We start from the raw sequence: 114,924 nt of genomic DNA, 5'->3' as shown, positions 1-114,924 counted from the left end.
AGCCGGAATTTGAGACCGAAGGGGCAGGGACCTTTGCCTCGATCAGTGCGCTCGTGCCGCGCCATGACGGTGTCTCCGAAGCCGTGCTGCTGCGCTATGCCGAGGGCCTGTCCGATATTCTCAGGAATGTGCCCGGTATCAAGCAGGTCGAGATCTTCGGCGCCGCCGAGGAGGAGATCCTCGTCCGGATCGATCCGGCGCTGCTGGCCTCCCTGTCGCTCACCGTCGACCAGGTTTCCGCGGCCATCCGGGCCGCCGACGCCAAGGTACAGTCCGGCCGGCTCAGAAGCCGGGACCGGGAATTCCTGATCGAGGTCGAAGGCGAAATTGCCGCCCTCGACCGTGTCCGGCAGATCCCGGTCTCGACGGATGCAGCAGGCCTTGTCACCCGTGTCGGCGACATTGCCACGGTCACAAAGGGCACCCGTCACCCGGCCGACGAGATCGCCTTTGCGGACGGCCGTCCGGCACTTCTTGTTGCCGCCAAGATCGCCGACGGCCTGCAGGTCGATGCCTGGATGGACCGGGTGCAGACCCGCATAGCCGCCTTTGAAGCCGAGATGCCCCATTCCATCGAGCACCGGCTGGTGTTCGACCAGAGCACCTACACGATCCAGCGCCTCTCCGATGTCGGCTTCAACATCGCCATCGGCATGGGGCTGGTGGTGATCGTGCTGCTGGTGACGATGGGGCTGCGATCCGCGATCATCGTCGCGACAGTGCTGCCCGTTGTGACGCTGGCCTCCTTCGCCACCATGAGCATGATCGGCCTGCCCTTGCACCAGATGTCGCTGACCGGGATGATCGTGGCGCTCGGGCTGCTGGTGGATGCCGGCATCGTCATGACCGACGAAATCGGCCAGGCGCTCAACGCGGGCGCAACCCGGACCGAGGCGGTCGGCAAGGCCGTGCGGCGGCTGTTCGCGCCCTTGGCCGCCTCGACGGTGACAACGGCTCTCTCCTTCATGCCGATGGTGCTGTTGCCCGGACCGGCAGGGGACTTTGTCGGTGCGATCGCCATTGCCGTGATCATCATGCTGATCTGGTCCTTCATTGTCGCCGTCACGCTGACCGCGGCCATGGCGGGCTGGGTGCTGCCGCTTGCCAAACCAGGCCGGAAGGCACGGCGCTGGCAACCGATGGCCTTGATTTCCGTTCCGTTCCGGTTGTCGCTGAAATTTGCGATGCGCAACCCGGCCAGCTCGGTCGCCTATGCCCTGGTCCTGCCGGTCATCGGCTTCATGAGCATGTCCACCTTGACGGCGCAGTTCTTCCCCGGTGTCGACCGCGACCAGTTTTACGTCGAGGTGGAACTGGCCGATGGCACCGCCATTGCCGAAACCTCCGAGCTGGCGCTGCGGATTGACGACTATCTTGAGGCCCAGGAGGGTATCGACCAGGTGGCCTGGGTTGTCGGCAAAAGCGCGCCGGCCTTCTACTACAACATCGTCAGCGACCGGGACCGGGCACCGGCCTTTGCCCAGGCTCTAGTCACAACCGCCTCACCCGATGCCACCGCCGGTCTTGTGCCCCGGCTGCAGCAGGATCTCTCCCGGGCATTTCCGTCGGCCCGTATCCTGGTGCGAGACCTTGTGCAGGGGCCGCCGGTGGATGCGCCGGTCGAATTGCGTCTCGTCGGTCCCTCGCTCGAGGTCCTGCGCGAACAGGGCGACATCTTGCGAAAGCTTGCCGCCGGTGTCGAGGAAGTGACCATTGTGCGCACCACGCTGGACGGCGGCGCGCCGAAGCTCAAATTTGCCGTCAATGAAGACAAGGCCCGCCTTGTCGGGCTCGGGCTTGGCGATGTCGCCAGGCAGCTGGAAGCGGTGCTTGAAGGTGCCACTGGTGGCAGCCTGATCGAAGGCACGGAAGAACTGCCCGTGCGGGTGCGTGTTGGCGAGACCACGCGCGCCGACCTGACCCGGATCGCCAGCTTGCCGCTGTTGCCGGCTGCCGGGGCCGGTGGATCGGCTGCCTATGACGGTGTGCCCGTGTCGGCCATCGCCGATATCAGCGTCGAGCCGTCCGAAGGCCAGATCAACCGGCGCAACGGCGAGCGTACCAACACGGTCCAGGCGTTTGTGCAATATGGCGTTCTGCCGGAAGAGGCCCTTAAGAAACTCCAGATGCAGATCGCGGAGACCGGCTTCGAACTGCCGGAAGGCTATCGCATCGAGACGGGCGGCGACAGCGATGCCCGCGGCGACACAATGAAGAACCTGATCGGCTCGCTGGGCCTGATCATTCCCCTGTCGATTGCCGCGGTCGTGCTCACCTTCCAATCCTTCCGCCTGTCCGCCGTCACGCTCATGGTGGCGATGTTGTCCGCCGGCCTTAGCATCCTGGCGCTGGCGGTGTTCCAGTACCCGTTTGGCATCAACGCGATCATCGGCGTGATCGGCTCCATTGGCGTCTCTATCAACGCGGCCATCATCATCCTGACGGCGATGCAACAGGACGCGCTGGCGGCGGCTGGCGACCGGAACGCCATGGTCGATGTGGTGATGCGTTCCAGCCGGCATATCGTCTCGACCACCCTGACGACCTTCGGCGGCTTCCTGCCGCTGATCCTGGGCGGCGGCGGGTTCTGGCCCCCCTTTGCCATGTCGATCGCCGGCGGCGTGCTGCTTTCCACGGTAATCTCGTTCTACTTCGCCCCGCCCATGTTCGCGCTGGTCTATGCACCGCGGCGGAAGAAGGTGAAGGGAGTGGATGACGCCGCTGAAACGCCAAAGACTGCGGCATCCTGGAGCAACGACAACCTGGAAACGGCGGTCGCGGCGGAGTGATTTTTGAGGTTCATCAAACACCCGCCGTTCGTCATTGCCGGACTTGATCCGGCAATCCATGCCGTGATCTCGCCGGTCGCAAGGGCAGTGCATTTGGTGGCGCAACGCCATGGATTCCATGGTCAAGCCCACTGCTGTCCGGTTAAGCAGTTCTCTTTGCGTGTTTCCTGCTCGGGCCACTTGCGCCCGTCTCCCCCCTTGCGGGGAGATGTCTCCGCCAGGAGACAGAGGGGGGGGCAACCCATCAAATTCATTCGGAATTTCCGAAATCGCGGCGACCGTTTCACCCCCCTCTGTCCGGTTCCCGGACATCTCCCCCACAAGGGGGGAGACGGCAGCAAGCGGCATGGCTGCATGATGTCCGACAAGCCGTTCACCGCGGATAGACAAATCGTTCCAGCGTCTTGCCTAATTCACTGTCGTTTAAACCGCACAGCAGTGGGTCGAGCCATGGAATGACGTAGATTGGCGGGAAACGCGGATAAACGGTTACGCAGGATGGAATGCCCCCCTCAACCCGACCACACCCCACAGCGTCATCCTTCGAGACGGACCTAAAGGTCCTCCTCAGGATGACGCTTTGGGTTTGAAAAGCTGTTTGTACCAGCCACACAAACCCTACCGGCTGCTCCAGCGCGAAAACAGAGACGTGGACAAGGCCCGCGCGCCGTCTTCCTCGCGGATGACCAGTTCGCCGGATTCCAGCTGGCCGCCCTGTCGGCTGAGCGTTTCGGCCATCAGTTCGTGAATGGAGACGAAGCTGGAGCGGATCGCGTAGGCGGTCAGGATCATGAACAGGGCGTCGTCGGCCAGAAGCTTCTGCAGGTCCGCGAGCATGCCCGGGAGGCTGGTATAGATGTCCCAGACCTCGCCCTTGGGACCGCGGCCGTATTTCGGCGGATCGAGGATGATGCCGTCATAGGTGTTGCCGCGCCGGACTTCCCTTGCGACGAATTTGGAGGCGTCCTCGCAGATCCAGCGGATCGGCAGATCCTCCAGGCCGGACATGGCCTGGTTCTCGCGGGCATAGCCGATCGCCTTCTTGGAGGCATCCACATGGGTGACCTGGGCGCCTTCGGTCGCCGGCAACAGCGAGGCGAGGCCGGTATAACCGAAGAGGTTCAGGATCTTCAGCGGCTTTTCCGGATTGCGTTTGCGCTCGGCGCGGATCTTGCCGTTGACCCAGTCCCAATGGGCGGCCTGTTCGGGAAAAACGCCGACATGACGGAACGACATGAAGCGGCCGTTGTAGCTCACCGGACCATAGGACATCGGCCAGGTCTCCGGCACATTGCCGGAGAACTTCCAGCGGCCGGGGCCTTCTTCTTCCGTATCGCCGGAGAAGACGGCATCGGCCCGGTTCCAGACGCTTTCCTTTTGCCGCCTTGCTCCCATCGCCTGGGGTTCGGGGCGCACGATGGTAAACCGGCCGTAGCGTTCCAGCTTTTCGCCTTCGCCCATGTCGAGCAGCCGGTAGTCCTTCCAGCCTTTCGTTTCCAGGATCACCGGCCAGGTCTGGACCGGCGGCTTGCCGGAAGGAGCGAAGGAGGAGGCGCTGGTCTGGTCCGCCACGGGGGTCTCTCGTTTGTTGAGCGTCAGGAAATTGTTTCCGCTCTAGTCGGCACGGACGCAAACGTCAACGTTTCGTGCCGGACCTGGCAAAGAAAAAGGGCGGGGAGCCGAAGCTCACCCGCCCGGTTTTCATACGGACCCGAAATCAGGCGGCGGCAACCTCGGAGAGGAACTGCTCGACTTCCCGCTTCAGCTCGTCGGTCTTCTGGGTCAGTTCGCCAGAGGCCGACAGGACCATATCCGCGGAGGACGAGGTCTGATCGACAGCCTGGGAGAGCTGGTTCATGGAAGAGGACACGGCACCGGTGCCTTCCGCCGCCCGCTGGACGTTCTGCGAGATTTCCGCGGTGGCCGCGCCCTGCTGCTCGACGGCCGAGGCGATGGCGGTGGTGTAGGTGTTGACCTCCGTCATGGTCTCGGCGATCTCGCCGATGGCGACAACCGATTCCTTGGTGGCGTTCTGGATCTCGGTGATCTGGCTGGAGATCTCCTCGGTCGCCTTGGAGGTCTGCGTTGCCAGTTCCTTCACCTCGGCGGCAACGACCGCGAAGCCCTTGCCGGCTTCGCCCGCACGCGCCGCCTCGATGGTGGCGTTGAGGGCCAGGAGGTTGGTCTGTTCGGCAATCGCCTGAATGAGCGTGACAACTTCGCCGATCTTAGTTGCTGCTTCCGCAAGACCCTCGACCTTCTGGTTGGTGATGCGTGTACCGGTGGTGGCCCGGTCGACAATCTCCGTGGTCTGCGCAACCTGGCGGGAGATCTCGCCGATCGAGGCCGCCAGCTCTTCCGCGGCGCTGGCCACGGTCTGGACGTTGTTGGTGGTCTCGTTCGAGGAGGCCTGGGTTTCGCTTGCGTAGCCGGCGCTGTCGCGGGCGATCTCGGTGAGCGCCTGTGCGGTCGCGTCGAGGCTGCCGGCGGTGGATTCTACCGAGCCAAGGGCCTCTTCCGCCTTGGAGCGGAACGACTGGATCATAGAGTCGATCCGTTCCTGGCGCTGCTGTCGTGCCGCTTCTTCCTGGGCGTTCTGTTCCTGAAGCTGTGCGCGCTCGATGGCGTTGTCGCGGAAAACCTGAACGGTCCGGCTCATGTCGCCGATCTCGTCGCCGCGGTCACGGCCGGGAATCTCGACTTCATTGTCGCCATTGGCGAGCCGGCCCATCACGTCGGTGATGGTACGGATCGGCCGGGTGATGGCCAGGTTGAGGACGAAGGCCAGGCCGACACCGCCGAGGATGGCCAGAAGAATTGTGGTCGCAATCTGCAGCTCCGCGGCACTTGAGGCGGAATTGGCCGCCTTGGACTGGGCCTCGGAAATAGCGGCGATGTCCGCCGTGACCTTGCGGGTCAAGCTGTCGAGCTGGCCGCGCTTGGTTGCGAGGTCATGCTTGGTCGCGACCATTTCCTGGAACGATTTTTCCAGTGTGGCAACCGAAACCGGGATTCCCTTGATGGCCTCGGCGGCGGACGGCAGGATCATGGCGTATTTGACCATATCCTTTTGAAGGCCGGCCAAGTTCGTGATTTGCTCTTCGACACCGGTTGTCTCGATGACACCGAAAGAACCGAACAGGTAGAGCGTTTCCGCGCGGGCCGCCAGGGCCAGCTGATTCAGCTTGGTGGCTTTTTCAGCAATCGACCGCACGGTCGCCAGCCGGGTCGACGCCGTCAAGGCATCGGTTTTGGCCTTGGACACAACCGGATCGACCTGGCCGAGAATATCCTTGGTCAGGGTATCCATGCCCTCGATTGCGGTGCCGACGGCAAGGCGCGCCTCATAGGCTTCGGAAAAACCGAGGTCTGTGGTGAGGTTTTCCAGGGCCTTGTTCAGTTTGTTGGCCTGGGCGGCCAGCATGCTGACGGTTTTGCGGTCGATGCCCTCGATCTGCTTGTATTTCATCTGTTTGGTCGATGCGACGAGATTTCGGGCGATGTCAATTGCCTTGTCCAGGTCTTCGCCGTCGATATTGCCGCTGCCTTCCAGGTAAAGCATGTGCACCTGAACGACTTCGTCCTTCAGCTGGAACACCGTGAACTGCAGCTGGTTGGCGTCATCCAGCTGGCTGTTGGCGGTGAAGGCTTCGGCACTGATTTTCTTTTCTTCAGAAGCGACCGCCTCGTTGATGCTGATTGCCAGGGCTCCCAGATCCTCGGTGCTCTTCTGCAGGGTGGCCAACCGGTCGTTCTGCTGCTGGGTCTGCGCGACCACTTCCGCGAAGGTTTCGGAGAACTTGGAAACGGCCTCGCTGGCACCGGCGACCTGTGCCTCGGAGCCGGCATCTCCGGCAACGTCTTCGGCAAGCTTGGACAATTCCGTTTCCAGCTTTGCGATTTCGGCCTGCACCGCGTCGCTCAAGTCGCTGCTCGGATTGTTCAGATAGTCTTCCCGCTGCTGCGATGTTGTCTGGACCTGAGCCGCGACCTTGGACGCCTGGTCAGCGACGACAAACTTGCTTGCCAGGCTGTGAATGGCAAGGAAACCGACACCTCCGACCAGCGCCGTCAGTAGGAGAACGGCAAAAAAACCGCCACCTACCTTGAACCCGAATTTCAAGTCGGTCAGAACCTTCAAAAGTCTCTTCATTTCATCCCCGCACAGCCGGAATCACCGCAATTTCTCTGTTACTATTGCGGAGTCCAGTGAAGATTGGGTAAATTATGGGAATTATCTTCAGGTACTATTTGAGTTGAAAATTCTATACCTGTTAACAAAAGATAACTTTTAAAACATGATAACTTTAATCTAGATCATAAATTCAAGGTTGTATGCATTCATTATACATGCTGTCCGCCGTTGATGTGGATTTCCGCCCCGCTGACATAGGAAGACTTGTCGGAACACAGGTAAAAAATCGTGTCGGCAACTTCAGGCGGCAGGCCCAGACGCCGCAGAGGAATGTCCTCAATCATCTTTTCAGTGCCGGGCGACAGGATCGAGGTGTCGATTTCTCCTGGCGCAATCGCGTTGACGCGGATCCCGTGCGGTCCGAAGTCAGCGGCCATTTCCCGGGTCAATGAGGCCAGGGCCGCCTTTGAGGTGGCATAGGCCGTGCCGGCGAAGGGGTGGACGCGCATGCCGGCGATCGACGTCACGTTGACCACAGAGCCACCCGCATTCTTGAGCTCTTTGAAGAGGCCACGGCCGAGCAGGATGGGGGCGAAGAAATTGACTTGAAACACGGTCCGCCATTCATGCATGGCGGTGGTCAGCGAATCGAGGCGCTCACCATTTGCACCCTTCGGACTGATGCCGGCATTGTTGACCAGCGCGTGCAGCTTGGAGCCGTTCACTTCCAGCCGCTTGCGGATTTCCTGGGTGGCGAAGCCGAGATTTTCCGGGTCGGACAGATCCACCTGGATATGATCTTCCGGTCCCATCGGCCAGGGACACTTGTCAGAAAAGGCCTGCCGGGAACAGGTGATCACCCGCCAGCCTTCGGCGGAAAACCGCTTGACGGTCGCGTGGCCGATGCCGCGACTTGCACCGGTCAGCACGAGTGTGGGACGGTCATCCACATGAGGCTTGCCGTTCATGATGTTCCCTTGTCTGGCTTCCGGCGGTCCGGAAAAAGTTGACTCTTATGGTCGAGTTTCGATATTTCGCTGGAATTCGTCAATGCCACTCTGTCCCGCATATGAGGACGCGCGCCGGATCCTACAATGATCATTTGCTCCTGTAACGTCCTGTCTGACAAGCAGCTTCGCGAGGCGGCGGAGGAAATGCGCGCGGACCCGAACGGCAAGGTGCCGACCCCGGGGGCTGTTTTCCGGCATCTCGGCTGCCGCCCGCGCTGCGGGGGATGTTTTCCGGCGGTGATTGACATCATTCACGAAAAAAGCTCTGAAGAAACCGAAGCATCGAAACCGGGAACCGGGCCGCGGAAGCGGGCCGTCGGCCGGTAACCAGGGAGAGGGCCTATGAAGGGCGAACCGCGCGTCATTGAATATCTGAACAAGTCGCTGCGTCATGAGTTGACGGTGGTCAACCAGTTCTGGGTCCATGCCCGTCTGCTGGAGGACTGGGGCTATGGCAAGCTGGCCGCCAAGGAACTGGTCGAGGCCGACGAGGAACGCGCCCATGCCCAGGAGCTGATGGACCGGATCATCTTCCTGGAAGGCCTGCCGAACCTGCAGACCCTCGACCCGCTGCGTATCGGCCAGTCGCTGAAGGAGTGTCTGGAAGGCGACCTGGCGGCGGAATATGTGGCCCGCGCGCTTTACAAGGAAGCCCGCGAAGTCTGCCGGGAGCTGGGCGACTTTGTCACCATGGCCCTGTTCGAGCGTCTGCTCGCCGACGAGGAAGGCCATATCGACTTCCTGGAAACCCAGCTCGGCCTGATCGAACAGATCGGCATCGACAATTACGCCCTACTGCAGGCGAAATCCGCCGACCAGGCGGAGTAGTCTTTTGGGTGCGCGGCAGGTGATCTGCTCCGTATCCGCGGCACCGTTGACTTTCTGAACGCGAATGCTGCGTACCCCCACCCCTAACCCCTCCCCACAAGGGGGAGGGGGATCAGGCTGTGCCAATTCACCTCGGACAGTGACGAATGGCGCATGATGAATTCGTTTTCCTTTCGGGAAAGCGCCGCTTGCGTCTCCCTCCCCCTTGTGGGGAGGGATCAAGGGTGGGGGTAAGCGGCGTTAGCCAATGCGTACTTCCGGAGGCCACCTCGAGCCTCCTCGTTTCATTCGCCGCGACAAAACCATCCGCAGCACCTCAAGCCTGGTCCAGCCGAAAAACCTCGCCACCCGCGGCCTCGGCATCTTCCTCATCATGAGTGACCAGCAGCACCGGCAGGCTTTTGCGCCGCGCGGCCTCGAAGACCTGTGCGCGAATATCGGCTCGCCGGGTTCTGTCCAGGCTGGAAAAGGGTTCGTCGAGCAGCAGCGCGTGCGGATCGGCGAGCAGCGTGCGCATCAGCGCGACCCTGGTCTGTTGTCCACCGGAAAGCGTTGCAGGGTCACGGTTGGCAAATCCTGCCAGGCCGACATCGGCAAGGGCCTGTTCCGCCATGTCGCGGCGCAAGGACCGTTGCCGGATTCCGGGCGGGATCGCGAAGAGCAGGTTCTGCAGCACGGACATGTGCGGGAACAGGAGCGGCGTCTGAAACATCAGGCCGACATGCCTCTCCTGCGCGGGCAGGTCTGTCAGGTCGCGGCCTTTCAGGTGAACGCGGCCCGACGCCTGAAAGTCCGGGCGCAGGAACCCGGCGATGAAATCGAGGAGGCTCGATTTGCCGCTGCCGCTTTCGCCCATGATCGTCAGGACAGAGCCCGCGTCGATCCGGCAGTCGACCTGAAGCAGCAGTCGGCCGCCGAGGCGGATGGCGACATTTTCCAGTACAAGGCCCGTCCTTGCATCGCACGCTTGCATCTTGATCAACCCCGTTCCAGCCGCATGGCGGCCCGGTTGCGGTACAGGACGGCCGGGATCAGGGCGGCCAGCACAAAGCCTGTCAGCGGGATCAGCAGCTGCAGCAAGGCATAGAGTGCGGCCACCGGGCGATTGCCGCCACTGGCCAGCGCGACGCTTTCGGTGGTCACGGTGACGATCCGGCCCGCGCCGATCATCAGGGTCGGCAGATACTGGCCGACGGAAACGGCCGCGGCAACGGCAAGCGTGGTGAGCACCGGCCGCAGGAGAAGCGGCAGACGCACCTGCCAGAAAATCCGTGCCCGCGACGCTCCGATGGATGCCGCCGCCTTGGTGTAGCGCGGGTCCAGCCGCGCCCAGGAATCGCTTAAGGACAGCACGGCATAGGGAAACACGAACACCAGCTGGGCCAGCAGCACAGCCGGAAAGGACCCGCTCATTCCGGCAAGCAGAAACAGCATCTGCAGCCCGAACAGAAAACCGATCTGGGGCAGGAGCAACGGCAGGAAGACAAGCGCCTTCAGCCTGCGCCCCGATGGCCTGTTGTTGTGGCTGCGGGCGTCCAGCAGCCACAGGGTCAGGGCCGTTGCAAGGCCGGCCGTGGTGACAGCGAGCGCAAGCGTTGCCCAAAGCGCCGGAGCTCCCATCGTGAAAGTGTCGGCCAGCCGCATGAGATCCCAGCGTTGAGGCAGCAGTGCGGGAAACCACCAGGACCGCGCCATGGACCAGAGGCCGAGTAACAGGAGCGACAGCATCATCACGGTGATGACAGCGACCATCAGGGCAAGGCCCGCGTGCCGGGCAGCGCCGTCATGGCGATGGCGGTGGCCGCTGGCGAGCCGGCCACGCAATCCCGAAAGGGCCAGCCGTTCCAGGATCAGGTAGACCAGCAGGGCCGCAGACGTGACACCGAGCTGAAGCAGGGCACCGGCGGAGGCCGTCAGCCGCCTGGAAAGATCCGGATCGCTCATCCAGCCGACCAGTCTGGGAGCAAGCGGCGCGGGCGTCGTTGGTCCGAGGATGACGGCGACATCGACCACCGAGGTCGCGTAGGCGATTACCGCGAGAACGGGCAGACGGATCAGCGGATAGATCTGCGGCAGCACGATCTTGAAAAACGTCGCCATACGGCCATAACCGAGACTTGCACCGGCCCGGTAGAAGTCGCGGATATGCGGACGGCTGAGGGCCGCGAGCGTCATCAGGAACAGGAACGGCACCTCCTTGGCCACCAGGCCGAAAGTCAGGCTGAGGCCGAGCGGGTCGTTGAGGATCAGAAGATCCGGCGGCCGCGTCCAACCTGTCGCCCAGGGCGAGAGGGCGCGCACCAGAAAGCCGGAGGGCGCGATCAGAAAAGCGAGGCCGATGGCCGCGGCGGCATGCGGCACGGAGAGAAGCGGTGACAGGAACCGGCTCAGGCGTTGGAAAGTCGCCGTGCCGGCCCAGCCCGCCGCAAAGACCAGCACGATGGCGAGCGAGAGCAGCGACGCGACGAGGCCGGTGCCGAAGCTGAGCAGGGCGGACCGGGCAAGGCCTGGTGCCGCGAGAAGTTCACGGAACGGCTCGAGCGAGATTCTGTCATAGCCGAGCACCGGAAGATAGCCGAAGGCCGGCAGGACCGTTCCCGCCAGCCCCGCCAGGACGGGTCCCGCCAGCAGGAGCGCGACCAGAAGTGTCGGGATCTCAGGAAACGAATGCCGCCTGCCGGTCAATGCTCCCGTCCGTTCATTCCGCGCCGTAGCGTTGCAGCCAGGCGTCTTCCAGGGCCGCGACCCAGCTCGGATGCGGCTCGGGCAGTACAGGGCCGAGGTCCTCCGGCGACAGGGTGGCCGGTCCGAGATCGAGAGCTTCGAACAGGGCCTTCTCATTGGCCGGCAGCGCGGCGACGTTCAGTACCGTCGGATCGCCCCAGATTTCCGGGTCCTGCTTGCGGGTCTGGGCCATCGGCGTCAGCAGGAAATCCGCGAACACCTTGGCACCGGCCTTGTTGGAACTGTTGAAGGGGATCGCGACAAAATGGGTGTTGCCGATGGTGCCGCCATCCAGCACGAAGGTGCGCACACTGGGCGGCAGTTCGCCATTGGCGATGGCCCCTGCGGCATCGCCCGGATTGAAGGAAAAGGCGATGTCGAGTTCGCCGTCCGCGAGCAGCTGGCGCATGTGCGAGGCATTCTGAGGAAACGCCTCACCCTGCCGCCACAAAGACCCGTGCAAGTCGTCCAGGTAGGCAAACAGCGGCGCAGTCAGCGCCTCGAAGTCGGCATCGTCGACCGGTCTGGAAAGGGCGGCCTTGTCTTCGACGGTGCTCACCAGAACCTGTTTCAAAAAGGTCGTGCCATAAAAATTCGGCGGTTGCGGATAAGAGAACCGGCCGGGATGGGCCTTGGCGTGGTCGAGGAGCGCTTGGAGCGTTGCCGGGGGCGTGTCGAGCCGGGCGCTGTCATACATGAACACCAGCTTGGCCATGCCCCAGGGGCTTTCCTGACCATCCGTCGGCACCGTGAAATCCACGCTCACCGTGGGTTTGTTTTCCACGTCGACATAGCGCCAGTTGGGCAGGGTCTCGGCCCAGCCCTGCTCCGCGAGCAGGCCCTGTTCCTTCATCGCGGCAAAATTTTCGCCGTTGATCCAGATGAGATCGACCGCCCCGCCGGAGGCCTTGCCGACGGATTTTTCCGCCAGCACCTGGGAAACGACCGTGGCGGTGTCGCTGACCTTGACGTGGATCACCCGGACGCCGAAATCGCGTTCCACTTCCCGGGCGGCCCAGCCGATATAGGCATTGATGCGCGGCTCGCCGCCCCAGGCGTGGAAATAGACGGTCTGGCCCCTGGCCTCTTCCAGCACGCTTTGCCATTCCTGGGAGGTTGCCGGATCCGTTTCCTGCGCCGTGCCGGGAAGTGGCAGGAGCAGGGTTCCAAGAAGACCAAGCGTGGCGGCGAAACGTCGTGTCATGGAAAAGTCCTCGGTGTCGGGGCATGGCCGATCCTGATCCCTCGCGCAGGGTGCATCGCACGGTCAAGACAAGGCTTTGTGAACATTGTGATCAAGCAGCGCTAGACCGGCAGGATGTGGGTGTCCTTGATTTCCTCCATGACCGCGTAGGTGTGTGTTTCGCGCACGCCCGGCAAGGTCAGCACCACGTCGGACAGAAACGCGCGATAGGCTTCCATGTCCTTGACCCGGCTTTTCATCAGATAATCAAAACCACCGGCCACCATGTGGCATTCCAACACGTCGGGGGAGCGTTCCACGGCGATCTTGAAAGCATCGAAAATCTCCGGCGAAGTCCGCTCCAGCCGGATTTCGACAAACACCAGCAGGCCCCGGTCGACCTTCTTTGGGTCGAGGCTGGCGGAGAAGTGTTCGATATAGCCGTCCCGCACCAGCCGCTTCATGCGTTCAGCCGTCGCGGTCGCCGACAGGCTGATCCGTTCCGACAAATCGGTGTTGGTGATGCGGCCATCCTGTTGAAGGACCCTCAGAATCCGCCGGTCTATCGCATCGAGCATAGTGAAAATTCTTTCAAATTTGAATTTTCGCCTGAAAATACACGGTTTAAGGCGTGAAAAACAGGGGAAATCGGCCATCCAGATGGGATATTTTAGGGAAATCTAGTGACACGGCCGCGCGCGGCCACTTTGGGAGGCTCTCATGACCGCAACGTCTGCAGCCATGAAGACATTTGAAACATCCGATCTCGAGCCGTTCCGTGCGGCCTATGCCCCGGACGACAAGCCGCTTGTCGAAGCGCTTCTGAAAGAGGCCAAGGGCGATCCGGTGGTCGAGAAACTGATCGACCAGCGCGCCCGCGGTTACATCGAGGACATGCGCTCCGTTCAGGTCGGCCTTGGCGGTGTTGAGGACTTCATGCGCGAATTCGGCCTGACCACCCGCGAAGGCCTTGCCATGATGGTGCTTGCCGAGGCGCTCCTGCGGGTGCCGGATGCCAAGACCGCCGACAAGCTGATCGAGGACAAGCTTGCCGCGGCCCGGTTCGACGATCCGTCCGGTCCGAAATCCGACACCTGGCTGGTCTCCGCCTCCTCCTGGGCGCTGGGCGTCACCTCCCGCCTGCTGCACCCGGGCGACACGCCGCAATCGATCCTCTCCAGCCTGGTCAAGCGCATGGGCATGCCGACCGTGCGGGTGGCGACCCGCAAGGCGATGCAGCTGCTCGGCCACCAGTTCGTTCTGGGTGAGACCATCCAGAAGGCGCTCGAACGTGCCAGGGCCCAGGAAGCCAAGGGCTACCGCTACTCCTACGACATGCTGGGCGAGGGTGCGCGCACCGCAAAAGACGCCGAGCGTTATTTCCAGTCCTATGCCAAGGCCATCGAGGCGATCGGCAAATCCGCGGGCGACAAGAAGCTTCCCGAACGTCCGGGCATCTCCGTCAAGCTGTCGGCGTTGCATCCGCGCTACGAGGCCGTCAATGGCGAGCGCGTGCGTGACGAGCTGCTGCCGAAGCTGCGCGAACTGGTGCAGATGGCCAAGGACCGCAATCTCAACTTCACCGTCGACGCGGAAGAGGCCGATCGCCTCGAAATCTCGCTCGACGTCATCGCCATGCTCTTGAACGACCCGGTCACCGAAGGCTGGGACGGCTTTGGCCTCGCGGTCCAGGCCTATCAGAAGCGCGGCGTTCATGTGATCGACTGGCTGGTCAAGGCCGCCCGCAAGACCAATCGCAAGCTGATGGTACGCCTCGTCAAGGGCGCCTATTGGGACACGGAAATCAAGCACGCCCAGGAAGGCGGCGCGGACAATTATCCGGTCTTTTCCCGCAAGGCGGCGACCGACCTCTCCTATCTGTGCTGCGCCAAGCGCATGCTGGCGGCCCGCGATGTGCTCTATCCGCAATTCGCCACCCACAACGCGCTCACCGTCGCCCAGATCATCGAGCTCGCCGGTGGCAAGGCCGAGGGTTACGAGTTCCAGCGCCTCCACGGCATGGGCGAGAGCCTCTACAAATCCGTGGTCGAGCGGGACAAGTTCCCCTGCCGCATCTACGCCCCGGTCGGCGGTCACAAGGATCTCCTGGCCTATCTGGTGCGCCGTCTTCTTGAAAACGGTGCCAACTCCTCCTTCGTCACCATTGTCGGTGACGCCTCCGTGCCAACGGAAAATCTGCTCAAGCGGCCCGCCGAACTGCTCGACAACGGCCACCACGCGGTCAACCGCTCGATCCCGCTGCCGAAGGAGCTTTACGGCGCCAGCCGCGACAATTCCGACGGCATCGAATTCGGCTGGGCAGCAGAACGCAATCTTCTGACCACTGGCATGGCCAAGACAACCGCTCCTTTCACCGAAGCCGGCCCGCTAGGCGCCGGACTGAAAGCGGTCGGCGACGCCAACCCGGTGTTCGCGCCGATGGACGGCAGCACCAGGGTCGGCACGGTCCGCTTCGCCGACAAGGACACCGCGCACAAGGCCATTGAAAACGCCCGCAAGGGCTTCGAGGCCTGGTCGCGCCGTCCGGTCGAGGAGCGCGCCGCCGCGCTCGACAAGGTCGGTGACCTTCTGGAGGAACACCGCGACCGGCTGATGATGATCCTTTCCATGGAGGCCGGCAAATGCCTGACGGACGGCATTGCCGAAATCCGTGAAGCGGTTGATTTCTGCCGCTACTATGCCGCCGAGGCGCGCGCGCAATTCGGCGAAGGCCGTTTGATGCCTGGCCCGACGGGTGAGGAAAACCGCTACCGCCACCGCGGCCGTGGCGTCTTTGTCTGCATCTCTCCCTGGAACTTTCCGCTGGCGATTTTCCTGGGCCAGATCAGCGCGGCGCTCCTGGCCGGCAACGCTGTTGTCGCCAAGCCGGCGGAACAGACGCCGCTGATTGCCTATGAGACCGCCAAGCTGATGTATCAGGCCGGTGTTCCGGAAGACGCCTTCTACCTGCTGCCGGGTGAGGGCGATGTCGGCGCGGCGCTGACCTCCCATCCGGCGGTGGCGGGCGTTGCCTTCACCGGCTCCACCGAGACCGCCTGGGCAATCAACGGCACGCTGGCGACCAAGCGTGGCCCGATCGTGCCCTTGATCGCGGAAACCGGCGGCATCAACGCCATGATCGTCGATGCGACTGCGCTGCCCGAGCAGGTCTGCGACGACGTCATGATGTCGGCCTTCCGCTCCGCCGGCCAGCGCTGTTCGGCCCTGCGCATACTCTATGTTCAGGAAGATGTCGCCGACAGCCTGCTGGCCATGCTCGAAGGCGCGGCAAAGGAACTTTCCCTCGGCGACCCGCGGCTGCCGTCAACGGATATCGGCCCGGTGATTGACGACGAAGCCCGCGACGGCATTCTCGCGCATATCGAGGATATGAAAGAGAGCCAGAAACTGCGCTTTGCCGGTCAGACGCCGCAAGGCAAGCTCGCCAACGGCTCCTGGGTCGCTCCGCATATCATCGAGCTCGACAAGGCCGAGGCCCTGACCCGCGAGGTCTTCGGTCCGGTGCTGCATGTGGTGCGCTACAAAGCCAAGGATCTCGACAAGGTGCTCGACCAGATCGCAGGCACCGGCTACGGCCTGACGCTCGGCGTGCACAGCCGCATCGATGCCACGGTGAAGAAGGTCGTCGACCGGCTTTCCGTCGGCAACGTCTATGTCAACCGCAACACCATCGGCGCGGTTGTCGGCACCCAGCCCTTCGGCGGCTCCGGTCTCTCCGGCACCGGCCCGAAGGCCGGCGGCCCGTCCTACCTGACAAGGTTCGCGCTGGAACAGGTCGTCTCGATCAACACGGCCGCGGCCGGCGGCAACGCCAGCCTGGTCGCCGCGTCGGACGATTGAGGGTGTAGCAGTCGGTCTGCATAATCACACCGCGGTCATTCCGGACGCAGCCAAGCGAAGATCCGGGATCGGGGCGCCGATGTCCTTGAGCTGTTTCAGGGATAAATGGCTCTCCGGTTCCGGTTCGCGCGTTGCTTGGCCGAGATGAGAATTGAGAGGATGCCGTCGAGCGTTTGACGGACGATCTGCGCTGCTGCAGTTCTCGCAAGTTTATTGCGATTTGCTAAGTCCTTTAGCGCTTTGGCTAGCCAACTCCCGTTCACACTCAGCGAACTTTGTGAGGAGCCGGTTCAGGGATGATTCCGTGAAAAGGGTCTGGTGATCGAACGCCAAGGCCAGGGCGAATTTATCAACCAGTTGCCGGTAAGATCCATGCATCGACTGACAGGCGCTGAGCGCTTGCACCTGCTGGCGGTAGTCTTTTGAGCGCAAACTCATCTCGAATGTTATTGCGTAGAGCTGTTGGAGATCCCAGCTGTTTTCCGCATATAAGCGCCAATACATTTTTTCCTTGAAGAAAAACCACTCCTTTGGGTCCGACTTGGTCTCTGCCAAGAAACTCGGATCATCCAGGTCCTTCATTTCCAGGAGGACGCGCTGCATGACTTCTAAGTAGGCCTGATAAACTTCAGCAGGTGTTGTGAGACCAGGAGACGGCTGTTTGCCAAGCTGATACCTGCAGTCTTCACTTATGCTCAAAAAATCAAAGTAGATTTTTTGAATGAGGCTTGGAGTGCGGAAACGAACTTCCGGCTGCACGATCAGTTCGGAAAATCTTGCAAGTTTGGAAACTGACTTTTGACATTTCCAAAGCTCCCGCAGATACGATTTTTGCCTTTGAGCCTGGTTCTCTGTTGATTTGACCTCGTCATCCAATTTCAGTGCAGTTAGGAACGGGATTTGAATTTTCTCGAGTTCCCGGCTGATTTTGGTCAGCTCGGGTTGGCGGTCAACAATGTCCTGCGTTTCGAGTAGATCCATTAAACGAACGTGTATTCGTTCCAGCTCTGACATCATCTCCGAGCTTATTCGGATGGCTTCCTGCTGGCTCATGGAGCCGGAGCCATGCGCCGAACTGACTAAACCTAGAAACATCAAAAAGAGGACAAAAAGATTTCTCATGTGAAGTTTTTCAATGATCTTTGATGCAAACATCTTTCGAAGCACGACTTCTAAGTCGCGACCAAGCGTCGGATCGTAGGCAAGTTTGGTTGGAGGGCAAGCCATTTTCACCGCTCTCTCGGGTTCGTTCACCCGCGATGGGCAAGGAAACTGTCTGAGGCAAACAGCCGATCCTTCGAGACGGACCTGGCGGTCCTCCTCAGGATGACGTTGTTGGGTGTTGCGGCGGCTGAAACCTCCCCCCTTATTCAGCGTCATCCTGAGGAGGCGCTTGAGCGCCGTCTCGAAGGATCGGCCACCAATTCCCGACAATCAAAATTACGTCACGCCCCCCGCGGCTTCGCCCGCCGGGTCGCCTCCGCGATGGTCGGATCGTCCGGCCAGGGGTGTTTGGGGTAGCGGCCCTTCATGTCGGCTTTCACATCCGACCAGGACCCCGCCCAGAAGCCGGGCAGGTCTTTCGTGATCTGGATCGGCCGCTGCGCTGGCGAGAGCAGCTCGAGGATCAGCGGCAATCTCCCGTCACAGACGCTGGGGTGGTCTCTCAATCCGAACAGTTCCTGCACGCGGATCGACAGGGTCGGACCGGCCGCCGCGCCATAGTCGATCGGCACCTTGCTGCCGGTCGGTGCGGTGAAATGGGACGGGGCCAGCGTGTCCAACCGGGCCGAGGCGTCATAGGGCAAAAGTGCCGCCAGGGCGTTGCCCAGCAGGGCCGCGTCGATGCCATTGAGACTTGTGCAGCCCGCCAGATAAGGCTGCAGCCAGCTTTCGAGGTTCTCGGTCAACGCGGCATCGGACAGATCCGGCAGATCCTCGGCGCCATTTGCGCGCGCATAGGCGATGCGCTTTTTCAGTCGCAGCTGGTCCTTGCTCCAGGGAAGACGGGCAACGCCGCGCCGTCGGATTTCGGTGATCAAGGCCCGTTCCACAGCCTCCGGATCCGCAGACTGGATTTGCCGGGATTTCAGCTCGACCGACCTGTAGCGTCTGACTTGCCGGGCCTTCAGCGCCCCGTCGCCGGTCAGCTGCACCTCGTCTTCATCGGTGATGTCCGCCGCAAACAGCTCCTCGATCTCTTCCATCGAGATCGGTGCGCACAGCTGGATGCGGCCGCTGGCGGCCTTGCCCTGGATGTCGGCAACGGTCAGGAACGGTTCGCGCGCCAGGCCGTGCTGAGGTTCCAGTTCCGCGCCGCGTCCATTGGCCAGCCGGAACCGGCCGGTCTGGCCGCGTTGCTGGGCAACCCGGTCCGGATAGGCAAGGGCCAGAAGCAGACCGGCGCATTCCGGGTCGAAGTCTTTGCCTGCACCGCCCGCCTGTTTCAGCCAGCGTTCGGCCAGCTGACGGCCGTCCTTCGCCCGTTGGCTCTTGTCATTCCTGAGGCTTTGAAGGCGCGCGCGCAGATCCGGATCGCGGCCGCCAAGACCCGGTTCGGAGAGCAGCAGCGCGATCAGCGCGGCGGTGTGGCCGAGACCGCGCGCAGCCCCCTCGATCACCATATGCGCCAGGCGCGGATGCAGCGGCAGTTTCGCCAGCGCCTTGCCGTCCTCCGTCAGGCGGCCGGTGCCGTCGAGAGCGTGCAGGTCCTGCAGCAGGGTCTTCGCTTCCGTCCAGGCGGCTTGTGGCGGCGGCTCGGCGAAGGTGAGATCGGCCGGATCGAATGTGCCCCAGGCGGCAAGGTCCAGCACCAGGCCGGTCAGATCAGCTTCAAGGATTTCCGGAGACTCGGCTTGGGGCAGGGCGGCGGTCTGGGCTTCGTCCCAGAGCCGGTAACAGATGCCGGGCTCGGTCCGGCCCGCGCGGCCACGTCGCTGGTCGGCGGACGCGCGAGACACCCGCACGGTTTCCAGCCGGGTCAGTCCGGTCTGCGGTTCGTATCTCGGCACGCGAGCGAGGCCGCTGTCGATGACGACGCGCACACCCTCGATCGTTAGCGAGGTTTGGGCAATGGCGCTCGACAGCACGATCTTGCGCTGGTCGTCGGTGGCGGGCCGGATGGCGGCGTCCTGGGCTTTTGCCTCAAGGCCTCCAAAGAGCGGCGCGACCAGGCAATTGGCGGGCAGCTTGCCGTCGAGCATTTCGGCGGTGCGCCGAATCTCGCCCTGGCCGGGCAGGAACACCAGCACCGAGCCGGTCTCCTCGGCAACGGCCTGTCTTATCGCCCGTACCATCTGCGGTTCGATCCGCTCCTGCGGTGCTCGGCCGAGATAACGCGTCTCGACCGGATAACTGCGGCCCTTGCTCTCGATGACGGGCGCATCGCCCAGGAGCTTTGAAATGCCGGCAGCGTCCAGCGTCGCTGACATGGGCAGGAGCCTGAGATCGTCGCGCAGTGCGGCCTGAACGTCGAGCGCCAGGGCTAGCCCGAGATCGCCATCGAGCGAGCGTTCGTGGAATTCGTCGAAGAGGATCGCGGCAACGCCGGTGAGCTCCGGGTCGTCCAGGATCAGCCGGGTGAACACGCCTTCGGTGATCACCTCAATCCGGGTCCTGGCGCTGACCCTGGTCTCCATGCGCACCCGGTAGCCGACGGTCTCGCCGGGCTTCTCGCCGAGTTCGGACGCCATGCGCCGGGCGGCGGCGCGCGCCGCAAGCCGGCGGGGTTCCAGAACCAGAATCTTGCCGTCGCCGCGCCAGCCGGCATTTAAGAGCGCCAACGGCACGCGTGTGGTTTTGCCCGCGCCGGGTTCGGCCACCAGCACCGCGTTGGGACCTTGATCCAGCGCGGCCAGAAGCGCCGGCAGGACACCGTCGATCGGCAGCGCGGTTCCGAAGGTCGAGGCGGTGGTCATGGCTGGATCAGGCTAGGGCCGCCTTCCACTGTCGGCCCTGCATATCAACCGCGAAGGCATCCGGGCTGCGCGCAAACGAGGCGAGGCCCTCAAGCGCCGGGTCCGGGTGGCGGACGATAAAGGTCGGGATCTTGGCCATCAGCTCCTCATGCGGCGCCTTGGATTCGAAAGCCTCGCGGAAACCGCCGTCGGTCAGGAAGCGCGTGATCCGGGGCGTAACACCGCCGGTGAGATAGACACCGCCGCGTGCCAGGACGGTAAGGGCAAAATCGCCGGCCACGCGGCCGAGGCCCCTGGCAAAGACCTCCAGCGTTTTCACCGCCACCGGATCGTTGTCTTCTGCTGCCTTGGTGATGCTTGCGGCCGTCTCGAACTGGCGCTCGCAATTCATGTATGCCGCAACGCCGCGGGCCAGGCGGGGCAGACCTGTGCCACTCAGGATCTGCTCGGCACCAAGGCGACCGCCAACCCGCTCTATATGCGGCCAGATTTTGATGTCTTCCTTTGAAACCGGGCCGAGCTCGACGTGGCCACCTTCACCGGGCAACGGTATCCAGGTTTTGGAGGTATAGATCATAGCGGCGGCGCCGAGCCCCGTGCCGGGCCCAAGCACGAACTTGGCGCTTTCCTCGCGCACCACGCCCTGGCCAACCTGCTCGATGTCTTCGCCGTGATAGCCCGGAAGGGCGAGGGCCTGGGCCTCGAAATCATTGAGGACGATGACCTCTTCAAACCCGAGATCGGATATCATTCTCAGCGGCTTGATCACCCAGTCGGCATTGGTCAGGGGGATCCGGTCGCCGGTGACCGGGCCGGCAACCGCGATGATGGCCGTGCGTGGCTTGGGATCCGCGCTTTTCATGACCACTTTGCGGATAGCGGAGTAGATGTTGTGATGGTGGGCCGTGGCTGTCTTGCCGCTCATGCGGGTCGGCGTGTTGGGTCCTTCGACCAGGGCGAACCGGGCGTTGGTACCGCCGATATCGGCGACCAGGACCGGATAGGCGAAGGATTTGGAACGGGTCGAAAAACTCATGAGATAAGCGCGTTCACTTCAGGTGTTTCAGACGTTGTCTTGAGGCCTTTCAGGCGGGCGGAGCGCAGCAGGATGTCCGCGGTCGACGGATTGAGCGCCATCGGCATGTCATAGACCAGGGCCAGTCGCATCAGAGCCTTGACGTCAACGTCATGCGGCATTGGCGACAACGGGTCGACGAAGAAGATCAGGCCCTGCAGTTTGCCTTCGCAGATCATGGCGCCGATCTGCTGGTCGCCACCTAGCGGACCGCTTTTCAATCGTTTTAATTTAAGCTCAGGGCAGGCGTCAAGAATGCGGCCGCCCGTGGTGCCGGTCCCGACCAGGTCAAAATCGACTAGTTTTTCCCTGTGGCGCCGGACGAATTCCACCATAACGTCCTTCTTGGCATCGTGGGCGACAAGCGCAAGGGTAGGCGTGTCGGGCATCGGCGATCCTCTTTGGCAACTGCAACAGGGGCAGGAGGTGTTTATACCAACCGCCAAAAATAGGAAGCCGTCTGATGACTTTGTTCCAGATGTCGGCAAGACGGCAACACCGTCCGGCAGGTCGGAACAGGTCAGCGAAGGCCGGGTGTGGAGACCGTTTTTCCGGAGCGCTGTGTCCGCATGGCACCCCGGTCGCCACGCAGTCTGCCGCTCGCCGCACTGTCTCCAGGCATAGTCAGGTCAGTTCCCGTTCAGTTTGTTTGGTATTAGCCGCTCAAAGCGCTTTTAGCAAAGAAAGATGCGCAGGATGGAGTGAGAAATTTGTTCTCAGATCCAGGAGCTACAGGCAAAGAAAAAGCCGCGCTCCGGCCGGGAGCGCGGCAGTCTAAGGAGAAACTGCTGTCAGGCTTAGTCGAAGAGGTTGCAGCGGATCGGTTCGCGCCCCGCAACACGCTGGAAATAAGGATCGGGTTCCGGCAGGTGCAGGCCGGCGATTTCCATGACCAGTTTCATGCGGATCGCGTCGGCAAAGCCTTCCTGGCTGCGCACCGGAATGGCAAAGGAGCCCGGGCCGCCGATGACGCAATCCTCGTAATAGTGATCGAGGTTGAGCATGGCCTGCCAGGTGTTCTTGTTGGACTTCATCATCAGCGGAAGACCGTTGATGGTCACGCCTGCGGCCACCATCCGGTCGCGCATGTCGGTTACGGAACCGCCCTGGTTGTTCGGACCGTCACCGGAAATGTCGATCACCTGGCGCAGGCCCATATACTTGTTGTTCTGGACCATATGTACGGATTTCTCCAGCGCAGAGGCAATCGAGGTGCGCTGGACCTGGCGCAGCGGGGCTTCCGCGATCTTGGAGGCAAAATGCGCGGCGGAGGCCTCGTCCTGGATCACAGTCCATTCGGCGACGATGAAATGCTCGTCCACGCCGCCCCATTCCATATAGGTCACGGCGACACGGCCGATCGGGCCGACCTCGATGGCGTCAATGAACTCGCGGGATGTCAGGGCGGCCACATAGCCGGCGCGCTGCACTTCCTGTTCTTCGGTGTCCATGGATTGGGAGATGTCGACGGCCAGGACAAGTTCGACATCCACTTCATTTGCGGGGTCGTAACTGTAGGTGGTCGACGCGAGCTGGACCGGCCGGAAGTCCCGGGCGGTGGCTGGTGCGGCGAAGATGATGGCCGCGAAGCAAAGCGACAGTATTGTCGTTATTGTCGATGCACAGTGTTTCTTTGTTATGTCGAGACGCATGGGTTTCTCCTTATTCGAGCCTTTCGACTCAGTTGCCACGTCTCCCCTGTTTATTTTGTCGTTGAATTCCTTATCTTTTCGTTTCTCGTGATTCCTACTTAGGCGTTGCTGAACGCCTTGCTTGAGCTTGAAGTTTTACTTAGCAAGCTACATGCCAAACGTAACGTAATTCTCCTTGCACGGCAAAACGAAAGTGCACGGAGTGCATATCCTATCCACAGATGGTGTTTCCGGCTGGTAAATGCCAGCGCGCAATTTTCTGCCGTAACGTCAACGTTCCCTTACTTTCACGTAAGCTTATTGTTTTTGCGTGGCATTTTGTGTCCCCAAGGCGGGACAATATTTTTTGATGTCGCACCGGATTTGCCTGTTTCGAGATCCGTGTGAACGTCGCCTTTGGCGCTGGTGGGTGCCGGCAAATGGGAAAAAAAGAGTACTGAGTGCGCAAATCGGGACTTCGCAATCTGCGGCCGTCTGGGAAAAAACTGCCGTGGAGATGGGCAGGATTTGCCGGTTTTGCACAAAATGAAGGCATGTCTAGGCAGGAATTTCCGCCACCCAGAAGTCGTATCAAGTCGCTTCTGCCGCCCAGAAATGCAGCAATCGGCCAGAAAATCGGCAGTTTTTTTAGTTGACGGCGGCGCCGGGGCTGGTCATGATCTGAAGAAATTCTCACTAAGTGAAGAATTTTTCGGACTCCTCGGGAGGATCCGGAATTCGGAAGTCCCGCAAGAGGGCTGAGGTGATGCCGATCGTGCCGGAAAAGCCGGCGCATCGGAAGAGGGGAAGGTGCGACGCAGTATGCAGGCGCGCGACGACGACTGGACATCCTATATGGCCATACGTGCGGCATGGCTGTCCTTTGTGGGCGGCCGCACGCAGGGCGAGATCGCTTCCCAGCTGGGCGTGTCGCCGGCCAAGGTACACCGGCTGATTGCCCATGCCCAGAAATCCGGCTTCGTGAAATTCCAGATCGACGGCCGTCCGATGGAATGCCTGGAGCTGGAAAAAGAGCTCACCCAGAGTTTCAACCTGACCAACTGCATCATCGCGCCCGACCTCGGCGGTGGTGACGACGACAGCGCCCTGCGAGCCGTCGCGGTTTCTGCCTCGCAATTCCTGTCCGGGCTCCTGGGCGGCTCCGGCGTTACCCGGCTCGGCGTCGGCATGGGCCGGACATTGACGGCTGCGGTCGAAAGCCTGCCCAAAATCGCGCGCCCGGACCTGGAGATCATGTCGATCTGCGGCTCGCTGACCCGTACGCTCGCCGCCAACCCCTATGACATCGTCCAGAAGATGCAGGAGCGCACCGGCGGCATCGGCTATTATCTGCCGGTTCCCTACTTCGCGGAAAACCAGGACGAGAAGGCGATGTTCCTGACCCAGCGCAGCGTCCAGGACCTGATGGCGCGCGCACGGCAGTCGGAAGCCTTCCTGATCGGCATCGGCTCGGTCGAGAACGAGGGCCACCTGGTGCAGCGGGGCATGATTTCGAAGAAAGAACAGGAAGAATTGCTGTCGGGCGGCGCGGTCTGTGATTTGATGGGCCGGTTCCTGACGCTGGAAGGAAGTCTGGCACCCGATCCGCTCGGCGATTGCGCCGTCGGATTGCACTTCGACGAAGTGCGCGGGCGCCGCGTGATTGCGCTGGTGGGCGGAGAGAGCAAGGTGGACGCAACCCTTGCCGCTCTGCGCACCGGTGTCATTACCGACCTTGTGACCGACGAGACCCTCGCGAGGGCTCTGAGGGCACGGGCCGGATTGCAGCTGGCACAGTCCGCATGACGCGGCTGGGTCTCGAGGGGAAACGGGCCGGCCGCAAAGGCGGGCCCCCGCATGTCGGAGGACATCAAGTGAAAAAGTTTCTAACCATTGGTACGGCGCTTGCCGGATTGGCCTTCTCGGTCGCAGGTGCTGCAGCGGCGGACACCAAGCCGGCTGTGCTCTACGATCTGGGTGGCCGTTTCGACAAGTCGTTTAACGAAGCCGCTTATACCGGTGCCGAAAAGTTCAAGGAAGACACCGGCATCGAATACCGCGACTTCGAAATCCAGAACGACAGCCAGCGTGAGCAGGCCCTGCGCAACTTCGCCAAGCGCGGCATGAACCCGATCGTCGCGATCGGCTTCTCCCAGGCCAACGCGGTTGAAAAGGTCGCCAAGGAATTCCCGGACACCCAGTTCGCCATCGTCGACATGGTCGTCGACCTGCCGAACGTGCGCTCGATCCTGTTCAAGGAACATGAAGGCTCCTACATCGTCGGCATGCTCGCCGCGATGGCGTCCGAAACCGGCAAGGTCGGTTTTGTCGGCGGCATGGACATTCCGCTGATCCGCAAGTTCGCCTGCGGCTACAAGCAGGGCGTCATGGCCGCGAACCCGAACGCTGAAGTCTTCGAAAACATGACCGGTACCACCGGCGCGGCCTGGAACGATCCGGTCAAGGGCGGCGAGTTGGCCAAGTCCCAGTTCGACCGCGGTGCGGACGTTGTCTATCACGCGGCCGGCGGCACCGGCATCGGTGTGCTTCAGGCTGCCGCCGACGCCGGCAAGCTCGGCATCGGCGTGGACAGCAACCAGAACGGTCTGCACCCGGGTTCGGTGCTTTCTTCCATGCTGAAGCGCGTGGACATTGCCGTCTACCAGGCATTCGAAGACGCTGAAAACGACACTTGGTCCTCGGGATTCGAAGTTCTCGGCCTGCAGGAAGGCGGCGTTGACTGGGCGCTTGACGACAACAATGCCGAGCTGGTCACCGACGAGATGAAGGCCAAGGTCGAAGAAGCGACCCAGAAGATCATTTCCGGCGAAATCGTTGTTCATGACTACATGAGCGACGAATCCTGCCCGAACTGATCCACCTTTCGAACCTCCGCGCCCATGGGCGCGGAGGTTCTTCCCAGACCCTTCCGCCAGCCATTCCGCGGGGCACGCCATGATCCGCTTCAAGTCATTGCTATCTGCTGCCGTGTTTGCGGCGGTACTCGGCACCGGAACCGCATCCGCGGATCCGGCCATCGTCTATTCTGTCGGCGGCAAGTTCGACGGCTCCTTCAACGAGAGCGCTTTTAACGGTGTCACGCGCTTTCAGGAGGAAACCGGCGGCAAGGTCGACGAATTTACCCTGGAACGGGACGCCCAGAGCCTGCAGGCCCTGCGCAATTTCGCCTCGCGCGGCAATGCGCCGGTGGTGGCTATCGGCTTCAACCAGGCCAATGCATTGGGACAGGTCGCTCCGGAATTTCCGGAGACCGATTTTGCGATTGTCGACATGGTCGTCGATCAGCCGAACGTGCGTTCCTACGTCTTCAAGGAACATGAGGGCGCCTATGTCGGCGGCCTGCTGGCGGCCATGGCGTCCAAGTCCGGCACGGTGGGCTTTGTCGGCGGAATGGATATCCCGATCATCCAGCGCTTCCTGTGCGGCTACAAGCAGGGCGCGCTGGCAGCCAATCCGGACATCAAGGTCCTGTTCAACATGACCGGTGACACGCCGGCGGCCTTTGCCAACCCGGTGCGTGGCGGCGAGCTGGCACGGGGCCAGATCCGTCGCGGCGCGGATGTCGTCCTCCAGGCGGCCGGCGGCACGGGCATTGGCGTGCTGCAGGCGGCGGCCGACGCGGGTGTGCTTGGCATGGGCACGGACAGCAATCAGAACGGCCTGCATCCGGGCCAGGTGCTGACCTCGATCCGCAAACGCGTCGACAACGCGGTTTTTGACAGTTTCCAGTCTGCGGCGAACGGCAAGTTCGAGCCAGGCATTCAGGTGCTGGGGCTCGCCGAGGGGGGCATGGACTGGGTCCTTGACGACAACAACAAGGACCTCATCACCGGGGAGATGAAAGCAGCCGCGGAGACGGCAGTTGCCGGGATCTCCGCGGGAACCATCAAGGTTCATGATGTTGTTACCGAAGGTGCCTGTCCTTTCTGATCAGGACAGGCCGACGGCACGGCATCGACCAAGGGGCAACAATAATGACACGCAAGAACAGTCAGGCCTGGGGGAGCGCATGAGCGACACGCCGGCAATTGAACTGCGCAAGATCAACAAGCGCTTCGGATCGGTTCACGCCAACAAGGACATCGACCTTGTTGTCGGAAAAGGGTCCATTCACGGGATCATCGGCGAGAACGGCGCCGGCAAGTCGACCCTGATGTCGATCCTCTACGGCTTTTACCAGGCCGACGACGGCGACATCCTTGTCAATGGAAACAAGGTGATCATTCCCGATTCCAAGGCTGCCATCGGCCTCGGCATCGGCATGGTGCACCAGCACTTCATGCTGGTCGACAATTTCTCCGTGCTGGAGAACGTGGTGCTGGGCGCGGAAGACAGCCAGATGCTCTCCGGCGGGCTTGCGCGGGCGCGCACCGAGCTGAAGCGGCTGGAAGAGGAATACGAGCTGCGCGTCGACCCGGACGCGCTGATCCAGGACCTTCCCGTCGGCCTGCAGCAGCGCGTGGAAATCCTGAAAGCGCTCTACCGCAGCGCCGAGGTGCTGATCCTGGACGAACCCACCGGCGTGCTGACCCCAGCGGAAGCCGATCACCTTTTCAAGATCCTCGAGGTCCTGAAAAACGAAGGCAAGACGGTCCTCCTGATCACCCACAAGCTGCGCGAAATCATGGCGGCGACCGACACGGTCTCCGTCATGCGCCGCGGCGAGATGGTGGCGACGCGCGAAACCAAAAACACCTCGATGGAAGAGCTCGCCGAATTGATGGTCGGCCGCAGCGTTCTCCTCAGGGTCGACAAGAAACCCGCCGAGGCCAAGGCGCCGGTGATGGAGGTCGAGAACCTGACGGTGACCGACAGCCGGGGCGTCCAGGTGGTCAAGGATGTGTCCTTCAACGTGCGTGCCGGCGAGATCGTCGGCATTGCCGGGGTCTCCGGCAACGGCCAGTCGGAGCTGCTCGAAACACTCTCCGGCATTCGCCGCGCGACAAAGGGCACGCTCAAGATCAACGGCGAGACCATTGATCTTGGCACCAGCACGCTCGATGCCGCCGACATGCGCGCCAAGAACATGGGCCACGTGCCGGAAGACCGGCACCGCATGGGCCTGATCAACAGCTTTGCCGAATACGAGAACTCCATTCTCGGCTATCACCGTGATCCGGCCTATTCCAAAGGCTGGCTGATGGACCTTGCCGCGATCAGGAAAAACGCGGTTGCCGAGATCGAGAAATACGACATCAGGCCGCCGAGCCCGATGCTGAAGACCGCGAATTTCTCGGGCGGCAACCAGCAGAAGATCGTGCTTGCCCGCGAGATCGAGCGCGATCCGGAAGTGCTGCTGGTCGGCCAGCCGACCCGCGGCGTCGATATCGGCGCGATCGAGTTCATTCACCGCCGCATCGTCGAATTGCGCGACGAGGGCAAGGGCATCCTGCTGGTCTCGGTCGAGCTGGACGAGATCCGGGCCCTGTCCGACCGGGTGCTGGTCATGTTCGACGGTCGCATCGTCGGCGAGCGCGGCGCCAATGCCGAAGAGGGCGAACTCGGTCTCTTGATGGCCGGTGTCGAAGACAACAACAAGAATGCCGCTGAGGGAGGGGCCCGATGAGCGCCGGTCAGCTTCCACGCTGGGTCGATTACGGCCTGATACCGTTTTTGAACCTGGTTGCCGCCTTCCTGGTGTCCGGCCTGGTGGTGATCCTGATCGGGGAAAACCCGCTCGATGCCGTCAAGGTCCTGATCTGGGGCTCGGTCGGATATGCCGAAGGCTTCGGCTTCACCCTGTTCTACGCCACCAACTTCATCTTCACGGGGCTGGCCGTGGCGGTCGCCTTCCATGCCGGGCTTTTCAACATCGGCGGTGAAGGCCAGGCCTATATCGGCGGGCTCGGCGTCGCCTTTGCCTGCCTTGCACTTGATCAATACGTGCCCTGGTACGTGATCCTGCCCTTCGCGATCGTCGGATCCGCGGTGGCCGGTGCGGCCTGGGCGTTCATCCCGGCCTGGCTGCAGGCCAAGCGCGGCAGCCATGTGGTCATCACCACAATCATGTTCAACTACATCTCGTTTTCCCTGATGGTGTATCTGCTGGCCAACGTGCTGAAAAAGCCGGGATCGATGCAGCCCGAGACGCGGACCTTCGAGGAAGCCGGCCGCCTGCCGTTCCTCAATGACCTGTTCCCGTCCTTCGGCTTCGGCTACGCGCCGGTCAACCTGTCGCTTTTCGTGGCGCTGGCGGCCTGCGTGCTGGTCTGGTTGCTGATCTGGCGCACAAAGCTCGGCTACGAGATCCGCTCCTTCGGCGCCAATGCGACGGCCGCCGTCTATGCGGGTATCTCGCCGGTGCGTACCATCATCATCACCATGCTGATTTCCGGCGGTCTTGCCGGCATGATGGCGATCAACGAGATCATGGGCTCCCAGCACCGGCTTTTGATCGACTTCGTCACCGGCTACGGCTTTGTCGGCATCGCGGTTGCGCTGATGGGCCGGGCCCATCCGGTCGGCATCATTCTCGCCTCGATCCTGTTCGGCATGCTCTATCAGGGCGGCGCGGAACTCTCGTTTGAAATGCCGAACATCACCCGCGACATGATCATCGTCATTCAGGGTCTGGTGATCCTCTTCGCCGGCGCGCTGGAACACATGTTCCGGCCGACGATCGTACGACTGTTCACGCCCTCCCGGGCCCTTGCCGCGAAGGAGGCATGATCATGTTTGAAAGCATCATCCTCATTCTCGACTCCACCGTCCGCGTGTCGACCCCGCTGCTGCTCGCCTGTCTTGCCGGGCTATACTCGGAACGCTCCGGCGTGGTCGATATCGGCCTGGAAGGCAAGATGCTCGGGGCCGCCTTCGGTGCCGGCGCGGTGGCCTATCTCACCGCCAATGCCTGGCTTGGTCTGCTGGCGGGCATCGCGGTCTCCATCGGCCTCGGCCTGTTGCACGGATTTGCCTCGATCACCAACCGCGGCAACCAGATCGTCTCGGGCGTCGCCATCAACTTCCTCGCCGCCGGCCTGACGGCTCTGCTCGGTCAGACCTGGTTCCGCCAGGGCGGGCGCACACCGTCTCTGCCCGAAGGCGGACGCTTCCGGGAAATCGTCTGGCCCTTTGCCGAACAGCTCCGCGACGTGCCCGTGATCGGTCCGCTCTACAGCGAACTCCTTTCGGGCCACAATCTCCTGGTCTATTGCGCGTTCCTGGCGGTGCCGCTGACCTGGTGGGTGCTGTTCCGCAGCCGCTTCGGCCTGCGTCTCAGAGCCGTTGGTGAGAATCCGGCCGCCGTCGACACGGCCGGCATCTCGGTCACGTGGCTGCGCTACCGCGCCGTCATCGCCTGCGGTGCGCTGTGCGGCTTTGCCGGATCGTATCTCTCCATCGCCGCTGGCTCGGGCTTCGGGGTCAACATGACCGCCGGTCAGGGCTTCATGGCGCTGGCGGCGCTGATCTTCGCCAAATGGCGGCCGGTCAATGCCATGTTCGCCTGCCTGCTGTTCGGGTTCCTGGATGCCTCCGGCACCCGCATGCAGGGCGTGGAGTTCCCCGTCATCGGCGAACTGCCGTTGCAGGTGTTCCAGGCGCTTCCTTATGTCCTCACCGTGATCCTGCTTGCCGGCTTTATCGGCAAGGCGATCCCGCCCAAGGCGGCCGGTGTGCCCTACCTGAAGGAGCGGTCATGAGCGATCTGGACGCCCTGTTCGAAGCGGCTCGCACTGTCCGCAAGCGGGCCTATGCCCCATATTCCAACTTTCTGGTCGGCGCCGCTCTGCGTGCGCCGGACGGAACGGTCTTCACCGGCTGCAACGTGGAAAACGCTTCCTATCCGGTCAGCGTCTGCGCGGAAGGCGGGGCTGTCAGTGCCATGATCGCCGCCGGCTACCGGGAGATTGCCGAGGCGGTTGTTGTCGGCGACGCTGCCCTGTGCACGCCCTGCGGCGTCTGCCGCCAGAGGCTGAAGGAATTCGGCACGGATGATCTCATTGTCCATGTCGCTGATTTGAACGGCATCAAACGCAGCTTCTCGATGGATGAGCTGCTGCCGGCCGCTTTTGAACTCGAACACAAAAAGGACTGACCCTCGATGAGTGGTTACGGCCGTGAATGCGCGGAGATTGTCCGCGCAGCCCGCAAGGGTTCCTACAAGATTGGCATGATCCTCGGCTCCGGCCTCGGTGCTCTGGCCGAGGAAGTCGAGGATGCCGTCCGCATTCCCTATTCGCACCTGACCGAATTCCCGGTCTCCACCGTTACCTCCCATTCCAGCGAGCTGGTCGCCGGCACCCTGGCCGGTGTTCCGGTGGTGATCCTGTCCGGACGCGCGCATTACTACGAAGGCGGCGATCCGACCGTCATGCGCACGCCGGTCGAAACCCTGAAGGAACTCGGCTGCGAGATCCTGCTGGCGACCAATGCCGCAGGGTCCCTGCGCGAGGAAGTGGCACCCGGCTCGCCGATGCTGATCTCAGATCATATCAACTGGTCCGGCAAGAACCCGCTGATCGGCGAGGAAGACGAAAAGCGGTTCCTGGACATGAGCACCGCCTATGATCCGGAGCTGCGCGCCGCTATGAAAAAGGTTGCCGAAGAAACCGGCGATCCGGTCGCCGAGGGCGTCTACATGTGGTTCTCCGGCCCGTCCTTCGAGACCCCGGCGGAGATCCGCATGGCCAAGCTGCTCGGCGCCGATGCCGTCGGCATGTCGACGGTGCCGGAAGTGATCATGGCGCGCTTCATGGGAATGAAGGTGGCGGCCATGTCGATCATCACCAATTACGGCGCGGGCATGCAGACCCATGCTCTCAGCCACGACGAAACAAAAGCGGTTGCCCTTCAGGGCATGGAACGCATGAAGGAGCTGGTGCGGGCCTTTGTGAAGGAGATTGGCGAATGAGCGACATGATCGAAATTGCCATTCGGGCCCTCGGGCTCGTTGACCTGACCAACCTGAATGACGATTGCACGGCTGAAGACATCACCAAGCTGACCGGGCGCACGGTCAATGCGCATGGTGCTGTCGCCGCTGTCTGCGTCTGGCCGCGCTTCGTCGCCCAGGCCGCGAAGGAACTGACCGGCACCGGCGTCAAGGTCGCCACCGTGGTCAACTTTCCGGACGGCGGCGAAGACACCGACGCGGTGATTGCCGAAACCAAGCAGGCACTGGCCGACGGTGCCGACGAGATCGATCTGGTGATGCCCTACAAGGCCTTTTGCGACGGCCGCAAGGGCTTTGCCGAAGAACAGATCATCCGCGTCAAGGCGGCCATCCCGGAACCGGCGATCCTGAAGGTCATCCTGGAAACCGGCGAGATCAAGGATCCGCTGCTGATCCACGCGGCGTCCAATGTGGCCATTGGCGCGGGCGCGGATTTCATCAAGACCTCCACAGGCAAGGTCCCGGTCAACGCGACGCTGGAAGCGGCCGAAATCATGCTGACTGCCATCGAAGAGGCCCGCCGCGACGACGCCGAGCGCGTCATCGGCTTCAAGCCGGCCGGCGGCATCAGGACCACCGAAGACGCAGCGGCCTATCTGGCGCTGGCTGACAAGATCATGGGTCAGAACTGGGTTTCCTCGCACACGTTCCGCTTTGGCGCGAGCGGTCTCTTGGACGACCTGGTTTCCACCATCGAGGGCCAGGAAATCGTCGACCATTCCCATCACGGCTACTGAGACGGCTTCAAGAAGGACAACAAAATGCTGCCGCAGGAACTCATCAGAAAGAAACGCGACGGGGGCACGCTCGACGCGGAGGAAATCGCTTTTTTCGTGAAAGGTCTCGCAGACGGTTCTGTCACCGAAGGCCAGGTCGCCGCGCTCGCCATGGCGGTCTTTTTCAAGGGGCTGACCGTCGACGAACGTGTCGCCCTGACGCTGGCCATGCGCGACAGCGGCGATGTCATGGACTGGACGGGCATCGACGCGCCGATTCTGGACAAACACTCTACCGGCGGGGTTGGCGACAATGTCTCGCTGATGCTGGCCCCGGCGCTCGCCGCCTGCGGCGCGGCCGTGCCGATGATCTCCGGCCGTGGTCTTGGCCATACCGGCGGCACGCTTGACAAGTTCGACAGCATTCCGGGCTATCAGACCCAGCCGGACAACATCCTGTTCAAGAAGGTCGTCAAGGAAATCGGCTGCGCCGTCATTGGCCAGACCGGCAATCTGGCGCCCGCCGACAAGCGCTTTTATGCCATTCGCGACGTGACCGGCACGGTGGAGAGCATCGATCTCATCACCGCCTCGATCCTGTCGAAGAAGCTGGCCGCCGGTCTTCAGGGCCTGGTGCTCGACGTCAAATGGGGCACGGGCGCTTTCATGGGCACGCTTGAAGAGGCCCGGGCACTTGCCGAAAGCCTGGTGCTGGTTGCCAATGGCGCCGGTCTGATGACCACCGCGCTCCTGACCGACATGAATGAACCGCTGGCGTCTGCCGCCGGTAATGCCGTTGAAATGCAGAACGCCGTCAATTTCCTGAAGGGCACCGCCATCGACAACCGTCTCTGGGATGTCACCGTGGCACAGGGTGGTGAGCTGCTCGCCTCCGGCGGCATTGCCGCAACGGCGGACACAGGCATGGAAATGATGCGCGAAGCGTTCCAGAGCGGCAAGGCGGCTGAGAAATTCGCCCAGATGGTGCACGCCCTCGGTGGCCCGGCCGACTTCATGGAAAAGAGCGAACTCTATCTCGCCAAGGCACCGGTCCAGGCTCCCGTCTATGCGGAGCAGGACGGTGTCGTCACCGGCGTCGACGCCCGTGCGGTTGGTGTCGCGGTGGTGGCCCTTGGCGGCGGCCGCCGGGCGGCCGCCGATGTCATCGATCCGTCTGTTGGCCTCACCGATCTGGCCGGTGTCGGCAACACGGTTGATGCCGATGCGCCGCTTGCCATCGTTCATGCGAAAACCGAGGCGGACGCGGAAGAAGCCGCGATTGCCCTGCGCAAGGCCTATACGGTCGGTCTGGCCGCGGACGTTCAGGACCGGCCGAGCGTGGTGGACCGGATCGCGCCGTAAGCGAAAGACAAACGCCGGGAGCAACGGCTCACGGCGTCCCTCCGGTTCGGGTGGAACCGGCAATGACAAATGAGGAGATGCCCATGCCTCGTGCAATTCTGTGCGTTCTGGACAGTTTCGGCATTGGCGGCGCCGCGGATGCGGCCGATTTCGGCGATGCCGGGTCCGACACCCTGGGCCATATCGCGGCGCGCTGCGCAAACGGCGAAGGTGATAAGGACGGTCTGCGCAGCGGCCCCTTGCATGTGCCCAACATGGACCGGCTCGGCCTCGGCGCCGCCGGCAAGCTGTCGACGGGCAGGGATGTGCCTGGGCTGGATTTTGCGGGCGAACCGGCAGGCCTCTGGGGCTATGCGGCAGAGGTTTCCAACGGCAAGGACACGCCGTCCGGCCATTGGGAAATCGCCGGTGTGCCGGTGCGCTTCGACTGGGGTTATTTCCCCGAGACCATTCCGACCTTTCCGGACGAGCTGATCGCGAAGATCAGCGAAAAGGCCGGCCTCGACGGCGTTCTCGGCAACAAACATGCCTCTGGAACGGTGATCATCGCCGAACTGGGCGAGGAACATGTGAGAACCGGCAAGCCGATCTTCTACACCTCGGCGGATTCGGTCATCCAGATCGCCGCGCATGAAGAGCATTACGGCCTCGACAAGCTCTATGAGCTCTGCGAGATCACGCGCGAACTTGCTGATCCCTATAATATTGGCCGGGTGATCGCGCGCCCCTTTGTCGGCGAGAGTTCCGACACCTTCGAGCGCACCGCAAACCGGCGCGATTATTCCGTGCTGCCGCCGGAACCGACCCTGCTCGACCGGCTGACCGCCGCCGGCCGCACGGTCTACGGCATCGGCAAGATCTCGGATATCTTTGCCCATCAGGGGGTTGCCAAGGTGCTGAAGGGCGCCGGCAATGACCAGCTGTTCGACAAGACGCTGGAGGCCATGGACCTGGCCGGGGACGGCGACATGATCTTCGCCAATTTCATCGATTTCGACAGTCTTTATGGCCACCGGCGCGATGTGCCGGGTTATGCCGCGGCCCTGGAGCATTTCGACCGCCGCTTGCCGGAAATGGTCGGAAAGATGCGCGAGGGCGATATCCTGATCCTGACCGCGGATCACGGCTGCGACCCGACCTGGAAGGGCACCGATCACACCCGGGAAAATGTGCCGGTGATCGCGACAGGCCCAGGCATCGCGGGCCGCGGTGTCGGCGGGCGCAAGACCTACGCCGATATCGGCGAGAGTATTGCCGATCATCTGGGCGTTTCCGTCGGTCCCAACGGCAGCAGTTTCCTGTAACCTGTCGCCACCGAGCCGAATCGAACACCGAGGATCCGCCAAAGATGAGCGATGCCATTCAAGTCCCGAAGGCAGAACTCCATTGCCACATCGAAGGCGCGGCGCCGCCGACCCTGGTCGCCCGCCTGGCGGACAAACACGGCATGGATGTCTCCAGCGTTCTGGACGGCAACGGCAAATATGTCTGGTCGGACTTCACCACCTTCCTGAAGGCCTATGATGTCGCCAGCGCGGTGTTCAAGACACCGGCCGATTATGCGCTGCTGTCGGAAACCTATTTCCGCATGCTGGCGGCGGAAGGCGCGATCTACGGCGAGATCTTCATTTCGCCGGATCATGCTCAGGCGGCAGGCCTTTCCTACGCGTCCTATGTGGAAGGCCTGGCGGCCGGAATCGAACGGGCCAAGACCGACACGGCCATCGAAGGCCGGATGATCGCCATTGGTGTGCGCCATTTCGGCTCGGCCTCGGTGGAGCGCGTGGTCAAGGAGGTGATCGGCAATCCGCATCCCCTGGTGACCGGTTTCGGTCTTGCCGGCGATGAGCGCTCCGGCCATCCGGCCAATTTCTCCAAGGCATTCCGCATGGCGGCGGATGCCGGTCTCGGCACGACAGCCCATGCGGGTGAATTCGGCGGCCCGGACAGCATCGTCGCGGCCCTTGAATTCCTGAGGGTCAAGCGCCTCGGCCACGGCGTGCGCGCCATCGAGGACAAGGACCTGGTGAAGCGGCTGGTCGATGAAGAAATCGTTCTGGAAGTCTGTCCGGGGTCGAACACCGCGCTCGGCGTCTACACCCATTTGCGCTTCCACCCGGTCAACATGCTGCGCAATGAGGGCGTGAAGATCACGCTCAACTCCGACGACCCGCCTTTCTTCGGCACCACGCTGGGCAAGGAATATGCGTCCGTCGCCGAGACCTTCGGCTGGAGTTTCGACGACCAGATGGACGTCACCCGCACGGCCATCGAGGCCGCCTTCTGCGACGACGCCACCCGCACCCGGTTGCTGGTGCGCCTCGACAGCGCGAAGCAGGCATAGGCGGGGCAGGGCGCCACTTTCGCAATGTATAAAGGCGTCATCCTGAGGAGCCGCGTGAGCGGCGTCTCGAAGGATCGGCCACTTGTTCAGAAATGCACGGCGGATCCTTCGAGACGCACGCGAACGCGCTCCTCAGGATGACGCTGAATGTTTGGCTTAGTCCTTCAGAACGAGGTGATGTTTGTGGCCTCCTTCTTATCGAACAGTAGCCCTCTCAGATATCCGCGCCGGTCTTGTCCACTTCCGTGCGCGGGTCGAGATTGACGGTTTCCGGCGTGGTGACCTGGACCGTGGAAATGACCGGCAAGAAGTCGGACTTGTCTTCCGCCTTGACCGCGGCGCGTTTGCTCATGCGCCAGATCGCGAAACCCAGCATGCTGAGATGTGCCGCGGCGGTGACCTGGAAGAGGGCACCCGGATAGGTGAAGGTCATCAGCCCGGAGGCGAGCAGCGGGCCGATCATGTTGCCGGTGCCGAAGATCAGCAGCAGGCCGCCGCTGATGGTCAGGAAGTCTCCGGGGTCCGCATGGTCGCTCGCGTGAGCGACGATCACCGGATACATTGAATAGATCATGCCGCCGAAGGCGCCGATCAACAGGATGGTGACCGTGGCATCGCCGCCGCCGAACAGCGACAGCGACGAGCCAATCGACATGGCCGCCACCGCGAGACCGATCAGCACAAGACGCCGGTCGAGCCGGTCGGAGAGAAGTCCCACGGGAATTTGCACCAGCGCGCCGGCGAGCAGAGCCAAACTCATCATGATGGCGATGTCGGGCACGTCCAGGCCGATGCGGCGGCCATAGACGGCGCCGAGCGTGCCGAAGGTGCCATTGGAGATGCCGACCATGAAGACGGCAACGACGGCGATCGGCGAGTTGCGCCAGAGCTTCTTCGGGTTGAGCCTTGCCTGGGTCAGCGGTTGCGGCGAGGCGGCGGTCGACAGCGCTGTCGGCAGCAGCGACAGCGAATAGATGATCGAGCCGAGCACGAAGAAGAAAAAGCCGCTCGGATCGCCAAGCGTCAGCAGCATCTGGCCGCAGGTGGTCGCCCCCAGATTGATCATCGTGTAGATGCCGAAGATCCGGCCGCGCGTTTCACTGGTGGAGCGTTCGTTGAGCCAGCTTTCCACGATCATCGCTGCGCCCGCAAAGCAGAAGCCGGTCAACGCCCTCAGAATGATCCAGGCAACGGCGTCCATCAACAGCAGGTTCATCAGAACCGTGATGCCGGCAAGCGAGGCCAGCGCGCCGAAGGTGCGCACATGACCGACACGCTTGACGATCACCGGCACACAAAGACAGCCGCTCATATAGCCGAGCGCCCAGCCGGTGCCGAGCAGGCCGAGCGAGGTGTCGGAAAAACCCTGTGCCAGGCCGGCTAGCGGCAGCAACAGGCCGTGCAGACCGCCTGCGAGCAAAAGCAGACCGGATCCGACAAGAAGAGCGGCAATGGAGACGACAGCAGACATGAAACTTCCGGGTGGGGCGGTTGGCAGGGTGATTCAAATCGCGCCGATCATGGCCAATGACGAACCGGTTTGACAAGGTTAAGGTGCAGACGATACCCAACCCGACTTTCAAGGCAGCAGTTTTCAATATGAACGATACCAACCCGGCCCTGGCCCTGTTTCAACCTGACGAGATCCGCCGCAAGGCCCACATGATGCTGGCGCTGGCCGCGGAAGACAGGCTGGATCATGTCGGTGTGGATCTTGAGAACCTGGACCGGGCGGTTGAGACGGTGCTGGAAACCACCAAGGAAAACTATCCCGATTTCCAGATCCCGCCCTATGGCATCTGGCGGAGTTTCGAAGCCGGCGGCATTGACCGCTGGCAGGCGATGGCCAGCGCCCGCGGTTTCGAAACAGCTGAAGAGATGCTGGCCGCGGCAGCGGATCTCGCCATTCTGGGCATCGCCATGACCACGCTGCATCCTGCAAACTGGCGCTACGAGGACCGGATGACCGGCACGACCGCCGGCGGCGCCCAGGCCTCCGCGTTGGCCGCCTTTCACATGTTTGCCTCCGGCTCGTTCTCGTCCGAGATGACCGATCCCTACCGGGCCGATGCAGCTGCGCTTGTTTCCATGGATCTGATCGAGCTCGCCGCCGGCCTGCAATGGGACGACCGCGACGACGCAGACTATCTGAAAGCCATGCAACGGCACCTGAAACGTCTGGGCGAAGCGCTGGCCTTGAGGCCGGATCTGTTTGGCGAGGGCGAGGCGACCCGTCCCGGCCTGCTGGCGGTGAAACTGGCCAAGGAGAGCAAGGGACCCATCGATGCAAGCCAGATCCTGGACCGGTTGCTGGAAGCCCTGGCGCCCGTCTGGGAAGGCGGCGCGACGTCCGGCGACATCTGGCTCGGCGACGCCTTTCTCCATACGGCCCTTCCGGGCAACGACGTCCATGCCATTGTGCCGTTTCATCTTGCCGCCCAGCAGATGGTCTATTCCCTGGTCGAGCCCTTTGCCTGGGCCGGCTTTGAAGTCAGCGGTCTGGACAAGCTGACCGCGCCGGCCGACCTGACCCATGCGGCTTTGTTCGTGAAATCCGGTGTGCTGACGCTTAAGGAGAATAACGGTTCGCTGGCCCCCGAGGCTATCCGTGACCGCATGATCGAGATTCGCGCGCTCACGATCGCGCTTACCGACAAACTGGCAGAGCGGCTGGCAAGCGGTCTCGGCATGAGCCTGGACCAGGTGCCCTTCACCTGCATCCTGGAGGGCGGCACCAACCGTGCCGGTGACTACATTCTGGAACAAGCTCCGGAAAACCTGCGCGATCTCGGAAAATTCCTCAATCCGGGGGCTGTTTTTTGGTTGCCGTTCGGGGCATAGGGACAGAACAATAAAGATAGGAAACCGGCCTGCTGCGCGTGGGCCCAGAAATCAAGAGAGGCAGATATGTCCGGAGCCAATGTCATCAGCCATCCGCTGGTCCAGCACAAACTGAGCATCATGCGCGACAAGGGAACGTCCACGCAGGGTTTCCGGCGGCTGCTCAGGGAGATCTCCACGCTGCTCTGCTACGAGGTCACTCGGGATCTGCCGCTGGTCCGCCAGACCATCGAGACGCCGCTCGCCGAAATGCAGGCGCCGACGCTTGCCGGCAAGAAACTGGTCTTTGCCTCGGTGCTGCGCGCCGGCAACGGCCTTCTGGAAGGCATGCTGGATCTGGTGCCGTCCGCGCGCGTCGCCCATGTCGGCCTTTACCGCGACCCGGAAACGCTGCAGCCGGTGGAATACTATTTCAAGGCGCCTGAAGACCTGCATGAGCGCCTGGTGATCGTGGTCGACCCGATGCTGGCCACGGCCAATTCGGCGATTGCCGCCGTGCAGAAATTGAAAGAGCGTGGCGCCAACAATATCCGCTTCCTGTGTCTCCTGGCCGCGCCGGAAGGCGTCGCCAAGTTCAACGAGATGCATCCGGACGTGCCGATCTACACGGCCTCAATCGACGAGAAGCTCAATGAAAAGGGCTATATCGTCCCCGGCCTAGGCGATGCCGGCGACCGTATGTACGGCACCAAGTGATCTGAACAACCTGAAGCCCGCCACCCGGCGGGCTTTTGTTTGAGCCAGGATTCTGGCTGGTAAGCGCGTTTGCAACATCACCTCTTTCGTCATCCTGAGGAGGACCGTCTGATCGTCTCGAAGGATGGGCGGCAAGCGAGTACCTCTTCACAGTGAACAAGTGGCCGATCCTTCGAGACAGCGCGTTCGCGCTTCCTCAGGATGACGTGCTGGTGTGTGGCAGGGTATCGCCAGATTTCCCATGGCGACTTGTTCAGAATTACGGTCTAACCTTTCCACAAAAGCGGGAGGCAATATGATCACGGTTTTCGGTTCCATTAATCTGGATCTGGTTGTGGCCCTGCCGCGCTTGCCGACGGCGGGAGAAACCGTGAGTGGGCGGGATCATCAGACCTTTCCGGGCGGCAAGGGCGCCAATCAGGCGCTGGCGGCGCGGCGCGCAGGCGCGACGGTCCGGATGGTCGGTGCCGTCGGTCAGGACGGTTTTGCCGAACTGGCGCTTGAAAACCTGCGCGAGTCCGGCGTTGATCTTTCCAGGATGCATGTCCTGAACGGCTCGACCGGCCTCGCCTTTATCGGGGTCGATCCGTCGGGTGAAAACCAGATCATCGTTGCCAGCGGAACCAACCAGCGGGTCGAAGCCCAGTGGCTGGAAGGCTGCTTTTCAAGCGGTGACACGCTCATGGTTCAGGGTGAGGTTCCGTTTCCGCAGGTGGTCCAGGCCGCAGGTCTTGCCAGGGACGCCGATGCGTCCGTCTTCTGGAACCCGGCTCCGGTGGCAGAGGGTGACTTTCGCGCCTGTTTCGAGGCGGCCGGTACCGTCGTGGTCAACACAAGCGAAGCCGCGACGATTGCGAACGGCCTCGGGATCGCCGGCGACCCGGTTGCCTTTGCCGAGCAACTTGCAACACCCAAGCGCTCGGTGATCGTCACGCTGGGCGCAGACGGCGTCGTTGCACGCTCCGGCACGGCCGGATACCGCTTTCAGTCGCCGAAGATCGAGGCGGTCGATTCCACCGGAGCCGGAGATGCCTTCTGCGGTGCGGTTGCCGCGGCGCTGGACCGGCAGGTTCCCTTTGAAAGGGCTCTGAAGGAAGGTGTGGCCGCCGGTGCCCTGGCCTGTACTGTGACCGGCGCGCAATCCAGCGCGCCCCACCGTGAGGACATTGCCCGTCTGGCCGATCAAATCGTCTGATCCTATTTTACAGGCTGCTAAGGAAACCGTGCTATCTCAAGGCGTTTGCGTAGCCTCAAGGTTCGGCATGACCCGGTTTGTCGTCATCTTTCTGTTCTTCATGGGCATTGCGCCGCTGGTGCCGTTCCTGATGGAATACCGGCTGGGTGTCACCGCGCCCGATGAGCCGGACGAGGTGGCACTTGTCGACACGGGCGAACGCATCTACAGGATTGCGCGCAACCGGCAGGGCCATTTCGTGGCCGATGCCAATTTGAACGGCCGCGCGGTGGAAATGCTGGTCGACACTGGCGCCACGGTGACGGTACTGCCGGAATCCGTTGCCGAGGACATCGGCATCTTCCTACAAACTTCCGACTACAAGTATCAGATCCGCACGGCCAACGGCACGGTCCGTGGGGCAAAAGCATCTATCGACAGGATCCGTCTCGGCAATATCAGCCTCAGAGACATCGATGCGCTGGTCCTGCCGGACGAGAGTCTGGGTGAACCTTTGCTCGGCATGTCGGTCCTCAATCGGCTGCAACGGTTTGACATGTCGGGCGGCACGCTTGTACTGGTTCAGTGACTTGAATGTCCGGTCCCGCGTGGCCGTTCGATAACCGGTTTGATCCGCACATATTCCTCCTTCGCCATTAAGAGGCTTAGATGTTTCCGAAACCGCTGCCGCAGTTGACGCCCAACACGCTTGAGTATGAAACCCTGCCCATGGTCAAGCCGACCGGGTTCCGTGAATATGACGCCCGCTGGTTGTTCGAGAAAGAAATCAACCTGATGGGCATGCAGGCGCTCGGCATGGGCATCGGCACCCTGATTCACGAGCGCGGCGTGCGGCCAGACATCGTCGTCGGTCATGACTTCCGCAGCTATTCCTCGACCATCAAGATGGCGGTGGTCAACGGCCTGATGGCCGCGGGCGTCAATGTCCACGACATCGGCCTCGCGCTGTCGCCGATGGCCTATTTCGCGCAATTCGCACTGGACGTTCCGGCCGTCGCCATGATCACCGCGTCCCACAATGACAATGGCTGGACCGGCGTCAAGATGGGCATTGACCGCCCGCTGACCTTCGGTCCGGATGAAATGGGCCGGCTCAAGGAAATCGTTCTGGAAGCCGCTTTCGACCTCAAGGGCGGTGGCAGCTACCGGTTTGTCGATGGCTTCCCGGACGTCTATGCCAAGGATCTCACCGATCGTGCCGCGCTGAAACGCCCGATCAAGGTGGTGGCGGCCTGCGGCAACGGCACCGCGGGCGCCTTCGCTCCGAAGATCCTGGAGGCGCTCGGCGCCGAGGTCATTCCGCTGGACGCGGAACTCGACCACACTTTCCCGCGTTACAACCCGAACCCGGAAGACATGAAGATGCTGCACGCGCTTCGGGACAAGGTTCTGGAAGTGGGCGCGGATGTCGGTCTCGGCTTTGACGGCGATGGCGACCGCTGCGGCGTGGTCGATAATGAAGGTGAAGAAATATTCGCCGACAAGGTCGGTGTCATGCTGGCGCGCGACATCTCCGCGCTGCACCCGAACAGCCAATTCGTGGTCGACGTCAAATCGACGGGGCTCTTCAACACCGATCCGGTGCTTGCCGCCAACGGTGCCAAGACCGACTATTTCAAGACCGGCCATTCCTATATCAAGCGCCGGGTGACCGATCTGAACGCCATTGTCGGCTTCGAAAAGTCCGGCCACTATTTCTTCAACAAGCCGATCGGCCGGGGTTACGATGACGGTCTTGTCTCCGCCATTGCGATCCTCGACATGCTTGACCGCAATCCGGACAAGACCATGGCGGACCTGCGCCGGGACCTGCCCAAGACCTGGGGCTCACCGACGATGTCGCCGAAATGCGCCGACGAGACCAAATACGATGTCGTCGACCGTGTCGTTGCCCGGTTCCAGGACATGAAGGCCAGGGGCGAGACGGTCGCCGGCCAGCCGATCACCGACCTCATCACGGTCAATGGCGTCCGCGTCGTCAGCGAAGACGGCACCTGGGGCCTGGTGCGTGCCTCTTCAAACAAGCCCGAGCTTGTGGTCGTCGTCGAGAGCCCGGTCTCCGAGGAACGTCTGCACGCCATGTTCAAGGCGGTGGACAATGTCCTGCGGGAAAACCCGGAAGTCGGCGAGTACAATCAGACACTCTGAATTTTATCGGTTTGCAAGACGGCGGCAACAGCGCCGCCATTTGGGGTTCTGTCCCGGCGCTGTCTGACCGTGCCTTAGTGGAGAAACGGATGATCAAGGAGTTTGGCGCACTGCCCGACGGTACGCTCGTTCAGGAAATCACTCTCAAAAAGGGCGCGTTGGAAGCCTCGGTCCTGACCCTCGGTGCGATCATACGCGATCTGAAGGTTGACGGCCGGTCTGTCGTTCTGGGCTTTGAGGATCTTCAGAGCTATCTGGACCATTCCCCCTATTTCGGCGCGGTCGTCGGCCGCTGCGCCAACCGGGTCGCAGGTGCAACCATGACCATTGACGGTGAGGAGCACCAGCTCCACGTCAACGAGAGAGGCCGTCATCACCTCCATGGCGGGGCCATGGGCTTCGCCGGCCGTGTCTGGCAGCTGGAGCAAAGCGACAAGGCCAGCGTGCTTTTGAAACTGGTCTCCGAGGATGGCGACATGGGGTATCCGGGCCGGGTGGAGGTATTGCTGCGCTATACCCTGACCGGAACCGGTGCCCTGCGTATGAAGATCACCGCGACCACGGACAAGGCGACGCCGGTCAACCTTACCCAGCACAGTTATTTCAATCTGGACGGCAGTCCGACCATTCTCGATCACACCCTGGAAATCGCTGCCGAAAGTTATTTGCCGGTGGATGACGACCTGATCCCCACCGGGGACATCCGCAAGGTCGAATGGACGCCTTACGACTTTCGGGACGGACGCAAATTGCGGCGCAAGGCCGGCGAGGAAAACGTCGTCTTCGACCACAATTTCTGTCTTTCCGACACGCCCCGGACCGAGGTTCAGTTTGCCGCCGCCCTGGAAGACGCGGCCGGGGACAGGCGAATGGAAGTCTGGACGACGGAACCTGGGTTGCAGCTGTTCGATGCCGGGGTCATCGATGTGCCGGTGCCCGGTCTTGAGGGAAAACGCTACGGCCCGCATGCCGGTCTTTGCCTGGAGGCGCAGCGCTGGCCCGACAGCGTCAACAGGGAAGGGTTCACAAGTGTTTTGTTACAGCCCTCAGAGACTTATAGTCACGTTACGGAATTCCGTTTTACCTGATTTCGGGTACAGTAATTCGGCTGAGTGCTAACACGGGGACCGGGGGCAGCTTGTGAAGACGGTTTTTTCAGACACCCAGCTTGCGCATGCGCCGGCTCAGGAAATCTCCGACGGCGAGTTGAAACCTGCCGTCGAAATCCCGAGCCGCGCCGAAATTGTGCTCAAGACCGTCCGCGACAGGAATGTCGGCGAGATTGTCGCGCCGGAGGATTTTCCGATCAGGCCGCTGCACCGGGTGCATTCCCCCGATTACGTGTCTTTTCTGGAAGGCTTCTGGGAGAAATGGACCGCAGCCGGCCGCTCGAAGGAGGCTTTTCCGTTTGTCTGGCCGATCCGGAGCCTGCGTCAGGACACGACCGTCAACCACATCGACGGCCTGCTCGGCCGGTATTCGATGGACGCGGGCACACCGCTCGGGGAACACACCTATCGGGCGGCCCGGGCTTCCGCCGACACCGCGCTGACAGCGGCCAAGATGATCCTGAATGGCGAAAAGGCTGTCTTCTCCCTGTGCCGCCCGCCCGGCCATCACGCCGGCTTTGATTTTTTCGGCGGCTATTGTTTCTTCAACAACGCCGCCGTTGCCGCCCAGTATCTGCGGGACTACGGTCTGCACCGGATTGCCATCCTGGATGTCGACTATCACCACGGCAACGGTACGCAAGCGCTCTTTTACGATCGCCCGGATGTCCTGTTCCTGTCGATCCACGCCGATCCGAAAGAAGAATATCCATATTTCCTGGGCTATGCGGACGAAACGGGCGAGCATGCCGGCACCGGCTTCACCCGCAATTGGCCATTGCCGCTCGGCACGGATTGGGACGGCTACACGCCGGCCCTGGAAGAAGCCTGCCGCTGGTTGCTGGTCTACAAGCCCGACGTGATGATCGTGTCGCTTGGCATGGATTGCTTCGAAAACGATCCGATCTCGAAGTTCGCGTTCAAGAGCGAGGATTACCTGCGTCTCGGTCAGCGGCTGAAGAAAGTGGGTGTTCCGACCATCTTCGTGATGGAAGGCGGTTACGCAGTCGATGCGCTCGGCACCAACTGCGTCAACGTGCTGGAAGGTTTTGAAGGCTAGCGCCTAGACCGCGAGCAGCCCCAGGGCGACGAGGTCGGCTTCCAGTTCACCGGCCTCCTTGAAATGATGCGCCGTCATGCCGAGCTCGCGGGCCATGGCCACATTCTGTGCGCTGTCGTCGATAAAGAGGCAGGCGGCCGGATCAAGGCCGTTGCGCTGAAACAGGACCTGATAGATCTGCGGCTCGGGTTTGGCCAGGCGCTCGTCGCCGGAGACGACAATGTCCAGAAAACTGGTTTTCAGAAACGGAAACCTGTCCTGGGTTTCGGCGAATTTCTCACTTGAGAAATTGGTGATGGCGTAAAGCGGCGTTCCGTTTGCCTTGAGCGCGGCAAGCAGGGCCGGGGTGCCGGGAATTTCGCCCGGGACCATATCGTGCCAGTCCTTGTAATAGGCTTCGATCAGATCGGCCTTGTCGGGATGTTGCTGCACCAGCATCGCGACCGCCTCCGGCCAGGGACGGCCGAGATCCTGTTGCAGGTTCCACTCCGCCGTACAGACGGTCTCCAGAAACACCTGCCGCTGTGCGTCATCCGGGATCAGCCGGGAATAGAGATGTTCGGGATTCCATTCGACAAGGACATTGCCTATATCGAAGACGACGGTCGTGATAGGGTTGGTCATGTTGGGGGCTGTTCGTTCCGTGAAGGGCATCCAAGGGGTGAGGCATTAATTTGCAAGTTTCATCAAAAGCTTATGTCGGTTTTGTGGCGGGTTTCAAGGTGTGGGGCGTCGCGGTCCTGTCGGCGCTGCTGATCGCGGTATGCACCGGCGCCCGGGCACAGGAGGGCGCGACAATGCCGGACAGGCTGCGCCTGGGAGTGGTCGTCGCGGCAGATGAAGGTGCGCGCGACCGCGTGGAACCCTTCCGTCTTGCCCTGGAAGAGATTGCCGACCTGCCGGTCGACCTGTTCCTGATGGAGACCCTGGCGGATGCCGCCGAGGCGCTCGCTGCGGGACGGATCGACTATGCGCGCCTGTCGCCCTCCGCCTATGCGGCCGTCCATCAGCTTTGTGCGTGTATCGAACCGCTTGTGACGGCCGGTCCAGATGACTTTCCGGCGCGTTTCTATGCCATTCTGGTGGCGAGGCGAGGTGCTGAAAAGCTGTCCCTGACGGAACTGCAGGGCAAACGCCTTGCGGTTGGCAGCAGCCATGCGGTCACCGGGTATCGTGTGCCGCTCGCCAATCTGGCCGCCGACGGCATCAACGCCCGCACCCATTTCAGCGCTCTGGTCGAGGTGAAGGATCCGGTGGAAGGGCTGCGCGCCGTTCTCGACGGGCGTGTCGATGCCGCACTCGCGTGGTCGACCCTCGCGGGCGAGGCCAAGAACGGTTACACGGCCGGTACGCTCAACGACTATTACGTCTCCGGTGGCGGTGGCTTCAAGGACCTCGAAATCGTCTGGCGTTCGCCGCCGATCCCCTATTCCGCGCACAGCCTGCGCAAGGATCTGCCGGACGAGTTGAAGCGCCGCATCCGGGCGGGGCTGATGGATTTGCGCCGGGAGGCCCCCGACGCCTATCTTGCGATCGAACCGGATCTGCCGGGTGGCTTCGAACCGGTGGTCCATGCGGACTACCGGCCGGTTCTGCGGACCTATGAAGACCAATACGCCGCGTTGCTGGACCCGACGGGACGCTAGAGCATGTCCACTCAATCTAGGTTCATTTGACCGGTGCGGTTGCGTTTGCTGACGAGGCGGGTTGCGCGCGGTGGTGTGGTTCCACCACAAGCGCAAGCCAACGTGGTCAGCGGACGCAAGAGCCCGGCCCTCCGGGTGACGCAAAGCAGTCCATCGGCAGCGTTACGCCGCTTGACCGATGCACCGCATCGCACTTCGCGACGCGCCTCGCCGAGTGAACTGCTTTTCGACATCAAATGATCCTAGATTGAGTGGACATGCTCTAGGCCGGGACAGTGTTTGCGCTGATCAGAGCCTCGGTGTGCCGGCGGATCATTTCCTCCTCGTTTGTCGGAATGACCAGCACTTTGATCCGGGACGTTTCGGCGGAAATGTCTTCCGCGTGGCCCGCATTCCGGTCCTCGTCGATGGCAAGGCCGAGCCAGCCCTGGTCCACGCAGACCTTTTCCCGGATCAAGGCGGCGTTTTCACCGATGCCACCGGTGAAAACCACTGTGTCCAATCCGCCCAGAACAGACGCCATTGCGCCAAGTTCGCGCCGGATGCGGAACACGAAATAGTCGATGGCTTCCGCCGCCCGCGGGTCGTCGCTTGTGGTCAACGCGCGCATGTCCTGGCTGATGCCGGACAGGCCCTTCAACCCGGATTCCTTGTAGAGCAGGTCCGAAACCTCGTCCGGCGACAAGCCTTTGGTGGTCAGAAGATAGAGCACGACACCCGGATCCAGCTGGCCGCAGCGGGTGCCCATGGGCAGGCCGTCAAGCGCGGTGAAGCCCATGGTGGAGCCGATACTCTGGCCATCGCGAATGGCGCACATGGAGGCGCCGTTGCCCAGATGCGCGACAATGACCCGACCTTCATAGACGTCCGGCCGGGTCTTTTTCAGATAGCTGCAGATATATTCATAAGACAGGCCGTGAAACCCGTAGCGGCGAACACCTTCGTCATAAAGGGACCGGGGCAGGGCGAATGTGTCATTCACCCAGGGGTGACTGCGGTGAAAGGCGGTGTCGAAACAGGCGGTTTGCAGGGCGCCCGGGAACGCTTCCGTCGCGGCCTCGATGCCGGCCAGATTGTGCGGCTGATGCAGGGGGGCGAGCGGTTCGAGCGCGCGCAGTTCGCCAAGCAGTTCCTGTGTGATCCGGAGCGGGGCCGCATGATTGACACCGCCATGGACGACCCGGTGCCCGACCGCGTCGACCCGGCGTCCCTTCAACTCGGTTTCCAGGACCGGCAGCAGCGCAGCGAGGGCCGTGCGGTGCGTGACGCCTTCATCGGCCGTCAGCGGGCGGTCGAGTTTGGTCTCGGAAACGAGGGAAGTCAGCTTGATATGCGGCGTCGCGCCCAGGCCCGAGATCTGCCCAGTCAGCTGTTCGCGCGTTCCGGTGTAAAGAGTGAACTTGATCGAGGAGGAGCCGGAATTGAGAACCAGGATCACCCGTTCCATGATCAGTCCTCCTCGCGGTCGAGAATGCCTGCCGGTGCGCCATTGGCTTTCCAGTGCGTATAAAGCAGCGCAAGGGCGCAGGAGGCAAGGCGCGCGCGGCCGTCATCGGCCCGGCTGGTCAGCATGACCGGTACCTTGGCGCCGATCACAAGGCCGGCGGCCTCCGCGTGGGCAATGAAGGTCAGCTCCTTGGCCAGCATGTTGCCGGACTCCAGGTTGGGCACGATCAGCACTTCGGCATGACCGGCCACCAGCGAGGTGATGCCCTTGGTGCGCGCGGCCTGGACGTCGATGGCATTGTCCATGGCGAGCGGCCCGTCGACCACCGCGCCCTTGATCTGGCCGCGTTCGGCCATTTTCGACAGGATCGCGGCATCCAGGCTTGAGGGAATGGCGGGGTTGACTGTCTCGATCGCCGACAGAATGCCGACACGCGGCATTTCCAGGCCGAGCGATCGGGCGGCGTCGATGGCGTTCTGGGTGATGTCGACCTTGGTGTTGAGGTCCGGCGAGATGTTGATCGCTGCGTCCGAAATCAGGACGGGTGTCTTGCGGCCGGGAATATCCATGACGAAGACATGGCTGATCCGGCGCTTGGTCCTGAGACCGCCGTCACGCTTGACCACATGATGAAGCAGATGGTCGGTGTGAAGATGGCCTTTCATGACCGCCTTGACCCGGCCTTCATGGACCATGGCGACCGCCCGGCCGGCGGCTTCCATTTCGTCCTCGATGTCGATCAGCTCATAGGCGCCGATATTTTCATCGAGTTCCCTGGCGGCCGCGTCGATCCGGTTCCTGGCGCCAATCAGCACAGGATTGATCAGGCCTTCGCGCGCGGCCATCAGGGCGCCTTCGAGCGAATTCGGATCGTCGGGTGCGACGACGGCCGTCGGCAGGGCCGGCAGGGTCTTGGCCAGCTCGATCATCCGGTTGAAGTGCCGGTGGCGCTGGACCAGCAGCGCGGGGATGTTGCTGGAATCGAATTCGATGGTTTCCGTCGGTGCCTTGACCTCGGCGACACCCTCGACGAGGCGGGTGCCGTCACCGCGGGTTACGCTCATGTCGAACAGGATGATGTTGTCGGGCTTCTTCTCGGTGGCGGTCACCCTGACATGCAGCTTGTCGCCAACCACGGCAGCGCCCAGAAACCGGAAGGACTGCGCCTTGTAGACCGTACCGGGGCCGGGAAGGATGTTGCCGAGCACGGCGGAGGCGAGACCGCCGACCCACATGGCAGGGGCGACCGGCTTGTCGATATGACCGTCTCCGGTCCAGTCGGTATCGGGCAGGTGGATCGGATTGTGATTGCCCGAGGCATGGGCAAAGACCAGCAGGTCGTTCGAGGAACATTCGCGGACAATCTCCGCGCTGTCGCCTATCTTGATCTGGTCATATGTCTTGTTGGTCGCCATCGATCCTGGAATCCCGTACTGAAATGAATATTGCGGCGCAGCATTATGCGAAGACTATCCTCAGAATACGACGCTAAAAATACGGCAGAGTCACTAGTCGCGGAAGTACATGAGCGGTTTGCGCGCAGATCAACCGGCCAAGCGGTTCAAATGAGACGGTCAGCACTCGGACAAAGCGGCACCTGACCACCTAGCAGTCGCTGCAGTCAACCGTGTCGGTCAGGCGCGGACGCAGGTAATAGGTGTCGCTGAGGTCCAGCGACGAGTCGCGCGAGAAATATTGCGTGAACACCCCGGCAAACAGCGGTTCGTAAGCGAGGTTGACCTGGCTGACCACAATGGAGGTTTCCGGCGCGGCGACGGTGTCGGGCAGGGTGATTGGCGGTTCGGATCCCTTAGACCAGCCTGACGCAGCTTCGCCGCTGTTGTCTAGGCTCCAGTCGATGCTCGCATCGCCGTTCTCGTCAAAGGTCACGCTGGCAATAATTATTTCCATCGTGTCCGCGGGATAGGGATCAAGGATCACCGCGCCGAGATCCATGATGGCCTCGAGTTCGCTTTTGTCGATGGTCTGCGCCTGCGCGACCAGATCGGCGACCGAGTTGGCGATCCGGGAAACTTTACGGTCGTAGTTCATTGCCCCGGTGATTTCTTCCATGCCGATCAAAAGGATCAGCAGGACCGGCAGGATCAGGGCGAACTCGACCGCCGACACGCCGCGCCTGTCCGCTTTGATGGAGCGGAGCGGACGCAACCACCGCCGAGCCAAAGCGCCGAAACCAAGCGATTTCTCAGTTCCAGGGTTCATTTCGAAACACCACAGTTGACGTCAGGTATCGTTCACTGCCGTTGTCGGCCATATCGAGGGCCAGCAAGGCGGTGATCATCGGCCATCGGTAAATGACGTTCACAACGACGATGTCGCCGGAACCGGATTCTTCGTAGTTGGAGTCTTCCTTCAGTTCGCCATCGTCGTCGTAAAGGCTTTCCGAAGGCGACTTTGCCAGATCGAAGCTGTCGATCTTTTCCACGTCGACGACAATCCGGTCCATGGAACACAGGAAATCCGGCAGGAAGCCGCAGATATCAGATTTGAAGTCTTCTTCGTCGTAGCTGGCGTTGCTGGCCTGACCTGTGCGGATCATACGCGACGCGCTGATGACCGCGTTGTCGACCATTCTGTTCACGAAATGAGACAGGCCCACCTCAATGATGCCGAACACGACAAGAAAGAATGGGATCGCAACGAAGCTGAATTCGATGGCAGTCGTGCCCCGCTGGTCCCTGCGAAAGGACCTCCGGGCTTTGAGGGTTCTGGCAACGAACGCTTTGATCAGGCGCATTCCCGGGTTACTCCATACGGACAGGCTTACTTGCCGATCGCCGCTTCTGTCGCCAGCGTGTTGCGTGCGGTTGCCTGATCGGCCACTTCCTTGAAAGCCTCGCCCGCATCGCCAAGACGCAGGGTCGGTTCGCAGGTCGGATTACAGGACATCGTGATACGCGCCGATTTTTTGTAGACGGAGACGGTGTCCTCATCGGACGGCCGCACGGTGATGATTTCGTCGACGATCGGTTTGCTCTTCGCATCCAGGATCACGAGGTTCGTGGTGCCATAGCTCTTGCCGGTGATGACGACGGTGTTTTCGTCGAACATGGCCACATCCGCGATGAACGGGTTGCCGACGATAACAGCGGAAGCGCCATCCTCGATGCGAAACACCTTGGCGCGATCGACGGTCACCATGACCGGGCCGTCTTGGGCCAGGGCGGTGCCAGCCTGAAGCGCAATCACAAGCACGCCTGTCCATTTCAGTATGTTCGTAAACATGCTTATGGGTACTCCATGTGTATTTCGTCTTGCGACAGCATGCAGCAAACGTGGTGAACGATCTGCTAACGGCGTCTCCCAAGAAGTGTAAATTGCCGCTATTTCAGGCTTGGCGTTGCTTACCAATGCTCTGTTGTATTCACACAGGCAAAACTGGCGAGCTTTTCATCTTTCGAGAAATCTACCACAACCTTATGAGTGAAAATATTGTCTTTTGACATGACTCTTAACAATTCTTGAATGGTTATTCTGAGGCTTGTGGGGAAAATTATGTATGCAAAGCCGTGGAAATCGGGTACTACTTGAAATAAGAGATTTATTTTAAAGTTTTTCGGTTGTTTTAATAAGTTTTTATCTATACCTACTGTTAACTATAGTCACATTTGTCAGGATTTTCTCTAGGTCGAATGGTAAATTTAACTGGTTGGAAAGCTCTCTGTCCTAGGGTGATCCCATGTTCGAACGGACACAAGAAGATCCGGCGAACTTTGAAGCTGTCAACTCAGTGGTACTTGGAGCAAACACATGAAATCTCTTATCAACCGTTTCGTAAAAGACGAATCCGGCGCAACTGCAATTGAATACGGCCTGATCGCTGGCCTGCTGTCCATTGTGATCATCGGCGCCCTGCAGCTGACCGGTACGTCCCTGAGCGCGATCTTCACCCGGATCCAGACTCAGCTGAGCACCGCGTCTACCGACATCGGTTCCTAATCGCAGTCGGCGGCGTCACCAGCCGCTGTTGCTGAAAAAACGGGCGGATTTTCCGCCCGTTTTTTTTTCGCGTCGCCGATTTCCGCGAAATGTTAACCTCTGGCCGTTAGGGTCGGAGCATCAATTCCCGAACAGACAGGCATGCAATGGTCCAGGCCGCTATTCTTGTTGTTTTCCCGATGCTAGTTGCCTTTGGCGGGGCATCAGACTTGCTGACCATGACGATCCAGAATCGGGTGTCCGTGCTGCTGATCGCGGGCTTCGCCCTTCTGGCGATCGCAACGGGCATGCCGCTTCAGGACTGGGGTCTGCATGCGCTTGGTTTCGCGCTTGTCTTCGTTCCCTGCTTTCTGTTCTTCGCTTTCGGTTGGATGGGCGGTGGCGACGTCAAGTTTATTGGTGCGATCGCCTTGTGGATTGGCTATTCGCAGGAACTGCTCTTGTTCGTGCTGCTGGTCGCTGTCTATGGAATGCTCCTGACCCTCGGGCTTCTTCTCATGCGTCAGAACGCTGTCGTGCCTTCCGTCCTGATCCGCCAGGAGTGGTTTGCACGCTTGCACGACACCAAGAGCGGCATTCCCTACGGCATTGCCATATCGATCGCCGGGCTGCAGGTGTATTCCTCCACGTCCTGGTTCCAGCTGATCTGATATCAACGTCTTTTTAATGGGCAGCGCCCTCTTGCGGTCAGTCCGCGGGCTGCCACAACCGACTCTTCCCAGAAGCCGACCGTCCTTCAGGCGCCTCGGCGTGAGGGGATTCGGGGCGGCCCGCCCGAACGCGCCATTGTCGTTTGCCGACTAAATACCCAAGTTCCTGAAAAAGGGGTACAACGGCGGACAGCAGGCCCGCATTCTGAAACCTCTTCCTTCCGCGACGGTTCTGTTTCCGCGTCGGTTTATGGCTATAACTTCCGCGGCGGGTCACGAAAATCCTGGCAATTACCCCATGGTTTTCCGTCCCGTTCTACGCAGAATGCGAATTCTTAAGAAAGCCTTCAGTAAAGTTAATGGATATTAACTGAAAACATCTACATCTGATTAACCATGTTTTGACCAATTGCCCCTCATCCTAGGTGTCGGAGCGCATGTGCGCATAGGAATATTGGGTATTTGTCATGAAGTTCGCACGAATTTTCGTACTGGCAATCGCAGTGGCCGCGGGACTGGTCGCCTTCAGAATGGTGATGATGTCCGGTGGCACACCTGAACAGGTGGTCGTCCAGGATCGGGAAGTTGAACAGCCAAAGTCTCAGGTTTTGGTCGCGAAGAACGACATCCAGCTTGGTGGCAAAGTGTCCAAGGATGATCTGTCCTGGACCAACTGGCCCAAGGACGCCATTCCCCTTGGATCGGTGACCAAAGAGCTCAACTCCGAAGCTCACAAGGAATTTGAAGGCCGAATCGCCCGCGCGCCGATTTTTGCCGGCGAACCCATTCGCCCCGAACGGCTGATCAACACCGACAAGGGTTTCATGGCAGCGATCCTGCCAAAGGGCAAGCGCGCCATTGCGGTCAGTGTCGAGGCGGAAACGAGCGCGGGCGGGTTCATTCTGCCGGGCGACAAGGTCGACCTCATCCTGACACGAAAATCCGATGCGGGCGCCCGCAGCGAAACGATCCTGGAAAACATCCGGGTCCTGGCGATCGACACCACCACTGCCGGGGAACAGAAAGAAAAGAACTTGCCGACGAAGCGCACGGCCACGCTGGAACTGACCCTTGGCCAGTCCGAAATCGTGGCGCAGTCACAGCAGATCGGAACCATCTCGCTGGCGCTGCGCAGCGCGCAGGATTCCGCGGATGATGCTGTCGAGGAAGACAACCGCAGACGCGGCGTCAGCTACGTCAAATACGGCGTGACCAGCCAGGCAGGTGGGCAATGAGCTTGGATGACACAAGAACGTCCAGCGTGAGGGACGCAATGAAACACTACTTTCGAAAGATTGCGGCCGCGGCCTTGATGTCTGGTGCGCTGATCGGCTTGGCGGCGCCCGCTGCAATGGCCGACGACAACTTCCCGAGCCAGGTGCATGTGGCTGCCGGAGAACGGGCAATCGGCCGGATTCTGAATGTGGGTGTCGGCCGGTCCGTCGTGATCAATCTCGCCGAGGACACCGCCGATGTGCTGGTGTCCAACCCGGAAATTGCGGACGCGGTCCTACGCACGCCTCGCAGGATCTTCGTGATCGGCAACACCGCCGGCCAGGCCCGTCTGGTGCTGTTCAGCCGCAGCGGTCGCGAACTGGCAAGTTTTGACCTTCGCGTCGAAAAAGACACGTCCGATCTGACCCGGATCATTCAAAAGCTCATTCCGGGAACCCGGATCCATGCCGAATCGGTGAATGGCAGCGTCGTCCTGAGCGGCAGCGCCAAAAGCACGCTGGAAGCCCAGCAGGCAGCCGACATTGCCGCCAAGTTCCAGGGGGCGAAGGCCGGGAGCGAAATTGTCAACCTGGTCGCCGTTGAGGGCAAGGATCAGGTCCACCTCAAGGTGACCGTTGCAGAAGTCGAGCGGTCGATCATCAAGCAGCTCGGGGTCCAGTTTTCCGGCACGGTGGGGACAGGTAATTTCACACCGTTCTTTCAAAACCTGCCGAATTTCTCGGTGAACCCGAGCATCGTCAATCAGGCGGTCGGCGGTGTGCAGTTTGCACGCGGGGCGACAAGCATCACAGCCCAGATAGACGCGTTGCAGCGGGATGGTGTTATCAAGACCCTCGCGGAGCCGACGCTCACGGCGATTTCAGGCGAAAACGCAAGCTTCCTGGCGGGCGGTGAATTTCCGATCCCAGTTGCGCAGAAAGACAATGAAGTCAGCGTCGAATTCAAGAAATTCGGTGTCGGCCTCGACTTCACGCCGGTGGTCCTGTCGGGCGGGCGGATCAGCCTGAGGGTCAAGACCGAGGTCAGCGAGCTCAGTAACGAAGGTGCCGTGACTTTCTCCAACATCACTATCTCGGCCCTTAAGGTACGGCGCGCCGAATCGACCATGGAGTTGCCGTCCGGTGGAACGCTGGTCATGGCGGGCCTGCTCAAGGAACGCTACCAGCAGGCCGTGGACGGTGTTCCAGGCCTGATGCAGGTGCCGATCCTCGGCAGCCTGTTCAAGAGCCGCGACTTCCTGCGCCAGCAGTCCGAACTGGTGGTGTTCGTGACCCCATACGTGGTCCAGCCCGTCGCGGTGAGCAAGCTGCAGCGGCCGGACAAGAACCTGATGCCACCCTCGGACGCCGAGGCAATTTTCCTGAACCGTCTGAACAAGATCTTCAGCCCCACAGGGGGTATCGAAGGCACGTATCACGGCCAGGTCGGTTTCATCTACAAGTGAGGATGGACGGATGAATAGGAACAAAAAGGTCCTGATGGCAACCGCTTCCAGAACCGCACTTGTCATTGTTGGCTGCCTGGCGGTGCTGGGGTGCCAGAATCAGGGCCAGACGCCGACCTCGCTGCTGGCATCCAATGACTACCGGCTGCGGCATCCGATAGTGGTTACCGAAGCGCCGGAAACACTGGATCTGCCGATTGGCAGAAGTACGCGCAGCCTGAGCGGCCCGATCGTCGGCACCATCTCCTCCTTCGGGGTCGATTCCCGGCAACACGGCAACGGCTCCGTGGAAATTCTGGTACCGTCGGGCGGCGCCAACGAGGCCGCGGTTCACTCCGTAACCCCGCAGATCCGCAAGGCGCTGCAGCGGGGCGGGGTGTCCGGGTCACGCATCAGCACCCGCACCTATTCGGTGACGGACGCTTCGGCCGACGCACCTATCAGGCTGTCCTATGCGCGCATGCAGGCAACGGCGGGTGAATGCGGAGCGTGGCCGTCGAATATCGGTGGCGGTTTCGGCGAGAATTTCGACTACGAAAATCTCGGTTGTGCCACACAGGCGAACCTGGCGACCATGGTCGCCAATCCTTCCGATCTGTTGACGCCACGCGCTTCGACGCCGGCGGATCAGAACCGCCGGGCGGTTGTGATTGAGAATTACAGGAAGGGCGAAGTGACGGCATCCGATTACACCGAAGGTGTCGGTGCCGAGATCGCGGAAGACTAGGTGATACTATGAGTGCCAACCCAGACCTGAAAAACCTGTCCGGTTACATGGACCCCATCTCCGATCCTTCGCAACACGCCTATGCCGGCAGCGACGAGGGCATCCATATCGGACCCATTCCGCGCATCACCATCCATGGCTTTTGCCTGACGGACGCGACCATGCGGACGGCAGAGGCCGCCATGGAAGATCGCCGGATGGCCAAGGCCCATCTGAAGCTCGATATGGGTGGCATCCCAGGTGCCATCGAAACTTTCGAGCAGGCGCCGACGCCGAACCTGATTGTGGTCGAGACCTCCGGAAACCGGGAAGACCTGGTTTCAAGCCTCGACCATCTTGCCGAGTATTGCGATGCCGGCACGAAGGTGATCGTCATCGGCGATGTCAACGACGTCACGCTCTACCGGGATCTGATTTCGCGCGGTGTTAGTGAATATCTGATCACGCCGGTCAGCGTGTTTCAGCTGATCGGTGCGATCGGCAATCTTTATGCCGATCCGGATGCTGAACCGCTCGGCCGGACTATCGCTTTTTTCGGCGTGAAGGGCGGCTGCGGTGCTTCGACCATCGCACATAATGGCGCCTGGGCGCTGGCACGCTGCTTTGAGAGTGAAGTTGTCGTCTCGGACCTCGACCTTCCCTTCGGAACAGCCGGTCTGGACTACAATCAGGACCCATTGCAAGGGGTGTTCGAAGCGATTTCGGCGCCCGAACGACTGGATGAGACCTATCTCGACCGGATCCTGTCCAAATGCAACGAACATCTCAGCCTTCTGGCCGCGCCGGCTACGCTGGAGCGCACCTACGACCAGAGCGAAAAAGACTTCGAAGCCCTGATCGAAACCATGCGTGCGTCGGTGCCGCATGTGGTGCTGGACATGCCGCATGTTTGGAACAGCTGGGTGAAACAGACATTGCTGTCTGCAGACGAAATCGTCCTGGTGGCGGAACCGGACCTGGCCAACCTGCGCAATGCGAAAAACACCGTCGACATGCTCAAGCAGTTACGCCCGAATGACCGGCCGCCGCATCTGATCATGAACAAGGTGAACGTGCCCAAGCGGCCGGAAATCAAGCCAGACGAATTTGCCAGTGCCCTCGGACTGACGGTGCAGGCGGCGATCCCGTTCGAACCGCAGCTGTTCGGCACGGCCGCCAACAACGGCCAGATGATCGGGGAAATCGACAACAAACATGTCATTGGACGCATGTTTGAGGATCTCGCGCAGTCGGTGTCCGGCAAGTCGCAGCCAAGCAAGACATCCCGGGCAGGGCTCGGAGGCTTGTTGTCGAAATTTAAGCGAAAGGCCGGCTGACCGGTCTGATAGCGGAGCAGATAGTTCGTTATGTTTGGAAGACGTGGCAGTTCATCCTCGGGTCCACAGACCATCCGTCCGGGCGGCGTTCCCGGGCTGCAGGACAAGCCTGCTCCGGCGGAGCCGGCCGAACGGGTTGAGCAGCCTGCGCCGCAGAAGATCCAGACGGAGCCCGCCCAGCCGAAAACGACCGCACCGCCGCTGCCCGCCGCGCCGGAGCCGAGTGCCTCAACGCCGCGCAAGAAGGGCAGCGATTATTACGAGACCAAAGCGCAAATCTTCAATGCTCTGGTCGAGGCAATCGATCTGTCGCAGCTTGCACGCCTGGATGCGGAAGATGCGCGCGACGAGATCCGCGACGTCGTCAATGACATCATCGCTCTGAAAAACGTGGTGATGTCTATTTCCGAGCAGGAGGACCTGCTCGAAGACATCTGTAACGACGTGCTTGGTTACGGCCCGCTGGAACCGCTGCTGGCCCGCGACGACATCGCCGATATCATGGTCAACGGCGCGCACACGGTCTATATCGAAACTGCGGGCAAGGTTCAGCAAACCGGCGTGAATTTCCGCGACAATGCCCAGCTGATGAACATCTGTCAGCGGATTGTGAGCCAGGTTGGCCGCCGCGTCGACGACTCCAGCCCGATCTGCGATGCGCGTTTGCCCGACGGATCCCGCGTCAACGTGATCGCGCCGCCGCTGGCGATCGACGGTCCGGCACTGACCATTCGTAAATTCAAGCGCGACAAGCTGACCCTCGACCAGCTGACGAAATTCGGCTCGATCACGCCGGAAGGCGCGACGATCCTGCAGATCATCGGCCGGTCACGCTGTAACGTTCTGATCTCGGGCGGTACCGGTTCGGGCAAAACGACCTTGCTCAACTGTTTGACCGCTTATATCGAAAGCACAGAACGCATCATCACCTGCGAAGACAGTGCCGAGCTGCAGCTGCAGCAGCCTCACGTGGTGCGGCTGGAGACGCGTCCGCCCAACCTGGAAGGCGAGGGTGAGATCACCATGCGCGACCTGGTGAAGAACTGTCTGCGTATGCGCCCGGAACGGATTATCGTCGGCGAGGTGCGCGGCCCGGAGGCTTTCGACCTTCTCCAGGCCATGAACACCGGTCACGACGGTTCCATGGGCACGTTGCACGCCAACTCGCCGCGCGAAGCCCTGTCCCGTCTTGAATCAATGATCACCATGGGCGGTTTCTCGCTGCCCTCCCGCACGCTGCGAGAAATGATCGTGTCGTCCATCGATGTGGTCGTTCAGGCTGCCCGCCTGCGCGACGGTTCCCGCCGCATCACCCATGTCACCGAGGTGATGGGGATGGAGGGAGACATCATCACGACGCAGGATATCTTCATCTATGACATGATCGGCGAGGATCCGAACGGCAACATCATCGGCCGGCACCGCTCGACCGGTATCGGTCGTCCGAAATTCTGGGATCGCGCCCGTTACTTCGGCGAAGAATCGCGCCTGGCAGCCGCGCTGGATGCCTCCGAAATGCCCGAATAGGAGCGGATTGAAGTCACATGGCCGGATTGGAAGAGTTTCTCACGCCCCAAATTACAGGTATTGCCGTCGCTGCCCTGGTGATGCTAGCGGTCGGGGGCGTCATCTTCAGCATTTTCGCACCGACACTGTCCGGCACCAAGCGGCGTGACAAGCGCATGCAGGCGGTTGCTGCGCGTCCACAAAACGAGAAGCAGCGCAAGGCGATGCGGGACGTCGACCGGCGCAAGCGGTCCATCCAGGATCAGCTCAAGGAGTTCGAGGAGCGCCAGCGAGCCAAGCAGGACAAGCAGCAGAAGATCTCGCTCAAGACGCGCATGGAACAGGCCGGCCTGACCTGGGAAATGCCTCAATTTATCATCTTCAGCATTGTTTCCGGGATTGTTTTCCTTTTTGTCGGATTGCTGGCGAGCGGTAATCTGCTGGTCGCCGGCGGTTTCTGGTTCGCCGGAACCCTGGGCTTTCCGCGCTGGTACATATCCAGCAAGCGCAAACGCCGCTTCAACGCGTTCCTGGACGAGTTGCCCAACGGGGTCGACATCATCGTGCGTGGTGTCAAGGCCGGTCTGCCGCTCGGCGACTGCATCAAGGTCGTAGCCCGCGAGGCCCGCGAGCCGGTCGCCACCGAGTTCCGCAAGATCACGGAAACCCAGGTCATGGGTATTTCGCTGGCCGAAGCCGTGGCCAAGCTGCCAGACCGCGTTCCGGTCGCAGAAGCGAATTTCTTCGCGATCGTGGTGGCCATTCAGCAACGGGCGGGCGGCGGACTTGCCGAAGCCCTGAACAACCTGTCCAAGGTTTTGCGCGGCCGCAAGGCGATGAAGCGCAAGATCAAGGCGCTCAGCGCCGAAGCCAAGTCGTCCGCTGGTATCATAGGCTCCCTGCCGTTCTTCGTCGGCGGTATCATGTATTTCATCGCACCGAACTACATTCTGGTCCTGTTTGAAACGACGACGGGCAACATCATCATTGCGGGCTGTTTGTTATGGATGTTCATTGGCGTCATGGTGATGCGTCAGATGATCAACTTCGACTTTTAGGTGCAAAGATGGATCTCGAGACTTTCGCCTCCTCACAGTTCCTAGCAGCGGCGCTCGCCATGATTGCGGTTACAGGCACGATCTTTTCCCTGGTGCTGCCGCTGTTGTCGCGGGACACGTTGAAGGCCCGCATGAAGACTGTCGCCATTGAACGCGACAAGTTGCGCGCCAAGGAAAGGGCGCGGCTGCAGGCCAACCAGAACGAAGCCAAGATGTCCTTGCGCAATCAGCCCAAGGCGCAAATGAAAAGTGTGGTCGATCGGCTCAATCTGAAAGAGATGCTGTCGGACGAGAGCACGGTCGAAAATCTCAGGATGGCCGGTTATCGCGGCTCGGCGCCGCTGTATTATTATCTGACGGCCAGGATCGCACTGCCGGCCGTCATCTTCGTGATCTCGATCTTCTATGCATTCGTGATCATGCCCGCCACTCTGCCGGCCTTTTCGAAGGTCTGTTTCTGCATTGCCTTTTCCGGCCTCGGCGCTTTTTTGCCGAACCTTTACCTGAAGAACAAGATCGACAAGCGGAAACTGACCATCCAGCGGGCCTGGCCGGATGCCCTTGACCTGATGCTGATCTGTGTTGAATCCGGCATGTCAATCGAGGAAGGCTTCAAGCGGGTCGCGGAGGAAGTAGGCGTGCAATCGGCGGAACTGGCCGAGGAACTGTCGCTGACGACCGCCGAGTTGTCCTTCCTGAGCGAACGCAGGTCGGCCTACGAGAACCTCGCCAAGCGCACCGGCGTCGATGGCGTCAAAAACGTCATGATGGCTTTGATCCAGGCCGAGCGCTACGGCACGCCCGTGGGCACGGCGCTGCGCACAATGGCCGATGACACGCGCGAGATGCGGATGCAGCTTGCCGAACAGAAGGCCGCCTCGCTGCCGCCGAAACTGACCGTGCCGATGATCCTGTTCTTTCTGCCGGTCCTGTTCTTCATCATCATGGGGCCCGCGGTCATGCAGGTGTTGGCCACCTTCTAAAGGCCAGCTGTCTCTGCCCGGCGCCTCCAGGACACGCTCACATCAGAATTGTAGGGGAGAACCGTTGTGATTGCATGTCGGTTTCCCGTTCTGTTTGCCGATCTGGATCCTCAAGATCTTGATGTGGAACTGAATTTGGCACGGTTCCGGCTTGCAATATCACAAGCGTGTCCGGAAAGACGGCCGCAACGGATCGAGGACGCGGCTGCGCAGCCACTGCGAGCCAGCCGGCTTGATCGCAGACAAGAAAAACCGCGGCAAGGCGAAGTGCCTTGCCGCGGTTCTCTGTGAAAGTGGCGGTCGCCTCAGGTGCGGCGCTTTTCCATCATGTGGCGCAGGTAATCGATATTGGCCTTGGCCTGCTGCGGATCGAGCTCGGCCTGGGCCACCTGGATCGCCTCGTCATACTTGCCCTGGATGCCGAGAACCAGCGCCAGGTTCTGGCGTACGCGGCTGTCCGCCCCTGGCAGGCTAGCAGCCTTGCGCAAGGTGTATTCGGCGTTGGGCAGGTCGTTGGACAAAAGGTAGGACAGGCCCAGATTGTTCAGAAGGCTCGGATCGTCCGGCGCCATCAGAAGCGCCTGCTTGTAGAGGCTGCGCGCCTTGGTGTGGTTGCCGGTCTGGTCATAGATGGCGGCCTCTGCCGACATCAGGCGCCAGTCCGGCGTGTCGGGCTGCTGCACACGCTGGAGAACGTTGAGCGCTTCCTCGAAGCGGCCGTTCATGGCAAGCACCTTGCCATAGGCGGAAGAGATTTCCCGGTCCTTCGGATGGGCGATCACGCCCGCGCGCAGCACCGCCATGGCCTGGGGGATCTGGCCGTTCTGGCTGAGGGCGTTGGAATAGCCGAGGATCGCGGACCGGTCCTTGCGGTCGCGCTCGTAGGATTTCGCCCATCTGGCAACCTGGGCCATCGCCTGGCCCGAACCTGGTGTGGTGTAGCCGGAAGCCGGCGAATGCGTTCCCGTATTGGATCTGTTCGAGGCGCAGCCGGTCACCAGGGCAAGCGCGGTCATCGCCATCAGCGTCGCGGCGAGTCGCGTTCGACGGGTACGGGAGGTGGGCGCTTGCATTTTCAACTTCCTTGTTGTCCGCAGCAAGAGCATCGGGCGTTCTGCCCTCAGGACTCGCTCTGGGTTCCCTTATGAGAAATAGATAATTAACCCTAATGCTTGGTTAAGCCGGCTTGCGATTTGCGAGAACGATGCCTTGAGCGAGGCGGCGTATTGCACTGCCGCGTCCGGCGGCGTACCTGTTTCAGACCGAATTCCTGTCCAACGGAGAGTTTCCCGTGCGCGCATGCCTTGTCCGAAAAAGCGATGTTTCCAATTCAACGCCCGTGATGGCTGTCACTGAGGCGGCCCTGCCCGAAATTCTGACGGGTCTTGGCGAGGCGGCTCGGAACTGGGCCGCGCTGAACGACTTTTCCGGCAAGGCCTCGACGTTTCTGGTGGTGCCGGGGGAAGAGGGCGCAGCGGTCCTGTTCGGTGTGGAAGACAGCGGTCTGCCGCACCCGCTGGCGCTCGGCGGCCTGGTCGCCGCTCTGCCGGCCGGGGACTATCATCTGGCCGACGGTTTTCCGGATCCCGAACAGGCCGCACTCGGCTTCGCGCTGTCTTGTTATGCCTTTGAGACATATCGCAAGAATGGCGGCAAGACTCGTCGCCTCGCCTTGGAGGATGAGGTTGACCTCGACCGCCTGGGCGTCATTCTGGACGGTGTCCAGCTGGCCCGCGATCTCATCAACACGCCGGCAAACGACCTCGGTCCGGGGGAACTGTCCCAGGCGGCCTCGACCCTGTTCAAGAAGCATGGCGGCACGGGCCGCATCGTCATTGGCGAGGATCTGCTGGAACTGAATTTTCCGATGGTCCACGCGGTTGGCCGGGCCAGTTCGAGGGCACCGCGCCTTGCCGATTTTTGCTGGGGGGCGGAAGACGCGCCGAAGGTCACCCTCGTGGGCAAGGGTGTCATCTTCGACACCGGCGGCCTCAACCTGAAGCCGGGCTCGTCCATGGCCCTGATGAAGAAGGACATGGGCGGAGCGGCCAACGTGCTGGGACTGGCCTCCATGATCATGGCCTCGAACCTGCCGGTGCGCCTGCGCGTGATCATTCCTTGCGTCGAAAACGCGGTCTCCGGCGACGCATTCCGCCCGGGCGACATCCTGCCGAGCCGCAAGGGTCTCACCGTGGAGATCGGCAACACCGATGCCGAGGGCCGGCTGGTTCTGGCCGACGCGCTGGCTCTTGCCGACGAGGAAAGCCCGGAGCTTTTGATCGACATGGCGACGCTGACCGGCGCCGCCCGGGTCGCGCTCGGCCCGGACCTGCCACCGTTCTACACCGACGACGAAGCGCTTGCCGACGACATCGAAGTCATGGCGGAGGCAACGGCCGATCCGCTGTGGCGCCTGCCGCTGTGGCAGCCCTACATGAAATATCTCGACAGCAAGATCGCAGACATCAACCACATCAACACCAGCGGTGCCGGATTCGCCGGCTCGATCACGGCGGCCCTGTTCTTGTCCCGTTTTGTCGACAACGCGGAAAGCTGGGTCCACTTCGACATTTTCGGCTGGACGCCGATGGAAAAGCCCGGCAAGCCGATGGGCGGCGAGGCCCAGGGCATCCGTTGCCTGTTCGACCTGATCGCGGAACGTTACGCTGCCGCACAATAACGGCTCCGAAACGTTTTTGTGGTTCGATGGTCATGGTATTGGATGGGAAACCGCTGATTTATGGCTGTCGAACTGCGCGCCTCCCAGGCGCTGAAGCTGATGCATGAGGTCAATCTGGCGCTGGTTCGCGACAGCGAACAGGACCTGTCCGCGCGCCAGCTCACGATCCTCATGACCGTCTATCTGGAGCCGCCACCGCACACGGTGCGCGGCCTGGCGGCCAAGCTGAACGTCACCAAGCCGGCGATCACCCGGGCGCTCGACACGCTGGGTGGCATGCGTCTTCTGTCGCGCAAGCGCGACGAAGCCGACAAACGCAACGTGATCATCACCCGCACGGTGGACGGCGCGCTCTATTTGGAGCAGCTTGGGGATCTCGTGGTCGAAAAGGCCAGGGAACTGCCGCGCTGACGGAACCGGATATTTGAAAGTGATTTATGGCAAAAGGCGACGTTTTTGAGCCAGTCCTCGAAGGGATCGGACATGTGTTGTTCCCAAGGCATCAATCTGGACTGGCACTTGAGCAATTTGATCTGACCTGGATAGGCGGTTTTGTCTTGTTTGGGCTGATTTACACGACGATCAGGCAATCGACCAAATTGATCCCAGAAGGCTGGGAAGATGAACGGAGAGTTCGATTAACGCGCAAGCTTCGGTATTGCCGTTATCTGGCTGCCTTCGGTGTTGTCTTCTCTGCCGTTATGGTGAGATTCGCCAAATCGCTCTGATGTGGGAAGTTCTCCTGAAAGTTGATCCTTTTTGAAAGCGTATCATGTCTCAAATCTTTGACCGCCGCCGCCATCCGGTCCGTGCCGACCTGGCCGCAATCGACTATGAAGGCCGCGCCGACGCCGCCCGCTTCGTCGAGGGGGAGGTGTTTCAGGTGACCGCCGCCCGGCTGGCGCTCAGGCCGGAGCCGCGACTGGACCGCTCCATCGACACCGAGGCGCTGTGCGGTGAATGGGTCACTGTCTATGAGCAAACACCGGAAGGCTGGGCCTGGGGGCAGCTCGACACCGACGGCTATGTCGGTTGGCTGTCCTCCGACGGCCTCGGCCCCGTCAAGGCCGCGACCCACCGGGTGCGGGCGCTCAGGACCTATCGCTACCCGGGTCCGGATCTGAAATTCCCGCCGCTCGGGCTGCTCTCCATGGGGTCCCGGGTGACCGTGACCGGAGAAACAGTCACGCGCGGTTTGACCTATGCGATCTTGAGTGACGGGTCGGCCGTCGTGGCGAAACATCTGGTGCCGGCCGAGCACTGCACCGAAGATTGGGTCGCTGTTGCCGAGGAGTTCCTTGGCACGCCGTATCTCTGGGGTGGACGCTCCAGCCTGGGCCTCGACTGCTCAGCCCTGATCCAGTTGGCGGCCCAGACCGGCGGCATCGACATTCCCCGCGACAGCGACATGCAGGAGGCCGAGGCAGGGGAGGAGATTTCGCATGATGACCCGTCGTCTCTTCATCGTGGAGACCTTCTCTTCTGGAAAGGTCATGTCGGCGTCATCACCGGTCCGAACACGCTGCTGCATGCCAACGGCCACACCATGACGGTCGCCTATGAGCGGCTCGACCAGGCGATCGCCCGCATTGCGGCGACAGAATGGGGGGAGGTCACCAAGGCGCGACGATTGTCGCGGGACAAGGCCGACTAGCCCGGGAAAGTCTGCACGCCGACGGCCTCAAGGGCACCGTTCTCAGGGTTCTGCAGCAGGCAGAGCTGGCTCTCGCTGCCCTGGATAAAGCAGATCATCCTGCGGTCCTGCGCGCGGACCGCCTCGTAGAGCTCCTGCCCGACGCCGTCTTCCGGATAGAACGGAAATTCGCCGGCCTGCGGACCGTCTGCCCCCTGCGGCCATGGCGGCAGCTTGGAAGAGGTGCCTTCCTGGGCGTAGTTCGTGATCCAGTCGGTCAGGGCGAAACGCATCTCCTCGGCGCTGGCAAGGCCGTAAAACCCGAACAGGTCTTCGGGGCCATAGGTCTCGGAAAACTCGATGTCGCCGTCGCTGTTGGAGACCGTGAGGGAAATGTCTCCCTGGCCGCAGTCGCCTTGTGTAGCCGCCTTGACGGCATAGACATCGAGCCAGACCGCTTCGACTGTCTGGCTGCAATCCTCCGCCAGGGCATTACCAGACTGAAAGAGTTGGGATCCGCAAATTGTCAGAACGGCGCAGAGCAGGCCGCCGGAACGTAAAACACGCGCATTGAAAAAGGACATGAAAATTTCCCATTCGGGCCAAGGTTGATGCGAGACCTTAGGCGAGGCATCCGGCCCTGGCAATCGGACTGGAAAGCCTGCAATCACCCCTCGGGCGTCAGTGCCAATCGCGGCTCGTCCCCACCGTCTTCAACCGTTCCCTGTATTTCACCGAGCTCCAGATCCTCGATCTTCCGGCTGCGCTTGGAGATCTTGTCGGTGGAAATCAGGATCTGGTCGATGTCCTTGTTGGCCTGGGCGAAATGGGACTGCAGCTTGCCGACCCGGTCGTTGAGACGGCTGACATCGGAGATCAGGTGTCCGACCTCGGCCTGGATCAAGTGGGCCTGTTCGCGCATCTTGGCATCGCGCAGCACCGACTGGATCACCTGGATCGACAGCATCAGGAGCGACGGCGACACGATCACCACGCGCGCGCGATGGGACTTCTGCACCAGATCCTCGAAATTCTCGTTGAGCTCGGCAAAGATGCTTTCCGAGGGGACGAACAGGAAGGCCGTGTCCTGGGTCTCTCCGGGCAGGAGATATTTCTCGCCGATGTCCTGAATGTGCTTGGTGAAGTCGCGGCGGAACTGGGCCTGCGCGTATTTCAGCTGATCATCGCTCTCCGCGTCGCGCAGAAGATTGTAGGCTTCCAGCGGGAACTTGGCATCGATGGCCAGCGACGGCGCACCGTTGGGCATGTGGATCAGGCAATCCGGACGGCTGTTGTTGGAGAGCGTCGCCTGGAAGGAATAGGTGCTCGGCGCCATCTGGTCCTGAATGATCGCCTCCATCCGGCCTTGGCCAAAGGCGCCGCGGGTCTGCTTGTTGGAGAGGATCGCCTGCAGCTGGCCGACCTGGCCGGAAAGATCGGTGATGGTGCGCTGTGCCCGGTCGATGACGGCAAGCCGCTCATGCAGGTGCCTGAGCCCGTCCTGGGTGCGCTTGCTGGTGTCCGCCATCGACGAGTTCAGCTTGTGGCCCATGCCGTCGAGGCGTTCGTTGACGGCGCGCATCATGTCCGACTGGCGCGAGCCGAACACCTCCGCCATGGTCTGCATACGCCCGGTCATTTCGCCCTGGCTCTTCAAAAGCTGGGAGAGATGGCTTTCCAGCTCGTGGATGCGTTCCGCCGACGCGCTGTCGGCCTCGCCGCGCAGGCGGATCTCGCGCATGGTCTTCAAAACCAGCCAGACAATCAGGGCCAGCAGCAGGAGCCCACCGGCAATGGCGGTTTCCAGGACAGTGATTGGACGGCCGCCAAACTCAAACAGGATCTCATTCATGAAACAAACATAGAACGATTCGGATCGAACGCCCATGCACGCACCGTCAGAAGCACGTTGAAAAGCCGCCCGGAACGGGAGAATTCCGCGTTGACCGGCGCCGCGCGATTGCCTATGTGAAGCGCATGACAAAACGTTCGATCATCACCATTCCCGACCCGGTCCTGCGCGAGGTCTGCGCGCCGATTGCGACCGTGGACGACGACATCCGCGCCCTGGCCGACGACATGCTGGAAACCATGTATGACGCGCCGGGCATCGGCCTGGCCGCCAGCCAGATCGGCATCCTCAAGCGCATCTTCGTGCTGGATGTCGCCAAGGAGGACGCGCCCAAGGAACCGATGGTGTTCATCAATCCGGAAATCGTCTGGTCGAGCGAGGATCTGTCGGTCTACCAGGAAGGCTGCCTGTCGATCCCGGACTATTTCGAGGATGTCGAGCGTCCGGCCGAGGTCGCGGTGAAGTTCCTGAACCGCGAGGGCAATGCACAGGAGATCAGGGCAGACGGTCTCCTGGCAACCTGTGTGCAGCACGAGCTTGACCATCTCAACGGCAAGCTGTTCATTGATTACCTGTCGAAGCTGAAGCGCGACCGCGTGGTCAAGAAATTCACCAAGCAGGCGAAGCTGGCCGGGAAACTCTGATCCGGCGCAATCGAAGGGGCGTACGACATGGATCAGGCCTTGTTCCTGAAGATCTTCGCCGCGCTCTTTGCCATCATGAGCCCGATCGCCAACTTGCCCGTGTTCCTGTCGCTGACGGCGGACAAGGGACCGGGCTTTGAGCGCAAGGTCGCCTTCACGCTGCTGATCAGCCTCAGCATCGGTGCGGTCTTTATCGGCCTGACCGGCGACGTCGTCCTGAAGATCTTCGGCATTTCGCTGGATGCCTTCCGTCTGGCCGGCGGGTTCCTGATCCTGTTGATCGCGCTGGACCTGATCCGGGGCCAGAAGACCGAGGCCCATCACGGCCATGCGTCTGAACAGGACAACATGCAGGCGCAGGACAATCCGGCGATTTACCCGCTGACGGTGCCGATCCTGCTCGGGCCCGGCTCGATTTCCACCATGATCATCTTTCGCGGCCAGATCAGCGGCGTTCATCAGGAAATCGCCTATGTCGCCGGTGTTGCGGCGGCGATTGCGGTCCTTGTCGGCACCTTCTTTGCGGCTCCGTTCCTGTCGCGTTTCATCGGCGCCACCGCCAACAGCGTCATGAGCCGGCTGATGGGCATGATCCTGGCGGCGATTGCCATGGAAATGATGGCCGACAGCCTCAAGGTGCTGATGCCCGGGCTGGCCTGACACACGCTGTTTACACTCCATTCCGTCATCCAGAGGTGCTTGGCATAGCCATGCGTCTCGGAGGACAGGCCGCTTGCTCCATTGCACGTCAGTTCCTCCTCCAAAACCGTCATCCTGAGGAAGCGCGCGAGCGCTGTCTCGAAGGATGGGCCGCTTGCACCATGTGTGCAGCCCATCCTTCGAGACGTACCTTACGGTCCTCCTCAGGAGGACGGTGGTGGGTGGGAAGACGGGCAACAAGCCAAAACAACTGCGTCCATCCCCTTGCAAGCCGCCGCTCAAGACGCAATAAGGGGCCAAATTCCCAGAACCCCTCAGGAGCCTCATGTCTCTTCGTGTCGTCTTCATGGGCACCCCGGATTTTTCGGTGCCGACCCTGATGGAAATCGTCGGCCAGGGCCACGACGTCGTCGCCTGTTACTGCCAGCCGCCAAGGCCGGCCGGGCGCGGCATGGACCTGAAGAAGTCGCCGGTGCATGAGGCGGCCGAATCCTTCGGCATTCCGGTGTTCACGCCCAAGAGCCTGAAGAGCGAAGAAGAGCAGGCCGCTTTTGCCGCGCTGGAAGCGGATGTCGCCGTCGTCGTCGCGTATGGGCTTCTTCTGCCCAAGGCAATCCTGGAGGCTCCGGAATATGGCTGCCTCAACCTGCATGCCTCCATGCTGCCGCGCTGGCGCGGAGCGGCGCCGATCAACCGGGCGATCATGGCCGGCGACACGGAAACCGCCGTCCAGGTGATGCGCATGGAGGAAGGGCTCGACACCGGCCCGGTCTGCATGTCCGAAACGGTTGCCATTGGCGAGAACATGACCGCCGGAGAATTGCATGACCGCCTGTCTCCGCTCGGCGGAGACCTGATGGTCCGGGCCCTGGCGGCGCTGTCGCGCGGCGCGCTCGGCGAACAGGCTCAGGCCGAAGACGGCATCACTTATGCGGCGAAACTCTCCAAGCAGGAAACCCGCATCGACTGGTCGAAGCCGGCCGCGGAGGTGCACAATCACATTCGCGGCCTGTCGCCCTTCCCGGGCGCCTGGTGCGAGATGCCGCTCGGCGGCAAGGCGGAGCGGGTCAAGATCCTGCGCAGCGCTCTGGCGGACGGCAAGGGGGCGCCGGGCACGGTAATTGCCACGGCGGAGGCTCCGGTCATTGCCTGCGGCACAGGTGCCGTGCGCCTTGTGGAAGTGCAGCGGGCCGGCAAGAAGCCGATGAGCGGCGCGGACTTCCTGCGCGGCGCGTCGCTTTCTGACGGCACGGTTCTGGACTAAGCTGGCCCGAGGAGAAGTTGATGTCCGATTCCGATGCGCCAAATCTGACAATCCGCGACGTGACCCCGGCCGACGAGGTCGTCGTGCGGGATCTGGTCACGGCCGCCTTTCCATCAGATGTGGAGGCCCGGCTTGTGCACACCTTGCGGCATTGCGGCGCGCTGGTGCTGGAACAGGTCGCTGTCGATGCGGATGGCCAGGTGGTCGGCCATATTGCGTACAGCCGGGTAACGCCCGCGGCGATCGGCCGGGGGCAGGCCATTCAGATCGTTTGCCTCGCGCCGGTTTCCGTCTGGCCGGACAGGCAAAAGTCCGGCATCGGCTCGGCGCTGATCCGGGCCTCGCTGGATCGCCTGAAGGAGCTTGGCGAAGAACTGGTGCTGGTGCTCGGGCCGCCGGCCTATTATCCGCGTTTCGGCTTCGATCCGGTGCTGGCGAAGAAGGTCCAGGGTCCCTATGCCGGGGATGCCTTCATGGCGCTGGCGCTGTCGGAGAGCTGCCTCCGGCACCTGCCGATAGAAGTGGCCTTTGCCACCCCGTTTGAAGACTTCGAATAATGCCCCGCTACAAGCTGACGGTGGAATATGACGGCCGGCCGTTCTGCGGCTGGCAGCGCCAGGCCAACGGCCCGTCGGTCCAGGCTGTGATCGAACGCGCCGTCAAGGCGTTTTCCGGCGAGGTTGTGACCATCGGCGGCGCCGGCCGCACCGACACGGGCGTGCACGCCACTGGGCAGGTCTGCCACGTCGATCTCGCAAAATCCTGGCCGGCGAAAACCGTCATGGGCGCGATGAATTTTCATTGCCAGCCGGACCCGGTGGTGATCCTGGACGCGGAGGAAATGCACGAGGGCTTCGATGCGCGCTTTTCCGCGATCCGACGCTCCTACCGCTACCGCATCCACAACCGCCTGCCGCCGCTGACCCATCAGCTGGGCCTGGCCTGGCACGTGAAGACCGATCTCGACGCCGACGCCATGCACAGGGCCGCGCAGGAATTTGTCGGCCACCACGACTTCACCACCTTTCGCCACACGCGTTGTCAGGCGAAAAGCCCGGAAAAGACCCTCGAGGAATTCCGGGTCTACCGGGACGGTGAATTTGTCATCGCCGAATGTTCCTCGCGTTCCTTCCTGCACAATCAGGTCCGCTCCATGGTCGGCACATTGAAGCTTGTGGGCGAGGGCAAGTGGGGCGAGGGCGACATCACCAGGGCGCTGGCAGCCCGCGACCGCAAGGCGTGCGGCCCGGTCGCGCCCGCCGACGGGCTCTATCTGACCCGCGTCGATTACCGCGCGGCGGAATTGGACATCGAACTTAAGAAGGACTGGCAGGCGCGCAAGGCGGCGCTGGCGGTGGAGGATGACGGCGAGGTGTAATTCCCGCCCCCTCTTGCCGGTTCAATCCGTGTGATGTTCCGCCGGATCTTCGGCAACGCTCCAGTCCGACAGCTCGTAGTGTTTCATGATCCTGGCGACGCCGCCGTCCGCCTTGAATTGCGCCATTTTCCTGTCGAAATAGGCCGTCATTTCCTGAACCTCCGCAGCAAGCCCTGGGGCGGGAGAAAAGGCCATATAGACACTGGCGTTGGACACGCAGCCTGCGGAGCGCACTTCATCTGAGACCCCCATAGAGCGCATGTTGTGCAAGGTGGTGTTGTAGGTGAACAGGAAGCTGTTCACGCGGTTGGCGTAGAGCATGTTGATGCTGTCTTGAATATACGCATCGCTGTAGGGCTGGACGAAAAACAGGTCGCGTCTTTCCTGTATGAAGGCGTTCAGTTCCTGAATTGAGGTATCGGAAGCCAGCCCGGTCAGGTGTCCCTCGAGGGACTTCACGCCATCGTAGTTCCATGTGCTGTCCTTCAGCACGAAGAAACACATGCTTTGAACGCCAACTTCTTCTTCGGGATAGACCAGATCCGGTGCCTCGGGCTTTGCCGGTGACAACAGCGCATGCGCCCGTCCACTGCGGACATACTGGATGGCGCGCGACCAGGGGTAAATGCTGATTTCCGGTTCATAAGGGCTCGAGCGGAAGAGCTCCTCGACAATGTCGATGATGTAACCGGGGTCGGTCTTGCCCGGGCAGATTTGCGGGCACCAGTCGATGGCGGCGATCTTGAGCGGTATTCGGTCATCGGCACGGCTTGTGGCGGCACACATCAAGCCGATGCAGATGTGTGCAATTGTCAGACAGGCGCGTCTCATGGACCGGGTTACTCAAATGATCGATCAGTTGAAGAGCTTAGCCGGGGAATGTTTATAAAACCATATCGGCGCAATGACCTGGTTGCGCCGGTTGCTGCCGAAAAGGCTGAGGATGACCTGGCATCAGCTTAAGCAATCCCAGCTGTTTCTTCTGCTTCATCCGAGCCAAGCGCAGCGCGAGCCGAGGCCGGAGCCGGGGAGGCACAGGCCTCGAGACCTGCCACTTCACGGAAAACGAACGCCCAGACTCGCCGATCCCGGATCTTCGTTTTGCCGCATCCGGGATGACGACGGAAAGGGAATTGGCTCACGCTGGTCTCAGCTCTCCTTCGGAATCTCCACGCATTTCTTGTAAAGGTGCCAGGTCGTGTGGCCAAGGATCGGCAGGGTGATGATGAGGCCGAGAAACGCCGGCGCCATGGAGACGATCAGGACAGCGGTGACGACGAAGGCCCAGCCGATCATCGGCACAGGCGAGGTGGCGACCGCGCGCACGCTGGTGATCATGGCGGTGATGAAATCACGGTCTTCTTCCAGCAGCAGCGGGAAGGAGATCACGGTCAGCGAGAACAGGATCAGCGACAGGATCGCGCCGACCACATGACCGACGGCCAGGAACATCAGTCCCTCCGGTGTCGAGATCACTTCGGTCAGGAATTCCTCGAAGGAAGCGAAGGACCTGAAGCCCAGAAACAGCGCCAGCAGCAGGCGGACCTGGTACATCCACATGATCTGGATGAACAGCACCACAAACGCCATCCAGGAGAGCTCCCGGCCTTTCTGGGCCCACATGGTGCCGAAGATGGCCGACCATGAGAGGTCCTCGCCGGTCTGCACCCGGCGGCTGACCTCGTAGAGGCCGACGGCGGCGAAGGGGCCGATCAGCACGAAACCGGCGGCGGCCGGATAGGAGAGGTAACTCATGTTGAGCGCGGCGGCGCTCAGGACCACGAACAGCCCGCCAGCGGCAAAGACCGCGCCGACCGCCAGGCCGAAGACGGGCGCTTTCCGGAAATCGGCGAGGCCGGCGGCCAGCGCGTCGATGACATCGTTGACGGTGATCGGACGCACCTTGGGCATGGGCTTCAGCCCGCCATTCGCCGGAGCTCCTGTGCCGTCCGGGGTCGAAATGTTGTCACTCATTGTGCAGCTTCCTCTCAAAAGCCCGTCTGCCTCCCGCAGACCGGCAATCTTAGGCACGGAAGGGACCTGCGCTCAATCGGGAGAAGGGCTTACATGTGGGATGGGCAAAACTCGCGCAAAAACCCTATTCCGCCGCCGGCTTGGTTTCCGCGGCCGTCGCCGCGGCGGCTGCCGCAGTGACGGCTTCCTTCTGCTTGTCGTCCAGATTGGCGCTTTCAGGAATGTTGACCCGCACTTCCTTGCGGGCAAACTGGATGCCGTTTTCCTCGAAGGCCTTCTGAACGCGCTTGTAGATTTCCTTGCGCACGCCGAACTGCTTGCCGGGCTTGGTGGTGAACTTGCCGCGCACCACGATGCCGACATCGTCGACATTCGCTACACCCTGTCCCTTGAAGGGCGCCAGGATATCGTCCTTGTATTCGTCCATCTCCATGATGTCCTGGCCGATCTTCTTGAAGAGCTTGCGCACTTTCTCGACATCGGTATCGAAGGGCACGGTGAAGGGAAGCTTCATGATCACCCAGTCCCGGCTGAGATTGGTGAGTTTGGGAATCTCGCCATAGGGCACGATATGAACGGCGCCGCGGGTGCCGCGCAATTGCAGCGAGCGGATCGAGATCTTTTCGATCGAGCCCTGCGTGCCGCCGGTATCGATGAATTCGCCCAGACGGAAGGCATCGTCCATCAGGAAGAAGATGCCGGAGACCACGTCGCGCACCAGCGTCTGCGCGCCGAAGCCGACCGCCAGGCCGACAACACCGGCGCCGGCAAGCAGCGGCGTGATGTTGACACCGAGCTGGCTTAGGGCGAGGAGGGCGGTCAATACTAGGATGGTGATCTGCGCCACCACCCGGATCAGCGGCAGGATCGTCGCCATGCGCGACTTGCCTGCGCCGCCCATTTCCGCGTCGTCGTCCTCGGCCACCGTCGGTGGGGAATCCTTGGCAAGCTGGTGGGCGACCCACAGATTGACGATTTCCCAGGCAAGATAGCCGGACGCCAGGATCAGCAGGAAGATCACGGTGTGGCGCGCCACCGCGGACCCGTCATCCGCGCCGAGTGCCAGCAGGTTGAGGCCGTAGATGCGGCCGACGGCCAGGATCAGGAAGGCGAGCAGCGTGACCCGGGCAATGCGGACATAACTGTGCCGTGTCTGCATATGGGCGGCTTCCGCGACCGGGCCTTCGCCCTGCATCGGCGGCACGATATGCGAGACGATGCCGCGCACCATCGTGTCGAGGAAGGGGGCGAACACCACCAAGGCGATGACGCCGAGCGAACGCCCGGCCGTCAATGCCTCAATGCCCATGCTGACGGTGACCTGCACCAGGAGCCAGTTGAAGGCGATGAAGGCCATGGAGAAATAGGGCCAGAACCGGGCCATGCGTTCCAGGCCCGAGGTCGGATCGTCCTCGTCGCCCAGAATGATACTGGTCAGCCCGTGGCGTGCCTTCCAGATCACCGCGATGATCCAGGCGTTGACGGCAAAGCCGATAAAGAAACGGTAGGTTTCGGCAATATCGGCTCTGCCTGCCTCGATCATGACGTTGCGCAGGAAGAACACAACCCCGATAAAGGCGAACAGACCCGTGAAATTGCGGTAGAGCGATTTCGCGGTGGCATCGTCGGCCGTGACCAGCCGCAGGTCGCGCCGGTGCGGCGCCAGAGCGAACCGGAGCAGTGCCGCCACGAGCCTGGGCAGAAACGCGATCCAATAGACCGCCTGGAATGCGAAGGTACGGGTTACGGGATCGAGAATGGCGATCTTGCCGACCGCAAAGGCGACAATGGCAAAGACGACCAGGCCGCCGAGATCGAGGCCCGCACGGGCGGAGACCAGCTTGACGGTCTCGAACAGGCTGTCGGGGGTCTTGCCCTGAATGATGTCGCGCCGGGACGCAAACAGGCGGTTGACGGCGTATTCCGCGGCAAGGCCGGCGGCAAGGATCAATGCCACGGCGCCGAACAGAATATGCACGGGCCCGGCGACGCTGCCGGAAAACAATGCCCCGATACTGGCAAAAAGGCCGGAGAAGAGTGCCGGCAAGGCAAGAAAATTCCCCGCGACCATGGCTCCGAATCGGTTCAATCCGGCCTGTACCTGGTCCAGCAGCCCGGGCTGCTCGACAACCGGCGCGCCGGCGCCGTCCTTCGCCGCGGCACCCTGCTGCAGCAAGGTCATCAGATCGGCAAGGGCCTTGACCTGTTCCGGATCGAGATCGGAGACCAGTTTTTCCATTGCCTGAGGCTGCAATTCTGGCGGGAGCTGCGTAGCCTTGTCCTGGGCGCGCGCGCCCGTGGGAATGGCCAGCGACACCGCCAGGAAAAGAGTGAATGCACAGGCGGTTAGTCTTGTCTTCCAGGCACCGGTCATCAACGAGCCCCCACGTCGGTGTTAAACCTTTGCCGCTAGGATAGACACGCGGGTCGTGCAAAATCCATAAAAATTCCCGGGCGTCATGCCGCCGCGGAGCAGGTGCAGTGCGGCGCGCCGGTAAAGGGCCGCAATGTCTTGCGCATGACAGAGCTTGATCCGGTCCGCTTATGCGTCTACCTCCATGCGGGAAACACAACCAAGAGCGGGATTCATGAGCACCCCCCCACAAAACGCGAATGTCGCCCCGGGTCCCGTCTGGGCCCTGTTCAGTCCGATCGGCCGCATCAGCCGCGAGCCTTATTGGTTATGTTTCCTCGTCATTTGGCTGGTCTTCGGCATCGCAATCCGGATCTGGTGGCTGTCCGCAGCCGATACGCCGACGCCTGAATCCCTGATGGCGGGCGAATATATCGCCACCAATCCGCTGTTTCCGGTGCTGTTCTTCGTGCTGCAATGGTTTGAGCTGGCGCTCGTGATCAAGCGGCTGCAGGACATCGGCCAGAGCGGATTTCTGGCTTTGCTGATCTTTGTTCCATTCCTCAACCTGATCATGCTGATTGTTCTGGGGATCATTCCGAGCCAGGCCGACGCCAACCGCCATGGCCCGATGCCGAACAGTTACTGGCGCAAGCGCTGAAGCTTTGCCGCCTGCCTTCCATCCTAAAGCAAGAGACGTCCTTCATGTCCGCATCCGCCGTTACCATCGCCCAGGACCTGATCCGTTGCCCGTCGGTCACGCCGGCGGAAGGCGGGGCCCTTGCGAGCCTCGAGGCTTTGCTCGGCTCCGCAGGCTTCAGCGTGTCCCGGGTGACCTTTCAGGATGAGGACACGCCGGACGTTGAAAACCTGTTCGCGACCATCGGCTCCGGCGCGCCGCATTTTGTCTTTGCCGGGCACACGGACGTGGTGCCGGCCGGAGACGAGAACGACTGGAACCACGGCCCCTTTGAAGGCGTGATCGACGGCGGGATGCTCTATGGGCGCGGCGCGGCGGACATGAAGGGCGGCGTTGCCGCCTTTGCCGCCGCGGCCCTCGACTATGTCGCGGACAAGGGAGCGGATTTCGGTGGCACAATCTCGTTCCTGATCACCGGCGATGAGGAAGGCCCTGCCGTCAACGGCACCGTCAAGCTGCTCGACTGGGCAAAAGACCAGGGTCATCGCTTCGATGCCTGTATCGTCGGCGAACCGACCAATCCGGAAAGGCTCGGCGATGCGATCAAGGTCGGCCGTCGGGGGTCGCTGTCGGGCACGATCACGGTCCAGGGTGTCCAGGGCCACGCCGCCTATCCGCATCTCGCAGACAATCCGATCCCTGGACTGGTGCGCCTGCTCGCAGCGCTGGATGCCTTGACATTGGACGACGGCAACGAGCGGTTCCAGCCGTCCAATCTGGAAATCGTCTCGGTCGATACCGGCAACCCGGCCTTCAACGTCATTCCGGCCCGATGCGAAGCCCGGTTCAACATCCGCTACAACGACGAATGGACGCTGGCGAGCCTCAAGGCAAAGATCACCGAGACATTGGAAGCGGTCGATCTCGGCAACCTCTCGCTCGATCTGGAATTCAAGCGGGATGCCAGCGAATCCTTCCTGACCCGGGACGAGACGCTCATCAAGGCGCTCAGCGACGCGGTCGCGGCGGAGACGGGCCGCACGCCTGAACTCTCCACCGGCGGCGGCACGTCCGATGCGCGCTTCATCAAGAATTTCTGCCCGGTCGTGGAGTTCGGTCTGGTTGGCCAGACCATGCACAAGGTCGATGAATGCGTGGCCGTTGCCGATATCGACCGACTCAAGGCAATCTATGGACGGTTCCTGGACAGCTATTTTTCTGGAGCAAACAACATTTGATCAGTTTGGGCGAAATTCGCGCGGCTCTCGACGGGTCCTGGCTGCTGCTGCGCAACCGGCCGGAAGGCATGGCGTTTTTCGATCAGTCGATCCAGGGCTTCTGGCGATCGTTCCTGGTAATCGGGCTGCTCGTGCCGTTGTTGCTGGTCAGCGGTCTTGCCGAAAAGCAGTTCTATTTCGCGGAAAACCTCTATCACCCGGATGCCTTTCCCGATAGCGCCTTCTGGTTCGCGCAACTGGCCGGTTTCGGCATAGACTGGCTGGCCTTGCCTCTGCTCCTGGCGCTGGTCGCGGTTCCGATCGGCATCTCGCACCGTTATGTGCCGTTCATCGTTGTGCGCAACTGGTCCAGCCTGCTGGTGTCGATCCCCTATATGGTGACCTATCTTCTGTTTTTGCTTGGTCTCATCAGCACGGGCATCACGGTGCTTTTGTCGCTGACCTGCCTGGTGGTCGTGATCTGGTACCGCTACCTTGTCGCCCGGATCGCTCTGCAGGCAAGCGTCAGCCTCGCCATCGGCGTGGTTGTTCTGGACGTGGTGCTGACCCTTCTGATTTCCCAGATCGTCGGCCTGATGTGGGGCGCCTGACCAGGGAATTGCTCATTCTCCGGCGTCATCCTGAGGAGGACCGTCAGGAGGACGTTGGCAGGGAGGTGCAGACCTAGGTCCCGACAGCAAAAACCCCGCCCGGTAAGGGGCGGGGTCGCAACTCTGTCAAAGCGAAGCGCTGCGTCAATCGCGCAGCAATTCGTTGATGCCGGTCTTGGAGCGGGTCCGCTCGTCGACTGTTTTCACGATCACCGCGCAGTAAAGGTTCGGGGCAGGTTCGCCGTTGCCCATCTTGGACGCGGTCGGCATGGAGCCGGCGACGACCACGGAATAGGGCGGCACTTCGCCATAGCTGATCTCGCCGGTCATGCGGTTGACGATCCGGGTCGACTGGCCGATGAAGACGCCCATGCCGAGCACCGAGCCCTCGCGCACGATGCAGCCCTCGACCACCTCGGAACGGGCACCGATGAAGCAATTGTCCTCGATGATCACCGGCCCGGCCTGGAGCGGCTCCAGAACGCCGCCGATGCCGACGCCGCCCGAGAGGTGCACGTTCTTGCCGATCTGGGCGCAGGAGCCGACGGTCGCCCAGGTGTCGACCATGGTGCCTTCATCGACATAGGCGCCGAGATTGACGAAGGACGGCATCAGCACCACGCCCTTGCCGATAAAGGCGGAGCGGCGCACGGTGCAGTTCGGCACGGCGCGAAAACCGGCGTCCTCGAAATTGTTGCTGCCCCAGCCATCGAACTTGGACGGCACCTTGTCCCACCAGACGGCGTCGCCGGGCCCGCCCTTGATCACATCCATCGCGTTGAGGCGGAAGGACAGGAGCACGGCCTTCTTGGCCCATTGATTGACAACCCAGTCGCCGTCTTTCTTCTCGGCAACGCGCAGCTCACCCCGGTCCAGGAGGTTCAAGGTCGTTTCAACCGCATCACGGACTTCGCCGGTGGTGCTGGTGTCGATGGCGGCGCGGTCTTCAAAAGCCGCATCGATTGTCTTGGACAGGGCAGTGAGATCTTCGGTCATCTGATAGGGGGTCTCCGGGCGTTAACAAATCTGGCGCGGACCTAAGCCGCCCGGTGCCGCCCTGTCAAGCTTGGCAGGCCCGGCAGATGTTCCATAGCCGTCATGGCCGTGCTCTCTTTGCGGCATGCTTCCCGGCATGAAAAATGGCGAGAGATGAGAATAGATAAACAATCGAAAGAGGTTTCGGCAGTTTTATGCTTGGTTGAAATATGGAAGCATGAAGCCAGATCAATAAAGGAAAGAGGTTTCGGTGGAACTCTGGATACCAATCACCATCGCCGCGGCGTTCTGCCAGAACCTTCGCACGGCCTTGCAGAAGCACCTCAAGGGACGGCTCGGCACCACCGGGGCGACCTTTGTGCGGTTCGGCTATGGTGTGCCCTTTGCCATACTTTACCTGGTGGTTCTGAACCAGGTCTTCGGCTATGCCCTGCCGGAGCCGACTTTGACGCTGCTGGTCGCCGGTGCCCTCGGCGGTCTGGCGCAGATCCTGGCGACCTTCCTGCTGATCCACCTGTTTTCCTTCCGCAATTTCGCCGTCGGAACCGCCTATTCGAAGACCGAGCCAATCCAGGCGGCCCTGTTCGGCTTTGTGGTCCTGGGCGAACGCATCAGCCTGACCGCAGGCCTGTGCATCCTGATCGGCATCACCGGCGTGATCGTGATCTCGTTGGCGCGGGTGCCGCTGACCGTCTCCGCCATTCGCGGCAATCTGGTTGGCCGTCCGGCGCTGATCGGCCTGGCCTCCGCGGCCCTGTTCGGTGCGTCCGCGGTTGCCTACAGAACCGCGTCCCTGTCGCTGGAGGGCACGGTTGTCGCCATGCAGGCTGCCTATGCCCTGGTCTTCGCAACCCTGTTCCAGACCCTGGTGATGGCCGCCTGGATGGCCTTGCGCGAGCCGGACCAGCTGCGTGCCAGCCTCAGTGCCTGGCGCGCCGCCGTCTGGGTCGGCGCATCCGGCGTTGCCGGCTCCATTGGCTGGTTCACCGCCATGACCCTGCAGAATGTCGCTTATGTGCGCGCACTCGCCCAGATCGAGCTGGTCTTCACCTTCCTGGCCTCGTGGCTGGTGTTCAAGGAGGTGATTGTCAGGTCGGAGATTTTCGGCTGCGTGCTGATCGTGGCGGCGGTGATCGGCGTGGTGTTGCTGAGATGACGGCAGCGGGATCGGGCTGCCTTTCGTAGGGGTAGTAAACTTCCCCTTCGGCATTTGTTTTGATTTTAACGATATTCTGAAATGAATTCCAAGACTCGGAGGTCATAATCAGACTCAATCGGAGACCTCCCGACAGATAAGGTTCAATGTCGAAGACGTTCTTTTCCCGAATAGATGCCAGCCACGTGTTGTCGCGGCCGAGCCTGATCAGCGTCGCTGCTGTCGGGATTGCCCTGGCCGTGACAATCGTTGCCGGCATATTCGCGGAACTGCAGAACCGGTCGGTGCACCGCCAAAGCGCACGCGCGGATGTCGGCGAGCACCTGGGCCTTGTCCGGGCCCGGCTGGAAGGCAACATCAACAGCAATCTGCAGCTTGTCCGTGGCATGGTTGCCCTGATTGCCACTCAGAAGGACATCGATCAGGAGCAATTCGGCGACATCACCCGCTCGTTGATCGGCAAACACTCGCAGCTTCGCAACATCGCCGGTGCGCCGGATCTGGTCGTCAGCCTGATGTACCCGATGGAAGGCAATGAAAAGGCGATCGGGCTCGATTACCGCAAAAATGAGCAGCAACGCGAAGCGGCCATGAGGGCGGTGAATTCCGGAGAGATGCTTCTGGCCGGCCCCGTCAATCTGCTCCAGGGGGGCATCGGCTTCATTGGGCGGTTTCCCGTCTTCTATGAGGATGCCGCCGGTGACAGGCACCTCTGGGGGCTCATTTCGGCCGTTGTCGATGCCGAGCGTCTCTATGCCGACAGCGGTCTCACCGACCCGGACCTGCCGATCGACATTGCGATTTCCGGCCGGGATGCGAATGTCATGGACAAGACCGTGTTTTTCGGGGATGAGCGGATCCTGGCGCAGAAACCGGTCCTGTCCGAGGTGGTCCTGCCAGCCGGTCGCTGGCAGATTGCGGCGATCCCGCGTGGCGGCTGGTCCGATATGCCCGAAAATGTCTGGCAGGTCCGGTCCCTGATCCTGGTCGGCGGCCTCCTGGTCGTTCTGCCGATCTTCATCGCCGGGCAGCTTTATGATCAGCGCCGGGTGCATATTCGCGAGTTGCAGCGCCGACAGGTCCAGATGGAGGGCCTTTCCCAGCGTCTCAAGCTGGCGCTGGACACCTCGAAGATCGGCATCTGGGAGCTTAATCTCGACACGGGCGAACTGACCTGGGACGGGCGCATGCGAGAGCTTTATGACATCCCCGCGGATCGCGACACGACCCAATACGACGTCTGGTCCGACAGTCTTCATCCGGACGACCTTGAACGCGCTGAAAAGGAATACTGGGACGCGATAGACGCGGGCGGCATGTATCATTCCGACTTCCGGGTCATCTTGCAGGACGGCTCGACGCGCTGGATCCGGGCCATCGGCGCCGTGCATACCAACGCCCGCGGTCAGCGCTACATCCTTGGTGTCAATTGGGACGTTTCCAGCGACATCCAGCTGAAGACCCGGCTGTTGAACGCCAAGCGCAACGCCGAAGACCGCAACAAGGAGCTCGAAGACGCGCGTGCGCTGATGGAGCACCATTCGCTGCATGACAGTCTGACGGGCCTGCCGAACCGGCGCTACCTCGACCAGCATCTGCTCGACGCGCAGGCCCCGCGCAAACCGACCGCGCTGCTGCATATCGATCTCGACCGGTTCAAGCATATCAACGACACGCTCGGTCACGCGGCGGGCGACAGCATGCTGATCTATGCCGCCTCGGTCCTCACGGAAAAGGCCGGGCCGACGGATTTTGTCGCGCGCATCGGCGGCGACGAATTTGTCATTGCCATCACCGAGCCGACCGACGAGGAACAACTGGCGCACCTGGCTGAACGGGTCATCGAGCGGATGCGCCAACCGATCCCCTATGACGGCCACCAGTGCCGGATCGGCGTCAGCATCGGGATCGCCATGGCGGACACCTCCTTACACGACTATGGCCGTCACCTGCTGGTCGACGCGGACCTGGCGCTCTACCGCGCAAAGAGCAACGGCCGCAACCGGTTCGAATTCTTCTCCGACACGCTCAAATTGGAGATCATCCGCAACAAGCAGGTCGCCGATGACATTCTAAGCGGCTTGGAACGGCAGGAATTCCTGCCCTTCTTCCAGCCCCAGTTCGATGCCAGAACGCTTCAGATCAGCGGTGTTGAGGCATTGGCTCGCTGGGATCACCCGAGCGAGGGCATCCTGTCTCCGGATGCGTTCCTGAAAACCGCCGACGAACTCAATGTGGTGCCGCTGATCGACCGGATCATCCTGGAGCAGACGCTGTGGCAGTCGACGCGCTGGAAGGCCGCCGGGATCGAGATCCCCAAAATGTCGGTCAATGTGTCGGCGGGCCGCCTCAACGACGCCAACCTGATGGAAAGCCTCGACGGCCTGTCTTTCGAGCCGGGGACATTGTCCTTTGAGTTGCTGGAGTCGATCTTCCTTGACGACAAGAACGACGTCATAGCCGCCAATTTCGAACGTTTGAGGCAGGTAGGGATCGACATCGAGATTGACGATTTCGGCACCGGCTACGCCTCGATCGTCAGTCTCATTCATCTGCGGCCGTCGCGCCTCAAGATCGACCGGCAGCTGATCTTGCCGATCATCCAGTCCGAAGGCCAGCGGCGCCTGGTCGCCTCGATCATCGAAATCGGCCAGTCGCTGGGCATCAAGGTCGTTGCCGAGGGTGTGGAAACGATGGAGCATGCCCGGATCCTGCGCGATCTCGGCTGCGACGCGCTTCAGGGCTATGCGTTCGCGCCGCCGATGTCCTCCGACAGGTTGATCGATTTCGTCCGCTCGGAAGCCTGGCGCAAAGCCTCCTGATTGCCAGCTGACCGAGGCCGGCCCTGTTTGTTGTCGCCCTTGATACTCCCAAAATAGGCAGCTTCTCTGCCGCCTCGCACAGACGGCGGCTCTCCGTCTCATGACGTAGGGTAAATTAGTCTTTGACTCCTTGGGAATTTTTGCAGTCTGATACAGCTGCAGCGTGCGCGCGTCCGGCCCACACGTTTTTTTGGAGTTCCTGGAGGTCAAGCATGTCGAACGTTGCCGGTAAAGCTTACGCAATGAACGTGGTGACCCCCAGCCACCCCTGGTGCACCTGGATCAACCGGCTTCTGTTCATGGCCGCGCGCGGCTTGCCCGAAAGACTGCAGGGCCTGCTCGGTCTGTCACTGATCCATTTCGCCCGCTGGGTTATCATCAAGCGGGACCAGTGGCCGGATCTGGGGCAGGAAAAGGAACAGCTGCAAAGCGACTACATGTTGTTCTGTTCCAACTTCAACGGCACTTGGGACCAGTATATCGACGCTTTTTCCGACGGCATTCCGAACGGGCTGAACCTGTTCTGGTTTTCGGCAACCAAATACCCTCTGTCGATCCCGATCACGCCTTTCAAGAACTACATCACCTACAACCAGATCGGTACGGACTATTATTACAATGCCACGCCCGGCTCGGCGCAGCGCGACGTCAAGTCGGCGCTCAAGGTCTATGACGTCCTGAAGGACCTGGTCGCGGCCCATGAGAAAGGCGAGCCGGAGACCTTCAACAAGGCCTTCCAGGCGGCCTATCTGAAAATCCAGACCGATCTCGGCGACCCCGGCTTCGGACCTGTCGCCAGTCTCGATACAGAGCGCGCCGACGTGAACCGGCTCAAATATATCGCAGATGCGCAGGCGGAATTCGCCAGCAAAAGGGGGGCGTGACATGGCCGATCTCGACAGCGGACACCTGTTCCTGACCTTTCTTGTCCCGATCAAGCCGGGCGGTCCGAAAAACGGCGTTTCCTACAAGCAGAATGTGCGCATCGAACTGGCCAAGCTGCCGCCGGCGCATCAGTCCCCCGCCACGCAAAAAATGGAATACGCCGCGCCCTTTTCCCGGAACACACGCACGCATTTCGCGCGCATGTTCGTGCTGGACGACGTGGTCTACAACGGCCGCGACGGCGAGAACGTTTTGGTGTCCATCCTCAAGGGCGTGGACACGATCGTTCCCAAACATGTCGACCACCTGAATTCGGCTTATCTGGTCTTCACCGCCGATATCGACGCCGTAACGGCCGACGGCAAACCTCTGCCCGCCACGCTCTCGCCGGAGCAGCAGCGCGAGGTCCGGATGGCCTATGCGCAGACGCTCTGGGACACGATGGGAGAAGAGATTAAGGCCATCTTCGACAGCTGCCGCGACTTTGGCGGCGTCGATAGCGGCGCGAAATTCGGCGCCTACCTGGAGCGGTGCCATGTCGAGACGACGATGCCATTCCACGACTACTATCTGGAACTGCCCGAGTTCAACAATCTGCCGCTGATACCGCTGGGGATCGCGGTCGGAGTGCCGGCTGTGATTGCCGTCGTCGCGCTGCTGCTCCGCATCTTCGGCATGGGCACGCTTTTCGGCATCAACACGCTGCTGCTCACGGTGCTCGCTCTGGTGCTGACGCTCGTCATCTTCGTCCTCGCGGTGCGCTTTGCGCTCGCCAATGGCGCCAAGCCGCTGCCACCGGCGAAATATGACGACCTGCCGACCGTGCTCAAGGCGCTCTATCTGCAGCAAGCCTTCGCCGATTTTGTCGCCGAAAACCAGGGACGGGACGCTGCCGCGCTGCATACCGCCTTCGGCGATTTTATCGGACGGCACAAGCCGTCGGACATCTTTGAGCCGACGCAGCGGCCCGGCGTGATTTCCAGCGCCGCGCCGCAGCCCCAGGCACGTGTTTGAGGTATTGACCCCATGACCTTTCAACTGAACCTCCACGACATTCAGGGCAATGTGACCCGTGCCTACGGCCGGTTTTCCTTCCCCTTTGCCCGCTATTTCTTCTTTCAGATCCGGAAGCCCGAGGCGGGCCGCTCGTTTGTCGACGCGGTGCGCCGGCAAGTGACCACCTCGGCGCGCTGGCCCGAAGAGGCGGACAAGCCCACCTGCACGGTGAACATCGCCTTCACTTTCATGGGGCTTTACTGGCTGGAAGTTCCCGACCGGACGCTGCGGGGCATGCCGGACGTCTTTATCTCCGGCATGCGCGCGCGGGCCTCCGTGCTGGGGGACCGCAATCCGGCGAAGACCGAGGCTGACGATCCCAAGTGGGACAAGGACTGGGACGACACCTGGAAGAACAACCGTAAGGACGGCTCCGGCGGCAAGGAGGACGTCCATATCCTGGTCACGCTCAACGCTCAGCCCGACACCGGCGATGCAGCCCCCGATACGCCGGAATTCCTCGCCCGCATGAAGCAGCCGCATCCCGATCTCGAAGCCCGGACGGAGTGGCTTAAAAGCCTGACCAATGACGGCATTGTATTGATCGAGAAAAACGGCAAGAGCGGCAAGGATCCATTCCAGGCCGCCTCCGCCGTGTTCGACGATTTTGGCGGACTGCACCTGCCGACGCCGCGTGAGCATTTCGGGTTCACCGACGGCATCAGCGATCCGGTGTTCAAGGGGCAATACCCTCCGAAACAGGAAAAGGAGGCGGTCAAGGGCCGTGGCAAGCGCATGGGGGGCGACTGGGAACCGCTGGAAGCGGGCGAATTCGTGCTGGGCCACACGGGCGAAAGCCAGGAATTGCCACCGACCGCGATGCCGCCCGAATTCATGCAGAACAGCACGTTTATGGCCTATCGCAAGCTGCATCAGAATGTCGGCAGTTTCGATGAGGTGGTGGCTGAGGAAGCGGCACACTATGCCGATATCATGGACGTGGATGCGTTCGAGGCCAGGGAAACGATCCTCGCCAAGATGTGCGGCCGCTGGTCGGACGGAGTGCCGCTGGCGGTTGTGCCGGATTTTGCCGACTGGCTTGCCTTCGGTCAAAAGGGCGGCTGGCTCGACAAGGATGGCCGCTTCCGCAAGGACCCGGAGGCCTGGGGCAAGAACATCGCCTATATCCGCACGCCGGACGCCTCGGATTTCCGCTATGCCGATGACATGGCCGGGTTCAAGTGCCCGGGCGGCGCACATGTCAGACGCATGAACACACGGGACTATCTCGACCCGCTCAACGCTTTCGGGGTGGATCCGGAGACTGGAGCGCAGCCGGAAAACAGGACAGCCACGCACGCCCTGAACAAGCGCCGGCGCATTTTGCGGCGTGGTTTGCCCTACGGACCGCCGGCGTCTGACCATCGCGACGACAAAACCGAACAGGGTGTGATCATGATGATCATGTGCGTCGACCTGTTCCGGCAATTCGAATTCGTCCAGCAGCAATGGGTCCAGTATGGGCTCGACTTCCATCAGGGCAACAACACCTGCCCGATGCTCGGCCGCCATGACGAGCACACACGGCACATGATCCCGTCCAATCCCAAGAGCGGAAAACCGCCCTACATGATGACGAAGCTCAAGACCTTCGTGGAATGCCGTGGCGGTGACTATTTCTTCGTGCCCTCGATGATCGCGCTGCGCATGATCGCCATGGGCATTGTCGATCCAACCTGAGGACAAGGCGATGCTTGAACGGCTGACCGGAAGTTTCAAAGCGGCGGGCCGCCTGCTCATGGTGCTGATCGAAGGCCTTATCGCGCTGGGCTGGCTGATCGGCAAGGGCGGCGCGGCTCTCGCATCCGGCGGCAAGGCCGCGCTTGGCCCGTTTCTGACCGCGGCTGCGACGCAGGAGCGGATCTTCGCCGCGCTCAGGGCTTTCTGGCCGAACCTGTCTTTCGGCAAGGTGCTGGTGAAGGCCTATGACAACACCGGCACGGCGGTCGTCACACGCCACGACGACTGCATCGACGTCTTGAACCGGAACGAGGATTTCGAGGTTGTCTACGGGTCGCGGATGCGCAAGCTGACGGCGGGTGAGAATTTTTTCCTCGGCATGCAGCCGGGCTGGCCCTATACCCGCGACACCTCGGCGATGCGGCTGGCTGCACGAGGACCGGATGTGGCGGAGATCGTGCTGCCGCGCGCCGCCGCGCTGGCCGAAGAGATCGTTGCCGGCTCGGGCGGCAAGATCGATCTGGTGCCGCAGCTGTCGCGGCACATTCCCTGGGACATGACCGACACCTATTTCGGTGTCGGCGGCGAGGCGGCTACCATGCAGGACTGGACCACGGTTCTGTTCTGGTACCTGTTCGAGGACCTGCCCGCCGATCCGGATCTGGATGCAAAGGCGATGACCTATGCAGCGGCCCTGCGCGACTATCTGGATGGAGCGATCACCGAGCGCAAGTCCAACCCGGATGACCGGCCGCAGATCCTCAACCGCTGCCTCGACCTTCAGAAATGCGGCACGCCGGGCATGGACGATCTCGGCATCCGCAACAATCTGGTGGGGCTTTTGATCGGCGCGATTCCGACCATATCGAAGGCTTGCTGCCTCGCGCTGGACGAATTGTTGAACCGGCCGGAGCAGCTGCGCAAGGCGCAGCGGGCGGCCTTGACCGACGATCCGCAGTTCGAGCAGTTTCTCTGGGAAGCACTGCGCTTCAATCCGCACAATCCGGTGATCTACCGACGGGCGCTGCACGACACGGTGGTCGCCAAATCGACCCTGCGCTCCGCCAGGATCCGCAAGGGACAGATCGTGTTTGCCGCCACCCTGTCGGCGATGTTCGACCGCTACCGGATCGACGACCCCAACTCGTTCCGCACCGACAGGGCCTTTGAGGATTACATCATCTGGGGCTACGGCATGCACACCTGTTTCGGCGCGGCGATCAACAAGGCGGTGATCCCGGCGATCCTGAAACCTCTGATCAAACAGCGGAACCTGCGCAGGGCGGATGGCGCCGCCGGCCAGATCGACACCGGCGGCACCCCGCATCCGCAGCATTTTCACCTGCTGTTCGACTGAGGAAAAAACTCGTCAGGTTCCGGAGATCTCAAGAAGCCTTGCCAGCGTGCTTTGGCCGAGTGCACTCATTGTCGGGTTGCTCGTCTGATAATACCAGACCAGTCCCATCGCCTGGACAAAGGCCCAGGCAGCGCTCCGGCTCCGCTCCAGCGAGCCGACTTCCAGGGCATCGAAAAAGAGCCCCCTGCGCTCGCGGTCAAGCAGATGCCATCCGGCGACCAGATCCAGCGCCGGATCGGCTGGGCCGAATGCACCGCCATCGAGCACACCGACAAGCCGGTCGCCCTGAACCAGAAGGTTCGCGGGGATGAGGTCCCTGTGGCTCATCACTTCTAAGCCAGGCGCCGGCAGTTCGCGAAATTCCGACCACAACCGGCGCAGGCGCTCAACGTCCAGAAGGTCTTCGCTGTTTGTGAAGCAGGTTTCCATCCAGGCGTCGTGATCGGTCAGCTTGCCGCCGCGCCCCTGTCCGTCGAAACGCCGCCCATTGAGATCTGCCTTGCGCAGGGAAGCGACGAGGTCCGAGAGGTCGCGGGCGAAGACGGAGGAGGTGCTCAAGCCGGAAGGTGTCGCAGGGGTGCCTTCGATCCAGGTCTGAACGAGCCAGGGCATCGGATAGCCGCCACCCGGTTCGCCGATGGCGATTGGTCCGGGAACCGGAAAAGGGCAGGCCGTCGCCAGCTCCTTCAGTGCGCGCACTTCCGCCTCCAGCAGGCCGAGACAGGTGGGGGGATCTATCCGCCGCAAAGGGAAACGGGCGGCGTGAGCGGAGCCGATGCGGAAAATCGCGTTGACGGTCCCGGCGCTGCGCAGGTCCGCGATCTCTTCACCTTCGAACTGGGGAAACTGATCGCGGATCAGGTCGCTGGCCAACACCTCCGAAATGCTCACCTGATCGATATGCATGCACAGACGCTCCCAGAGAGGCCTCTATTTGAACGGCATGTCCGCGTGCCGCATGGGCAACTGAGCCGCGCCTTCGGAGGACACAGCGACGGCGTCTCCAAGGGAAATGGAGCCGGGCCTGAGGACCTTGGCGTAGACCCCGAAATGGACATCGAACTGCTGGGCAATCTTTCGCAGGATCTGCGGAGCGAAGGTCAGGTCGTCTTGCGCCATTGTCACCATCCCGCAGCGCTCGGTTTTGTGGGTCACAAGCAGTCGCGTGCTGCCTAGGGTCAGTGTCCGCCCCATCAGCCCGTCGGCTGTGATGTATTTCGGAGAGTCGAGGACGATGTTGGCGCGAAACCTGCGCGGATCGATCCGGACCTCCGGCAAGTCGTCCTGAAGTGCCTGCAATTCAGTCGAGAGCAGCACGTGGACCGCGGCATCGTCGTGATGCGGGACGTCTTGTTCCTGCTGGATCGTGACGGGTTCACCCAGGAAACCGGACAGCTCGTCATTGAGTGTGGCTCTGGAAATTTCGGTCCATCGGCCATCCGGAAAACCGATCCGGAGCGCTTCACCATCAGTCATGGCGCGCAGGGAAAACAATCCGTCGATCCGCTTGAACCTTCGCGTCGTCTTGCCGCTACCGAGTTTTCCCTGTGCGTCGACGATCGCAAACAAGCGATCGCCGACAACACCTCTTGTGTCCACGTTCAGGTGTTTTTGCGGTTCTCCCAGCAGGGATTTGATCGGGTATTGCCAGAGCGCCTGAACTCTCACAATCGTGTCCTTCATCGAATGGTGAAACGGCGTACGGAAAATTGGATTGGGTCGTGAAACAGCATTTCAAGCAGATAAGGACGCGCGCGCAACAAGGTGTCAAGCCGGGCAGGGCGGCTTCGAGCCCTGGAGGCACCAGCGTGAGCGTCGTTGTTCCCTGCTGACAACGTATTGGCACAATGGAATTTTCGCACTCCAGCTGGAGGCGAGGCAATGAACTGTTCGCCTGGGCAACTGTTCTCTCTTGACTCTCATTCCTTTCCGTCTGATATTTCTGTCATGACAGAAATTACGAACAAAGCCGATCCTTCCGCGAAAGAGCAGTTCATCCTCTATTGGGGAGACATGGGCGGGCAGTGGGGCGTCAACCGCTCCGTGGCGCAGATCCATGCGCTGCTCTATCTCAGCCCGGATCCGCTCAACGCGGAGCAGATTTCCGAGGAACTGGGTATTGCCCGCTCGAACGTCTCCAATTCGCTGAAAGAGCTTGTCGGCTGGCGGCTGATCCAGCGGGTGCCGGTGGCCGGTGACCGGCGGGAGCATTTTGTCGCCGAAACCGATGTCTGGGAAATGGCTCTGCTGATTGCCAAGGGCCGCAAGGAGCGGGAGATAGACCCGGCCATCCGTGCCATCGATCTGTGCGTCGGCCGGGCGGAGACCGAGACGAGCCTGCATCCGGTCACCATGGCACGGATGAAGGAGATGCAGGATTTTCTGTCGACGGCGGATCGCTGGTGGAACCAGATGTTCAGCGTTCCCAAAGCCAAGCTCGCCACCTTGATCAAGATGGGCGACAAGGTTCTGGCCCTGCTCAAGATCGGCGGCAAGAAGGCGGGTTGAGGTCAACTGCAATCGGCGGGCCGGCAAGGTCCGCATTTTTTTAAAGGCTAATTTCTCTTAATACAGAAATTGCCGATTTAACAGGAAAGGGTGCGGGATGCTGAAAGACTGCATTGCCCCGCAGCAGGCGGGGATGAAAGACCGCCGGTTTCGCAATCTGCTGGGAGAGGCGGCCTGGGCGTCCTTGCCTGCTTCTGTCCGGCGCCGTTTCGGCAAGCGTCTCAAGGGCGGCGCAAGCGTCGTCTACCAGGGCCGGGTGACTGCCATGCACATGAACCTGGCCGGCTGCCTGCTTGCCCAGCTGGCCCGGCTGATCGGCGCGCCATTGCCCTATGACAGGACCTGTCTTCACCAGCCTGCGGTTGTCTCCGTCACCGAGGACATTGCCGGCGACGGCCAGTTCTGGCTGCGCCAATATGGCCGCGCGGCCGGCTTTCCGCAGGTCATCCACAGTTCCAAGCGTTTCAACGGGCCGACCGGCATAGAGGAGTATATCGGCTCGGGCGTCGGCATTGCCCTGAAAGTGAGTGCGCGGCCCGATGGTCTCAGCTTTGAGAGCGATCATTACTTTCTGCAAGTGGCCAGTTGGCGGTTGCGGCTACCGGCCTGGCTCAGCCCCGGAGCGCTGACCATTGTCCACCGCGATCTCGGCAAGGCGGGCTTTCTGTTTTCCCTTTCCCTCAAGAGCCGCTTCTTTGGTGAACTGGTTCACCAGGACGCGGTCTTTCACGACAGCGAGGACCAATCCGATGGATAATCCCCTTCTCTGGACCCTGATCTGCCTCCAGATCGTCATGGGTGCCTTCGACACGCTGGTGCATCATGAAGGCAGCGAGCGCCTGGCCTGGCGTCCGTCCCAGAAAACCGAGCTGCGCCTGCACGGTGTGCGCAACTTCTTCTACGCGCTGATTTTCCTGTGCTTCGGCTGGCTGGAGACCCATGGCATTTTCGCGGTCATTCTGGCCGCGATCCTGGCGGCCGAGGTGCTGATCACCCTCTGGGATTTTGTCGAAGAGGACCTGACCCGCAAGTTGCCCTGGACCGAGCGCATCAATCACACGCTGCTGGCACTGAACTACGGCGCGATCCTGGCCCTGTTCGTGCCGGTGCTCTGGACCTGGTCGTTCCTGCCGGCCGCGCTGGTTCCCGTTCACTATGGCTGGTGGAGCGTCCTGGCGACGGTCTCCGCGCTCGGTGTCGGTCTCTTCAGCGCCCGTGATCTGTTGGCGGCCGAGCGCAGCGACCGGCTTTCTAAGGGCGATCCGGCCGCACTGGTGGCAGGCCTGGCGCCACGCCGGCATATCCTGGTCACCGGCGGAACCGGTTTCATCGGCCAGCGGCTGGTGGAAGCGCTTGTCGGCGCGAGGCACTTCGTGACGGTCCTGACCCGCGATCAACGCAAGAGCGACATGCTGAGCCACCCGGTCCGCGTGATCACCAGCCTGGACCGGATCGACGACGCGGAGCGCATCGACGCGATCGTGAACCTGGCGGGTGATCCCGTTGCAAGCGGTCTCTGGACGGCGAAGAAACGCGCGCGCATTATCGAGAGCCGGGTCGCAACAACACAGGCCCTGCATGCCCTGATCAAGCGTCTTGAACGCAAACCCGCCTGTCTGATCAACGGCTCGGCCATCGGCTGGTACGGACTGCGCGGCGATGAGGAACTGTCGGAAGCCGCTGCTCCTGGGCCCGCCTTTGTCCATGACGTCTGCGCGCGCTGGGAACAGGCCGCCGAGAAAATCGCGGGCGAGGGCGTGCGCGTGGTTTGCCTGCGCATCGGTCTGGTCTTCGGCGTTGAGGGCGGCATGCTGGCGCGCCTGCTGACCCCGTTCGAGTTCGGCGGCGGCTGCCAGCTGGGCAACGGCCGGCAATGGATGTCCTGGATCGAGCGGGATGATCTTGTTCGTGTGATCGCGCGCGCAATCGCCGATGACAGCCTGCAAGGCGCTGTCAATGCGTCCGCGCCGGAACCTGTCCGCAATGCCGATTTCACCCGCGCCCTGGCTGAGGCCCTTCACCGGCCTGCTGTCCTGAAGGCTCCAAGCTGGGTTCTCTCTGCGCTTCTTGGCGACATGGGCCGGGAAACCATGCTCAGCGGCCAGCGTGTTGTGCCGGCGAAACTCCTGAAGGCCGGCTTCGAGTTTCACCATCCGGAGATCGCCCCGATGCTGTGCATGATCACAGGAGCGCGGCCCAGACTTGGAACTCCGGCCTCTGAAAGCAATTGCCCTGCACCAGGAGCTGAGTTGAAACAAGTCTGACCCGATTAGGCGCGGTGCATGGCGCTGCGCCGCCCGGTCAGTTGAGCGTGTCCTTTCGAAACCCCTGCACGGTCGTGAAGAAGGCCTCCACAAGCAGGCTGTTCTCCGCTGCGAGCGTGAAGGCGACTTCCTCGATGGCCTTTTGCATGTCGGTCACTGCAACGCGTTCGACAACATCTGTTCTGCCCGTTCCGTTCCGCCACATGAAACCGATGCCCATGCCGTTGGCAACGGCCTCGTAAACGGCGTCCCGCGTGTCCAGGGTCAACAGGGGCGTAGGCGTCAGGCCCGCGGCCTGGAAAGCCCGGTCGACAACCCTTTGCGTCGAGGATCCCTTGGTCCGGAAAATCAGCGGTTCCTTTAGCAGGCGCTGACAAGTGACAGCGCTGGTGCCGCTCAAGGGGTGCTCGGGATGGATGATGGCAACGACGCTTTGCTGCATCAGAAGTTCCCTCCTGAAGCGCCCGTCCCTGGGCACGTCCGGCAAAACGCCGACATCGACCTCGCGTGTGATCACCGCGCTGATGATGTTTTCGAACGACCCGGTTTCGACGGCGATCTCGACACTGGGATAGCGCTTGTGAAAAGCGGCGATCAGGGCCATGCCCGGCATGGAATTGCCGAGCCCGACAGTCAGTTTGCCATTCACCAGCGTGTTGTGGCGGCTGAGCAGCCGCTCGGCGTTGCGTTCTGCTTCCGCCATGCGCTCGGCAATGTCGCAAAGTTCCACGCAGAGCGGCGTCGGCTGCAAGAGGCCGTTTTTCCGGTCGAACAGACGCACGGCATATTCCGTTTCCAGATCGCGCACCTGCCGTGAGACCGCTGGCTGGCTGATATTGAGCAACCGGGCGGCGGCCGCGTAGGACCCGGCTTCGGCGACCGCGTTCAAGGCGCGGATCTTGGACAAGGTGACAGACAATCAACCGACCCCGGGCAAGAACGCAGAAGGATCTGACGTCTCGTTTGAGTTGCTCAAACCATAAGTCAGATCTGTAACGCGGGCGTCACAGCAAAACGAAACTTTGGTGTCGAACAGCAGCCCGGCCGGATTTCGGACGCGCTGCAACACCGCCTGCCGTGCCCCGATCAATGTGGATGCCGATGCCAAAGCAGATTGTTCTTTCAGGCCTCGATGCCAAGCCGGTCCAGCGATACAGGGCCGTCCTGTGTGACCTGGATGGCTGCCTGATCGCCGGTGGCGTTACCCTCCCGGGAGCGGTCGACTTCGTCCATGCGGTCGCGGAGCGGCTCTGGATCGTCTCCAACAATTCTTCCGACACGGCCAAGACCCTGGCCGCCCAATTACATGCTCTTGGTCTGCCGGTTCCTGAAAGCCATATCCTGCTTGCGGGAGAACAGGCTGTCGACCATCTGGCCGGAACCAATCCCGGCGCGCATCTGCGCTGCCTTGCCAATGAGCCGATCGTGACCAGGGCGAAAGAGAGCGGCCTTCGGCTTGGCACTGGCCGGGCTGACTATGTCCTGCTTGGCCGCATGGCCGCCTTCGACCTGGAGCACTTGCAACAAGCTGTCGCCGATCTCCATGGCGGAGCCCGCCTGCTGGTGGCCAATGCGGACAGAACCCATCCGGGGCCGTCGGGCGTGCCAGTGCCTGAAACCGGTGCTTGGCTGGCAGCGGTCAAGGCCTGCCTGCCGGAGCTCGACCATGAGTGTTTTGGCAAGCCGTCTCCCCGTCTCTTGAGGCAAGCTCTTGAGCGCGCGGGCGTGGCGACAACGGAGGCTGTCTTTGTCGGCGACAATCCGGAAACCGATGGCGCGGCCGCCGCAGCCCTGGAACTGGACTTCATCGAAATCAGGCGCATTCCCGCGATGAACGGCTCGGGAGCGCTGAACGGGGAAGGCGCTGGGGAGGCTTTGACATGTTGACCTACACCTTGCGCACACTCGCCAGGATGGCGGTCACCCTGTTTGTCATCGTCAGCCTGGTGTTTTTCGCAACACGCCTGTCGGGCAATCCGGTCGACTTCGTGCTCGGTCAGGGCATCACGGACGAAGACCGGAGGCTGCTGATCGCCTATTACGGCCTGGACGGCTCCGTCTGGTCCCAATACTGGCACTATCTGGCATCCATTGCCTCGGGTGAATTCGGGCTGTCCTTTCTGGAGCGCAGGCCGGTTGCCGATATTGTCGCCGAGCGCATCTGGCCATCGCTCAAATTGCTCCTGAGCACGCTTGCCCTGACCATTTCGGTCTCCGTGCCGATGGGAATTGCCGCGGCGATCTACCGGACGCGCGTCTCCGGCAGCGTGATCATGGTGCTCGCTTTCCTCGGCTACGCAGTGCCCAATTTTGTGCTCGCGATCCTGCTGATCCTGGTTCTCGCCTATTGGCTCAACTGGCTGCCGGTGGTCGGCGACGGGTCGGTGCTGCATTTCATCATGCCGACCCTGGTGATGTCGGGCACGCTCATCGCCGCCCTGACGCGCTTCACGCGCAACGCCATGCTGGATGTGCTCGGCCAGGACTACATGCGCACGGCCCGTGCCAAGGGCCTGCCTGAACGGCTTGTCATCCTGAAACACGGCCTGCGCAATGCCTCGATCACGCTGCTGTCGGTCATCGGGCTTCAGATCGCCGGTCTGGCGGCGGCCGGATCGGTTGTTGTGGAATCGATCTTTGCATGGCCCGGCATCGGCGAACTGCTCGTGCGCTCTGCGATCACCCGGGATTACCCGGTCCTGCAATTCGGGGTCCTGGCAGTTGCTATCGCAGTCATCGTCATCAACGCGCTGGTCGATCTTGCCTATGCCTATGCCGACCCGCGCATAAGACTTGCGAAGGGAACCTGACCATGTCCGAAGCTGCTGTCGGCGCGCCTGCAACGCGGTTCTGGTTTCCGGGCGCAAGCGTCTGGCGCCAGGGCAACTGGATCCTGCGCGCCGCGCTCATCGTCGGCCTGGGGCTGGTGCTGATCACGCTCGCCGCGCCGCTGATCGCGCCTTTCGATCCGACCGACCAGAGCCTGATTTCGCGCCTGCGCCCACCTCTCGGCTTCGAGCGCTACAAGGACGGTTACCTGCTTGGAACGGATGAACTTGGCCGCGATATCCTGACCCGGTGCATCTATGGTCTGCGTCTGACCTTTGCCCTGGCGCTTGCCGGCGCCGTGATCGGGCTCCTGATCGGTGGCACGCTCGGTCTCGTCTCCGGGATTGCCGGCGGGCGAACCGACGATGCCATCATGGGGCTGGTGGACGCGCAGATCGCCATCCCGATGACCCTGGTCGCGCTCCTGATCCTGTCCGTCTTCGGCTCTACCATCGAGGTGATCGTCTTTGTGCTCGGCCTTTACGGGTGGGAACAATTCGCCCGGATCCTGCGGGCCGAGGTGAAAAAACTCAAGCAGATGCCGTTTGTCGAGGCGGCACGGGCCGCGGGCGCAGCGCCGCTCAGGATCGCGCTCCGCCACATCCTGCCCAATGTCGTCTCGCCGATGGTCGTTCAGTTCACCCTGAATTTCTCCAACATCGTGATCTGGGAATCGACCCTGTCCTTCCTGGGGCTCGGCGTGCAACCGCCGACGGCAACCCTCGGCTCCATGGTGGGAACCGGCCGCGACTATCTGCCGACCGCGCCCTGGATCGTGCTGGCGCCGGCCATGACCATCCTGCTCCTGACTTTCGCTGTCCAGATCCTTGGGGACTGGCTGCGCGACCGCGCCGATGTCCGGCTGCGTTCGAGATAACCGTTTTAACAACCAGAAGCCCGAACGGCCTGATGAGAACTCTTGCTGCCTTGGAGGTAATAGCCATGACGAAACTACTTGCGACTACCGCGCTTGCATCGCTGCTGGCCACGGGCGCCTTTGCCGCCGAAATCACGGTCGGTGCGGCCAACGTGTCCGACTATCTCGATCCGGGCCGGGATCATTCCAATGTCGGCTCCCAGTTCTACTACAACGCCTTCGACACGCTGATCGGCAAGAACCACGACAAGCTGGAACAGGAATAGGTTCCTGCGCTCGCCACGGAATGGAAACTGGTCGAACCGACCCTGATGGAACTGAAACTGCGGGAGGGCGTTACCTTCCACAACGGCGAAGCCATGACGGCCGACGATGTTGTCTTCTCGCTGAACCGCATGTACCAGCCGACCTTCACGCCTTACGTCGTCCGTGCCCGGGACCGCCTCGGCAACTTCGCCGAAGCCGTCAAGGTGGACGACCACACCGTGCAAATCCGGGTCAAGCGCGCGGAGCCTCTCTGGGAAACGCTCTTAAACCTGCAGCAGGTCATGATCATCCCGGAAGACTATACCAAGGGTCTGACGGGCGATCCCAAGGTTGCCGAAGACAGCGACTATGAGGCCTTCTCGCTTGTGCCGGTCGGCACCGGCCCCTACAAGGTCGCCGAGTTCCAGCCGGGCCAGAAGGTCGTCTACGAGCGTTTTGACGGTTTCTGGGGCGACAAGGCTCCGCTCGACAAGGCAACCGTCGTGCGCATGCCGGAAACCGCGTCGCGCATCACGGCCCTGAAAACCGGTGAAGCCGACATCATCACCAACATTGCGCCGGATCAGCTGGATCTGATCAATTCCGATCCGAACCTGAAGACCGAAGGTTCCGCGACCGCGCTGTTCCACGTCATGATCATGAACGTGAACCACCCGAACCTGAAGGATCCCAAAATCCGTCAGGCCATGTCCCTGTCGATTGACCGCGATCTCCTGAACGAGGCGCTGTGGCTCGGCAAGGCGGTTGTGCCATCGTCCCACACCATGGAAGAGATGGGCCAGCTGCACCGGCCGGATCTGGTTACCTTCGAATATGATCTCGACAAGGCCAAGAAGCTCCTGGCCGAAAGCTCCTATAACGGCGAGGAAATCGTCTTTGACGCCTTCCCGCACTATTACACCAACGGTGTCCTGGCAGCCCAGGCGATCATGGAAATGTGGGCGGAAGCCGGCATCAACGGCAAGCTGAACGTTACCGACAAGTGGACCGGCGGCGATCCGGAAATGATGGCACGCAGCTGGTCGAACCCGATGTATTTCGCCGATCCGTTCGGGGCCTTCGGCGTGATGTGGGCTCCGAATGGCCCCTCTGAAAGTGAAGGCCGTTTCAACACCGATGAAGAATACGCCGAAATATGGGAGCGCTTCCGCTTCAACGGCGACGTCGAGCTTCGCAATGCCGCTTATGCGGAGCTGATGGAGCGCATCAAGCAGGACCCGCCGGTTCTGCCGCTGTACCGCCCGTTCGAAAGTTGGGGCATGAAGTCTTCCGTCAACTGGGCTCCGAAAAAGGGCCACATCCCGTATGTGCTCGACTTCCGCGCCGGGTCGATTTCCTTCAACTAAACCGGAAGAGCGCCGCCGGAAATCCGGCGGCGCTTGTTTTTCAGATTGTCGATAAAGGAACTGCCGTGACCGTTCGTATTGCTGTTGTTGCCGATATTCACCACGGCAAGCCGTCTGCCACCAAGCGTGGCGACACCGCCCTGTCGCTGCTGAAAGAGTTTGCCGACTTCTCCAACACCGCCCAGCCCGATTTTGTTCTCGACCTGGGCGACAGGATTTCCGACGAGAGCCGGGAGACCGACCTGGTCCTGGAGCGCGAGGTCGCCGAGGCGTTTCAGCCGTTGGAAGCGCCCATCCATCACATCAATGGCAATCACGACCGCGATCATCTTGAAGTCTCAGACAACGAGGAGATCCTCGGCCAATCCTTGCAAAACGACACGTTCGACATCGGTGGCTGGCGTATTGTCCTTTGGCGGGCCGACAGCAAGATCCTGCGGTCCGACGGCCACAGCGGTTTCGTGTTGCGCGAAGCCGATCTCCTGTGGCTGTCGCGCGTCGTCCAGAACGCCGACCGGCCCTTGCTGGTTGTCAGCCATGTGCCGGTGTCCGGCCATGCCCAGACAGGAAACTACTATTTCCAGAACAATTCCTCCGCCTCGACCTATCCGATGGCCGAACGCGCCCGGGCGGCCCTTGCTCAGGCAAATCATCCCGTGGTGTGCCTCGCCGGTCATGTGCACTGGAACACCGTCACCACGGTCGACAGTATCACCCACCTGACCCAGCAATCCCTGACCGAGAGTTTCACCACGCAGGGTGAACCGGCCGGAGCCTTCGGCCTGCTGGAACTTGGCGAGACGGTCACTTGGGGCGTTGAAGGCCGTGACCCGATGACGTTTTCCTTCAAACCCGCGCTCTCGAGGTGGACACCGCCCATGCCTGAATTCTCCCGCCATCCCGAGTTCGCCGCGCGCCGGAAAGGTCAACTGACATGACCGAAACCGTCCTGAAGGTGACAGATCTCAAGGTGGCCTTCGGACAGTTCGAGGCCGTGAAGGGTCTGTCTTTGGAACTCCGTGAACGCGAAACGCTGGCGCTTGTCGGGGAATCCGGATCCGGCAAATCCGCCACCGCGCTTTCCATCCTGAGGCTGATCGAGCGGGAAGGCGGACGCATCGCCGGCGGCAACATCCGGCTGGCCCAGAACGGAAATTTCCTCGACCTGGCGGCCCTGCCGGAGGATCGCCTGGCCGGATTGCGCGGCAATCAGGTGTCGATGGTGTTTCAGGAACCGATGACCTCGCTCAATCCGGTCCTGACGATCGGAGATCAGGTATCCGAGGTGTTTGTCCGCCACCGGGGCATGACCCGCAAGGACGCCCATCGGGCCGCCGGCCAGGCCCTCGATGAGGTCCGCATTCCGGAACCCGGGCGGCGTCTCGGCCAGTATCCCCATGAACTCTCCGGTGGTCTCCGCCAGCGGGTGATGATTGCCATGGCACTGGCCTGCCGGCCGAAACTGCTGATCGCCGACGAACCGACCACCGCGCTCGATGTCACCACCCAGGCCGAGATCCTGAAACTGATCAAGACGTTGCAAGCAGAGATCGGCATGGCTGTTCTGTTCATCACCCACGACATGGGCGTCGTGGCCGAGATCGCGGACCGGGTGGCTGTTCTCAAAAGCGGCACGAAGGTCGAGGAAGCAGATGTGTTCGACCTCTTTCAACGGCCTGAGGCCCCCTATTCCAGGCGGCTGATGGCGGCAACACCCAAATTGGGTGAAGGGTCCAGGGTGGGCGCCGCCGGGTCAGAAACAGTTCTGTCGGTGGAAGGGCTCTCGACCCGGTTTCAATCACGCAAACGTTTGTTTGCCAGCAGGGAGGCCGGTGTCCTTGCGGTCGACAACGTGTCGATCCGTGTTCGGAAGGGCGAGACGCTCGGGCTTGTTGGCGAAAGCGGGTGCGGCAAGTCCACCTTGGCGCGCTCGATCCTGCGGCTGATCGAGCCGGAATGCGGACGGGTGGAAATCGGCGGAAACGTACTGTCGGGCCTGCCCGCGAAGGATCTTCGGTCGAGCCGGAAACATGCCCAGATGGTGTTCCAGGATCCATTTGCCAGCCTCAACCCGCGTTTGCCGGTTCGGGACCTGGTGACGGAACCGGCGCGCATTCACGGGGTAGTCAAGGCTGGCGATTTGCGCGACTTCGCGGCGTCGCTTGTCACCCGGGTCGGCCTGGAGGAAGACGCAATCGACCGGTTTCCGCATCAGTTTTCCGGCGGCCAGCGGCAGCGGCTCTGCATTGCCCGGGCCTTGTCCGTCTCGCCGAAACTGATCATTGCGGACGAAGCCGTTTCGGCGCTCGATGTGTCCATCGCCCGACAGATCACCGACCTGATGCTGGACCTGCAGCTGCGTGATGGCTTGTCCTTCCTGTTCATTTCCCACGACATTGCCGTAGTGGAGCGCATCAGCCATCGCATCGCTGTCATGTACAAGGGGCGGATCGTCGAGACGGGTCCCTGCGAAGAGGTGCTGCGGCAGCCGAAGCATGCCTATACGCAGCGGCTGCTGGACGCGGTGCCAAGCCCGGATCCCGAGCGCCGGCGGCTTGCAATGCCGGCCGCCGGCTTGGAGAAAATTGCAGTCTGACAAGACGGCACAATCACAGTCTGCCGACTTGCATGGCAATTTTTGTTCATGTTATGTTCTTTTCTGAAAGTCGATCGAACCAGGAAAGAGCAGACATGATCAAGGGCAGTTGCTGTTGTGGAAGCGTGCAATTCGAACTCACGGCCGAACCCTCGATGATGGGCACCTGCCATTGTTCGAGATGCCGAAAACTGGGCACCGGCACCTTCGTGTTCGTGCGCAAGGAACATCTCACCTGGATCAAGGGCAAGGACCAGGTCGCGCTTTATCAGCCGCAGGCTCCTTACAAATACGGGCGTTGTTTTTGCAAGACCTGCGGCTCGTCGCTCGGCGAGATCCTGTCGGAAGAAGATAGTTTCCCGATTGCGGCCAATGCGCTCGACACAGACATTGGCACGCGCAACAAGTTTCACGAATTCGTCGCCGAAAAGCCGTCCTGGTACGAAATCTGCGACAGCGCGAAGCAGTTTGCGGGGCACCCGGAGACTGGCTAGGGGTGCCAGGTCATAACCGGCTCAAGGGTTGAGCACGATCACCTTGGTCTGGCCGCCATTGCAGGTCCAGCAGCAGCTGGAACAGCGGTTTCGGTTCTTGTAGCCGACGCCCCAATAGGAATTGCTGCGGTTTTTCACCCAGGCGCCGTAGCAGATCCTCTCACCGTTGCGGCAGGAAATATTGATGGTTTTGACCGAATAGTCGTCGAGCACATAGACCTTGTTGTTGCCAGGCCAGACATGGCCACGGCGTGTGTCCGAATAAAGCTCGACATTGACGACGTTGGGATGTTTGCTCTCGAACCGGAAGAGCAGGGATCCGGCTTCGGCGGATCCGGTGGCAGCACCCAGATAAACAAAAGAAAACGCCAGAAAAACGGCGCAGATAAGCCCCTTACGCATATGACTCCCCCTGAAGAATGCAGCTGGCGGACAAGTGCCGGCGGCGGCCGGCTATTTCAGCCATATTGCAAGTATGGCGCCAAGTGAAGTTGCAAGGCAAGGGGGTGCTTTGCTTCAGGCGGCCGTCTGCAGCCAGTCTCGAAAGGCCGCGACAGGCCGTGTCAGCGTGCGCACCGGCGAGCGCACGAACCAGTAGCCGGTGTCCAGTTCGACGACCTTCCAGTCCGGCATGATCAGATGACCGGCTTCCAGTTCCTGGGAAACGAAGCGGCGGTCGATCACGATCGCGCCCATGCCGGCAATGGCCGCCTGGATCGCAAGGTCCCGGCTTTGCAGCACCGTGCCGGACTTGGTGTCCGGGTGCTCCATCCCGGCTTCCTCGAGCCAGCGGATCCAGTCGCCGCGCCGGGACGCGCTGTGCAACAGACGCAGGCCGGCGAGGGTACCCGGTGCGTTCGGGTCCTTGTCCTTGAGCAGCGCGGGGGCCATCGCCACCGCGAGATGCTCTTTCCAGAGAAGCTGGCTTTCCACGCTTGGCCAGTTGCCGGTGCCAAGGCGGATGGCGCAGTCGTAATTCTCCCGGTCGAGATCGACCATGCGGGTGGAGGCGGACAGGAGCAGTTCGACATCCGGCTGGCTTGCCTGAAAGTCCGGCAGACGCGGGATCAGCCAGCGGGTGGCGAAGGTCGAGACGGTGCTAATCCTGAGTTCCGTCCGTCCGCGCCGCTTGAAACTGTCGACGGCTTCCTCGATCCGGTCGAAGGCATCGCCGAGGCTTAGCGCCAGCCGCTGGCCTTCCTCGGTCAGGGTCAGGCCACGGCCGTCCCGGTTGACCAGGGTCGCGCCGAGCTCGTTTTCCAGCTTGCGCATCAGGTGCGACAGCGCTGACGGCGAGACGCCGAGTTTCTCGGCCGCAAGCGCGGCCCGGCCATGGCGGGCAAGTAGGGAAAAGGCGTGAAGCGCGCGCAAGGACGCCATGGTTCAGTGGTCCGGTTGTTGAGTTTTTCTCAAACTAGCGAAGTTTGTGCGCGGGGCCAACCGGTCTTGATTGATGGGCCTGTGCCGCTGATAAGTTGCTTTTGTTCAGGGAGTTTGTGGCCTCTCCTTCGAGACAGCGCTTCGCGCTTCCTCAGGATGACGCAGAAGGGTTGGCTGGCTTTGGGCCTTCGTCAGTATCAACAGCGTCATCCTGAGGAGGACCGAAGGTCCGTCTCGAAGAATCGGCCAAGTTCACAATCCGGTTACCCGATCGCCCCAAGCACGGCCTTCAAAAAACCCGTGAGATCCTCCGTGACGAAATCCACATGCGGATAGGGCTCGCCCTCCAGATCCCAGCTGTCTTCGAAGACATGCCGGGAGCCGGCCGGAATGATCAAGGTGGTGCACATGCCGAGGGCATGGGGCACGTGAAGGTTCTTGGCCAGGTCCTCGAACATTGCGGCGCGGGCCGGGCTGATGCCGGTCTGGCCGAGAAACTTGTCATAGGTTTCCCGGTTCGGCTTGGGCACGAGATCCGCAGAGACGATGTCGAAAATATCCTCGAAATGATCCGAGATGCCGAGCGCGGCGGCGGTGCGTTCCGCGTGCGGGCGGTCGCCGTTGGTGAAGATGAATTTCTTGCCCGGCAGCGCCGCGATCGCCGCGCCAAGCTCCGGATTGGGATCGAGCACCGAATAGTCGATGTCGTGGACGAATTGCAGATAATCGTCCGGATCGATGTTGTGCGTCGTCATCAGGCCGCGCAGGGTGGTGCCGTATTCGTGATACAGCTCCTTTTGATGCGCCATGGCCTCGTCGTGGCCAAGATCCAGCAGCTTCTGCACATAGCGTGCGATCTGGGCGTTGATCTGCGTGAACAGATCGGCTTCGTGCGGGTAAAGGGTGTTGTCGAGATCGAATACCCAGGCCTCGACGCCCTTGAACAGGCGCAAATCGTTGCGATGCGCTTGAGGCCCCTCGTTGGGCAATGACTGTTTTCCGGTCACGGGCGTATCAACGTCCCTGCGCCACCATCGGTGAACAGCTCAAGCAGCACGGCATGGGAGACCTTGCCGTTGAGAATGACGACCCCCTCGACGCCGCGGTCGAGCGCCTCGATGCAGGTTTCCACCTTGGGGATCATGCCGCCGGAAATGGTGCCGTCAGCGATCAGCTCACGCGCCTTGGCGACGGTGAGCTGCTTGAACAGCTTGCCGTCCTTGTCGAGCACGCCCGGAACGTCGGTCAGGAACAGGAGCCGGGTGGCGTTGAGCGCGCCGGCAATTGCGCCGGCCGCCGTGTCCGCGTTGATGTTGTAGGTCTCGCCGTCTTCGCCGGGTGCGACCGGGGCGATCACCGGGATAATGTCTTCCTTCAGCACCAGGCTGAGCACGGTCGGATTGACGCTGGCGGGTTCACCGACAAAGCCCAGGTCAACGACGCTCTCAATGTTACTGTCCGGGTCGACGACGGTGCGCTTCAGCTTACGCGCGGTCACGAGGTTGCCGTCCTTGCCGCACAGGCCCACGGCGCGGCCGCCCTCGGCATTGATCAGCTGCACGATTTCCTTGTTGATCGAGCCGGCGAGGACCATCTCGACCACTTCGACGGTCGCCTTGTCGGTGACACGAAGCCCACCCTTGAACTCGCTGACGATGTTGAGCCGTTCCAGCATCTTGCCGATCTGCGGGCCGCCGCCATGCACCACCACCGGATTGACGCCGGACTGGCGCAGCAGCGTGATGTCGCGGGCAAAAGCCTGGCCCAGCTCCGGATCGCCCATGGCGTGACCGCCATATTTGACGACAACCGTCTTGTTGTCATAGCGCTGCATGTAGGGCAGGGCGTGAGCGATGATTTCGGCGCGGCTGGACGTTTCGTGCGTGGTCATGGACAGATAAAAACTCAAGCTGACTGCATTGGGACGGGCGAAGGACACTTGCTATAGCCGGTTTGCCGGACCTTCACAATCGGCAGACCGGTCCGGTCACTGGTTGGCCAGAAGGCAGAGCTCCGCCCTGAGCTCGTCCACGCCGCGGTTCTTCTCCGACGACGTTGCCAGGACGATCGGGTGTGCCGCGACCCGCTTGGCCAGAAGGGCCTGCGTGTCTGCAATCAGGCGGGTGAGCGCCGGCGGCTTGATCTTGTCGGCCTTGGTCAGCACGACCTGGTAGACGACGGCCGCCTTGTCGAGCAGCTCCATGGCATCAAGATCGTTCTTCTTGATGCCGTGGCGGCTGTCGATCAGCAGGATCACCCGGCGCAGGTTGGGCCGGCCGCGCAGGTAGGAAAACACCAGCTTGGTCCACGCTTCGACCAGTTCCTTCGGCGCCTGGGCATAGCCGTAGCCGGGCATGTCGACGATGGTCAGCGGCGTCTCCGGGGCGACGAAGAAGTTCAGCATCTGCGTGCGCCCGGGTGTGGACGAGGTTCGCGCCAGGCCCTTGCGTCCGGTCAGTGCGTTGATCAGGCTGGACTTGCCGACATTGGACCGGCCCGCAAAGGCGATCTCGGTGTCGGCGGCATCCGGCAGGTTGGCCATGTCGGTGACGCTGGTCAGAAAATCCCACTGCCGGGCGAACAACAGCCGTCCGGCTTCGAGATCTTGCGGTGTGTATGTGTCTTCTTCGCTCATGAGCGCCTTCTACCTCGCCTTGCCCGCGACGTCGAGCGGGATGTCTTCCGCGGCCGCCGCTTCCAGTGCCTCAAGATCCGCGCCGCGTATGGCATTCAGATGGCGGCTGATCTTTTCAATCGGCCAGTCCCACCAGGCGATTTCAAGCAGCTGCTCGATAGTGGCTTCGTCGAAGCGCAGTTTCACGACCCTGCCGGGATTTCCGACCACAACCGCATAGGGCGGCACGTCGGAGGCCACAACGGCATGAGCGCCGATGATGGCGCCGGAGCAGATGGTGACGCCGGGCATGACCGTGGCATTGGTGCCGAACCAGACATCGTGCTCCACAAGCGTGTCGCCCTTCAGGTGGTCGAAGATCGTTGCCGGGTCGAAGCCCTGTTCCCAGCCTTCTTGAAAGATGTTGAACGGGTAGGTGGAGAACCCGGTCATGGCGTGGTTGGCTCCGCTCATGATGAAGGTCGTGCCTTCGGCCAGCGCGCAGAACCTGCCGATGCACAAGCGGTCGCCGACAAAGTCGAAGTGGTAGCGCACATTCCGGTTCTCGAAATCCGCGGCGTGGTTTTCATCGTTGTAATAGGTGTAGTCGCCAATCTCGATGGTCGGGCGGGTGACGACGTTTTTCAGGAAAACCGTGTGCGGTTCGCCGTTGAACGGATGAATGGCGTCGGGTGAGGGGCCGTGCATGGGACCTCCGGTAAAGCAAGAAACAAGGGAAAAGGAAAACGCTTTTGTCAGCGGTTGACCTGCCGGTGAGCGGCTTCGCCTTGCGGATCAGGTCTTGCTTCAGTGGATCATGGGTCCGGCAACTCCTTCAGATTGGTGGCACTCACCAAGGTGCCAACGGAGCGCGAATGAAGCATGGTCGGTTAGGCCGCGTCAAGTCGCACCAAAAGAACCGGCTCGGACTTTCGCTGTGCCCGCCGTCACAGGTCTGAAAGCGTGCGTGTCCCTACGTTATGTCCACCGGACAGGACTTCTGTCGACAGCAAGGTGGAGAGACGGCGATGCTTCAATGGCGTGAATTCAAGAGGGAAATAGACGCACTGGTGACGATCTATCGCCAGGACAATGCCTGGGTCGGACAATGGAAGGGCTGTTCCTGGGATCACGATTACCACATGTACCATTATATCCGCGCGGCTTATCTCCTTTACGAGGCAACGGCCCGGAACGAGCTGAGATATGTTCTGCTCGGGGGAACGGGCATACGCAAGTCCCGTGAGTATATTCGGCAATTCGGCGTGACCGCGGCCAACGGCATACAGGACCCCGAGACCGTGGAAGGGGTTCGCCGCGCCGACCGGTTCCGCGCAGAACAAGCCGGGCAGCCGCGGGCGCAGGCCGCCGCAAATCCGGACGATCGGGTCATCCCCGCGCAAGGTTTCGGCAGCATTCTCAGTGAACAGCGCTGGACACCGATCCTCAACGACGCGCTGATTATCGGTGCCGCAACCGCCCGGCATGAATTCATGCTCGCTTTCGAACCCTATGAACTCGGCATCTTGAGGGAATGCCAGTTGTCCATTCAGGACCAGTTGCGCAAACGGACTCCGAACCCGACACAGGATGAGGCATACTGGCCGATGGTCTGGAACAGGTTCTTCAAGTTCAACAAGAACATGTTCTGGGACGCCAGGTGGAACATTCCGCGCGTTTTGACCCGTGAATTGATCGGCCTGGCGCGGTTCGGCTACCAGGTCAGATTGACACCCCTGGGCGTTGGCTTCAGACCGCCTGCCAACGAGGCGCCGGATCCGACTTTTGCCACCTATGTCCGGGGCCTGCGAAACATGCGCTTTCACGAGCCGGGAGCGCGCGCGCGGATCATGGAGGAATTGTCGGTATTCCTCCTCGGCGATTCCCATGCCCTGTGTTTTCGCGCAGACGAGCACCTGCTGGCCGGGCGGCCCAATGTGGGGCATCCCACGCAATTCATCTGACAAACAAAAGGCCCCGCAGTTGGCGGGGCCTTCGTCGTTTCAGTCTGTCGGCCGGCGCTAGCTCTTGTCTTCAGGCGCTGGTTTCTTGCGCTTGAACAGCGCTCCCAGGTTGTCCCAGAGTTCCACCTTGGCGCCCTGGCGGCGCATGATGACGTACTGCTGGGTCACCGAGAGCGTGTTGTTCCACGCCCAGTAGATCACCAGACCGGCCGGGAAAGAGGCCAGCATGAAGGTGAATACCACCGGCATCCAGGTGAAGATCATCTGCTGCGTCGGATCGGGCGGGGCCGGGTTCATCTTCATTTGAATGAACATGGTGATGCCCATGATCAGCGGCCAGACACCGAGCATCAAGAGCTGCGGCGGATCCCAGGGGATCAGGCCAAACAGATTGAACAGTGTTGTCGGATCCGGAGCCGAGAGATCCTGGATCCAGCCGAAGAACGGCGCGTGGCGCATTTCGATGGTGACGAACAGCACCTTGTAGAGCGCGAAGAACACCGGGATCTGGACCAGGATCGGCAGACAGCCGGCCAGCGGGTTGATCTTCTCTTTCTTGTAAAGCTCCATCAGAGCCTGTTGCTGTTTCTGCTTGTCGTCGCCGTATTTCTCGCGGATTTCCGTCATCTGCGGCTGCACGAGCTTCATTTTGCTCATGGAGACATAGGACTTGTTCGCAAGCGGGAAAAAGATCAGCTTGACGATCACGGTCACCACCAGGATGGCGACGCCGAAGTTGCCAATCAGATGGAAGAAATAGTCGATGGCAAAGAACATCGGCTTGGTCAGGAAGTAGAACCAGCCCCAGTCGATCAGCAGTTCGAAACGCTTGATGCCGAGCGATTCCTCATAGCCGTCCAGAAGCTTGGTTTCCTTGGCGCCGGCAAACAGATACGAGCTTGTCTCTCCTGTGGCGCCGGCGGCCACGTTGACCGCGTTGCCGAGATAGTCGGCTTGGTAATTGCCGGACTTGGCGGAATAGCTGAAGCTCGGCTGGAATTCCTGGCCCGGTTCCGGGATCAGGGTCGCCGCCCAGTACTTGTCGGTGATGCCGAGCCAGCCCTGGTCGACCTTGGCCGGCCGGATCGCGCCTTCTTCTTCCAGATCGGAATAGTCGACTTCCTTCAGGCCCTCTTCCCCGAAGACGCCAAGCAGGCCTTCATGAAGAATGTAGATGCTGCTGGTCTCCGGAGTGCCGTTGCGAGCAATCAGACCGTAAGGATACAGGGTGACCGCTTCAGCGCCGGTGTTTTCCACCGACTGCACGACCGTGAACATGTAGTTTTCGTCGACCGAGAAGGCGCGCTTGAACGTCAGGCCCGCGCCGTTGTCCCAGGTCAGGGTCAGCGGGGTTTCCGGCGTCAGATTTGCGTCACCTTCGAACGACCAGACGGTGTCCGGTGCGGGCAGGGCAATATTGGCACCCGGATCGGCCACCCAGCCGTAATCGGTGTAGTAGGGATTCGGGCTTCCGGAGGGCGAGAACAGCACGATGGTCGGGCTGCTCTTGTCGACGGTCTCGTGGTAGTCCTTCAGGCGCAGATCATCAAGACGGCCACCGGTCAGATTGACCGAGCCCTCGAGGCTGGGCGTGTCGATGGTGACACGTTTGGACGCTGCGAGCGCCTGTTGGCGGTTTGCAAACGCGGCCTGCTGGCCGGCGGCCGGCGCCGCGGCATTATCGCCCTGGGCTGTCGATGGTAGCGGCGCGTTCGGGTTGGCGCTTTTTCCGGCGGCCTTTTGGGCGGCTTCCTGCTCGGCGAGAAGTTCGGCCTGCTGGCGTTCCAGCTGGGGGCCGGCAACAAAATACTGCCAGCCAAGCAGAACAATCAGGGACAGAACGATTGCAAGAATCGTATTGCGGTTTTCAGAAATCAACTGGAGTTACCCCTGTTTCCTGCGCGGTGTCGTTTCAGCCTGCCGGGCCGGCCGGCGCGGTTTTCCCCGCCCGCGCGGCGTGCTTGGGTCCAGCACCTGGTGTAGGCCAGACTTAAGGTCTGCAACAAGTTTTTGAAAGGGCAGAGTGAGTGCGCTGTCGCGCGCGACCAGGACAAAATCCGCCTTTTGCGGAATGTCTGCGGGCGCAAGTTCGGACACGGCGGCGCGAAGCCGCCGTTTGATACGGCTGCGCATGACCGAATTGCCGGTCTTTTTGGTGACGGTATAGCCAACCCGCGGCGCGTCGTCGCTGTCTCGCATCAGCCCTTGAACGACAAAAGCGCGCCGGCCCAGTCGGCCGCCTTTGGCGACCGCCAGGAATTCGGAACGCTTTTTAAGTGTGTCCATCAGAGCGAACTGTGGTTGGCAGACGCCGCCAACCCGGCGCACTGCGGGCTGGTCGCCAATCAGGCGCTGAGGCTCTTGCGACCCTTCGCACGACGGCGAGCAAGCACCTGACGGCCATTTTTGGTGGCCATACGTGCGCGGAAGCCGTGGCGACGCTTGCGGACAAGACGGCTCGGTTGATACGTACGCTTCATTGTTCTTCCCCGCGCGGCTTAGAGCGCGGCCCTTGTTACTTATAAATTCTTTGGAGGAAGCACTCGAAGCGCTCCAAGAGCGCGGCTCCACAAGCCTTGGGTCCGAATGCAAGTCCCGATCGGCGCGCTTATAAGCGCCATGCCGCCCCAAGTCAACTTTGCGAGCTCAAGATTCTGCGATTTCCTTTCGATCACGCACAGGTGAACCGGAAAAGGCCGGGCGTCACTTATCAGTGAAGCACGGTTCTTTTTACAGGGTTTAAGGTACATCTGGCTATTAGAACAGAATGCAGGCTTTGACCTGTCCGATCTAGGCCGTGTGGACGAATTGATTTGGAGCGTGGTTTGAGAAGAGAGTGTCCAGTTCCAGGAGCGAAAACGCAGAAAGGGTCATTCCCTTTCAAGTTTTTGCGACGCCGAAATGGACACTCTCTTCTTAAATCCTGGAAGGACGCGGCACATTTGGGCCATGAGGGCGTCGGAAAGCTTGCCCGTATTATCGATACGGACTTCGCTTCCCTCCTGCTCACGACCCAAATGCGACACGCGCCACGCCCGAAAGCAATTCGTCCACATGGCCTAATAGCCGATGGAAACGCCGTATGCTGGGTGAAAAGGCCAAGACAATGACGCCGCCGGAAGACAGTGACGCGGCTGCCGACGACACGCGGCGCGCCGGATATGGCGCATTGCGGAAATGGCTGCCGCTCGTCATTCTCGCGGCGCTGATGATTCTGGCCTTTTCCCTTGGGCTGCACAAGCAGCTGACCCTGTCGAACCTGATCATGCAGCGTCAGGATCTGCTGGCCTTTGTCGACCAGAACCTGGTGCTGGCGGTCGTTGTCTATCTCCTGATCTATACGACCTCCGTGGCCCTGTCCTTTCCCGGCGCCTCCCTGCTCACGATTGCCGGTGGCTTTCTGTTCGGCTGGGTACTGGGCGGTGTCGCCACGGTGTTCGGTGCAACGCTCGGGGCTTGCGCGGTGTTTCTGGTGGCCCGGTCGTCTGTCGGCGAAATCCTGACCGAGCGCGCCGGTCCGTTTCTGTCGCGGCTTGCGGAAGGCTTTCGCAAGGACGCCTTCCATTATCTCCTGTTCCTGCGCCTGACCCCGGTGTTCCCATTCTGGCTGGTCAACATCGCCCCGGCGATCTTCAAGATGCCGCTGCCGTCCTACACGCTCGCAACCTTCGTCGGCATCATCCCGGGCACCTTCGCCTTCACCTTCATCGGCTCCGGGCTGGACAGCGTGATCGCCGCCCAGGAAGCGGCCAGTCCCGGCTGCGCCGCCGCCGGCAGCTGCCAGGTCGATGTCGGCGCGCTGGTGACCCCGCAATTGCTGGTCGCGTTTTTTGCGCTCGGCATTGCGAGTCTGATTCCCGTCGTGCTGAAAAAGCTGCGGACCCGCTAAACCTTTCACATCCCGCTCGGAGCCCTTCATGGCCAAACTGCTGACCCCGGATATTTGTGTGATCGGTGCCGGTTCCGCCGGCCTGTCCGTCGCCGCCGCCGCGGCCGCCTTTGGCGTTGACGTGGTGCTGATCGAAAAGGGTATGATGGGCGGCGATTGCCTTAACTATGGCTGCGTGCCCTCGAAGGCGCTGCTGGCCGCCGCGAAATCTGCGGCCGCCACACGCCATGCCGCCGATTTCGGCGTGAAGGTTTCACAGCCCTCGGTCGACTTTGCAAACACCAACGACCATGTCCGCCGGGTGATCGCCGCCATCGAACCGCACGATTCGCAGGAGCGGTTCGAAGGCCTGGGGGTCACGGTGCTGCGCACGGCGGCGGCTTTTGCCGGACCGGACACGCTGGTTGCGGGCGATATTGAAATCAAGGCGCGGCGGTTTGTCATCGCGACCGGGTCTTCCGCTCTGGTGCCGCCGATCCCCGGACTGGACCAGGTGCCGTATCTCACCAACGAATCCCTGTTCGACCTGCGCGATTTGCCCGAGCATCTGGCGATCATCGGCGGCGGACCGATCGGCCTGGAAATGGCCCAGGCCCATCGCCGCCTGGGATCGAAAGTGACCGTGTTCGAAGCCCAGAAGGCGCTTGGCAAGGACGATCCGGATCTCGCCGCCGTCGTTCTCGACCGGCTCAGGGCAGAAGGTGTCGAGATCCTGGAAGAGACCGGCGTCGAGGCAATAGCGCGTTCCGAAGCCGGCGTCATCGTCACGGCAAGGACAAAGGAAGGTGCCGAGATCAGGACCGAAGCCAGCCAGCTGCTGGTCGCGACCGGCCGCGCGCCCAATGTCGACGGTCTCGGACTGGAGGCGGCCGGAATTGCCTTTACCCGCAAGGGCATTGACGTCGACAAGGGCCTTCGGACCTCGAATCGGAAGATCTATGCCATAGGCGATGTCGCCGGCGGTCTGCAATTCACCCATGTCGCAGGCTATCAGGCGGGGCTGGTGATCCGCTCCATTCTGTTCCGGATGCCGGTCACAATGAGCAACGAGATCGTGCCCTGGGTGACCTATACCTCGCCCGAACTCGGTCATATCGGTCTGAGCGAAACAGAGGCGCGGGCCCGTCACGGCGACGGGATCAAGGTGCTGACGGCGGATTATGCCGGCAACGACCGGGCTCAGGCGGAGGGCAAGACCCTTGGCCGCCTCAAGCTGATTGCCGGCCCGCGCGGCAGGCTGCTCGGGGCCGACATTGCCGGGGATCAGGCCGGCGAAATCCTCAATCTTCTTTCGCTGGCACTTTCCAAAAACATGACCATGAAAGACCTTGCCGGATTTATCGCTCCCTATCCGACGCTGGGAGAACTGGTGCGGCGTGCGGCAATTTCTTACTATGCGGAAGCGCCTAAAAATGTTTGGGTGCGCCGTGTGATCGCAATCTTGCGCAAGTTTGGATAATCGATTGCCGGAAAGGTCTGGCTGGACGCGCCCGGCCCGGGATTTTGGGAAGTGAAGACATGAAACACGAGGGCGCGCCGCAAGGTCCGGCAGTCCCGCAGGAGGCCGCAAACGCCTCGGCAGAACCTGGCGACAGCTTTGGCCAATACAGGTTTGGCGGATTGTCCGGCAAGCTGCTTCTGATGACCGTCCTCTTTGTCATGCTGGCCGAAGTCTTCATCTACGTGCCGTCGATCGCCAATTTCCGCAACACCTGGCTGATGGACCGGCTGACCACCGCCGGCGTGGCGGCGTCCGTCCTGGCCGAAACCAACACCATTGCGCCCCGGCTTCAGGAAGAGTTGCTTCGGACCACCGGTGCGCTAGCGATCGCGCTCGATCAGGGCACCCAGCGCAGCCTCATTGCCATGAGTGACGTGCCGGACGAGGTCGACATGGTCATCGACATGGCCAGCGTCACGCCGTGGTCATCCATTGCCAGCAGCTTCGGGATCCTGACCTATCGCGGCGAGGGGGTGATGCGCGTCATCGGTGCCGGCCAGATGGGCCACACCGAACGGGTCGACGTGGTGCTGCCGATCGCGCTCCTGCAGAAGGACATGCTGGCCTTTTCCGGGCGCATCCTGGCGCTGTCCCTGGTGATCTCCGTGATCACGGCCAGCCTGGTCTATATCACCCTGCGCGCCCTGTTCATCCGGCCCCTGCGCAAGCTGACCCGTTCCATGGAGCGCTTTGCCGAAAGTCCCGAGGATTCCTCACGCATCATGCTGGTCTCCGGCCGCCGGGATGAACTGGGCGACGCGGAGATCCGCCTGGCCACCATGGAGGAGGCTTTGTCGCGCGCCCTGCAGCAGAAACAGCGCCTGGCCGATCTCGGGCTCGCGGTTTCCAAGATCAATCACGACCTGCGCAATCTGCTCGCCTCCGCCCAGCTCTTCCTGGAGCGGCTGGAACATGTGCCGGACCCGACGGTCAGCCGCCTGGCGCCGAAGATCCTGGCAACGCTCGACCGGGCCGTCGGATATACCCAGGCGGTGATGTCCTATGGCAAGGCCCAGGAGCGCGCGCCGCAGCGCCGCCTTCTGGCCCTGCGCCGGGTCGGTGACGATGTCGCCGATGTGCTCGGGCTGGCGGACCACGACACGGTCCGGTTCGACAACAAGGTGCCCGAGGATCTGGAAATCGACGCCGATCCGGAGCAGATCTTCCGGGTTCTGCTCAATCTGGTGCGCAACGCTCTGCAGGCGCTGGAGACGGAAAAGGACGAGACCCTGGTGCGCCGGATCACGCTGGAGGCCTCGCGCGACGGCACATGTGTCCATGTGCAGGTCACGGACACCGGCCCGGGCATTCCGGAGAATATCAAGAAGGCGCTGTTCAAGGCCTTTCACAGCGGTTCCAAACACGGCGGCATCGGTCTTGGCCTGGCGATCGTCGCCGAGTTGCTGAAGGCCCATGGCGGCGCCATCCGGCTGGACGACAGCAAACCGGGCACCTGCTTCTGCCTGGAAGTGCCGGACAGGTCCGTTTGACCCAAAGCATTTCGAGGATTGTTTGAAACAAACTTTGCCGACTTTTGCGTTTGAGGCAGGCCCGAGAGGCCGATAAAGTCGGCTCATACTTTCCTCGAAAACCTATAGAAACGGGGAACGCCGCCTGGGTTGTTCACCGCTAAGTCTCGAGGAATTTGGCGGGTTTCGGGAGAGTGTGACAGTTCTTTGAAAAAAAGTTCAAAAAGTCCCTTGCATTCCCCCGTAAGCCGCAGTAGGTAAGCGCCCTGTCCGGGGCACACACCACCCCGGCGCCGCAAGACAGTCATCCCGAAGGGCGTCGGCCCGATGACCAGATCTTCGCCTGAATGCACCGGTAGCTCAGCTGGATAGAGCACCAGACTACGAATCTGGGGGTCGGGGGTTCGAATCCTCCCCGGTGCGCCATTTCCCTAAGTGTCCGATCCGGAGACATAGGTAACAGTTTGTACCGGAGACATGGGTTACAACCTCGTGCCGAACGGGTTGTCGATTGTCTGTAGGGTTCTCTGCTCCAGGTCGATATATCCCAGATCATA

At 61.6% G+C, this 114,924-nt stretch carries 103 protein-coding genes, 1 tRNA gene and 1 pseudogene (1 of these 105 only partly in view); 67 read left to right on the top strand and 38 right to left on the bottom strand.

Annotation, left to right across the window (positions count from 1 at the left end):
• Positions 1-2,789: the 3' portion of an efflux RND transporter permease subunit gene (locus tag M0H32_RS18230; protein ID WP_248156511.1), read on the top strand. Its footprint begins 376 nt before the window's first position; the window shows 2,789 of its 3,165 coding nt (coding positions 377-3,165); its start codon lies off the left edge, out of view; it ends in the stop codon at positions 2,787-2,789.
• Positions 2,790-3,407: 618 nt separating this feature from the next.
• Here the strand turns inward: M0H32_RS18230 and M0H32_RS18225 are convergent.
• From M0H32_RS18225 to M0H32_RS18215, 3 genes are all read right to left on the bottom strand, one after another.
• Positions 3,408-4,361 (bottom strand): class I SAM-dependent rRNA methyltransferase, encoded by a 954-nt coding sequence (locus tag M0H32_RS18225; RefSeq protein WP_248156510.1) that lies wholly within the window; start codon positions 4,359-4,361, stop codon positions 3,408-3,410.
• Between the two features lie 145 nt (positions 4,362-4,506).
• Positions 4,507-6,942, bottom strand: coding sequence for a methyl-accepting chemotaxis protein (locus M0H32_RS18220; protein WP_248156509.1), 2,436 nt, complete (start codon positions 6,940-6,942; stop codon positions 4,507-4,509).
• 191 nt (positions 6,943-7,133) lie between these two features.
• The gene (locus tag M0H32_RS18215; RefSeq protein WP_248156508.1) at positions 7,134-7,892 is read right to left on the bottom strand and encodes an SDR family NAD(P)-dependent oxidoreductase; all 759 of its coding nucleotides are present in this window, start codon (positions 7,890-7,892) and stop codon (positions 7,134-7,136) included.
• 126 nt (positions 7,893-8,018) lie between these two features.
• Between M0H32_RS18215 and M0H32_RS18210 the strand changes: the two genes are divergently transcribed.
• Together M0H32_RS18210 and bfr are read left to right on the top strand one after the other, a co-directional pair.
• Entirely contained in the window at positions 8,019-8,261 is a 243-nt protein-coding gene (locus M0H32_RS18210) for a (2Fe-2S)-binding protein (RefSeq protein WP_248156507.1), read from the top strand.
• 15 nt (positions 8,262-8,276) lie between these two features.
• Positions 8,277-8,762 carry a bacterioferritin gene (gene bfr / locus M0H32_RS18205; protein ID WP_248156506.1) on the top strand — a complete coding sequence of 162 codons (486 nt, stop codon included), beginning with the start codon at positions 8,277-8,279 and terminating at the stop codon, positions 8,760-8,762.
• Positions 8,763-9,078: 316 nt separating this feature from the next.
• Here bfr and M0H32_RS18200 read toward each other — a convergent pair whose 3' ends face one another.
• The 4 genes from M0H32_RS18200 to M0H32_RS18185 all read right to left on the bottom strand — a co-directional run bounded on the left by M0H32_RS18200 (position 9,079) and on the right by M0H32_RS18185 (position 13,247).
• The gene (locus tag M0H32_RS18200) at positions 9,079-9,735 is read right to left on the bottom strand and encodes an ATP-binding cassette domain-containing protein (protein ID WP_248156504.1); all 657 of its coding nucleotides are present in this window, start codon (positions 9,733-9,735) and stop codon (positions 9,079-9,081) included.
• 5 nt (positions 9,736-9,740) lie between these two features.
• The gene (locus M0H32_RS18195) at positions 9,741-11,447 is read right to left on the bottom strand and encodes an ABC transporter permease (RefSeq protein ID WP_248156503.1); all 1,707 of its coding nucleotides are present in this window, start codon (positions 11,445-11,447) and stop codon (positions 9,741-9,743) included.
• Positions 11,448-11,460: 13 nt separating this feature from the next.
• A complete protein-coding gene (locus tag M0H32_RS18190; RefSeq protein ID WP_248156502.1) occupies positions 11,461-12,690 on the bottom strand; it encodes an ABC transporter substrate-binding protein in 1,230 nt (409 codons plus the stop codon).
• 101 nt (positions 12,691-12,791) lie between these two features.
• The gene (locus M0H32_RS18185; RefSeq protein WP_248156501.1) at positions 12,792-13,247 is read right to left on the bottom strand and encodes an Lrp/AsnC ligand binding domain-containing protein; all 456 of its coding nucleotides are present in this window, start codon (positions 13,245-13,247) and stop codon (positions 12,792-12,794) included.
• A 142-nt stretch (positions 13,248-13,389) separates the two neighbouring features.
• On the opposite strand from M0H32_RS18185, the gene putA reads away from it, so the two are divergent.
• Complete coding sequence (gene putA, locus M0H32_RS18180; RefSeq protein ID WP_248156500.1) at positions 13,390-16,530, top strand: bifunctional proline dehydrogenase/L-glutamate gamma-semialdehyde dehydrogenase PutA; 3,141 nt, start codon at positions 13,390-13,392, stop codon at positions 16,528-16,530.
• Between the two features lie 210 nt (positions 16,531-16,740).
• Here the strand turns inward: putA and M0H32_RS18175 are convergent, their stop codons facing one another.
• From M0H32_RS18175 to M0H32_RS18155, 5 genes are all read right to left on the bottom strand, one after another.
• Positions 16,741-17,964 carry a hypothetical protein gene (locus tag M0H32_RS18175; protein WP_248156499.1) on the bottom strand — a complete coding sequence of 408 codons (1,224 nt, stop codon included), beginning with the start codon at positions 17,962-17,964 and terminating at the stop codon, positions 16,741-16,743.
• 11 nt (positions 17,965-17,975) lie between these two features.
• Positions 17,976-20,447, bottom strand: a complete 2,472-nt coding sequence (gene hrpB / locus M0H32_RS18170; protein WP_248156498.1) for an ATP-dependent helicase HrpB — start codon at positions 20,445-20,447, stop codon at positions 17,976-17,978.
• A 7-nt stretch (positions 20,448-20,454) separates the two neighbouring features.
• Positions 20,455-21,483, bottom strand: coding sequence for a glucokinase (locus tag M0H32_RS18165; RefSeq protein WP_248156496.1), 1,029 nt, complete (start codon positions 21,481-21,483; stop codon positions 20,455-20,457).
• Positions 21,480-21,911, bottom strand: a complete 432-nt coding sequence (locus tag M0H32_RS18160) for a methylglyoxal synthase (RefSeq protein WP_248156495.1) — start codon at positions 21,909-21,911, stop codon at positions 21,480-21,482. Before M0H32_RS18160 ends, M0H32_RS18165 begins: the two co-directional genes overlap by 4 nt.
• Positions 21,912-22,319: 408 nt before the next feature.
• Positions 22,320-23,174 (bottom strand): DUF1194 domain-containing protein, encoded by an 855-nt coding sequence (locus M0H32_RS18155; RefSeq protein WP_248156494.1) that lies wholly within the window; start codon positions 23,172-23,174, stop codon positions 22,320-22,322.
• Positions 23,175-23,963: 789 nt separating this feature from the next.
• On the opposite strand from M0H32_RS18155, the gene M0H32_RS18150 reads away from it, so the two are divergent.
• The 12 genes from M0H32_RS18150 to M0H32_RS18095 all read left to right on the top strand — a co-directional run bounded on the left by M0H32_RS18150 (position 23,964) and on the right by M0H32_RS18095 (position 36,489).
• Positions 23,964-24,959 (top strand): sugar-binding transcriptional regulator, encoded by a 996-nt coding sequence (locus M0H32_RS18150; RefSeq protein ID WP_248156493.1) that lies wholly within the window; start codon positions 23,964-23,966, stop codon positions 24,957-24,959.
• A gap of 68 nt (positions 24,960-25,027) precedes the next feature.
• Complete coding sequence (locus M0H32_RS18145; RefSeq protein WP_248156492.1) at positions 25,028-26,029, top strand: BMP family lipoprotein; 1,002 nt, start codon at positions 25,028-25,030, stop codon at positions 26,027-26,029.
• A 79-nt stretch (positions 26,030-26,108) separates the two neighbouring features.
• Positions 26,109-27,104 carry a BMP family lipoprotein gene (locus M0H32_RS18140; RefSeq protein ID WP_248156491.1) on the top strand — a complete coding sequence of 332 codons (996 nt, stop codon included), beginning with the start codon at positions 26,109-26,111 and terminating at the stop codon, positions 27,102-27,104.
• A 79-nt stretch (positions 27,105-27,183) separates the two neighbouring features.
• Positions 27,184-28,740, top strand: coding sequence for an ABC transporter ATP-binding protein (locus tag M0H32_RS18135; protein WP_248156490.1), 1,557 nt, complete (start codon positions 27,184-27,186; stop codon positions 28,738-28,740).
• The gene (locus M0H32_RS18130) at positions 28,737-29,843 is read left to right on the top strand and encodes an ABC transporter permease (RefSeq protein WP_248156488.1); all 1,107 of its coding nucleotides are present in this window, start codon (positions 28,737-28,739) and stop codon (positions 29,841-29,843) included. Before M0H32_RS18135 ends, M0H32_RS18130 begins: the two co-directional genes overlap by 4 nt.
• A complete protein-coding gene (locus tag M0H32_RS18125; RefSeq protein ID WP_425607334.1) occupies positions 29,840-30,814 on the top strand; it encodes an ABC transporter permease in 975 nt (324 codons plus the stop codon). Before M0H32_RS18130 ends, M0H32_RS18125 begins: the two co-directional genes overlap by 4 nt.
• Complete coding sequence (locus M0H32_RS18120; protein WP_248156486.1) at positions 30,811-31,209, top strand: cytidine deaminase; 399 nt, start codon at positions 30,811-30,813, stop codon at positions 31,207-31,209. Before M0H32_RS18125 ends, M0H32_RS18120 begins: the two co-directional genes overlap by 4 nt.
• 6 nt (positions 31,210-31,215) lie before the next feature.
• The gene (locus tag M0H32_RS18115; RefSeq protein WP_248156485.1) at positions 31,216-32,025 is read left to right on the top strand and encodes a purine-nucleoside phosphorylase; all 810 of its coding nucleotides are present in this window, start codon (positions 31,216-31,218) and stop codon (positions 32,023-32,025) included.
• Positions 32,022-32,804 carry a deoxyribose-phosphate aldolase gene (gene deoC / locus M0H32_RS18110; protein WP_248156484.1) on the top strand — a complete coding sequence of 261 codons (783 nt, stop codon included), beginning with the start codon at positions 32,022-32,024 and terminating at the stop codon, positions 32,802-32,804. The genes M0H32_RS18115 and deoC overlap by 4 nt, the downstream gene beginning before the upstream one ends.
• Positions 32,805-32,828: 24 nt before the next feature.
• Positions 32,829-34,145, top strand: coding sequence for a thymidine phosphorylase (gene deoA, locus M0H32_RS18105; protein ID WP_248156483.1), 1,317 nt, complete (start codon positions 32,829-32,831; stop codon positions 34,143-34,145).
• An 83-nt stretch (positions 34,146-34,228) separates the two neighbouring features.
• Positions 34,229-35,449, top strand: a complete 1,221-nt coding sequence (locus M0H32_RS18100) for a phosphopentomutase (protein ID WP_248156482.1) — start codon at positions 34,229-34,231, stop codon at positions 35,447-35,449.
• 44 nt (positions 35,450-35,493) lie between these two features.
• Positions 35,494-36,489, top strand: coding sequence for an adenosine deaminase (locus M0H32_RS18095; protein ID WP_248156481.1), 996 nt, complete (start codon positions 35,494-35,496; stop codon positions 36,487-36,489).
• Between the two features lie 214 nt (positions 36,490-36,703).
• Here the strand turns inward: M0H32_RS18095 and M0H32_RS18090 are convergent, their stop codons facing one another.
• Positions 36,704-37,960, bottom strand: a complete 1,257-nt coding sequence (locus tag M0H32_RS18090; RefSeq protein ID WP_248156479.1) for an MFS transporter — start codon at positions 37,958-37,960, stop codon at positions 36,704-36,706.
• Positions 37,961-38,088: 128 nt separating this feature from the next.
• Between M0H32_RS18090 and M0H32_RS18085 the strand changes: the two genes are divergently transcribed.
• The 7 genes from M0H32_RS18085 (at position 38,089) to M0H32_RS18055 (ending at position 45,538) form a co-directional block, all read left to right on the top strand.
• Positions 38,089-39,330, top strand: coding sequence for a DUF1688 family protein (locus tag M0H32_RS18085; RefSeq protein WP_248156477.1), 1,242 nt, complete (start codon positions 38,089-38,091; stop codon positions 39,328-39,330).
• A 66-nt stretch (positions 39,331-39,396) separates the two neighbouring features.
• Positions 39,397-40,026 carry a uracil phosphoribosyltransferase gene (gene upp / locus M0H32_RS18080; protein ID WP_248156475.1) on the top strand — a complete coding sequence of 210 codons (630 nt, stop codon included), beginning with the start codon at positions 39,397-39,399 and terminating at the stop codon, positions 40,024-40,026.
• A 295-nt stretch (positions 40,027-40,321) separates the two neighbouring features.
• A complete protein-coding gene (locus M0H32_RS18075) occupies positions 40,322-41,221 on the top strand; it encodes a ribokinase (protein WP_248156473.1) in 900 nt (299 codons plus the stop codon).
• Between the two features lie 67 nt (positions 41,222-41,288).
• Entirely contained in the window at positions 41,289-41,789 is a 501-nt protein-coding gene (locus tag M0H32_RS18070) for a retropepsin-like aspartic protease family protein (RefSeq protein ID WP_248156471.1), read from the top strand.
• A gap of 80 nt (positions 41,790-41,869) precedes the next feature.
• Positions 41,870-43,369: a phosphomannomutase/phosphoglucomutase gene (locus M0H32_RS18065; RefSeq protein WP_248156469.1), complete on the top strand. Its 1,500-nt coding sequence runs from the start codon at positions 41,870-41,872 to the stop codon at positions 43,367-43,369.
• 89 nt (positions 43,370-43,458) lie between these two features.
• Positions 43,459-44,457, top strand: coding sequence for an aldose epimerase family protein (locus M0H32_RS18060; protein WP_248156467.1), 999 nt, complete (start codon positions 43,459-43,461; stop codon positions 44,455-44,457).
• 52 nt (positions 44,458-44,509) lie between these two features.
• Positions 44,510-45,538, top strand: a complete 1,029-nt coding sequence (locus M0H32_RS18055; protein ID WP_248156465.1) for a histone deacetylase family protein — start codon at positions 44,510-44,512, stop codon at positions 45,536-45,538.
• A gap of 3 nt (positions 45,539-45,541) precedes the next feature.
• Here the strand turns inward: M0H32_RS18055 and M0H32_RS18050 are convergent, their stop codons facing one another.
• Complete coding sequence (locus M0H32_RS18050) at positions 45,542-46,162, bottom strand: HAD family hydrolase (RefSeq protein ID WP_248156464.1); 621 nt, start codon at positions 46,160-46,162, stop codon at positions 45,542-45,544.
• Positions 46,163-46,212: 50 nt separating this feature from the next.
• On the opposite strand from M0H32_RS18050, the gene M0H32_RS18045 reads away from it, so the two are divergent.
• Positions 46,213-47,184 carry a PhnD/SsuA/transferrin family substrate-binding protein gene (locus tag M0H32_RS18045; RefSeq protein WP_248156463.1) on the top strand — a complete coding sequence of 324 codons (972 nt, stop codon included), beginning with the start codon at positions 46,213-46,215 and terminating at the stop codon, positions 47,182-47,184.
• A 262-nt stretch (positions 47,185-47,446) separates the two neighbouring features.
• Here M0H32_RS18045 and M0H32_RS18040 read toward each other — a convergent pair whose 3' ends face one another.
• The 5 genes from M0H32_RS18040 to M0H32_RS18020 form a co-directional block, all read right to left on the bottom strand.
• Positions 47,447-48,631, bottom strand: a complete 1,185-nt coding sequence (locus tag M0H32_RS18040; protein ID WP_248156462.1) for an acetate/propionate family kinase — start codon at positions 48,629-48,631, stop codon at positions 47,447-47,449.
• A 2-nt stretch (positions 48,632-48,633) separates the two neighbouring features.
• Positions 48,634-50,046 (bottom strand): bifunctional enoyl-CoA hydratase/phosphate acetyltransferase, encoded by a 1,413-nt coding sequence (locus M0H32_RS18035; RefSeq protein WP_248156461.1) that lies wholly within the window; start codon positions 50,044-50,046, stop codon positions 48,634-48,636.
• A 190-nt stretch (positions 50,047-50,236) separates the two neighbouring features.
• Entirely contained in the window at positions 50,237-50,761 is a 525-nt protein-coding gene (locus M0H32_RS18030; RefSeq protein WP_248156460.1) for a TadE/TadG family type IV pilus assembly protein, read from the bottom strand.
• Positions 50,762-50,837: 76 nt separating this feature from the next.
• Positions 50,838-51,389 carry a TadE/TadG family type IV pilus assembly protein gene (locus tag M0H32_RS18025; RefSeq protein ID WP_248156458.1) on the bottom strand — a complete coding sequence of 184 codons (552 nt, stop codon included), beginning with the start codon at positions 51,387-51,389 and terminating at the stop codon, positions 50,838-50,840.
• 26 nt (positions 51,390-51,415) lie between these two features.
• Positions 51,416-51,877: a pilus assembly protein N-terminal domain-containing protein gene (locus M0H32_RS18020; protein WP_248156456.1), complete on the bottom strand. Its 462-nt coding sequence runs from the start codon at positions 51,875-51,877 to the stop codon at positions 51,416-51,418.
• Positions 51,878-52,402: 525 nt separating this feature from the next.
• Between M0H32_RS18020 and M0H32_RS18015 the strand changes: the two genes are divergently transcribed.
• The 9 genes from M0H32_RS18015 (at position 52,403) to M0H32_RS17975 (ending at position 61,511) form a co-directional block, all read left to right on the top strand.
• Entirely contained in the window at positions 52,403-52,591 is a 189-nt protein-coding gene (locus M0H32_RS18015; protein ID WP_248156454.1) for a Flp family type IVb pilin, read from the top strand.
• A 146-nt stretch (positions 52,592-52,737) separates the two neighbouring features.
• On the top strand, positions 52,738-53,241 hold the full coding sequence (locus tag M0H32_RS18010; protein WP_282449431.1) for an A24 family peptidase: 504 nt from the start codon (positions 52,738-52,740) through the stop codon (positions 53,239-53,241).
• 467 nt (positions 53,242-53,708) lie between these two features.
• Positions 53,709-54,476 carry a Flp pilus assembly protein CpaB gene (gene cpaB, locus M0H32_RS18005; protein ID WP_248156450.1) on the top strand — a complete coding sequence of 256 codons (768 nt, stop codon included), beginning with the start codon at positions 53,709-53,711 and terminating at the stop codon, positions 54,474-54,476.
• Positions 54,477-54,514: 38 nt separating this feature from the next.
• Complete coding sequence (locus M0H32_RS18000; RefSeq protein WP_248156448.1) at positions 54,515-55,921, top strand: type II and III secretion system protein family protein; 1,407 nt, start codon at positions 54,515-54,517, stop codon at positions 55,919-55,921.
• Positions 55,922-55,931: 10 nt separating this feature from the next.
• Positions 55,932-56,648, top strand: coding sequence for a CpaD family pilus assembly protein (locus tag M0H32_RS17995; protein ID WP_248156445.1), 717 nt, complete (start codon positions 55,932-55,934; stop codon positions 56,646-56,648).
• A gap of 8 nt (positions 56,649-56,656) precedes the next feature.
• Positions 56,657-57,964 carry a CpaE/TadZ family protein gene (locus M0H32_RS17990; RefSeq protein WP_248156443.1) on the top strand — a complete coding sequence of 436 codons (1,308 nt, stop codon included), beginning with the start codon at positions 56,657-56,659 and terminating at the stop codon, positions 57,962-57,964.
• A gap of 30 nt (positions 57,965-57,994) precedes the next feature.
• Positions 57,995-59,491: a TadA family conjugal transfer-associated ATPase gene (locus M0H32_RS17985; RefSeq protein ID WP_248156442.1), complete on the top strand. Its 1,497-nt coding sequence runs from the start codon at positions 57,995-57,997 to the stop codon at positions 59,489-59,491.
• Between the two features lie 17 nt (positions 59,492-59,508).
• Entirely contained in the window at positions 59,509-60,528 is a 1,020-nt protein-coding gene (locus M0H32_RS17980; protein WP_248156441.1) for a type II secretion system F family protein, read from the top strand.
• 8 nt (positions 60,529-60,536) lie between these two features.
• Positions 60,537-61,511, top strand: a complete 975-nt coding sequence (locus M0H32_RS17975) for a type II secretion system F family protein (protein ID WP_248156440.1) — start codon at positions 60,537-60,539, stop codon at positions 61,509-61,511.
• 305 nt (positions 61,512-61,816) lie between these two features.
• Here M0H32_RS17975 and M0H32_RS17970 read toward each other — a convergent pair whose 3' ends face one another.
• Positions 61,817-62,584, bottom strand: a complete 768-nt coding sequence (locus M0H32_RS17970; protein ID WP_248156439.1) for a tetratricopeptide repeat protein — start codon at positions 62,582-62,584, stop codon at positions 61,817-61,819.
• A gap of 269 nt (positions 62,585-62,853) precedes the next feature.
• On the opposite strand from M0H32_RS17970, the gene M0H32_RS17965 reads away from it, so the two are divergent.
• From M0H32_RS17965 to M0H32_RS17950, 4 genes are read left to right on the top strand one after another with little or no spacing between them, the layout of a single operon-like run.
• Positions 62,854-64,191, top strand: coding sequence for a leucyl aminopeptidase family protein (locus tag M0H32_RS17965; RefSeq protein ID WP_248156596.1), 1,338 nt, complete (start codon positions 62,854-62,856; stop codon positions 64,189-64,191).
• A 60-nt stretch (positions 64,192-64,251) separates the two neighbouring features.
• Positions 64,252-64,602 (top strand): MarR family transcriptional regulator, encoded by a 351-nt coding sequence (locus M0H32_RS17960; RefSeq protein ID WP_248156438.1) that lies wholly within the window; start codon positions 64,252-64,254, stop codon positions 64,600-64,602.
• A gap of 26 nt (positions 64,603-64,628) precedes the next feature.
• Positions 64,629-64,919 carry a hypothetical protein gene (locus M0H32_RS17955; RefSeq protein ID WP_248156436.1) on the top strand — a complete coding sequence of 97 codons (291 nt, stop codon included), beginning with the start codon at positions 64,629-64,631 and terminating at the stop codon, positions 64,917-64,919.
• Positions 64,920-64,963: 44 nt separating this feature from the next.
• Positions 64,964-65,845 (top strand): C40 family peptidase, encoded by an 882-nt coding sequence (locus tag M0H32_RS17950; RefSeq protein ID WP_248156434.1) that lies wholly within the window; start codon positions 64,964-64,966, stop codon positions 65,843-65,845.
• Here M0H32_RS17950 and M0H32_RS17945 read toward each other — a convergent pair.
• Both M0H32_RS17945 and M0H32_RS17940 read right to left on the bottom strand, forming a co-directional pair.
• On the bottom strand, positions 65,842-66,408 hold the full coding sequence (locus M0H32_RS17945; protein ID WP_248156432.1) for a hypothetical protein: 567 nt from the start codon (positions 66,406-66,408) through the stop codon (positions 65,842-65,844). The two genes, M0H32_RS17950 and M0H32_RS17945, sit on opposite strands and share 4 nt — an antisense overlap.
• Positions 66,409-66,491: 83 nt before the next feature.
• Positions 66,492-67,676: a DNA recombination protein RmuC gene (locus M0H32_RS17940; protein ID WP_248156431.1), complete on the bottom strand. Its 1,185-nt coding sequence runs from the start codon at positions 67,674-67,676 to the stop codon at positions 66,492-66,494.
• A 125-nt stretch (positions 67,677-67,801) separates the two neighbouring features.
• Between M0H32_RS17940 and def the strand changes: the two genes are divergently transcribed.
• The 5 genes from def (at position 67,802) to truA (ending at position 71,622) form a co-directional block, all read left to right on the top strand.
• The gene (gene def / locus M0H32_RS17935; RefSeq protein ID WP_248156429.1) at positions 67,802-68,320 is read left to right on the top strand and encodes a peptide deformylase; all 519 of its coding nucleotides are present in this window, start codon (positions 67,802-67,804) and stop codon (positions 68,318-68,320) included.
• A gap of 27 nt (positions 68,321-68,347) precedes the next feature.
• Positions 68,348-68,980 (top strand): MarC family protein, encoded by a 633-nt coding sequence (locus tag M0H32_RS17930; protein WP_248156426.1) that lies wholly within the window; start codon positions 68,348-68,350, stop codon positions 68,978-68,980.
• Positions 68,981-69,305: 325 nt separating this feature from the next.
• Positions 69,306-70,244 (top strand): methionyl-tRNA formyltransferase, encoded by a 939-nt coding sequence (fmt, locus tag M0H32_RS17925; protein WP_248156424.1) that lies wholly within the window; start codon positions 69,306-69,308, stop codon positions 70,242-70,244.
• Positions 70,245-70,264: 20 nt separating this feature from the next.
• On the top strand, positions 70,265-70,801 hold the full coding sequence (locus tag M0H32_RS17920; RefSeq protein ID WP_248156423.1) for a GNAT family N-acetyltransferase: 537 nt from the start codon (positions 70,265-70,267) through the stop codon (positions 70,799-70,801).
• Positions 70,801-71,622, top strand: a complete 822-nt coding sequence (gene truA, locus M0H32_RS17915; protein ID WP_248156422.1) for a tRNA pseudouridine(38-40) synthase TruA — start codon at positions 70,801-70,803, stop codon at positions 71,620-71,622. Before M0H32_RS17920 ends, truA begins: the two co-directional genes overlap by 1 nt.
• Before the next feature lie 21 nt (positions 71,623-71,643).
• On the opposite strand, the gene M0H32_RS17910 is transcribed toward truA, so the two are convergent.
• The 3 genes from M0H32_RS17910 to M0H32_RS17900 form a co-directional block, all read right to left on the bottom strand.
• A complete protein-coding gene (locus M0H32_RS17910) occupies positions 71,644-72,408 on the bottom strand; it encodes a substrate-binding periplasmic protein (protein WP_248156421.1) in 765 nt (254 codons plus the stop codon).
• A gap of 363 nt (positions 72,409-72,771) precedes the next feature.
• Positions 72,772-73,596 (bottom strand): DUF2189 domain-containing protein, encoded by an 825-nt coding sequence (locus tag M0H32_RS17905; protein ID WP_248156420.1) that lies wholly within the window; start codon positions 73,594-73,596, stop codon positions 72,772-72,774.
• Positions 73,597-73,720: 124 nt separating this feature from the next.
• Complete coding sequence (locus M0H32_RS17900; RefSeq protein WP_248156419.1) at positions 73,721-75,970, bottom strand: mechanosensitive ion channel family protein; 2,250 nt, start codon at positions 75,968-75,970, stop codon at positions 73,721-73,723.
• A 214-nt stretch (positions 75,971-76,184) separates the two neighbouring features.
• Here M0H32_RS17900 and M0H32_RS17895 point away from each other — a divergent pair, with 214 nt between their 5' ends.
• From M0H32_RS17895 to M0H32_RS17885, 3 genes are read left to right on the top strand one after another with little or no spacing between them, the layout of a single operon-like run.
• Positions 76,185-76,610: a DUF805 domain-containing protein gene (locus tag M0H32_RS17895; protein ID WP_248156418.1), complete on the top strand. Its 426-nt coding sequence runs from the start codon at positions 76,185-76,187 to the stop codon at positions 76,608-76,610.
• A 44-nt stretch (positions 76,611-76,654) separates the two neighbouring features.
• Entirely contained in the window at positions 76,655-77,827 is a 1,173-nt protein-coding gene (gene dapE / locus M0H32_RS17890; RefSeq protein WP_248156416.1) for a succinyl-diaminopimelate desuccinylase, read from the top strand.
• The gene (locus M0H32_RS17885; protein WP_248156414.1) at positions 77,824-78,417 is read left to right on the top strand and encodes a hypothetical protein; all 594 of its coding nucleotides are present in this window, start codon (positions 77,824-77,826) and stop codon (positions 78,415-78,417) included. Before dapE ends, M0H32_RS17885 begins: the two co-directional genes overlap by 4 nt.
• Positions 78,418-78,561: 144 nt before the next feature.
• Here the strand turns inward: M0H32_RS17885 and dapD are convergent, their stop codons facing one another.
• Positions 78,562-79,413, bottom strand: coding sequence for a 2,3,4,5-tetrahydropyridine-2,6-dicarboxylate N-succinyltransferase (gene dapD, locus M0H32_RS17880; protein WP_248156412.1), 852 nt, complete (start codon positions 79,411-79,413; stop codon positions 78,562-78,564).
• Positions 79,414-79,663: 250 nt separating this feature from the next.
• On the opposite strand from dapD, the gene M0H32_RS17875 reads away from it, so the two are divergent.
• From M0H32_RS17875 to M0H32_RS17850, 6 genes are all read left to right on the top strand, one after another.
• Complete coding sequence (locus M0H32_RS17875; protein WP_248156410.1) at positions 79,664-80,569, top strand: EamA family transporter; 906 nt, start codon at positions 79,664-79,666, stop codon at positions 80,567-80,569.
• Positions 80,570-80,715: 146 nt separating this feature from the next.
• Entirely contained in the window at positions 80,716-83,391 is a 2,676-nt protein-coding gene (locus M0H32_RS17870) for a bifunctional diguanylate cyclase/phosphodiesterase (RefSeq protein ID WP_248156408.1), read from the top strand.
• Between the two features lie 212 nt (positions 83,392-83,603).
• Positions 83,604-84,275, top strand: a complete 672-nt coding sequence (locus M0H32_RS17865; protein WP_248156406.1) for a hypothetical protein — start codon at positions 83,604-83,606, stop codon at positions 84,273-84,275.
• Position 84,276: 1 nt separating this feature from the next.
• Positions 84,277-85,290 carry a hypothetical protein gene (locus M0H32_RS17860; protein WP_248156404.1) on the top strand — a complete coding sequence of 338 codons (1,014 nt, stop codon included), beginning with the start codon at positions 84,277-84,279 and terminating at the stop codon, positions 85,288-85,290.
• A gap of 12 nt (positions 85,291-85,302) precedes the next feature.
• Positions 85,303-87,012 carry a Dyp-type peroxidase gene (locus tag M0H32_RS17855; RefSeq protein ID WP_248156403.1) on the top strand — a complete coding sequence of 570 codons (1,710 nt, stop codon included), beginning with the start codon at positions 85,303-85,305 and terminating at the stop codon, positions 87,010-87,012.
• 10 nt (positions 87,013-87,022) lie between these two features.
• The gene (locus M0H32_RS17850) at positions 87,023-88,369 is read left to right on the top strand and encodes a cytochrome P450 (RefSeq protein WP_248156402.1); all 1,347 of its coding nucleotides are present in this window, start codon (positions 87,023-87,025) and stop codon (positions 88,367-88,369) included.
• 12 nt (positions 88,370-88,381) lie between these two features.
• Here the strand turns inward: M0H32_RS17850 and M0H32_RS17845 are convergent, their stop codons facing one another.
• A complete protein-coding gene (locus tag M0H32_RS17845) occupies positions 88,382-89,275 on the bottom strand; it encodes an aminoglycoside phosphotransferase family protein (RefSeq protein ID WP_248156401.1) in 894 nt (297 codons plus the stop codon).
• 24 nt (positions 89,276-89,299) lie between these two features.
• Positions 89,300-90,037, bottom strand: coding sequence for an MOSC domain-containing protein (locus M0H32_RS17840; RefSeq protein ID WP_248156400.1), 738 nt, complete (start codon positions 90,035-90,037; stop codon positions 89,300-89,302).
• Between the two features lie 279 nt (positions 90,038-90,316).
• On the opposite strand from M0H32_RS17840, the gene M0H32_RS17835 reads away from it, so the two are divergent.
• The 3 genes from M0H32_RS17835 to M0H32_RS17825 all read left to right on the top strand — a co-directional run bounded on the left by M0H32_RS17835 (position 90,317) and on the right by M0H32_RS17825 (position 93,141).
• Positions 90,317-90,877, top strand: coding sequence for a GbsR/MarR family transcriptional regulator (locus tag M0H32_RS17835; RefSeq protein WP_248156399.1), 561 nt, complete (start codon positions 90,317-90,319; stop codon positions 90,875-90,877).
• Between the two features lie 97 nt (positions 90,878-90,974).
• On the top strand, positions 90,975-91,634 hold the full coding sequence (locus M0H32_RS17830) for a DUF4166 domain-containing protein (RefSeq protein WP_248156398.1): 660 nt from the start codon (positions 90,975-90,977) through the stop codon (positions 91,632-91,634).
• Positions 91,627-93,141, top strand: a complete 1,515-nt coding sequence (locus tag M0H32_RS17825) for a TIGR01777 family oxidoreductase (protein WP_248156396.1) — start codon at positions 91,627-91,629, stop codon at positions 93,139-93,141. Before M0H32_RS17830 ends, M0H32_RS17825 begins: the two co-directional genes overlap by 8 nt.
• Positions 93,142-93,178: 37 nt before the next feature.
• Here M0H32_RS17825 and M0H32_RS17820 read toward each other — a convergent pair whose 3' ends face one another.
• On the bottom strand, positions 93,179-94,060 hold the full coding sequence (locus M0H32_RS17820) for a LysR family transcriptional regulator (protein ID WP_248156395.1): 882 nt from the start codon (positions 94,058-94,060) through the stop codon (positions 93,179-93,181).
• Positions 94,061-94,242: 182 nt separating this feature from the next.
• Between M0H32_RS17820 and M0H32_RS17815 the strand changes: the two genes are divergently transcribed.
• The 8 genes and pseudogenes from M0H32_RS17815 to M0H32_RS17780 all read left to right on the top strand — a co-directional run bounded on the left by M0H32_RS17815 (position 94,243) and on the right by M0H32_RS17780 (position 101,550).
• Positions 94,243-95,028, top strand: a complete 786-nt coding sequence (locus M0H32_RS17815; protein ID WP_248156394.1) for an HAD-IIA family hydrolase — start codon at positions 94,243-94,245, stop codon at positions 95,026-95,028.
• On the top strand, positions 95,022-95,951 hold the full coding sequence (locus M0H32_RS17810) for an ABC transporter permease (protein ID WP_248156393.1): 930 nt from the start codon (positions 95,022-95,024) through the stop codon (positions 95,949-95,951). The genes M0H32_RS17815 and M0H32_RS17810 overlap by 7 nt, the downstream gene beginning before the upstream one ends.
• A 2-nt stretch (positions 95,952-95,953) precedes the next feature.
• Positions 95,954-96,847 carry an ABC transporter permease gene (locus M0H32_RS17805; RefSeq protein WP_248156392.1) on the top strand — a complete coding sequence of 298 codons (894 nt, stop codon included), beginning with the start codon at positions 95,954-95,956 and terminating at the stop codon, positions 96,845-96,847.
• Positions 96,848-96,912: 65 nt separating this feature from the next.
• Positions 96,913-97,113, top strand: coding sequence for a hypothetical protein (locus M0H32_RS17800; protein ID WP_248156391.1), 201 nt, complete (start codon positions 96,913-96,915; stop codon positions 97,111-97,113).
• Between the two features lie 12 nt (positions 97,114-97,125).
• Positions 97,126-98,460, top strand: a pseudogene (locus M0H32_RS17795) (ABC transporter substrate-binding protein); the annotation flags it as partial.
• 65 nt (positions 98,461-98,525) lie between these two features.
• A complete protein-coding gene (locus M0H32_RS17790; RefSeq protein WP_248156388.1) occupies positions 98,526-99,398 on the top strand; it encodes a metallophosphoesterase family protein in 873 nt (290 codons plus the stop codon).
• Positions 99,395-101,056, top strand: a complete 1,662-nt coding sequence (locus M0H32_RS17785) for an ABC transporter ATP-binding protein (protein WP_248156387.1) — start codon at positions 99,395-99,397, stop codon at positions 101,054-101,056. Before M0H32_RS17790 ends, M0H32_RS17785 begins: the two co-directional genes overlap by 4 nt.
• Before the next feature lie 95 nt (positions 101,057-101,151).
• On the top strand, positions 101,152-101,550 hold the full coding sequence (locus M0H32_RS17780) for a GFA family protein (protein ID WP_248156386.1): 399 nt from the start codon (positions 101,152-101,154) through the stop codon (positions 101,548-101,550).
• A gap of 21 nt (positions 101,551-101,571) precedes the next feature.
• On the opposite strand, the gene M0H32_RS17775 is transcribed toward M0H32_RS17780, so the two are convergent.
• The 6 genes from M0H32_RS17775 to M0H32_RS17750 form a co-directional block, all read right to left on the bottom strand.
• Positions 101,572-101,952, bottom strand: coding sequence for a hypothetical protein (locus tag M0H32_RS17775; RefSeq protein ID WP_248156385.1), 381 nt, complete (start codon positions 101,950-101,952; stop codon positions 101,572-101,574).
• Between the two features lie 114 nt (positions 101,953-102,066).
• On the bottom strand, positions 102,067-102,930 hold the full coding sequence (locus M0H32_RS17770; protein WP_248156384.1) for a LysR substrate-binding domain-containing protein: 864 nt from the start codon (positions 102,928-102,930) through the stop codon (positions 102,067-102,069).
• A 263-nt stretch (positions 102,931-103,193) separates the two neighbouring features.
• Complete coding sequence (locus M0H32_RS17765) at positions 103,194-103,937, bottom strand: pyrimidine 5'-nucleotidase (RefSeq protein ID WP_248156382.1); 744 nt, start codon at positions 103,935-103,937, stop codon at positions 103,194-103,196.
• Entirely contained in the window at positions 103,934-104,821 is an 888-nt protein-coding gene (argB, locus tag M0H32_RS17760; RefSeq protein ID WP_248156594.1) for an acetylglutamate kinase, read from the bottom strand. The genes M0H32_RS17765 and argB overlap by 4 nt, the downstream gene beginning before the upstream one ends.
• 96 nt (positions 104,822-104,917) lie before the next feature.
• Positions 104,918-105,565, bottom strand: a complete 648-nt coding sequence (yihA, locus tag M0H32_RS17755) for a ribosome biogenesis GTP-binding protein YihA/YsxC (RefSeq protein WP_248156380.1) — start codon at positions 105,563-105,565, stop codon at positions 104,918-104,920.
• Between the two features lie 9 nt (positions 105,566-105,574).
• On the bottom strand, positions 105,575-106,252 hold the full coding sequence (locus tag M0H32_RS17750; protein WP_248156377.1) for a CatB-related O-acetyltransferase: 678 nt from the start codon (positions 106,250-106,252) through the stop codon (positions 105,575-105,577).
• A gap of 320 nt (positions 106,253-106,572) precedes the next feature.
• On the opposite strand from M0H32_RS17750, the gene M0H32_RS17745 reads away from it, so the two are divergent.
• Positions 106,573-107,508, top strand: coding sequence for a hypothetical protein (locus M0H32_RS17745; protein ID WP_248156375.1), 936 nt, complete (start codon positions 106,573-106,575; stop codon positions 107,506-107,508).
• Between the two features lie 57 nt (positions 107,509-107,565).
• Here the strand turns inward: M0H32_RS17745 and yidC are convergent, their stop codons facing one another.
• The 3 genes from yidC to rpmH are packed head-to-tail and all read right to left on the bottom strand — an operon-like array spanning position 107,566 to position 109,988.
• A complete protein-coding gene (gene yidC / locus M0H32_RS17740) occupies positions 107,566-109,386 on the bottom strand; it encodes a membrane protein insertase YidC (protein ID WP_248156373.1) in 1,821 nt (606 codons plus the stop codon).
• 6 nt (positions 109,387-109,392) lie between these two features.
• The gene (rnpA, locus tag M0H32_RS17735) at positions 109,393-109,794 is read right to left on the bottom strand and encodes a ribonuclease P protein component (protein ID WP_248156371.1); all 402 of its coding nucleotides are present in this window, start codon (positions 109,792-109,794) and stop codon (positions 109,393-109,395) included.
• Between the two features lie 59 nt (positions 109,795-109,853).
• Positions 109,854-109,988 carry a 50S ribosomal protein L34 gene (gene rpmH, locus M0H32_RS17730; protein WP_006934271.1) on the bottom strand — a complete coding sequence of 45 codons (135 nt, stop codon included), beginning with the start codon at positions 109,986-109,988 and terminating at the stop codon, positions 109,854-109,856.
• 602 nt (positions 109,989-110,590) lie between these two features.
• On the opposite strand from rpmH, the gene M0H32_RS17725 reads away from it, so the two are divergent.
• The 4 genes from M0H32_RS17725 (at position 110,591) to M0H32_RS17710 (ending at position 114,793) form a co-directional block, all read left to right on the top strand.
• Positions 110,591-111,397, top strand: a complete 807-nt coding sequence (locus M0H32_RS17725; protein WP_248156369.1) for a TVP38/TMEM64 family protein — start codon at positions 110,591-110,593, stop codon at positions 111,395-111,397.
• Positions 111,398-111,425: 28 nt separating this feature from the next.
• Complete coding sequence (locus tag M0H32_RS17720) at positions 111,426-112,856, top strand: dihydrolipoyl dehydrogenase family protein (RefSeq protein ID WP_248156367.1); 1,431 nt, start codon at positions 111,426-111,428, stop codon at positions 112,854-112,856.
• A 59-nt stretch (positions 112,857-112,915) separates the two neighbouring features.
• Positions 112,916-114,388: a sensor histidine kinase gene (locus M0H32_RS17715; RefSeq protein WP_248156365.1), complete on the top strand. Its 1,473-nt coding sequence runs from the start codon at positions 112,916-112,918 to the stop codon at positions 114,386-114,388.
• 328 nt (positions 114,389-114,716) lie between these two features.
• Positions 114,717-114,793: transfer RNA gene (locus M0H32_RS17710), tRNA-Arg, on the top strand.
• Positions 114,794-114,924: the final 131 nt, after the last annotated feature.

The organism is Roseibium sediminicola, assembly GCF_023156505.1.
GTDB classification, from domain to species: Bacteria; Pseudomonadota; Alphaproteobacteria; order Rhizobiales; family Stappiaceae; genus Roseibium; species Roseibium sediminicola.
Note: the sequence above shows the minus strand (reverse complement) of the source record. Positions and strands in the feature narration are given on the sequence as shown.

Bases quoted from the DNA above. Each gene is read 5' to 3' on its own strand.
- M0H32_RS18015 (WP_248156454.1), top strand. From the start codon at position 52,403: ATGAAATCTCTTATCAACCGTTTCGTAAAAGACGAATCCGGCGCAACT.
- putA (WP_248156500.1), top strand. From the start codon at position 13,390: ATGACCGCAACGTCTGCAGCCATGAAGACATTTGAAACATCCGATCTC.
- M0H32_RS18140 (WP_248156491.1), top strand. From the start codon at position 26,109: ATGATCCGCTTCAAGTCATTGCTATCTGCTGCCGTGTTTGCGGCGGTA.
- M0H32_RS17745 (WP_248156375.1), top strand. From the start codon at position 106,573: ATGCTTCAATGGCGTGAATTCAAGAGGGAAATAGACGCACTGGTGACG.
- deoA (WP_248156483.1), top strand. From the start codon at position 32,829: ATGCTGCCGCAGGAACTCATCAGAAAGAAACGCGACGGGGGCACGCTC.
- M0H32_RS17945 (WP_248156432.1), bottom strand. From the start codon at position 66,408: ATGTCCTTTTTCAATGCGCGTGTTTTACGTTCCGGCGGCCTGCTCTGC.
- M0H32_RS17800 (WP_248156391.1), top strand. From the start codon at position 96,913: ATGACGAAACTACTTGCGACTACCGCGCTTGCATCGCTGCTGGCCACG.
- M0H32_RS17780 (WP_248156386.1), top strand. From the start codon at position 101,152: ATGATCAAGGGCAGTTGCTGTTGTGGAAGCGTGCAATTCGAACTCACG.
- M0H32_RS18120 (WP_248156486.1), top strand. From the start codon at position 30,811: ATGAGCGATCTGGACGCCCTGTTCGAAGCGGCTCGCACTGTCCGCAAG.
- M0H32_RS17825 (WP_248156396.1), top strand. From the start codon at position 91,627: ATGGATAATCCCCTTCTCTGGACCCTGATCTGCCTCCAGATCGTCATG.
- M0H32_RS18025 (WP_248156458.1), bottom strand. From the start codon at position 51,389: ATGCGCCTGATCAAAGCGTTCGTTGCCAGAACCCTCAAAGCCCGGAGG.
- M0H32_RS18035 (WP_248156461.1), bottom strand. From the start codon at position 50,046: ATGGCGACCAACAAGACATATGACCAGATCAAGATAGGCGACAGCGCG.
- M0H32_RS17970 (WP_248156439.1), bottom strand. From the start codon at position 62,584: ATGCAAGCGCCCACCTCCCGTACCCGTCGAACGCGACTCGCCGCGACG.
- M0H32_RS18160 (WP_248156495.1), bottom strand. From the start codon at position 21,911: ATGCCCGACACGCCTACCCTTGCGCTTGTCGCCCACGATGCCAAGAAG.
- hrpB (WP_248156498.1), bottom strand. From the start codon at position 20,447: ATGACCACCGCCTCGACCTTCGGAACCGCGCTGCCGATCGACGGTGTC.
- M0H32_RS18215 (WP_248156508.1), bottom strand. From the start codon at position 7,892: ATGAACGGCAAGCCTCATGTGGATGACCGTCCCACACTCGTGCTGACC.
- truA (WP_248156422.1), top strand. From the start codon at position 70,801: ATGCCCCGCTACAAGCTGACGGTGGAATATGACGGCCGGCCGTTCTGC.
- M0H32_RS18095 (WP_248156481.1), top strand. From the start codon at position 35,494: ATGAGCGATGCCATTCAAGTCCCGAAGGCAGAACTCCATTGCCACATC.
- M0H32_RS17870 (WP_248156408.1), top strand. From the start codon at position 80,716: ATGTCGAAGACGTTCTTTTCCCGAATAGATGCCAGCCACGTGTTGTCG.
- M0H32_RS17830 (WP_248156398.1), top strand. From the start codon at position 90,975: ATGCTGAAAGACTGCATTGCCCCGCAGCAGGCGGGGATGAAAGACCGC.
- upp (WP_248156475.1), top strand. From the start codon at position 39,397: ATGTCCGGAGCCAATGTCATCAGCCATCCGCTGGTCCAGCACAAACTG.
- M0H32_RS18040 (WP_248156462.1), bottom strand. From the start codon at position 48,631: ATGGAACGGGTGATCCTGGTTCTCAATTCCGGCTCCTCCTCGATCAAG.
- deoC (WP_248156484.1), top strand. From the start codon at position 32,022: ATGAGCGACATGATCGAAATTGCCATTCGGGCCCTCGGGCTCGTTGAC.
- M0H32_RS17865 (WP_248156406.1), top strand. From the start codon at position 83,604: ATGTCGAACGTTGCCGGTAAAGCTTACGCAATGAACGTGGTGACCCCC.
- M0H32_RS18010 (WP_282449431.1), top strand. From the start codon at position 52,738: ATGGTCCAGGCCGCTATTCTTGTTGTTTTCCCGATGCTAGTTGCCTTT.
- M0H32_RS17775 (WP_248156385.1), bottom strand. From the start codon at position 101,952: ATGCGTAAGGGGCTTATCTGCGCCGTTTTTCTGGCGTTTTCTTTTGTT.
- M0H32_RS18000 (WP_248156448.1), top strand. From the start codon at position 54,515: ATGAAACACTACTTTCGAAAGATTGCGGCCGCGGCCTTGATGTCTGGT.
- M0H32_RS18220 (WP_248156509.1), bottom strand. From the start codon at position 6,942: ATGAAGAGACTTTTGAAGGTTCTGACCGACTTGAAATTCGGGTTCAAG.
- M0H32_RS18090 (WP_248156479.1), bottom strand. From the start codon at position 37,960: ATGTCTGCTGTCGTCTCCATTGCCGCTCTTCTTGTCGGATCCGGTCTG.
- M0H32_RS17985 (WP_248156442.1), top strand. From the start codon at position 57,995: ATGTTTGGAAGACGTGGCAGTTCATCCTCGGGTCCACAGACCATCCGT.
- M0H32_RS17805 (WP_248156392.1), top strand. From the start codon at position 95,954: ATGTCCGAAGCTGCTGTCGGCGCGCCTGCAACGCGGTTCTGGTTTCCG.
- M0H32_RS17750 (WP_248156377.1), bottom strand. From the start codon at position 106,252: ATGCACGGCCCCTCACCCGACGCCATTCATCCGTTCAACGGCGAACCG.
- rnpA (WP_248156371.1), bottom strand. From the start codon at position 109,794: ATGGACACACTTAAAAAGCGTTCCGAATTCCTGGCGGTCGCCAAAGGC.
- M0H32_RS18190 (WP_248156502.1), bottom strand. From the start codon at position 12,690: ATGACACGACGTTTCGCCGCCACGCTTGGTCTTCTTGGAACCCTGCTC.
- yihA (WP_248156380.1), bottom strand. From the start codon at position 105,565: ATGAGCGAAGAAGACACATACACACCGCAAGATCTCGAAGCCGGACGG.
- M0H32_RS17720 (WP_248156367.1), top strand. From the start codon at position 111,426: ATGGCCAAACTGCTGACCCCGGATATTTGTGTGATCGGTGCCGGTTCC.
- M0H32_RS17895 (WP_248156418.1), top strand. From the start codon at position 76,185: ATGAGCACCCCCCCACAAAACGCGAATGTCGCCCCGGGTCCCGTCTGG.
- M0H32_RS18085 (WP_248156477.1), top strand. From the start codon at position 38,089: ATGAACGATACCAACCCGGCCCTGGCCCTGTTTCAACCTGACGAGATC.
- M0H32_RS17965 (WP_248156596.1), top strand. From the start codon at position 62,854: ATGGCTGTCACTGAGGCGGCCCTGCCCGAAATTCTGACGGGTCTTGGC.
- M0H32_RS17950 (WP_248156434.1), top strand. From the start codon at position 64,964: ATGTCTCAAATCTTTGACCGCCGCCGCCATCCGGTCCGTGCCGACCTG.
- M0H32_RS18050 (WP_248156464.1), bottom strand. From the start codon at position 46,162: ATGACCAACCCTATCACGACCGTCGTCTTCGATATAGGCAATGTCCTT.
- M0H32_RS17770 (WP_248156384.1), bottom strand. From the start codon at position 102,930: ATGGCGTCCTTGCGCGCGCTTCACGCCTTTTCCCTACTTGCCCGCCAT.
- M0H32_RS18075 (WP_248156473.1), top strand. From the start codon at position 40,322: ATGATCACGGTTTTCGGTTCCATTAATCTGGATCTGGTTGTGGCCCTG.
- M0H32_RS17835 (WP_248156399.1), top strand. From the start codon at position 90,317: ATGACAGAAATTACGAACAAAGCCGATCCTTCCGCGAAAGAGCAGTTC.
- M0H32_RS18020 (WP_248156456.1), bottom strand. From the start codon at position 51,877: ATGTTTACGAACATACTGAAATGGACAGGCGTGCTTGTGATTGCGCTT.
- M0H32_RS17990 (WP_248156443.1), top strand. From the start codon at position 56,657: ATGAGTGCCAACCCAGACCTGAAAAACCTGTCCGGTTACATGGACCCC.
- M0H32_RS17900 (WP_248156419.1), bottom strand. From the start codon at position 75,970: ATGACCGGTGCCTGGAAGACAAGACTAACCGCCTGTGCATTCACTCTT.
- M0H32_RS17960 (WP_248156438.1), top strand. From the start codon at position 64,252: ATGGCTGTCGAACTGCGCGCCTCCCAGGCGCTGAAGCTGATGCATGAG.
- M0H32_RS18070 (WP_248156471.1), top strand. From the start codon at position 41,289: ATGACCCGGTTTGTCGTCATCTTTCTGTTCTTCATGGGCATTGCGCCG.
- M0H32_RS18155 (WP_248156494.1), bottom strand. From the start codon at position 23,174: ATGCGTCTCGACATAACAAAGAAACACTGTGCATCGACAATAACGACA.
- M0H32_RS18130 (WP_248156488.1), top strand. From the start codon at position 28,737: ATGAGCGCCGGTCAGCTTCCACGCTGGGTCGATTACGGCCTGATACCG.
- argB (WP_248156594.1), bottom strand. From the start codon at position 104,821: ATGACCACGCACGAAACGTCCAGCCGCGCCGAAATCATCGCTCACGCC.
- fmt (WP_248156424.1), top strand. From the start codon at position 69,306: ATGTCTCTTCGTGTCGTCTTCATGGGCACCCCGGATTTTTCGGTGCCG.
- M0H32_RS17815 (WP_248156394.1), top strand. From the start codon at position 94,243: ATGCCAAAGCAGATTGTTCTTTCAGGCCTCGATGCCAAGCCGGTCCAG.
- M0H32_RS17975 (WP_248156440.1), top strand. From the start codon at position 60,537: ATGGATCTCGAGACTTTCGCCTCCTCACAGTTCCTAGCAGCGGCGCTC.
- M0H32_RS18165 (WP_248156496.1), bottom strand. From the start codon at position 21,483: ATGAGTTTTTCGACCCGTTCCAAATCCTTCGCCTATCCGGTCCTGGTC.
- M0H32_RS17860 (WP_248156404.1), top strand. From the start codon at position 84,277: ATGGCCGATCTCGACAGCGGACACCTGTTCCTGACCTTTCTTGTCCCG.
- M0H32_RS17810 (WP_248156393.1), top strand. From the start codon at position 95,022: ATGTTGACCTACACCTTGCGCACACTCGCCAGGATGGCGGTCACCCTG.
- M0H32_RS17910 (WP_248156421.1), bottom strand. From the start codon at position 72,408: ATGTGTGCCGCCACAAGCCGTGCCGATGACCGAATACCGCTCAAGATC.
- M0H32_RS17845 (WP_248156401.1), bottom strand. From the start codon at position 89,275: ATGCATATCGATCAGGTGAGCATTTCGGAGGTGTTGGCCAGCGACCTG.
- M0H32_RS18065 (WP_248156469.1), top strand. From the start codon at position 41,870: ATGTTTCCGAAACCGCTGCCGCAGTTGACGCCCAACACGCTTGAGTAT.
- dapE (WP_248156416.1), top strand. From the start codon at position 76,655: ATGTCCGCATCCGCCGTTACCATCGCCCAGGACCTGATCCGTTGCCCG.
- M0H32_RS17725 (WP_248156369.1), top strand. From the start codon at position 110,591: ATGCTGGGTGAAAAGGCCAAGACAATGACGCCGCCGGAAGACAGTGAC.
- M0H32_RS17855 (WP_248156403.1), top strand. From the start codon at position 85,303: ATGACCTTTCAACTGAACCTCCACGACATTCAGGGCAATGTGACCCGT.
- M0H32_RS17930 (WP_248156426.1), top strand. From the start codon at position 68,348: ATGGATCAGGCCTTGTTCCTGAAGATCTTCGCCGCGCTCTTTGCCATC.
- M0H32_RS17905 (WP_248156420.1), bottom strand. From the start codon at position 73,596: ATGAGTGACAACATTTCGACCCCGGACGGCACAGGAGCTCCGGCGAAT.
- M0H32_RS18125 (WP_425607334.1), top strand. From the start codon at position 29,840: ATGATCATGTTTGAAAGCATCATCCTCATTCTCGACTCCACCGTCCGC.
- M0H32_RS17785 (WP_248156387.1), top strand. From the start codon at position 99,395: ATGACCGAAACCGTCCTGAAGGTGACAGATCTCAAGGTGGCCTTCGGA.
- M0H32_RS18060 (WP_248156467.1), top strand. From the start codon at position 43,459: ATGATCAAGGAGTTTGGCGCACTGCCCGACGGTACGCTCGTTCAGGAA.
- M0H32_RS17715 (WP_248156365.1), top strand. From the start codon at position 112,916: ATGAAACACGAGGGCGCGCCGCAAGGTCCGGCAGTCCCGCAGGAGGCC.
- M0H32_RS17920 (WP_248156423.1), top strand. From the start codon at position 70,265: ATGTCCGATTCCGATGCGCCAAATCTGACAATCCGCGACGTGACCCCG.
- cpaB (WP_248156450.1), top strand. From the start codon at position 53,709: ATGAAGTTCGCACGAATTTTCGTACTGGCAATCGCAGTGGCCGCGGGA.
- M0H32_RS17955 (WP_248156436.1), top strand. From the start codon at position 64,629: ATGGCAAAAGGCGACGTTTTTGAGCCAGTCCTCGAAGGGATCGGACAT.
- dapD (WP_248156412.1), bottom strand. From the start codon at position 79,413: ATGACCGAAGATCTCACTGCCCTGTCCAAGACAATCGATGCGGCTTTT.
- def (WP_248156429.1), top strand. From the start codon at position 67,802: ATGACAAAACGTTCGATCATCACCATTCCCGACCCGGTCCTGCGCGAG.
- M0H32_RS18185 (WP_248156501.1), bottom strand. From the start codon at position 13,247: ATGCTCGATGCGATAGACCGGCGGATTCTGAGGGTCCTTCAACAGGAT.
- bfr (WP_248156506.1), top strand. From the start codon at position 8,277: ATGAAGGGCGAACCGCGCGTCATTGAATATCTGAACAAGTCGCTGCGT.
- M0H32_RS18115 (WP_248156485.1), top strand. From the start codon at position 31,216: ATGAGTGGTTACGGCCGTGAATGCGCGGAGATTGTCCGCGCAGCCCGC.
- M0H32_RS18200 (WP_248156504.1), bottom strand. From the start codon at position 9,735: ATGCAAGCGTGCGATGCAAGGACGGGCCTTGTACTGGAAAATGTCGCC.
- M0H32_RS18100 (WP_248156482.1), top strand. From the start codon at position 34,229: ATGCCTCGTGCAATTCTGTGCGTTCTGGACAGTTTCGGCATTGGCGGC.
- M0H32_RS17940 (WP_248156431.1), bottom strand. From the start codon at position 67,676: ATGAATGAGATCCTGTTTGAGTTTGGCGGCCGTCCAATCACTGTCCTG.
- rpmH (WP_006934271.1), bottom strand. From the start codon at position 109,988: ATGAAGCGTACGTATCAACCGAGCCGTCTTGTCCGCAAGCGTCGCCAC.
- M0H32_RS17850 (WP_248156402.1), top strand. From the start codon at position 87,023: ATGCTTGAACGGCTGACCGGAAGTTTCAAAGCGGCGGGCCGCCTGCTC.
- M0H32_RS18135 (WP_248156490.1), top strand. From the start codon at position 27,184: ATGAGCGACACGCCGGCAATTGAACTGCGCAAGATCAACAAGCGCTTC.
- M0H32_RS18210 (WP_248156507.1), top strand. From the start codon at position 8,019: ATGATCATTTGCTCCTGTAACGTCCTGTCTGACAAGCAGCTTCGCGAG.
- M0H32_RS17995 (WP_248156445.1), top strand. From the start codon at position 55,932: ATGAATAGGAACAAAAAGGTCCTGATGGCAACCGCTTCCAGAACCGCA.
- M0H32_RS17980 (WP_248156441.1), top strand. From the start codon at position 59,509: ATGGCCGGATTGGAAGAGTTTCTCACGCCCCAAATTACAGGTATTGCC.